The following is a 114,069-nucleotide window of genomic DNA, read 5'->3' on the forward strand; positions in this document are numbered from 1 at the left end:
GGGTCGGGGGGAGAGGCAGATGTGTAGAATGGAAAGGTGCCGTCGCGGCCTTTGAGGTGGCTTTTGCCGTAGCGGCGGCGTACGACCTCGGCGAAGATCAGCCGGGTCTCGTCGAGGGCCGCCTGGATGGGATCGGGTCCCTGCAGGTCAGGCGTCCTGGTGCTCGGCGCGGCGGGCGGCGAGTTCGGTGGCGTGGGCGCGGCAGCGGGCGCAGCGGGCGACGAGGCCGGTGGTGAGGGGGAGGCCGTCGCGTTCGTCGCGGGGGCCGGTGCCGGCGACGGTGGTCCAGCCGCGGTCACAGCCGTGGGCGGGGTTGTGGTGACAGCGGCAGCCGGGGACGCGGCAGGTGGGGTCGTCCCACGGGTTCGGGCGGGGCTGGTGTGCTCGCCGGGGCGGGATGCGTAGCTCGATGCCGGTGCGGGGCTGGTCCATGGCTGCTCCGAGGGGTCGCGCGCGCCCGCGTGGGCGCGTAGGTCAGGTCCCGTGTCACCACCACCCCCCTGATCGGGTGGTGGTGACACGGAAGAGAGAAAACCGAGCCGAGCCGCGCCTACGTGACCGGTCACCCGACCCCGCCCGTGACCGGTCACGCGACCGGCCACGGGCGGCGTGCTGGCGGCGGCCTTCGCGGCGAGGCGAGCCCGGTACGCGGCCTGGTTCGCGCGCTTACGGGCGAGGTAGCCCTGGACCTCGGCGTCGGTCGACTGGCCCTTACGGCCGGACCAGTCCACGACCTGGAACCCACCGTCGGCGGTCCGTTCCCAGTGCCCGCGCCCGACGAGCTCGGCGGCGACCTCGTCGGGCACACCGGCCTGGTGCAGCGTCCCCAGGAAGGCGGGCGGGATCCGCCCGTCGGTCCCGTGGTCCGCGCTCCACATCAGCGCGTGGGTGAACACCCGCCACGCATGGTCGGACAGCTCCCAGTACTCCGGCCGGTGCAGCCACGGGCCGGGTAGGCGGGCGTCAACCACGGCCGACCTGCAGCATCGCGGCGACGGCGATGTCCCAGCCGTCGAGGTAGTAGCCGGCGCCATCGCGGCCGGGGCGATGGCGCCACAGGCCCGCGCGGACCAGCGTCGCCTCGGCCGCGACGTCCTCGGGCTCGGCGTCGCGCGGGTGCGGAACGAAACCGGGGGGCAGGTCGCTCCGGCCGAGACGGAAGACGGCGCCAGCGAACGCCAGCACGTGCCGGCCGAGGAGGTCCTGGGTCATCCGATGCGCGCGCAGTGCGTCCGACTGCACGGGTACCAGCAGCAGCATCAGGAGGTCTCCGGGATGTAGGAGCCATCGGGGGAAAGGAGCACCAGGCGCACGCCGTGGATGAGCACCGGGACGCGGGCCGGGGTCGCGGCGCGGCGGACGAGCAGGCCGGCCTCCCGGGCGTCCGTGGGATGGGAGTGCACAGCGCCGTGGCAGCCGTCGCGGTTGTCCCGGCCGCACAGGACCAGCAGGTTCGACGGGCAGTGCAGATCGGCCGCGCGGGATCCCCCCATCCCGACGGGCCGACGGTGATGCAGCGAGTAGCGCGAGATATCCAGGTCGGCGCCGCAGGACTCGCAGCGCCCGCCGGCGCGGGCCAGCAGCAGGCGGCGCGTCGCCGCGGGGACCTCGCTGTCCGAGCGGGCCGGGGCCTTGGCCATGGCGGTGACGGGTAGCCACGGCGGCCGCGGGGACCGGGTCATCGTGTGCCTGCCACCGGGGGTGGCTGGTGCACGGCGAGCGGCTCGGCCGGCGTGACGCTCTCGCCGGCGGCCGCGCCCAAGGCCAGGCGCAGCGCGCGGACCCCGCGCACCGCGGCGTCGCCGGCGAGCACCAGGGCGTACGCCAGCATGAACGCCACGCCGAGGGCCCCGACGAGCGCGGCGAGCAGGGCAAGTCGCTCGGGGATCACAGGTCCGCCTCGTCGCCGAACGGCAGGGTCGCCTTCGGGAGCCGGTGGCGGCGGATCCGTTCCATCAGGTCCTGCAGCTCGTCCGCGTACGCCGGCGTCAGCCCGATCTCGACCGCGCGGATCCGCGCGACAGCGGTCTCGCCCCCCATCTCCACATCGCGCGTGGCGCTCTTGGTGCCGAGCTGCATGACCGCCCACACGTCCGCGGGCTCCTTACCGAGGAACCGCCAGGCATGACCGGCTAGGCCGTTGTACTGGGTGTCAGCGGGCAGACTCGAATAGATCCGTAGCGGGGAACTCACGCCAACCACCGCCCCTCTCCGTGCTATGTGGTGTCACCGACCCCGGGATGGGCCGGAGTCTCAGGTGCGCGGCTGCCGGTACCGGCCCGGGTCCGCGCAGGTGACGAAGTGCGGCTGCCAGCGGCCGCCCGGGAAGTCGCGCGGCGGGTTGACTCGAGCGACGCGGGCGCCGCCGTCGCGGTAGATCCCGACCGAGCCATCAGGGATCGGGGTGGGGTTGATCGGCATCCACACCGCCCGGTGCGGCTCCTCGGTCAGCGCCCACCGCAACTCGGTGCCGTCCGCGTCGCAGACCTTCGGCCGGGCGGATGCGCCGGTGCGCCACCAGTAGGCCCGCCGGTCTTTCAGCTGCCGCCGGGCGCCCTCGTCCATCAGCTCGAGCTCGCGCAGCGGCAGCACGTCGTCAGGTGGCATCGGCAGGGTCCCGGCCCGGCTCGAGCGCCAGTCGCACGCGCATCGCCTGGGCCCGCGCGGACGGCGGTGCCTGGTCGAGAAGTGTTGCGAGTTTCCAGGCCCACACGTCCTCGTCGGAGGCGAATAGGTCGCCCGCGGGCATCTGGAGGAATTCAGCGAGATGGGTACGGAACTGTTCCGTCACGGGTTGCGCGGCGGTCAGCATGTGGGAGATATACGGCTGGGAATAGCCGACGGCCGCAGCTACGGTCCGTTGATCGATCCCGCGGCTCCGGAGCAGGTGGTACGCGGGATGCGGAGAAGGCGAGGCATGGCCGAGATTCTTATCAACGGCGACTGACGGCGCCAAACTCACCGAGGCTCGAGGCGCCCGGTTCTCCTCATCGGGCTCAGCGTTCCTGGAGCTGTTAACAGCGAGTGTTCGCGGGTGATCGACCCCCGCCGACCTGGCCGGATAACCCTGCGTGAAATCCATTATGGTTCCCGTAGTTTTGTGATCGAAATCATCGCGGCGGAAGGTAATCGGACGACCTGCCCCGGGCCCGCGGTCGTGCCCGTCCACGGGCCCGGGGCAGGTCACGCCACGGCCAGACGCGGGTTCGCGATCCGCTCGTAGCACCACAGCGTCAGGTCCAGCCCCGGCACCGGGACCCGCAGGCGGATCTGCTGCGCCCACACGCCGCTGTGCAGCCGGACCGGGCGGCCGATCTCCCACACGGCGGCGTCCCGCGCACCCCACAGCGACCGCAGCCGCACCGGTGGCGGGGGCAGCGTCCCGGCCGGCTCGACATGCACCAGTACCGCCCCGGTCGGCGACACCGACACCGTGCCGACACCGACGATGTAACCCAGGGCCAGCCAGTCCGCGGCCATCCGCAGCGCGTCCGCCTGGACCTCGAGGGACTGCAGCCCGGCCAGCAGCGACGGCCCGCCCGTCCATGACGTCCCGAGGCCGGTCACCGCCGTGGCTCCGTCACCCGGTACCGCGGCGCACCGGCGTACCGGATCTCCTGGACGACGCCGGCCTGGACCAGGCTGCGCAGCCGGAACTCCACACCGTTCACGCCGGCCTGCAGCCGGTCCGCCAGCTGGCGGGCCCGGAACCCGGGCAACCCGCCCCGCTGGGCACGGTCCTGCGCCCACCGGGCCTCGGTCAGGATCTGCCCCACCGACATGTCCAGCGCCGACCTCATCGGGCCCCCCGGCCCAGGTAGAGCGGCATCGTCGCCGGGTCCACCGTGACGGTAAATCCGGGCGCAGCGGGCAGCGGGACGAGCCGGTCCAGGATCGGCCCGGCCGCGACCGCGGCGTCGATGAGCCGCTCCGAGTCCAGCTCCGTGTCGTTGACCAGCAGGCACAGCTCGGACCAGGACGCCAACGCGCCCGGGGCACCGTCCGCGAGGTCGACGACGTGCGCCGTGGTCTGGGACGGCGTCCGGCTCGCGGCGAGCGCCAGGGCGAAGATGGCGCGGCGACGCTCGGCCGGGGACAGGTCGGCCCTCACCGGCGGGCCCCCGTCGTGTTCGCGACCTCGACGTCGAACGCGTCGAGGTCAGGCTTCTCGGCGAGCACACCCCACCCGGCCATCAGGCCCAGCGCCTCGGTGGGGGACTCGCCCAGGAGCGCGGCGATGTGGATCAGGTCGGACGTGCGGACCGACAACACCCGGCCGTTCCAGTCCCCCCGCAGGCTGGAGATCATGTGCACCCACTGGCGCAGCGATGCGGCCTCCGGCGGCGCCACAGCCAGCGCCGACAAGTCGAACCGCAGCCGCGGCCGGGCGGTCCGCGCCGGCCCTGGCGGCAGCAGTTCCGCCATCGGCACGCCCAGGAACGAGGCGAGCGACGCCAACCGCTCAGTAGTGATCATCCGGTCCGCGCGCTCGTACGACCCGACCACCACGGCGGACCAGACACCGCCCGACTTCGTCTCGAGCGCATGGAGGGACAAACCCTGCTGAGCCCGGACCGCGCGGATCCGCCCGCCGAGCTCCCGGGCGTAGTCGCGGTTCCTCGTTGCCATCGGAGATCCCTTCGGGTCAGCCGGCGCGCTCACGCGCACACCAGCTCTGCGGCCTGCGCGGCCACGTCACGGCCGGCAGGAGTGATCAGCCAGGCCGGCCGGTCGTACGCCGTCCCCTGCACCACCAGGCCGTGGGTGGCCTGGATGGTCAGCCAGGCCAGGACCTGGCGGGTGTCGACGGCCAGGGCTCGGGCCAGCGCGGCGGGGGACAGTGCGGCCGGGTGCCCACCGAGCAGCACCCGGTCCGCCAGGTGGACGGCGACTACCGGCCACGCCTCGGCGTCGGTCAGATCCCGGTCGCGCAGCCTCGAGGCGTGCACCGCACCCGCGGACGTGACCCGCCAGCGGGACACCCCGCCACCCATCACCCGGGCCAGCAGCCCGGCCCGGTACAGCTCGGACAGCCGCACCTCGACCGCGGCCAGGTCCACCACGCGGCCGAGGGCCGACAGGCGCCGGGCCGCCGCACGGGTCGTCATCCCCGGCCCGCGGTAGTGCCCCGCCGCCGACACCGCATCGGTGATCGCGGCCCACAGCTCGGCGTCCGGCACCGTGTCCAGCGCCCTGCGCCTACCAGGCCTCTCTTGTACGATCATGATGGTTCCCTTCTGAAGGTCGTCGAGGGTCTTGTTGAGGGGCCAACTCCGGTGATCCCGTTCCGGCCCGGCCTGCTACCGGGCCGGACGGGTGATCACGAACCGGAGGCACGCGACCGCCGGCGCGCCGCCGCGGACGCCTTCCCCAGAGCCGCGAAGTGCGCGCGGCGCAGGTTGTCCGCGACACGCGCGATCACGTCGGGCGACGCGTCCGGATGCAGCTCCCGGGCCCGCTTCACGAACTTGCTTTCGAACCCCTTGCGGGCCGGGGCTGTCATCGCCTCGAGGCTCGGCGCCGTCGCCGCGCGAAGGTTCCCGGCACGGACAGCACGGAGGCGACGTTCCGCCGGCGACTCCCGCATCTGCGGCGGCACCCGATGGGAGGTCACGAGGACTCCGCCGGCGAGGCGGAGACTGCCCTCTCGGCGCCAACCGCAGGTGGATCGAGACGGCCGAGGTGCTCCTCAAGGTCGCGCAGTGTTCCAACAGAGACTCGGCGCTTCCTGCCGATCTCCAGGTTGTAGAGGTAGTTCGGATGGATCTTGACCATGCCTGCGAGCTCGGCGACCTTCAGCCGCTTGGCGATCCGTCGCCGGCGGACCTCAGGTCCGTCGATCTCGATGTAGGCGCTGACCTGTGTCGCGTTCGCCATGGCGCCAACTCTAGGCGGAACTAGGCGTAAGTCTAGAGATTCTGGGCGAAGTGATGCTGAGTTGTGGAAGCATTGCACCCTGATGTGGCTGCGCCAGCTCCGGTGTGCTGTTCTCTGCCTAAAGCCGCCTCTCTTTAGCGAGGATCCGCCCCTTGATCGAGCTCGACGACGCGCAAGCTCAACGACTCGGCGCCGCGGTCAGGCGACGTCGCCGCGAGCTGCGTGATCCCCCTCAGGCGGAGATCGCGCTCCGAGGTGAGATCTCCGTAGCGACCTTCCAGAAGCTCGAGGGAGGCACTCCTGGGCGGTACCAGCCTCGAACCCTCGACAAGCTGGACCGAGGTCTACGCTGGCCAGCTGGCACAGCTGAGCGAGTCATCCTCGGGGGCAGCCCACTGTCGGAGGACCAGCCACAGCCCGTCATACAAGAGTTCGTTGACGATGCTGGGGTGATCCGGCGGCGCGTCATCGTCGAGGACATGCGGGAGCAGGTCGAGCTCCCTGAACCATCTGAGCTCGTGCGGCGCATCACCGACACCTCCGATGCGGACCTCACCCAGTACGTGCTGGGCCGGTTGCTCGCGCTCGAGCCCGCGAGGAGGAAGAACCTGCTGGTCGCCTTCGCTCGGATGCTCGACGCGGTGGAAGGCAGCTGACCTCAGCGAGGCCACAGGCCAGCTTCCCGAAACGCGCGCTCAGCGCGTCACTCTCCGGCTATGGTCTGATGCCCACAGGATGCACCGGAGCGTCCGCCCCGAACGGCCCGCAACCGCACCATTCGCAGCCCTCGACATCGCCCGGAGGTCCCCGGGATGGACGCCCTTTCTCCCCTGGACAGGCTCGGCGCTGAGCTCCTACGTCGGCGCACTGACGCTGGATTAACACAGGACAGGCTGGCAGTGCTCGCCGGGTACCCCAAGGGCCGCACGATCATCAGCAAATGCGAGCGCGGCCGAGAGCTGCCCTCGGAGCGATTCACCGAGCGCATCGACGCCGAACTCGACGCGGACGGCGCGATCATCAGGCTCTATCGCCAGGCCGAGGCAGCACGACTCCGCCGCGCTGCGGACGAGCTGGCGCCTCCCGAGAGCACCGAGGTGCCACAGTCGGACCTGGCGGCCGTCAGCCGATTGGACCGAACCACAGACCTCCAGGCACTCTCGGATGAGCACCACCCTGCGGCCGAGGAGGACACCACGGACCGGAGACAGCTCCTTCAGACCGGCGGCCTCGCAACCGGATTCCTCTTCACCACCGGTGCAGCTGCCTCCGCGCTCTCCGAGCAGCTCGCGCGGGCCGACCCCACCCCTATGACACTCCGCGAGATCGGCGTCGACCTCCGTCGGATAGCCGAGAGCTACAACACGACCCCCAGGCTGGCGCTGGTCCCACATCTCGAGGCCGGGTGGATCCGGGTACAGAAGCTGCTCGATTCCCGGGTCTCCCCACAGGTGCGCCGGAAACTGACTGGGCAGGCTGGCTGGTACTCGTACTACATCGCCACGCTGGCCTTCGACTTGGGCCAGGACGCGGTCGCCGAAGCACATCTCCCCATCGCCACGCATCACGCCGAGGAAGCAGGAGACCGACTCCTGGCCGGGTCGGTCGCCGCCATGGAGTGGGCCTTGGCCCACTTCGGCGGCGACTACATCGGAGCGATGAACATCGCCGCCACAGCCCAGGTCGATACGGACCCCTATATTCTCCCCACCCTCGCTGCCAACGAAGCAGAATCCGCCGCAAGAGCAAAGCGCCAAACGCAGGCTCGCGCCGCACTCGACAACATGTGGAACCACTTCCTCCAAGATGTCGCAGTGCCGGGCCCCTTGACACTCGACGAACAGAACGCCCATGCAACCAGCGCCCACGTCTATGCAGCGCTTGGCGATGGAGTAGCAGCAGAGTCCCACGCGCGCCATTCACTGCGCCTACTCACAGGAACCGGCCAGTTCGGGGAGGTGGGAGGCACCTACAACGCGCTAGCCTGGTCGTTCCTGCGACGAAAGAACCCTGACCCAGAGCAAGCAGCAGACGCGGCACGAAGCGCCCTCAGATCAATCGAGCAAAGACCTGTTCGATGGGTCATACGCCCCACGGCATCGGTGTGGCAAAGCATGAACGCCGAGTGGGGAAGGTTGCCAGCAGTAGCCGATCTCGGGATTGAGCTTGGTCAGCACCGAGCGCTGCTGGCTGGCGCGGGGACACGGTAGGGGCACCAGATCACCGTGTGCCCCGCCGCAACGTTGCGGCGGGGCACACGGGTTACGGGCGGGCCGGGGGTTGGCCTCACGCCCTGGCGGTGGTCGTTCTCAGGCGGCGCACGGCGCGGGGGAAGATTCAGGCGGACGCAGACCGGGGGATCGAGGAGGCCTCCGACTGCAATGCCCATGCGGCCACGCGCCGAGCTGCCCCGGCGCGCGATGCCCATCCGGCACCCCCGACCGTCACCGCCCGGTAGCCCCAAAGGCCCGCCACGTACAGCGCGAACGCCGTCAGCATGTCCCGATCGAGCGTCCAGCAGGACAAGCCGCGGGCCCATGCCTCCGCGCTGTCCGGGTCGTGTCCGACCTCGACGAGCCGCAGCAGCAGGAAGGCCGTGTCCACCCACCCGGCGCCCGCCGCTGGCCAGCCCCAGTCCACGACTCGTGTCCCGGCCGGGCCGATCAGGAACTGGTCGCCATGCAGGTCGGCGTGGATCAGTCGGTCGCCGTCGATGAGCGCCGGGACGCGCGCCGACCATCGCGCGGCATCGGGCACGTCCCAACCCTCGACAGCCGCCGGGTTGATGTCAGCGAGCTGCTCCCACCAGGTGCAGCCCTCCCACCGAGCGCGCATGCTCCGCAGGCCCGGCGCAGCCAGCCCGCCGAGCTGGTCAACGGTCGCCGCGACCACAGGCAAGTCCACCGAGCCCGGCGCGAGGCTCGCCGGCCGGCCGGCAGCGTACTCGAACCCGACGATCAGCCAGTCATCGACATCAGCAGCGAACAGCGCCGCCGGTGCGATACCAGCCGCCAACTGCCCGGCGGTGATCTCGTTCCGGAGCCAGCGCATCCGTATGCCGACTCCGTTCACCGCCTTCACGAACACCGGCCCGGCCGTGCCCTGCACCACGGCGGCGAGGTCGTTGTTCTCGCCTCCCTGCACATCGTGCGCGGCGGTGACGTGCCCGATGTGCCCCTCCACGGTCTGACGTACCAGGTCGGGAACCGTCGTCCACGTCACCGCCATCACGCCCTTTCTAGATCGCTGCTAATCGCTGCCTCCGCCGCCGTTCTCGTTGCCATCCTTGCCGGAAGCGGAGCAACCCTGGTCGGTGCACGGGTGGCATTTCACGGCCGTGGGCACGACCTGTCCGGTCACCTTGCACACGCCCTCGTCCGCGCACTCCGCGGGCAACGTCCACAGGTCGACGTCGAGGGCGTACCCGGCGGCGGCGATCGCGTCGGTGGTGCGGGTGCGGACCGTCGCCACCTGCTCGAGCGACGGCCGAGTGCTCTCGGGGATGTGGTGGATGAATCGGCCCGCGACCTGATTGCAGAAGTCGGCGTACTCCCGAGTGTGGAGCACAAAGGCGTGCCAGCCGATGTCCACGCGCCGGCTCGGGGCCAACGTGTGCGGGCTGGTCGCGCTGGTCGCCAGGAACGCCAGCGCCTGGTCGACGATCCGGGCTGCGAGGTCTCGATCCCCCGCCACCTCCACATCCGCGGCCACCCGGTCGACCAGCCAGTCGAACAGGGCCGGCCGGACCAAGAACCGACCCGCCTTCTCCACTTCTAACGCCACAGCAGTCATCGCCGGTACTCCTCACAAGAGATGGGATTGGTGAGCGCCAGACAGGCACCCGCCGGACAGACCCGGACTACCGGTCGAGCAGGTTGTCGTACAAGCCCTGCCTGACCTCGGCGAGGAACCGCTCCCAGGCCTGCGGCGCGACGATGAGGTCGGGACCCCGGCCGAAACGCAGGATCACGGCGCGGTCGAGGGCACCGACGGCTAGGACCTGGTTGTCTCCGGCGGGCCGCAGCCAGGTGGCGTCAGCGGCCTGGCCGGTGCCGGAGCCGCTGTCAACCCAAGCCTCGGCGGTGTCGCCCGGGTTTTCCTCCTGCTCGGGGTCCTGTCTGTCCATGCCGTCTCCTCGTGGTTGGTTGGTCCGCGCCGAACCCATGGCGTGTGGTGGCGCCGCAGGCCCGGCGCGCGTCATGGCGCCAGGAAGGGGACGACGTACCAGGTGTGCGGCAGTGCCTGCCTGTCGACCCAGGTGGATGCCGCCGCCTGTGTGCTGAACCAGTGGTTGGCGCTGCGCGGACGCCCTTCACGGTCGGTACGGATAACCGTGAAGAGCGCGGGAACGGGCGGGCAGGACGCGCCACCGTTGCAGGCCCCGACTGCCCGTCGCCGGGCCTGCAGGCTGCGTCGCGGTGGTCGTCGGCTGGCCACGTGGTGTTCCCCCGTCCGTCTCTTCCTGACGGGACGATCGTCACTCTGCGGGAGCAATCCGGGCTAGGACGTGACTCCTTCTCACCTGCAAGGGAGTAACTCGACTCACATGTGAGCACCGGTACGCACGGTTTGACACATGCAGGACGCATGTGCAACCGATTCGTCACGATTTAGACAACGCGCTAACAGGAGATACGACGGTGCGTTTTCGACGTCCAGACGGAGCGTTACCGTTTCGACCTAGTTGATCGTTTGTGTCCGCAACGGGGTGGGAGACGGCATGCAGGTTGAGGAGCGCTTTGATCAGGGGCAGATGGGCGTCGAGGAGCGGGAGGGCGACATCGTCCTGCTCGTCCGCCGTGCCGCCATGGCGCCGGCGGACCTGCGCGCGCTACGCGCCGTCCTCGCGCCGGTCGCCGGTCGCGTGGTCGCCCCGCCGCGGGCCCGCCGGCGGTTGTGACCCTTTCGCTCACCAGCGAGGAACCGCCGAGCAGGCCGAGGCCCCCGCAGTGGGGGCCTCGGCCTGCTCGGCGGTTAGGTGGGTCAGACGGGTCGGTTCAGGGTGGCGAAGCTATCGCAGCGCACCACGCGTTCGCCTTCGTCGATCCAGTAGGAACAGCAGACGATGCCCCACTCGCCGTGCTCGGAGCGTGGGATCGGCCCAAACCACAGGTTCGGGAATCCGGGCTCCCTGCGAACGGCCTGGTATGGATCATCCATCCGAGAGAACACCCAGGACAGGATCAGGCGCCGAAGCTCATCGCTCGGCTTCTCCAGAGCGGCCCACTGGTCAAGCCGGGGCAGGAAGTCGACCAGCTTCCAAGGCTGACTATCAGCCACCCTGCTCCGCCCACGCTCGCAGTTCGTCGAGGTCGTCGGGCCGGCTCGGGCCTCGGCGCTCCCCCGCGCCAGCAAGCCAGTTGGCTACCGCGGCCGAGTCCAGGACGGGTTCGTCTTCCGCGACCGCTGGCGCACCGGCGGTCGCGAAGTACTCGCGCATCACGTCCACGGTGATCGTCACGGACTCGCCCTGCCGTCGCCCCTGGTTCGCCGTGTACCAGGGCAGTTCGCCGTGGCTGAGGATCTCGAGGTCACGACCCGTCAGGGCACCGTACCGGCTGAGGACGTATCCGATGGTGTTCAGTTCGGCCTCGCCGGCGGGAAGGCCGGACGGCTCGGCAGGGGCGTACCCGTACTTCTCGGCCCGCCACAGGTCTTCCACCACCGGTCCCATGTCCCACGCGGAGATCCGTTCGTTGAACAGCGGTGTGCCGAAGGCCGCGAGATGGTGACCTTGGCAGTAGTAGAGCATTTTGTGCAGCTTCTTCGTCCCCAGCCCTGGTATCCGGCTGCGGAGGATGGCTGCCACGTCGCTGGCCGCAACCGGCATGGCGTCCCTTTCGTAGTCGTCGAGGATTGCCCAGGCTATAGGCGGCCACCGTCAAAATCTGTCGGCCAGCCCAAGCCTTGCATGGGCGTTACGAGCGCGGCGCCGCTTCCCTGCGGCGCCGTACCGCTCGACCATCTCGTGACTGGTCCAGCCGGCGTGCACCATCAGTGCGCCGCGGTCTCCCCCGTTGTCGAGCCAGTCGTCGGCGAGCTTGCGGCGGAACTCGTGCCAGTGGGTGCCGGGCCGGCCGATGGCGAGGCCGCGGCGTTCGATGAGCTGGCCGAGGCCGGAGTGCGTGAGGGGCGCCGTGCCGAACTCGTTGAGCCACCAGGCGTCGGTCTCGTTTCCGTACTTCGTGCCGGCGCGCAGGCGCTGATAGCGGCCGAGGGCCAGCGCGGTGGTCCGCCCGATCCCGGGGATCCGGTCGCGGCCACCCTTCCCGGTGACCTTGATCGTCCTCAGGTGCAGGTCGACATCGGCCAGGGTCATACCGGCGACCTCGGCGCGCCGGGCGCCGGTGTCCAGAAAGGTGCGGATCAGCGCCTCGTCCCGCAGGGCCACGAACCGGCGCCGGGAGTCCTCCTTCGGGTTCCCGGTCTTGATCGCCTTACAGGACGCGAGCAGAGCCTTGACGTGGTCGTCGGTGAGCTCCGGTTTGATCGTCTCGTCGATGGCGGGTGCCTTGATGCGCTCCATCGGGCTGCGGTCGATGTCCTCGGAGTCGATCAGGTAGCCCATCCACTGCTGCAGCGCGCGGTAGATCTGGTTCACGTAGGCCTGCCCCGGCCCGTCCGGGCACCGCGGTGTCGGCGTGCGCCGGAAGTCGACGAGGAAGGCCTCGACGTGCTGGCGGGTGATGTCCTCCGGGCCGGCGGGCCGGGGCAGGGCCGGGCGGCCGTGCGCGTCGAGGGCGCCCGGGGTCGGGTCGGCGGCGAGGGCCAGGAGCCAGGCGACGAACAGCCGGCCGGCGTGCAGATAGATCCGGCGGGTGTTCGGCTTGCGGTCGGCGGATTCGAGGGCCAGGTCCCAGTTGATGAGGAGCAGGTTCCACATCGGGTCGCTGACCGTCGGTCCGTGGTTCAGGGGGCCGCCGGGCGGGCGGGGTGTCCTGGGTGTGATCGTCGAGGTTGGCACGGGGTGGGAGCGTAGGCAGCGGATCGCATCCCGGCAACTGTGGATCTTGCCGAATTAATCGCTGTCTGAGCGGTGAGCCCGGAGCCCCTTGACGGGGCATGATCGGAGTTATTAGGCTCCGCCCCTGTTCAGCCGCCATGTGGAGAGAGGTGGGTGGGCGCGGCAGGGATCGAACCTGCGACCACTCGCTTGTAAGGCGAGCGCTCTCCCGCTGAGCTACGCGCCCGGGAGGGTGCCAGCCTACGCAACACAGGGCCAGCACCAGTGACATCTTGCAGCTCGCGCGGCTCCCCTCCGCATCAGGAGGTTCACCGTGCCAGGAGGCAACGTTAGCGGATGATCGCGAGCTGTGGGTCAGGAGACGGAGCGGGGCCTGCCGAACATACGGGTGAGGGCAGCATCGACATCGGCTGCCAGATCGCTGGAGTGCGTCGCCGGCTCGGCGGAACGATCTGCGGGCGGCGGCGCATCCGCCCGAGGTTCTCCGGTGGCCTCGTTGTCCTTCTTGGCGCCTGCCGCGCTCGCGTCCACCCCTCGCGAGTCCGCTGGGTTGGCATCGGACGGGTGGGCAGCGGCGGGCTGCGGCGGATTGGCCGCAGGTAGCGCGGTCGGTCCCAGACGATGGAGTTCGGCGGTTGCCAGCGCCGGATGTCGGGACGTCCGCAGCTGCGGTGATCGCGGCGACGGTGGGCCCTGGTGCAGCGGGAGGTGGCCGGCCCCATCGGGCGGCCCGGACGTCTCCGGAGCGGGCGAAGGGGATGCAGGGGTCGGCTCCTTGCGCGCCCCGCAGTCGCGGCAGAGGACCGTTCCGAGGGCCTTGGCGAGACGGGTGGAGGCACACCGGTCGCACCGGTCAAGGATCATGTCCCATTCCGGGGCGGGGCGGCAGGTCGGGCAGACCAGGACCTGCTCGCCGTTGACGACCACACGGTGCCAGGGGCTCACTCCCCGGACCGGGTCGGTCTGACGTGAGCTGCAGCGGAAACACGGCATGAGGTTCACCGTCCTCGGAGTGCGGCGGAGCGCGTGGCCGCACCCGACCTCGCGGGGCTCCCGCACGGGCCCCGCACGGGGCCCGCGGGCCCACGTGAGGTTTCCGTGCGGGAGCCCGACGGAGCAGGGTGACCCGCCCGCCGGCTCGTCGGAGCTACAGCGAGGCGAGTGCCTTGAGGTACTCGGCCTGGTCACGTGCGTCCGGAATGTTGTTGACGACCTTCCAGCGCACCTTGCCCTCCTTGTCGATGATGAAGGTCCCGCGCAGGGAGATGCCCTTCTCCTCGTTGAAGACTCCGTAGGCCTTGGCCACCTCGCCGTGCGGCCAGAAGTCGGCGAGCAGGGGGAACTCGTAGCCCTGCTGGTCGGCCCACACCTTGTGGGCGAAGGCGGAGTCGACGGAGATGGCCAGCACCTGCACGTCGTCGTTCTGGAAGGAGCCCAGGTCGTCCCGGACGGAGCACAGCTCGCCCTGGCAGACGCCGGTGAAGGTCAGCGGGTAGAAAAGGAGCACGACGTTACGGCGGCCCCGGAAGTCGGACAGGGTGACAACCTCGTTGTTCTGGTCCTTCAACGAGAAGTCAGGGGCGACGGCTCCGACGTCGACGGTCACGAGCTCTTCCTCTCGATTGCGGTTAGGTTGCGCGTCCTGGGGTGCTGCTCGACCTCACAGTCTTCGCGACCTGTCGGGTCTCTCCGCCAGCATGCCACCGTGGGAGGCCGCCTTGGCGCCCGCCCGCTGCCGGTGTGCCGGATCCGGGACGTCCGCGGTGCCCTGCCGGCAGCGCCCACCGGTGCGCGGGTCTGGCCGGCCAACGCGGCAGCTACAGGTCGGCGGGGTGGCCCGCCGAGACGGGGCCCCGTGGGCCTCCGGGCACTCGGGCTTCCCAGAGGCCACATCGACGCACACAACGGCCGATCTGCAGGTTGCCGCCAACCTGGTCCGGGGGCTCCGATGCGGCCGGGTGACGTCCCATCGCTGAGGACGTCCAACCGGTCAGGGGCAGAGATGCCACCCACAGGGCTCGAATCCGAAGGGTATCGGGACGGATACGGAACGCACATTTCCGGTCAAGGATCCGACAGAAAGGCGCGGGAGCGGGTTTCTGCCACTCCGGTGCCCTAGTCTGACCGGGCAACGGCCACGGTGAACAATCGGGCCGGCCAACACGGAAGACAACTGGCGCGGAATGCACGTCCGGCCGGTGATCTGGCCTGTGGCCTTGGCCATGGGCGAGTCCGCGCGGTGGCTGTCGGTCGCCCACGGATGCCGACAGCAGGGAGGTCGTGACCACCTTGACCAATCAGATGCCACCCCCCAGCCCGCCCGGCTGGGGACCCGGCGGCCAGGGAGGCCCCAGTGGGCCACCGACCGGGCAGGGCGGCGCCTTCGGTTCGTTCCCCGGCGGCCAGCCTGGGCCCGGCCCCGGCGGCCCGAGTGGCCCTGGCGGGTACTACGGGGCGGGCGCGCCCGGGCCGGGCGGTCACCCTCATCCCCCGTATCCGTCGGGCGGAGAGGGTCCGTACCCCCCGCAGCCGTACCCCGGCAACCAGACCTATCCGGTACCCCCGGGATACGGGCCGCCGCCGGTCGGCGCCTCCCCGGTCGGCGCGGGAGTTCTCGGCAAGCGGCGCAACCCGTTCGCGGTCTGGCTCGGTCTCCCAATCATCACGCTGGGCATCTACAGCTTGGTGTGGGTCTACAAGACCAACAAGGAGCTCGCGGCCTACAACCCGCGCATCAAGGTCAATCCGACGCTGTCTCTTCTGGCATTTCTTATTGGTTGGGTTCTGATTGTGCCGCCGTTTGTGGCGACCTGGCGGCTCGGCACGCGGACCCGCGACGCGCAGCGCGCGGCCGGGGTGCCGGAGATCAGCCCGGGGCTGGCCATGGCGTTGTGGTTCGTCGGCGGTGGCGCTCTCTACCTCCAGTTCGAGATCAACCGGATCTGGAGCCGCTACCCCGGTGCGGTGGAAGGCCAGCAGGTACCGCTGAGCTTCTGAGCCTGTCACGGCAGAGTCATCGATCTGTCCGGTGTGACTTCAGCGCTTCGGGAGGCTCCAGGAGCGATCCCCGGAGTGCTGAAGACCGCGGCGGCCGGCCGTGGCGCAGAGGCCGTGCGCGGAGGGAGCTCCGCGCGCGGAACGCGCCGTGCCCGCGCCGTCGCGCCGCCGGCCGAGCCCGGGCCACGGCGGACATCCATGAGGTCCGCGGGTTCATGGACTCCTGATCTCACCCGGGCGGGTGAGAGACAACTCGGCCGGACGGCCGATCATCCAGTCTGGCTGGCCCGCGCAGGACGCGTCGCTGCTCCGACCCCGGCCCGCTCTGCCCCCCGGCTGGTGGCCCGACGGGTCGCCAGGGCTCGGAGTGAGCGCAGGGGCGCCCCCCGCAGCCGCCCGCCGGCACCGGTCGCCGACGGAGGGCCTGAGCCCTCGCACGCCCCTGGACGGGCAGCCGGCGCCACCGCCCCTCCTCGACACCAGACCGCGCGCTGCCGGCGCCGCGCCACCGAGACCCGGGGCACGCCGGAGCGGATGGCGACGCCGCCGTCGCCATCCCCGGCTGGGTGTCAGCCGCTCTCAGCGGTGACGGACCCGCTGCGACTTGGGCGCGGCCAGTCGCATTCCGGCCCATTCGGCCGCGACGCTGACCGTGCTGGTCTGGACCAGGCCCGCCGTGGGCACGGCGTCGAGGACGTCGCTGGGTTCGACGTGGCCCTCGCGACCCGCCTTGGGGGTGAGCAGCCAGATCACGCCTTCCTCGGACAACTGTCTGCGCGCGTCGATGAGGGCGTTGGCAAGATCGCCGTCGTCCTCGCGCCACCAGAGGAGGACGACGTCGATCACGTCATCGGAGTCCTCCGGAACGAGCTCGGTGCCACTCGCCGTGGTGACCGCGTCAAGCAGGTCCTGGGCGATGTCGTCGTCCTCGTTGAGCGACTGGACCAATGTGCCGGCCGCGACTCCCAGACGTTCCGCACGGCGCTGACCCTCGGCGTTCGCCGCGGTCGGACTCACCCTCCGATACCTCCTGCTCGTCTACACGACACCTCGCGGTGGCGAGGCGCCCCGGTCGTGGGCGGACCGGTCGACGACGATCCGCTCTCGCGCCCCGCCGTGGGCCTAGTCCACCGGACCATCCGGTGGGTGCGCAAGTGCCACGCCGGGGGTTGTGGACAAGCAGGGGGATGCCGGCCGTTCCACAACGATCTCCGCTGACACAATCTCGCTACCGTCAGGCCGTTCCGTCAACCCGTGCCGTCAAACCCACCGACATGATGTCACCATCGACCCAACCTGCGGGTATGTGATGTCCGACCTCTCGGAACCCGTCCGTCCGGCCAGAGGGCTGCCACCAGGCCCGACCGGGGCCGCAGCTGCAGCGGCCCGCCGCCGGCGGCCGCAGACGGCGGGCCGTCAGCCAGGGAGGAAGGACAACCGGACAGTTCGTTCGGGGTTATCCACATTCAGGTCGACCAGGGCCACTGACTGCCAGGTGCCGAGGGCGAGCTGGCCGTCCAGGACGGGCACCGTCAGCGAAGGTGGCACGATGGCCGGCATCACGTGTGATCTGCCGTGTCCTCGTGAGCCGTGTGCGTGTCGCCAGCGGTCGTCGGCGGGCAGCAGGGTGGCCAGTGCGGCGAGGAGGTCCTCGTCGCTGCCGGCGCCGAGCTCGAGGATCGCCACCCCGGCGGTCGCGTGCGGGACGAAGACGGACAGCAGCCCGTCTCCGCGCCCGGCGGCGAACTCCGCCGCCGCGGCCATGAGGTCGACGATCCGGTCCTGGCGTCCGGTGTGCACCGTCATCGTGGTCGTCTCCACGGCGATGTCCTCTCCTTCGCTGGGCGCGTTCGCAGTGCGCGTCCGCTGTTCGACCTCCCACGCGATCCCCCTAATCCAAGGGTGTTTCTTTCGCGTGGTCCGACCGGTCGGATATGTCACACCGGTTGCGCGATAGGCGCACGACGGCATGTCCTCGGCCGGCTCCCCGGCCCGGCTCGACGCACACGGTCCGGAGTCGGGCGCCGGTCCGAAGCATCCACGACCAGCGACCCCGGACCGGCCCACTCCCATCGGATACGACGCAACGTCGCCACCTCTCGACAGATGGTCATATCGCGGATGTCGATCAGGTGATATGAGGTCACGACGATGCAGTTTTGCTACCGCTCGGTAGGCAGGGCGTGCGTGACGGCCGTGTCGAGACGGAGCACGATAGTGAGAGGGCATCGGCACAGGAGCTACGGAGAGCAGGAGTTTGGCGTGGCGCAGGACACAACGCGGAAGTTCTCGGTGATCACCGACGGGCTCCCGAGCCAGTTGCCGGACATCGATCCGTCCGAAACCAGCGAATGGCTCGAGTCCCTCGACGCCGTCATCGAGGAGTCCGGGCGGGGCCGGGCACGGTTCCTCATGCTCAAACTCCTCGAGCGCGCACGTGAGAAGGCCGTCGGTGTACCCGGCCTGACCAGTACGGACTTCCTCAACACGATCCCGCCCGAGCGGGAGCCCTGGTTCCCGGGCGACGAACACGTGGAGCGGCGCATCCGCGCCTACATCCGGTGGAACGCCGCCATCATGGTGAGCCGCGCAAACCGGCCCGAATACAACGTCGGCGGCCACATAGCGACATATGCGTCGAGCGCCAGCCTGTACGAGGTCGGCTTCAACCACTTCTTCCGCGGCAAGGATCACCTGACCTCCTCCCCCGGCAGCGACTCCGGCGACCAGATCTTCATCCAGGGCCACGCCTCGCCCGGCATCTACGCGCGGGCGTTCCTCGAGGGCCGCCTCACCGAGGCGCAGCTGGACGCGTTCCGCCGCGAGGGCGAGCCGGGCGGGCTGTCGTCCTACCCGCACCCGCGCCTGATGCCGGAGTTCTGGGAGTTCCCGACCGTGTCGATGGGGCTCGGCCCGATCGACGCGATCTACCAGGCACGCTTCAACCGCTACCTGCTCAACCGCCAGATCAAGGACACGTCGCGCAGCAAGGTGTGGGCGTTCCTGGGCGACGGCGAGATGGACGAGCCCGAGTCGATCGGTGCACTCGGCGTCGCCGCCCGCGAGGAGCTGGACAACCTCATCTTCGTGGTCAACTGCAACCTGCAGCGGCTGGACGGCCCGGTCCGCGGCAACGGCAAGATCATGCAGGAGCTGGAGTCGCTGTTCCGAGGCGCCGGCTGGAACGTGATCAAGGTCGTCTGGGGTCGCGACTGGGACCCCCTGCTCGCCAAGGACACCGACGGCGTCCTCGTCCACCGGATGAACACGACCCCGGACGGCCAGTTCCAGACCTACTCGACGTCGTCGGGCGACTACATCCGGGAGCACTTCTTCGGCTCGGACGCCCGCCTGCGCCGGATGGTCGCCGACCTCGGCGACGACGACCTGCGCAAGCTCTCCCGCGGCGGCCACGACTACCGCAAGCTCTACGCGGCCTACAAGGCGGCGACCGAGCACACCGGGCAGCCCACCGTCATCCTCGCCCACACGATCAAGGGCTGGACCCTGGGCAAGGACTTCGAGGGCCGCAACGCCACGCACCAGATGAAGAAGCTCTCGAAGTCGGAGCTGAAGGAGCTGCGCGACCGGCTCTACCTCGAGATCCCGGACTCCGCCCTCGACGGGAACCTGCCCCCGTACTACCGCCCGAGCGCGGACTCCGAGGAGATCCAGTACATGCGGGAGCGCCGGGCCACGCTCGGCGGGTCGATTCCCCGCCGGGTGGTGCGCGCCCGCCCGCTCGCCCAGCCGCCGAAGTCCATCTTCGACGAGCTGCGGCGCGGATCGGGCAAGCAGCCGGTGGCGACCACGATGGCCTTCGTCCGGCTGCTCAAGGACCTGATGAAGACCAAGGAGATGGGTAGCCGTTTCGTGCCCGTCATCCCGGACGAGGCACGCACGTTCGGCATGGACGCGATGTTCCCCACGGCGAAGATCTACTCGCCGCACGGGCAGCGCTACGAGGCCGTCGACCGGGAGCTGCTGCTGTCCTACCGGGAGTCCGAGACCGGGCAGATGCTGCACGAGGGCATCAGTGAGGCCGGGTCGATGGGTTCGGTGATCGCCGCCGCCTCCGCGTACGCCACGCACGGCCAGCACATGATCCCGGTCTACGTCTTCTACTCGATGTTCGGCTTCCAGCGGACCGGCGACCAGATGTGGGCCCTGGGCGACCAGCTCGGCCGGGGGTTCCTCCTCGGTGCCACCGCGGGGCGCACCACGCTCAACGGTGAGGGCCTGCAGCACCAGGACGGGCACTCCCTCCTGCTCGCCTCCACGAACCCCGCCTGTGTCTCCTACGACCCGGCGTTCGCCTTCGAGATCTCGCACATCGTCCGGGACGCGCTCGACCGGATGTACGGCGAGCGGGACGAGAACGTCTTCTACTACCTGACCGTCTACAACGAGCCGGTCCCCCAGCCGGCCGAGCCGGCGGGGCTCGACCCGGCACAGATCCTGGCCGGCATGTACCGCTTCCGCACCGCGGACGCCCTCACCGGCGGCGACGAGGGGTCGGCCGGCGCGCCGGCCGACACGTCCACGCCGCGGGCACAGCTGCTCGCCAGCGGCACGGGGATGCGGTGGGCGTTGTCCGCCCAGGAGATGCTGGCCGCCGACTACGGGGTCGCCGCCGACGTGTGGTCGGTGACGTCCTGGAACGAGCTGCGCCGGGAGGCGCTCGGCTGCGAGCGACACAACCTGCTCCGCCCCGAGGAGCCCGCCGCGGTGCCGTATGTCAGCCAGATCCTCGCCGGGGCGCCAGGCCCGGTCGTCGCGGTCTCCGACTGGATGCGGGCCGTGCCGGACCAGATCTCCCGCTGGGTGCCGCAGGCCTACACCTCCCTGGGCACGGACGGTTTCGGCCGGTCCGACACCCGGGCCGCGCTGCGGCGTCACTTCAACGTCGACGCCGAGTCGGTCGTCGTCGCGACCCTGGAGGCGCTGGCCCGTTCGGGTGAGGTCGAGCAGGCCGTGGTGGACGACGCGATCCGCCGCTACGGGCTGCGCAAGGACGGCGCGGGCGAGGTCACGGTCGACGCCACCGTGGAGGAGGACGAGCCGGCCGTCGCCGGCTGACGACACACTCTCCGGCCGTCATCCACTCGGAACACGCCTGTCATTCGCCCGCCGCGGGAACGCGGCGGGCGCGTGGCGGGCACGCCCGTGGGGGTGACAGCACGCCCTTCCGGTACCGGGCCGCTTCCTCACCGCAACCGCCCCCGGCCCGGTCACCCCCGCGCGGGGGACCACCTCGACCCCGGGTGGCGGCCCCGGCCTGCTACGGCACGGGGCGACGACCCACTCGGCATCTTCCGGCACGCAGCGTAACCAAACACGTTCACTACGCTCCGCATTCACCGTGCTCCCGCCGTACACCGGCTAGCATCTGTACACCAACGATGCCACCAGCCCAGCGCTCCCTGTGACAAGCTGTCACCGACAATCGGTTCCGGATCGTCACCGGCGACACTATTGTCTCGGGAGTGACATCTACGGCCAACGGCCACGCGACGCAGTCACGCGTGAGCCGGCGGTCCGCGAGAAGCCGCGGGGCCTGCCCCGCGGTGCAGTGCCCGCCGTGCCACGGCACCGCCCTCTCCGAGGGCAGGTGACCGGCCTGCGCGTGGTGCCCCCTGTGTCCGGTGCACCCGCACGGTTCAACGCCGGCTCAGGCACATCGCGGCCCGGTCGCCACGAGATCAAGGAGGAGCACGTGTCGCGTGTCCCGAGGAGCACCGGTCCGGTCGCCTTTCCGGCGGCCACCCGCCAGCCGGGCCGGCAGGCATGATCCTCCGGGCTCGCCGCATCGATCGGCTCGAGGAGCACCCGAACCTCCGCGGGATCCTCGGCATCCTCGCGCAGCTGGTGCACACCACGGACAGCGAGTTGGTGTCGCTCGCCGCCATGTGGCGTAACTCCGGCCAGCTCGCCTCGGCCCGGGACAAGGCCCTCGCGCCGGACTCTCCGCTCATCGTGGAGGTCCTCGCCGCCTTCGACGCGCTCTCCGCGATCTACGCCGACGACCTGGCCGGCGCGGAGTTCGTCACCCTCGATCCCGCGATCACCTCCACCGCGCTGCGGGCGATGCGCGACGCACTCGCGGGTGCCTACGCCAAGCCGATCCTCAACCGCTCGGAGTACACCGCCCTTCTGCGGCCCTGGCGGACGGTCTACCCGCGGGTCCGTTCGCACGAACCTGATCTGGGGCCGGCGGCCGCCGATGTGAAGCGGGTCCTGGCGACCCTGCCGCGGCTGGCCCGCCGCTGCCACGACCCGGCCAGCCTCGAGGTGTTCGACGGCCTGCTGACGACCGTCCTCACCCGGGACGACGACGCCCACCAGGTGGCGATGGAGCGGGCCTTCGACAGCGCCGTCCTGACCGGCCGGCGGCGGGTGTGGACCCTGGTCCGCCGCAGTGCCGCCGAGGGCTTCTGGCGGCTGTGCCCGGCGTGCCGCCGACTGGCGACCGCGCCCGACTCACTGTCGGACGAGCGGGTGATGGAGCTCTGCGCCGACCTGGCCTGCGCGCTGCTCGTCGAGGACCTGCTCGACCCGCAGGTCTTCGCCCAGCTCACCACACCGCTGCGGGCGCTGATACCGCTTCAGAGCGCCTCAGGAGGCTGACGCCAGACACCAGGAGGCGGACCTCAGGGGGGCCCTGCAGGGACCCAGGGACGCGCGCCCTGCGCGGGGTCCGGGCTGGAGACCGGTCCGGCCGCGCAGCCTGCGGCTCGGGCCGGCGGCCGTCTGGTCTGGCCCCGGCGACGGCGGGACATCGCCCGGCATGCCCCGGGCGTCGACGCCAGGGCACGCCCCCGCCCGGGCGTCAGACCGGCCGGTAGACCACCAGGCGGGCCGCGCTGGTGGTGACCGCGATCCGGCGGATGCCCTCCGAGACCTCGCCGTCGCTCGCGAACGGCAGCGGCGCGGCCTGACTGGACGAGATCCGCACCCGCTCCACCGTGCGCTGCTCGTAGACACGCGACCGGCCGAGCCGCCCCGTCAGGACGGCGCCGACGAGCCGCAGCCGGGCCAGCGGCGCGTCCGCGTCGACCACCCGCAGGTCGAGCAGGCTCTCGTCGAGACGGGTCCGGTAGGTCGGAGCGAAGCCGTCGGGCAGGTAGCGGCCGTTACCGACGAAGATCAGCCATACTCGCCGAGCCTCCCCGTCGATCTCCGCCTCGAAGGGCGAGTCGTTCCAGAGGACCCAGCTCAGCGCGAGCAACATCGCCGGCCACTTGCCGATGCGGCGCTCGAACCGTTCCCGGACCCGCACCATGTCCGGGTAGCCGCCGAGGCTCGCCGTGTTCACGAAGACCCGGCCGAAACGGGTCCCGCCGGCCCCGAGCCCGTCCACCTGGCCCAGGTCCATCGCGACGGCGGTGCCTTCCCGCACCGCCTTGACGGTGTCCCCCGGCCCGGCCAGGCCGATGTCGGCGGCGAAGTGGTTCAGAGTGCCGGCGGGGAACACCGCGAGCGGCAGGCCCCGGGCCAGCGCCACCGAGGCGGCGGCGCTGATCGTGCCGTCACCGCCGGCGACGCCGAGCACCCGGCTGTGCCCGGCGACGCGCTCGAGGGCAGCGCCGACGTCCTCGCCGGGGCCGACCTCGACGACCTGGGCGCCCGGCAGGTCAGCCCGCAGGACGGCGACGAGGTCGTCGTGGTGGCCTGCCCCGGAGCGGGAGTTGACGACCACACCGAGACCCGTCCCGTCCGGCAGCTCGGGAGCCCAGGCCGACGCCGGCCTGGCCCGGGCCGGGGTCCAGGGCCGCCGCGGCATGATCTTCGTGGTGAGCAGGCCGGCGCTGACCCCCAGCGCGATGCCGGCCATCACGTCACCCGGGTAGTGGACACCCACGTAGACCCGTGAGAACGCGACGGCCGACGCCAGCGCGGCGACGGGCAGCGCGGCACCGGGCGAGTCCAGCGCGACGCCGGTGGCGAAGGCCGCGGCGGACGCCGCATGCCCCGACGGGAACGAGAAGGTCGTCAGGTCACGGCCGAGCCGGCGCAGCGGCGGGATCCCGTGGGTGGGCGGCCGGTCCCGGCGGAACAGCAGCTTGGCGGGACCGTTGGCGGCGGCGCTGGCGATTCCCAGTGCCATGAGGCCGCGCATCGCAGCCGGGCGCCGGCGGCCCTTCGACGCGCCCAGCGCACCCGCCACACCCCACCAGAGCAGCCCGTGGTCGGCGGCGTGGGAGAGCCGGGGCAGCAGCGGGTCGACCAGGGGCCGGGCACCCGCGATCGAGGAGAACATCGCGCGGTCGACGGCGGTGCAGGCCCGCACGAAACGCCGGGCGAGCTCGACGTCGTGCCGCACCAGGAACCGTGCGATGCCGGCCGTCGCGGACGTGTCACGCGGCGAAACGGGGACACGGTCAAGCAGAAGCGGGAGGTCCTCGCGAAGACGCGGGACGCGGTCGCGAAGGGAGGGTCGCGGAATCCGTCGCGGGGACGTCACGCCGGAACCGTACCCGTTTGCCCGGTACAAACCGACCTTCCGCGCTGCCGCGGACCCACCAGCGGTCCGGCGAGGCCGCTGGACCTGCCCGCGCCGGTCTGACCTGCGCCGGACCAGCCTGGTCCGGCGCAGGTCAGACCGGCGTCGGTGTGGCCGTGGTCGAACGCCGCGGCGCGGGGGGCCGCGGGACGCATCCCGGTCGCGGCAGGGGCCGCCGGGGCTCCACCGTGCGGCCGGTGGGCAGGATCTCCCCGGTGTCCTCAAAAAGGATCACACCGTTGCAGAGGAGGCTCCAGCCCTGGTCGCAGTGCCGATTGGTGACCACTGCCGCATCGTGATCGGCGCTGTCCGCAGCCGGGCACGGCGGGTCGTGAGGGCACCGCCGACGTCCGGCGGAAGGAGCGGAGGAGGGGGCGCCGGACGGCTCTCCGCCCGGCGCTGGCTCCGGCGTGACCGGGGCCTGGTCGAAAACACTTCCTTGGTGCACGAGCACCAGAGGTTACGCCTCTCCGTTAGGCGCGTCACACGGGGGCGCCTGTGGGCCCACCGGCGTGTCACAGCCCAGGAGCCCGCCCGAGGCTCCGGGGTGGCCGCCCGTTGCGCCGGGGTGTATCTCGGCGTGGCCACCGCCGACGGCGATCGCTCGGTGCTGCGGCACATCGGTAGATTGCAGCCCGACGCCGAGCGTTCGGCCTGCCTGGACCGCAGGATTGGTCCGGACGAGGACTGCACGCCACGCCGGGTGAAAGCCACAACGGACGAAGGTCGCTCAGTTCCCCACGTGCCCACCTCGACCAGCCGGGGCAACCAGGCCGGCGCGGGGCCGGGTCACGGGTCCGGCCGCCGTCCTGTCTGCTCCAGGCCTGTGGGGGGTCACGCATGGTGAACGACGGGCGTACCGCCGGCGCCGCCGGTACGAGCACTGGCGACGCGGACTCCGGCAGCACGGGCTCCGCTGGTACGGACTCCGCCGGTGCACGCTCCGCCGGCACGGGCTCCGACAGCACGCTCCGGCAGGCCGTCGGCTGGCCGGAGGTCTCCGTCGTCATGCCGTGTCTCAACGAGGCCGGGTCCGTCGGCATCTGCGTCAGCAAGGCGCTGGCGGGTCTGTCCGCGGCCGGGGTCGCCGGTGAGGTCCTCGTCGTGGACAACGGGTCGACGGACGGGTCCGCCGCCGTCGCGACGGCGGCGGGCGCGCGGGTCGTGGCCGAGTCGAGGCGCGGCTACGGCAACGCCTACCTGGCCGGTTTCGCGGCCGCCCGGGGCCGTTTCCTGGTCATGGGTGACTCGGACGACACCTACGACTTCGCCGACCTCGGCGCCCTGCTCGCGCCGCTGCGCGCCGGCCAGGCCGACTACGTGCTGGGCTCCCGGTTCGCCGGGGAGATTCTTCCCGGCGCGATGCCGTGGCTGCACCGGTACGTGGGCAACCCGGTCCTGACCGGCATCCTCAACCGGCTGTTCGACGTCCGCTCGTCCGACGCCCATTCGGGTATGCGCGCCTTCACGACGGACGCCTACCGGCGGATGCGGCTGCGCTGCGAGGGCATGGAACTGGCCTCCGAGCTCGTCATCGCCGCCGGGCGCGCCGATCTGCGGATCGAGGAGGTGCCGATCACCTACCATCCGCGGGTCGGCGCCTCCAAGCTCCACTCGCTGCGCGACGGCTGGCGCCACCTGCGGTTCATGCTGCTGCTGGCGCCGCGTCACCTCTTCGTGCTGCCCGGCCTCGTCCTGCTGGGGTTGGGCGCCGCCGGCCAGCTGGCACTCCTTCCCGGTTCGCTGGACCTCGGGTTTCACCGCCTTGACCTGCATTTTTCGGTGTTGTTCGCCCTGTTCACCGTCCTCGGCTGGCAGCTGGTGCTGCTCGGTGTGTTCGCGGACGTCCACAACCACGCGGCGGGGTGGCAGGAACGCCGCCGCTGGCCGCTGACGTCCGTTCACCGGCACTTCACCCTGGAACGCGGACTCGCGCTCGGCGCCGTCCTGTTCACCGCCGGCCTGGCGATCGACGGCTTCGTGCTGGCGCGGTGGCTCGCGAACGCGATGGGGCCGCTCAACGAGCTGCGACCGGCCCTGTTGGCGATGTCGCTGATGGTGCTCGGGGCGCAGACGGCCTTCGGCTCGTTCTTCCTGCGGCTGGTGACCGCGGGACCGAGTGGCGGGCACGGCCGCTCCGGCTGGGCGCCAGCGGCCGCGGCAGGGGCAGGGGCAGCCACGGGCGCGGCACCCACTGGTGGGTCCCCCTGGCCTGTCGGCGGCAGTGCCACCCCTGGCACCGATCAGGCCACGGAAGGCGACGCCGCGGCGCCCGGCCTGCCCCGGTCAGGGGCGGCGGCGGTGCCAGACGAGACCGCGGCTCCGACCGGCAAGGCGGCCATCCGGGGCCTGAGCGGCGACCGGAGCAGCGCGGATGCTCCGGCCCCTGCGGGCCCTCCGGGCACCCCGCTCGGAATTCCCGCGCACCAGCACTGACGACGCGGATCGGTGAACAACGTGATCCACACACACAATCGGGGGCCCGAAGGGGACCATTCGGACAATTTCCGGGATGGATCGTGGACCATGGTTCCTGTGAAGGCACCAGGACAGGCCGGCGCCTCCGGCTCACTCGCCGCTCCCGAGGCTCCCGGCGGCATCGGGCGGCCCGACGACCATGCGCACCAGGCAGCCGGGAGACCCGTGAGCCTCGCCGGGACGCACCGTGCCCGGCTGGATCAGGTACCCGGAAGGGCGGGGCGCGCCGAGCCCTCCGATGTGCCGGCGTCGGGCCCCGCCGCGACTCCGCCGGGATCCGGGCGTGCGGCCCGTTCCCGGGGGCCGGGGGACGCGGTGGAGGCCCCCCGGGCGCGTTCCGCCGGCGGACGGTCCTCCTTCCTCGTCCGGCATGCCGTGTTCGGAGTCCTGCTGGTGGTCGGCGTGGCGCTGCGCCTCGCCGCCGTGGTCGGCTTCCGGCCGGCATTCGAGTTCAGCGGCGACTCGTACGCGTACATCCGGTTGTCCGAGCTGTCAGAACCCGACTCGATGCGCCCGGCGGGCTATCCGGCGTTCCTGCGGGTGCTGGTCGAGGCCGGTGCGGACCTCTGGGTCGTGCCCGTCGTGCAGCACCTGCTGGGACTCCTGCTGGCGACCGCCCTCTACGCGCTGCTCGTCCACCGCCGGGTCGCGGCCCCGATCGCCGCGATCGCCGCCGCTCCGCTCCTGCTCGACGCCTACCAGGTGGTCATCGAGCACTTCGTGATGGCCGAGACGGTCTTCGCGGCCCTCCTCGTCGCCGCCATCGTTGCTCTGATGTGGTCCAGGCGCCCGTCGGTCTGGGCACTCGCCCTCGCCGGGCTGCTCCTCGGCGCCTCCGGCCTGGTGCGCACGATCGGCGTGGCGCTCGGCCTGCTCGCCTTCGGCTATGTCGTCGCGCGGCGGCTCGGCTGGCTGCGGGTCTCGGTGTTCGGCGTCTTCCTCGCGGCCCCGCTGATCGCCTACGCCTCCTGGTTCAGCACCGCGCACGGCAGCTTCGGGCTGACCGGCGGCGACGCCGCCTGGCTGTACGGGCGGGTCGCCCCCATCGCCGACTGCGCGGAACTCGACCTGCGGCCCGAGCAGCTCGCCCTGTGCTCTCCGCATCCGGCCGGCGAACGGCCCGACCCGAGCTACTACGTCTGGGATCGCAACAGCCCCGCCAACCGGCTCGGCGTCTCCGCCGCCGAACGGGAGGAACTGCTCAGGGACTTCGCCCGGCAGGTCATCACCGCACAGCCGACCGACTACCTGAACGCGGTCGGCACGGACATCGCGCACTTCTTCCGGCCCGGGCGTCCCATCGGGCCCCAGGACTGGCCCGACGCCACCTGGCGGTTCCCCACCGACGACGAACCCCGCTACCTGCACAACAGCGAGCCGTTGCTGGGCCTGCAGGGCGAGGCAGACCGGCCTGTGCGCACCTTCGAGGAGCCGTGGGCCGGCGTCCTGCGTTCGTACCAGACCCGCGGCTACACCCCGGGCCCCGCGCTGGCCGCCGCCGCCGGGCTGGGGCTGCTGGCCTGTCTGGCGGCACTGCCGCGCATCGTCCCCGCCGGCCTGCGCGGCGGGGACGGGCGCGCACGGTGGCACGACCTGACCTCCGAGCGCCGCCGGACCGGCCTGGACTGCCTGTTCCTGGTCGCGGCGGGCGCGGCGGTGGTCGTGGTCCCCGCCGCGACCGTCTGCTTCGACTACCGGTACATGCTGCCGCTGCTGTTCCTGCTGCCCCCGGCAGCAGCTCTCGCGACGCGCCAGGGCCAGCTGCTGGTCCTGGCCTGGCGCGAACGCCGCGCAGCCGCGGAGACGCCGTGGCGCCTGTCGCCGGGCACCGCACCCGACGACCGCGCGACCCCCGATGCCCCGTTCCGCCTTGATGATCCGTTCCTGCCCGCGGGAACGTCGCCGGCAACCGGCTCCGCCGGCTGGCCCGGTGCAGTCCGCCCACCCGGCCCACCCGTCGCCAGCCCGGGCGGCTCCTTCGACGCCGACCCGCCGACGATTCCCGGGGAGCCGGTCGACGACCACCCCACCGAGCCACCGGTCGAGACCGGGCCGCCGTCTCCCCCGCCGGTCTCCGGTACCCGTCCTGGCCCGGGGACACGTTCTGGGCCCGGGCCGCGGCAGCCGGAGGTACGTCCGCGGGCACGCCAGACCCCGGCCGGCGCGGGCGGCCCCGCGGCGGGGGTGGGGCCGCCCGGGCTGCCGAAGCGGCCTCCCGGCGTCACCTACGAGGCCAGGGAACGCCAGCGCCGGCCGTCCGGCGACGGCACCGCCTCCGACCAGGGTCCGACGGCTCCCATGCCCGCCCGGCCGAAACGGCCCCCGGTGAGTCGCGGCCCGGATGCCCGGATGCCGACGCCGGCCACCCGGACATCCACGCCCGAGGCCCGTTCCGGCGGGAGTGTCGAGCGGGCGAGGCCCCGCCGAACCCCCGGGGCAGCCGCGAGCCAGGCGCCCGCCCGGCAGGACGACTGGGACCAGCCCACCACACCCCCGGACGACAGCGGAGGCGGAGAACAGCCGTCAGCGGGCGGCCCGCCGACATCCGGCTGACGCCCCGCTCAGTACCAGGCGAGGAGGCGTGGGCCCTCGATCCGCGGACACGCGTCGACGACCACGTCCAGGCCGGCCTCACGGGCCCTGGCCTGGGCGGCCTCGTCACGGACGCCGAGCTGCGTCCACACCGCGCCCGCGCCGATCTGCACCGCCTCGTCGATCACCGGGCCCACCAGGTCGGACCGGACGAACAGGTCCACCACGTCGACCGGGAAGGGAATGTCGCGCAGTGTCGGATAGCCCTGTTCACCGTCGATGACCGGTGCCGACGGATGGACCGGGATCGTCCGCCTGCCGTGCCGGCGCAGGTAGGCCGCGACGCCGTGGGCCGCACGCGCGGTGTTCTCCGACAGCCCGACCACCGCCCAGACCCTGGTGCCGGCGAGGACCCTGCGGACGACCTCGTCCGTGTTCTCCGTCATGGACGGTGTCAACCCGCCGCCGTGTGCCGGCAATCCCGGCGGGGCGGCCGGAACGGCCGGCGTCGCATCGTCAGGCCTGCTGCGGCGAGGCGGATCGGCGTCCGGCAGCGGCCAGCACGATCTCGGGAGTGAGATCGGCGATCCGGTCGACCTGCGCGGATGCCAGGGCGAGCGCCTCGGGGCCGGGCGGGAAGTGCTCGTTCGGGACGGCGACGACCACGATGCCGGCCGCGGCGGCGGCGCGCAGCCCGTTGGCCGAGTCCTCCACCGCGACCGCCGCTGCCGCGGGCACGCCGAGCCGCCGGACGGCTTCCAGGTACACGTCCGGGGCTGGCTTGCCCCGGGGCACCTCCTCGGAGGAGATGGTGTGCCGGAACTCGCGGCGCAGGCCGGACCGGTCCAGAACCAGGTCGATGAGCACCCGTGGCGACGAGCTCGCCAGGCCGAGCGGCCAGTGCGCGGCCATGGCCCGCACCGCCGCGACGGCGCCGGGCAGCAGCGGCGGATCGTCACCGTAGCGAACGGCGACGCGGCCGCGGACCTCGGCCGCGATCTCCTCGGCGCTGTCGCCGGCGCCCAGCTCAACCAGGTAGGCAGACCACTCCGCGGTCGACATCCCCATCATCCGGGCGGTGCTGTCGTCGGCCCAACGCCCGCCGCGCTCGGCGACGAAGGCCTGGCGCACCTCGTCCCAGACCTGCTCCGAATCGAGCAGCACCCCGTCGAGATCGAAGATGACGGCGGCGACCTGCCCGGCCCCGGATGCGGGTGTGGGAGCGGGAGAAGCGGCTGGTGGTGCGGGAGGGGTCACCGGCCCATCCTTCCCGCTCCGGTTCCGGGCGGCGGCCCCGGCTGCCGGAAAGCTCACCGGCCGGCCGGCCGTCCCGGCGCAAAGCGATATGATCAAGGGATGCACAACGCGCGTCGCGGTCCATGGCCGACCCCCGGCCGGCCGGCCGGCCTGTCCGTCTCCCGTCACCGCCCGGCGGGCGGTCCCCGCCGGTGAGCGACAAGCACGAGGTGACGCTCTCCGCCTCGGCCGAGCGAGATCTGGCGAAGCTTCCCGAGCTCCTCGGCGCCGAGGTGCGCCGGTTCCTCGACGGCCCGCTGCGCAACGATCCCCGCAAGGCCGGCGCACCGCTTGTGGGTGAGCAGCAGGTCGGAATGTTCGAAGCCGCGGCACGCGGCTGGCGGATGCTCTACCGGGTGGACGCGAACACCCGCACGGTCCGGGTGATGCTCGTCGGCCGGCGGCAGAACGCTCCCCGCCTGCCCTTCGGCGGTGGCGGCCCCCCGCGGCGGTGACGCGCCGGCCGAACGAGCCGGCGGCTGCCCGGCCGGCACATCCCGTCAGGCGTCCAGGCGTCAGGCGACGTTCACACCGAAGTCGAGGGCGATGCCTCGCAGGCCCGACGCATACCCCTGGCCCACAGCCCGGAACTTCCACTCGTTGCCATAGCGGTACAGCTCACCGAAGATCATGGCCGTCTCGGTGGACGCATCCTCGGTGAGGTCGTAGCGGGCGACCTCGGCACCGGTGGTCGCGTCGGAGACCCGGATGAAGGCGTTACGCACCTGCCCGAAGGTCTGCCGCCGCGCGTCCGCGTCGTAGATGGACACGGCGAAGACGACCTTGGTCGCCTGCGGCGCCAGGAGGCGCAGGTCCACGGTGATCTGCTCGTCGTCTCCGCCGCCGCCACCGACGAGGTTGTCGCCGAGATGGGTGACGGCGCCGTCCGGGCTGACCAGGTTGTTGAAGAAGACGAAGTGGCTGTCCGACAGCACGCGCCCCGTGTCACCCACCACGATGGCGGAGGCATCGAGGTCATACGGCGCTCCCGTGGTCTGCCGGACCTGCCAGCCGAGACCGACGGTCACGGCGGTGAGGTTCGGCGCGACCTTGGTGAGCGACACGTTGGCGCCTTTGGACAGCGACACCGAATTCATGCCGGAAGCCTAGCCCGCGCCACGCCGGTCACGCAGCCCCGCCCGCCCGATTTCGATTGTCGACCGGGCCCGGCCACGCCAGATGTCGGTGTGGCCCACCGTGGCGGACCACACCGGCCCGCGAGGAGCGGGAACGACCCCGGCTAGGGTCCTCGAAGTGGAGATCCGCCAGCCGCCAGTCCCGGCGCCTGCCGACTCGGGGATGATCCGGCGGCGCAAGGCCCTGGCGCTCACCCAGCCGCTGCACGACCTGGACACCCGCAAGTCCTATCTGGACGGCGGCGACTTCGAGGTCTACGCGATGGCCGAGCTCGCCCTGCATGCCATCGACCTGGTCACGGTCGCGATGGACTTCGACCGCGGGGCGGACCACGAGCAGGTGCTGCGCAGGCTCGTGCCGCTGACCGCCGCCCAGGCGCCCGAACGGTCACGCGCCGAGCACGAGCGGGTCGCACGCTGGGTGCTGAGCAATCTGATCAACGTGGGCAGCGTGGACCGCGGCTTCGACGTGATCTACGGCACCTACCGGCCGGACGGGCGGTACGTGCGGCGGCGGTTCGACTTCAAGCTTCTCGTCGAGCTGACGGACGCGGGCGGAGAGCTGTACCTGCGCGCCACCGACGAAGCGGTGACCGTGCTGATCGGTGCTCTGGACACGGATGTGACCTCGGCGCAGATCGCCGCGGAGGTGACGCTCGACAACCTCATCCGCCGAGGCAGGCTGGCGGATGCCAGATCGGCGGCGGAGGCGGCGCGGTACCGCACGGTCCAGTACGCGGAGCAGCTACGCCGGCAGCTCGACGCGACCCGGCGCAACATTCTCGCCGTCGACTGGCTGCGCACCGTTCCGGCTCTGCTCGACGAGGCGCTTGGCCACGTGGAGCAGCGCTACCGTCACGAGAACGCGATCCTGACCCACATCCGCCGCTACCGCGACGCCGCGGACGACGCCGACCACAAACGACAGGCCGCCGAGCTCGTCGCCATCGTGACGGACTGCATCCGCCGCCACACCCAGCTGCAGGCCCGCCTCCTGGAGGCCGGCGCGGTCTTCCGGGCCGAGCAGGACCGCCAGCAGTTCGCGGACGCCCCCTCCCGCGACGGAGTGGACCTCTACACGCAGGTCCTCATGCCCGTCCTCACGCTGCCCGGCGTGACGGCCCTGCGCCCGGCGATGGCCTTCTTCCCCGGCGCGGTGGGCGCCCGCACACCACGCGCGATGCGCCTGGTCGACCTGGTCGGCGGGCTCCTGGCTCCGCCCGTGGAGCAGGAGCCGCTCGGACCACCGGTCACCGAGACGGACCTCGTCCCGCTGCGGGAGCCGGAGAGGTACGACGACGAGACGTGGGCGCTGGCGACGGCGATCATGGACATTCCGCCGGAGTCGCCACGGCGGCTCTCGGAACTGCTGGAACAGGCGAGGATCTCCGGCGGGCCGGATGTCGCGGAGCTGGTGGTGCTGCTCTCCGTACACGCGCTGAGCCCGCAGATCTCCACCGCCGCCCGCCAGGGAGACACCGTCGTGACCGTCGCCTGCGCCGACGGGACCGACCTTGACGATCCCTGGTTCGGCGGGGCGGACCTCCTCGTCGGCCGGGTCGGTGTCACCGCCCCCACCGGGGCTGCCCCCGCCGACGTGACCGACGTGGCTGACAACCCGGCATCAGCGCATGATCTCAACCGGACCGTCGCATGATCTCTTTCGACCAGGAATCCGCGCCGTCCGATCCCGGCTCTGATCCCGGCTTTGGATCTGGCCCAGACCTCCACCCGAACCCGGGCGAGGGTGGCGAGAGCCGACCTGAGCGCGGCGTGCGCCAGCGGCATGACGACGCCTACGACGCGGGGCGGCTCATCGCCTGCGGCCTGCGGCCGAAGCTGGTGCCGGCGCGGGACACGCGGTACGCCGAACTTGTCCGGCGCTATCTGCGGGACGAGGAGTTCGCCGCGCTCACCCGGGCCACGGCCGCCGGGCTCGGGCTGGTCGTGCTGGACGTGGCCGAGCGCGCCGGGCTGGTTGCGGGCGGCGCCGAGGAGTCGGTGTTCACCGTCCGCATGAGCGACTACGCCCGGCGGGCGGGCGGCGAGCACCGGTCGGCCGAGCGGCTGCTGCACGGGATCGGTCAGCTCGCCGTCGCCGCCCTCGCCTTCCCCCGGCCGGCCGACCTTCTCGACGACACCTACGTCGGACGGGTCAGCGTCGAGGGGGTGGACGCGTTCGTCCGCGAGGCCTGCCGGCTGCTCGACGAACGGGTCTGTGCCGACCCCGGCGCCGAGCTCGACCCACGCGGGACCGGCGACGACCGGGCGCTGGAGGCGGCATGGCGGTTGTACGCACGCCGCCCGGCGGCCGGAACGACCAGGGACACCCGCCGCCTGGCCGGTTCGACCACCGGGATCGTCGCCCGGGCGATGGGGTTCCTCGCCGAATCCGGCTGCCTGGTGCCCGTCAGTGACCAGGCCGGCGGCACCTTCCGCACCACGGCGCGGTACCAGATCCAGGTGCGCGAGCTCGCCGCCGACGCCGCCATGGAGGAGCTCCTCGGCCTCGGCGTGGTGACGGTGAGCGACGGTTCCGGAGGAGTTCGGGTTCTCGCCGGCGCACCCGTCCTGCCCGGCACCGACGCGGCGGGAGCCGGACCGGCCGGTTCCGGCCAGCAGGCGGAAACGCAGGCGGGCGCCGAGGCGACCGCACCGGACCACGCGGCGGGCCACGCGGCGGGCCAACCACAGGGTCCGGAGGTGGGCGATGTTTGAGCTGTCCAAGGTTCGGCTCCATGCGATCGGGCCGCCCGGCGCGCGGTTCGGCGACGTCCTGCTCGATTTCTCCGGGGTCGGTGCTCCGGTGACCGGCCATCGCCAGCATGGGCTCTTCGCCGCGGATATCGGCCGTCCCGCCGACGACAGCGACGTTCAGGACACAGCCGCATCCCGGAACGGCAGCCCGCCCGCCAGCCGCAAAGCCCCAGCCACCGGCAACCGCCCAGCCAACCCCGACACCGACCCGGATCCCGGGCCCGGGCCCGGCCTCGCACCCAGTCCCAGCCCTGGCACCAGCCCCGGTACCAGCTCCGACCGCGGCAGCCCGGACGGGCGCGGCGCCGTCCGGCCGTCGCCGGCCTCGGTGCTGTTCCTGGAGAACGGCGGCGGCAAGAGCGTCCTGATGAAGCTGATCTTCTCGGTCGTGCTGCCCGGGCGCCGCCAGGTGGTGGGTACGTCGAACGGCCGCGTCCTCGACAACTTCGTGTTGTCCCGGGACTGCGGGCATGTGATCTGCGAGTGGCAGCATGCCGTCACCGGCGAGCGGGTCGTCACTGGCAAGGCGAGCGAGTGGCGCGGCAGGCCCGGCGGGGACTCGTCCCGTCTCGCGGAGGCCTGGTACGCGTTCCGGCCCGGCCCGCGCATGGACATCACGACCCTTCCGCTGGTCCAGGACGGCCGGTTGGTCACGTTCACCGGCTTCCGGTCCCGGCTGGCGGACGCCGGGGCGGCCGACCCCGCGCTGGCGCTTGTCTGGGAGACGAGTCAGAGCGCCTGGAGCGAGCATCTCGACGCGCTGGGGCTGGATCCGGAGCTGTTCCGCTACCAGCGGGCGATGAACGCGGGCGAGGGCGAGGCGGCCGAGGCGTTCGCCTTCAGCAGCGACGAGCAGTTCGTCGACTTCCTGCTCCGCGCGGTGACGCCGCCGGAGGACCCGGCAGGTGTCGCCGACGTCGTCGACGGCTACGCGGCCAAACTTGCCGCGCGGGCGGCGCTGGACGCCGAGCGCGAGTTCGTCGCCGGCGCGCTGGAGCGGCTCGCCCCGCTGGTGGAGACCGTCCGCGCGCGCGGGGCGTCGGACGCCCGGCTGCGGGCGCTGCGCGAGGCAGTCCGCCTTGCCGCGGCCGGCGTCGACGCGACGATCGCCCTGGCGGATGCCGGGGCGCTGACGCTGGGCACCCGCGGTGAGCGGGCCCGGGCAGCCGTCGACGCGGCCGAGCAGGCCCGGTCGCGGGCGGCTGACGACGAGTCGGCCGCGCGGCTGCGGGTGGCCGAGCTGCGCCTGGCCGAGGCCGAGGCGACCCGCGACGCGCTGGTCGGACGGCACGCCGAGCTCACCGAGGAACTGGACGCCTGGCGGGCGGCCGAGGACGTCCTGCGGCTGGCGGCGGCGTCCGGTGAGGCCGTGCGGCTCACCCGGCTGGTGGCGGACGCCGAGTCGCGGTCCGCCCCGGCTCTGGCCGAGCGGGACGCCGCCGCGCGGGAGCTGGTGGCCGGGCTGGCCCGGCTCACCGCCGCGGCCCGGGCGGAGGAGTTCCGCGCCCGGGCGGGTGCGGCGGCGCACGACCTTGCCGCCGAGTCGGCGGCGGCCGCTGACCGGGTCGCCGCGGACGCGGCGGCGACCGCCCGGGCGAGCGCCGCCGCCCTGCGCGACCGGCGGGAGCACACCGCGCGGGAGGTGGCCGACGCGGTGCGGGCCGGACTGCTCGCCGAGGCCGGCGACCCGGGCCAGGTGGCGGCCGAGGCCGCCGCGGCCGCCCGCCGCGCGGACGACGCCCGGGCCGCCGTCCAGCAGGCGCTCGCCGCCGCCACCCGCTCCACCGACCGTGAACAGGCGCAGGACGACGCCCGAGCCGCCGAGCGCGGCCTGGATGCCGCGCGCGGCGAGCTGACCAGGCTGACCGCCGAACTGGACGCGGCGCTGGCAGCCGCCGGCGCGCTCACCGCGGACGGCCGGGTCGCGGCCCTGCTCGGACTGACCACGGATGACGGCGACCGGGCGGCCGACCTGGATCGGGCAGCCGACCTGGATGTCGACGCCGAAGCGGCGATGGATGCCCTGGCCGCCGCGGTCCGGGCGGCCGAGGAGCGCCAGCTAACGCTGTCCGTCGACACCGAGGCGGATCTGCGCGTCCTCAACGCGCTCGGCGACGGTGACCTGCGTCCCGCGCGGGCCGCGGTCTGCGCGGTGCTGGACGTGCTCGCGCGGGCCGGGATCCCGGCGGTCTCCGGCTGGCACCATCTCGCCCACCATGTCGACGAGAACGCGCGGGACCAGGTGCTGCGGGCCCGCCCCGACCTGGTCGACGGGGTTGTCCTGCCCCCCGGCTGGGACGTCGGCACCGCCCGCGAGGTGGTGACGCGGGCGCGGCTGCTGCCCGACTGCACGGTGGTCGTCGGCGCCGCGGAGCTGCTGGCACCCCCGCCACCGCGCTCGCCCGAGGCCTCCGGCACGTCCGGCGAGGGTGGCGAGGGTGGCGAAGGTGCGGAGCAGGCCTTTCTCATCCCGCCGAATCCCGCGCTGTACGACGTCGCCGCGGCCGCCGCCGAGCGGGCGGCGATCCGGCGCCGGCACGACGAACGCAGTACACAGGCCGCCGAGCTGAGCGCCCGGGCCCGCAGCGACCGCGAACTCGCCGCGGGAATCGCCGGCTGGCGACGGGCCCACCCGCCCGGGTCGGTGCCGGCACTGCGTGACGCAGTGCGCGCGGCCCGCGGCGCGGCGGACGTCGCCGCGGATGCCCTGGCCGACGCCCGGGCGCGGGTTGCCGAGGCCACACGCGCGGCGGAGCTCGCCGTGGCCGAGGTCGACCGGCTACGCGCCGCCGAGCAGGAGCGCTCCGCACGGGCCGCCGCTCTGGACCGCCTCGTGCGGGTCGTGGGCGAGTCCGCGGGGCTGGACGACGAGATCGCCCGGCTGGAGGCGGTTGCGGCCGAGCAGTCCGCCGAGGCCGAGCGTCAGCGGGCCCGCGCCGCGGCCTCCCGCCAGGCGGCGCAGGAGGCGCTGCGCCGTGCCGATGACGCCGCCCGCAACGCCCAGGCGGCGCTGGCCGAGTCCGCGCTGGTGATGGGTGCCGGTGATCTGCCGGTGGAGGAACCCGCCGGCCCGCCGGGTCGGGATGCTGGCCCGCCGGTGCAGGTGCCGGTGCTGCGGGCCGCCTACGAGGCGGCCGAGCGGGTCTACGCCCAGGTGGAGGTCGGCGCGGACCTGCGCGGTGAGCTCGACCGGGCACGGCGGGCGGAGGCTGCGGCGCGCGGCGGTGTCGACGGGCTGCCGGTGGTCGTCCGCGACCGGTGCGCTGCCCTGCTCGCCGGGCCGAGCGGCGGTGACACCGCGTCGCGGGCGGCTGCCCAGGCCGCCGCCCGGCGCGTCGCGGCCGATCTCGGGCGCGAGCTGGACGCGGCGCGCGAGCGGCTCGGCGGGCTGCGCCAGGAGATGCACCACACGGCGGGCCGGGTGCGCACCTCCGGCGCGCGTCCGCTCGCGCCGGGTGAGGGCCCGCTGACTCTCGACGAGGCACTGGACTGGCAGGGGACCCGGCGCGAGGCCCGCCACCGTGCCGAGGAGGGTGTCCGGGCCGCCCAGGCCGCGTTCGAGGACCTTCAGCGGGACACCGCGGACCACGAGCGGGAGCGGGAGGCGTTCCGGACGGCCGCCGGCTCGCTGGCGGACCTCCTCGCCGACGCGGAGACGGAAGGCACGGCTGGCAGCGGCGAAGCCACGGCTGGCAGCGGCGAAGCCACGGCTGGCAGCGGCCAGGGCGCCTCGCGGGACGGCGGCCCGGTCGCCGAGCCGTTCTCCGGTGACGCTGCCGCGGCCGCCGCGATGGCCCGTGAGCTGCGGTCCACCTGGCGGCAGGCGGTGGCCGCGCATGGGGAGGCGTCCAGCCGGGTCCGGGCGGCGGCGGACGCCGTCGCGTCCTGGGCGGCGAGCGGCCGGTTCGAGTCGGTGCGCTCACCGGCCCGCAGGCAGATGGTGCGGGCCGGCCGGGACGCCGTCGCCGCGCACGCCGAGGACTGGGCCGCCGCCCTGGCACCGCGGCTGCGCAGCCTGGACGACGACCTGGCCCACATCGGCCGTAACCGGGCCGCCATCGTCGCCCGGCTGGAGGGGATGGTGCGTGCCGCGCTCGGCACCCTGCGCTCGGCGCAGCGGCTGTCGCGCCTGCCTGACGAGCTCGGCGACTGGTCGGGGCAGGAGTTCCTGCGGATCAGCTTCGCCGAGCCCGACCCGGTCGCGTTGACGGAGGCCCTCGGCGATGTCGTCGACGCCGCCGCGCAGGGCTCGACGTCCTCGATGTCCTCGACGTCCTCGCCACGGCGGGACGGGATGACCCTGCTCCTGCGCGGCGTGCGCGCGGCACTGCCCGGCGGCGTCCGGGTGGAGATCCTCAAGCCGGACGCGGTGCTGCGTACCGAGCGGGTCCGCGTCTCGCAGCTCGGCGACGTCTTCTCCGGCGGCCAGCAGCTGACAGCGGCGATCATCCTGTACTGCACGATGGCCGCACTGCGCGCGAACGACCGCGGCCGGCTGCGTGCCCGGCACGCCGGAGTGCTGTTCCTCGACAACCCGATCGGCCGGGCGAGCGCCAGCTACCTGCTGGACCTGCAGCTCGCCGTGGCGGAGCGCCTCGGCGTCCAGCTGATCTATACCACCGGGCTGTTCGACACCACCGCGCTGAGTGCGTTCCGGCTGGTCATCCGGCTGCGCAACGACGCCGACCTACGCGCCGGCATGAAGTACCTGCGGGTGCAGGAACTGCTGCGCCCGGGGCTCACGCCGGCCCGGACCCCGGACGGGCCGGGGGTCGCCGGCATGGTCACCGCGTCCCGCGTGTTCCGACGGACGCACCCCGCGCCGGTCGGCTAGTGCCCACCGTCGGGGCGCGGCTCCAGCCGGCCAGCCGGCCCAGCCTGCGAGGCACGAGCGCACCGCTGGTGCCGTGACCGGCGCTCACGGGGCTGCACCGGCTGCACCGGCTCCGTCTAGCCCGTGGGGCAGGGGCGCACCTCGACGGAGCCGCCCGCCTCGGACTTCCGGCCGTCGAGGTCGGTGGCCACCACGGTGTAGGCCAGGGCCCCCGGCGCCGGGGCGGGCCCGATCGGGCCGGACCAGGTCGACCGGTCCTCGATGGCGGTCGCCAGGGCGAGCGGGGCGGTGGTCTCCGTGCCGTCCGGCGCGCGGGTGCGCACCTCGACGCCGAGGACACCGGTCGGGTCGACGACGGTCGCGGTCACGGTCGCCTGGTTCGGCCCCTGGCCGGCCGCACAGGTGGCGACGAGGATCTCCGCCGGGGCCGCGGCGACGCTCAGCGACGGCGCGCCGGACACGGTCGCGGTGATCCGCAGGCTGCCACCGCCGGACCCGTCGACCGCGCGGACCGGCACCGACAGGTCGACCGTGCCAGGCGGGGCGGTCTCCCTGTCCAGGGTGACCACGAGCGGCACCCTGGCACCGGGATCGACCACGTCCTGGCGCGGCACGACGCGCACCCAGGCGGGGGTGCCACCGACCCGCACATGCGCCGGTGCGGTCCCGACACCCAGCAGGTCGACGCTGACCGTCGACTCGGCCGCGCCGAACGCGACGCTGGTGCTGCTCAGGTCGATCGCCGGCCCGACCTGCTCGGTCTCGGGCCGGGCACTTCCGCCGGCGCCGGGTGCCAGGCTCGGCGGGCCGGGCGCCGGTGCGTCACCGGGAGCGGGTGCGCCCGCGTCGGGCGGGACGACCGCCTCCCCGGCGGGGCCGGCGAGGGCGCCGGTTCCGGCAGTCGGTGCCGCCGCGGGGGCATCGGCGGGGTCCGGTCCGGGCTCGGTGGGGGTCGGCCCCGCCGGCTGCGAGGTGACCATCGACGTGGCCGCGACGGCCGGTTCGGACGCCGACGGTGACTGCCTCGGACCGATGCTGTGGACGAGGGCGAGGCCGAGCGCCAGGGCCGCGGCGGCGGCGACCGCGGCCACGATCCGACCCCACCGGATCGGCAGGATCCGCCGGGAACGACCCCAGGGCAGGCGGTGACGACCCGCCGCCTCGGCCTTGTCCTCCGTCCGTTGCCTCATTGCCCCCGAGCGTAGGCTCAGAAGTGGAAATGGGCGCCCGATTCACTCGTTTCCGTGACGAACCCCCCACCAGATCCACCACACCAGGGTCTGGGTCACCACCGCGAACCCGAACAGCAGGTCCTCGACCGGCGCGTGGACGAGGCGCAGGCCGGTGATGGTGTCCGGGTCGTACCGGACGATGTCGAAGCCGGTCAGGATGCCGTTCGTGACCAGCTGGAAGAACACGATGATCGCGTAGGACGTCCAGAAGAGCCGGCGGGTGACCAGCCGTGTGCGCAGGATCCACAGGTCGAGGACGAGGGTGACCCCGACGCCGGCGACCGCCAGCACGGTGTAGCTCACGGGTCGAGGCGGCCGGGGCGGCCAGGGCGGTTGGGGCGGTTGGGGCGGCCGGGGCGGCCGGGTTCGTCACCGGCCTGCCAGCCGGTCACCGCCCGCACCGCCTCCAGGGCGAGGATGGCGCACACCGGCACGACCAGGAAGAAGAGGACCTCGTCCAGGGGAAGGCCACCGGGCAGGATGATCCCCGTGGTCCGCCGCGGGTCGAAGGTCCAGTGGCCCTGGGCGATCGCGTAGAGGTCCCAGCCGACGAAGACGGCCAGCACCGGCGCGACGGCCAGGGCCAGCCGGCGGGGCCGGGCGTAGACCCTGGTCCGCAGCAGGATCTCCAGCGGTGCGGTCGCGAGCAGACAGCCCAGCAGCACCGCGAGGTAGCTGAGGTGTTCCCACCGGCTCACGACGGGCACTCCGCCACTGGTCAGGCGGAACGAAGGCGCCTGGCGAGGGCGGCCGCGGCGGCTCCGGGGTCGGGCGCGTCGGTGATGCCGCGCACCACCACGACCCGCCGCGCACCGGTCTCCAGGATGGCGTCGAGGGTCCCCAGGTCCATGCCGCCGGTGACGAACCAGGGCTTCGCGCCGGGCGCGAAGGGCGGTGCGTGCTGGGCCGCGAGCCGGGGCAGCTCCAGCCCGACCGGAGCGCGGCCCTCCTTCGTCGGTGTGGCGTGCACCGGGCCCACGCAGACGTAGTCCACCTCCGGGTCGGCCAGCGCCGCCAGGAACTGCTCGGGGTCGTGCGTGGACCGGCCGATGAGCACGTCCGGCCCCACCAGCTCCCGGGCCAGCCGCGGCGGGATGTCGTCCTGGCCGACGTGCAGGATGTCGACACCGGCGAAGACGGCGACGTCGGCCCGGTCGTTCGCGCTGACGAGCGCCCCGGCGGCGGTCGCCGCGTCGGTCATCCGGGCCAGGCCGGCGAGCTCGTCACGCCACTCCAGCCCCTTCTCCCGCAGCTGGATGAGGTCGACACCGGGCGCGCCCGGTGTGCCGAGGACGTCGGTGTAGAAGTCGCTGCCGTCGCCGCGGCGCGCGGTGCACAGGTACAGGCGGGCGTCGAGCAGGCGGGCGATCCGGTGGGCGCGGGTACCGGGCGCGGCCATCGGCTCAGCCTCCCGCGACGGCACGGACGATCTCCAGCGTGTCACCGTCGGCGAGCCGGACGGAGCCCGCCTCCGACGGGGTGAGCGCGGCCCCGCGCAGCTCCACGACCACCGACCCGGGCCGCAGGCCGAGCTGGGTCAGCAGGTCCGGCAGCGCCAGCCCGGCCGGGATGTCACGGGCCTCCCCGTTGACGACGATCCGCGCCCGCGGCGGGCCGGCGGACGCCGCGGAACCGGCACTGGGTGCGGCGGGTTCCGGGGCCGGGCCGGAGCCCACCCCGGTCGGACGATCGACCATGTACCCGACCCTACGGGAGCCGGCGCCGGCGCTCCCGCTCCTTCGGCTGAGCGGCCCCGCCCGCGCCGCCACTCCCCGGGGCGGCACGGCGGCGGTCGGGCAGCGCGGGTCAGAATCCCAGCGCCTGGGCGCGGCGCCGAACCTCCTTGCCACGGTTCGCGGCCATGGCGGCAGCGGGGGTGCCGGGCAGGCTCGGGTCCTCGCGGAACATCCAGTCGAGCGCCTCGTCATCGCTGAACCCGGCGTCGGCCAGCAGGGTGAGCAGGCCCGGCAGGCCCTTGACCACCGTGTTGCCGTCGATGAACAACGCGGGAATCTTCAGAACGCCGTCGATCCGCCTCGCCAGGAGCGTGCGGTCGCGGATCATCTGGCGCACCCGGGTGACGGGCACTCCGAGTGCGTCAGCCACGTCGGGAACGTTGAGCCAATCCATGGTCAAGAGTAAACACCCTGGCCAGCGGAAGTCAGGCGGGCGTGGTCAGCGCGCCTCCGGCTGCCGCGGACCGGCGGGTCGCCTCCAGGACGGAGACCAGCGTGCGGTCCCGCTCCAGCGGGTCCCGGGCCAGCGGCCAGCCGGCAAGCAGGGCGTCCGCGAGATCGCGGTGGAACCGCGCCGGATCGGCCGGCGGGGTGGGCAGCGTGGTGCGCCGCCCGTCGTGCGTGACCAGCCGCGGCGAGCGCCGCCCACCAGGCCCACCAGGCCCGCCAGGCCCGCCAGGCCCACCGAGCCCACCGCGGGCATCCGCGCCGGGCCGGGTGTCCGGTCCGGCGGCGACCATCGTCCCGGCCGTGCCCAGCACCCGCATCCCCGGCCGCACACCGGCGGCGACGTCCGAGATCGTCACCTGGGCCTCACAGCCGCCCGCGAAGCGGATCAGGACCCGGGCGTGGTCGGCGTTCGTCACGTGGTGCCACACCCGCTTGTGCCCGGTCGCGCTGACCCACTCGACCTGGTCGTCGACGAGGTCGAGGATGCGCGCCAGCGGCGCGGCGCCGCGGTCGAAGATCAGGCCGCCGCTGATCCGCTCGTCGTCGTGCCAGGTCCCGGCGGGACGCCGCAGGCCGCCGGAGAAGACCTCGATCCACATCGGCTCGCCGATCTCCCCTCGCCGCATCGCCTCCCGGACGGCCAGGTGGTCGGGGTCGTCGCGGCCCGCCGGGTAGACGGCGAGCAGGCGCGAGCGGCCCGTGGCCAGCTCGGTCAGCTCGTCCACCTCGTGGGTGGTGAGGCACAGCGGCGCGTGCACGACGACCTGCTTGCCGGCCTCCAGCGCGCGGCGGGCCCACTCCGCGTGGGTGTGGGTGGGCGTCGCGACGATGACCAGCCCGAGCTCCGGGTCGTTGACCAGGTCGTCCGGGTCGTCAACGAGCCGCGCGCGCCGCTCGGCGTCCTGCCCGGGAGTGCGGGCCATACCGCCGTCGCAGAGCGCGGCGAGCTCCAGGCCCTCGACGTCGGCCAGGGCCGTGAGGTGCACACCGAACACGTCCGGGGCGCCGACCAGCCCGACCTTCACCGGCCCGTCGTCGGCCGCGCCGAGCGCATGCCGCAGCCACCGCCCGACAAGTCGGTGGTAGCGGGGGTCGGCCAGGACGTCCCCGCTGGTCCCGAGCGTGAACACGCCGAGGCCGGTGGACGGCCGCCAGGTGCAGATCGGGTGCTCGCCCATCTCGTGGCGGACCATCAGTAGCCGTTCGACGTCCTCGGCCACCTTGTCGGGGATGATCCACGAGTCGCGGGGGGCGAAGGAGCCGAGGCGGGCCCCGAGGGCGGCGCCGTCCGGGCCCGGCACCAGCGCCAGCTCGTAGGCGGGCGGGACCCGGCCCGGAGTGAGCCCGGACGCCTCGACGAGCGGGCTGTCCGCGGGCAGTGACCGGACGGTGGGGCCCGCCAGCAGCACCGGGACGGACTGGCGGGCGCGATCGAGCAGTTCCTGCTCGACGTGGTCGAGCGGGCGGTCGATCAACACCAGCAGGGCGTCGGCCGAGCGCTGCGAGGTGGGCCCCAGCCCGGCGGCGCGCAGATGGTCACCGAGCGCATTCACGCCGGGAAGGTTCGATACCAGGTGAATGCTTGGCACGCAGGCACTTTAGTGCAAACGTCCCGGACAGGAGCGAAGTCCGCACGTTCCGTGCGTCCTGCGCCTCCTGAGCCCGGTTTTCTCCCAGGCGCGCGGCTAGGTGTGCAGTTCCTTGAGGGCGATGTCCGGGTCGGCGAACTTCGCCGCGTCGGGAGCGGCGTCGGCGAGCAGCATCCGCCGGCCGGCGACCATGTCCAGCGGCCGGGCGACGGTGACCAGGGCGACCATCCTGCCGTCCGGCGCGAACCAGCCCGCTGACCAGCCCGGCGCCCGCTTGGCGCCGGCCGGGGCGACGGCGGTGGGATCGCCGCGCAGCACCAGGGTGCTGTCCGGGCCGGGCAGCCCGGCGAACTGGATCATCCGCCCGAACTGCTGCGACCAGAAGTAGGGCACCGGGTTGTACACGCTGTCGGAGTCAGCGCCGGCCTCCCCCGGGGCCGGCTCGCCGCCGGCGAGGGACCGCAGCAGGGTGGCGACCGCGACCCGGGGGGACTCCTGGGCGCACTCCCAGTGCTCGACGCGCATGCGCCGCTTGTAGCGCCGCGACCACCAGGCCGCGCAGTCCCCGGTCGCGACGACCGTCCCGGGCCGGTAGCCGCTCGCCGCGCCACCGCCGGCGGCGTCACCCGCGCCGGGGACGGCCGAGAGCCACTCGTCCACGACGACGCCGCGGTCGAGCAGCAGCCCGGACGACTCCAGCCAGCGGACGTCGGGACGCACCCCGACCCCGACGACGACGATGTCGGCAGGCAGGAACTCGCCGCCCGCGAGCTCCAGACCGTCCGCCCGGATCTCGGCGACGGCGGTACCGACCCGCAGATCGATACCGGCCTGCTCGTACCAGGGCATCGTGTGCCCGCCGATCTCGGGACCGAGCGCCGCCAGCAGCGGGGTCGCTCCGGCCTCGACGACGGTGACGGCCACGCCGTGCGCCGCCGCGTGCGTGGCCACCTCGGCGCCGATCCAGCCGGCACCGACGATGGCCAGCCGCGCCCCCGGACGCAGCTGGGCACGCAGCGCGCGGGCGTCGTCGATGGTGCGCAGGACGCGCTGCTCGGGGGCTCCGGGCAGCCGCACCGGCGCCGCGCCGGTCGCGAGCACCAGCCCGTCGAACTCCACCGGGCCGCCGTCCGTCTCCAGCACACCGGGGCGCAGGGCGGTCGCCTGCCGGCCGAGGAGAAGTTCGGCGCTGTCCAGGTCGAGCGGCAGCGTCGTGTCGTCCGTCCGGCCCGAGAGCACCGCCTTGGACAGCGGCGGCCGGTCGTACGGCCGGTGCTCCTCGGCACCGACGAGCGTGATCGTGCCGGAGAAACCCTGCTCCCGCAGCTCCACGACTGCTCGCCCACCGGCGAGCCCGCCACCGACGACAACGATGCGGTCCATCAGCCCACCCGATCCATGCGGCCAGAGGCTACTTGGGTTGGATGTCCACCGTCGCGCGCGAGTAGCCCCGGCCACACTCGCGCGCCGTCGGCCGGCCGCGCGGCGCACCATCGATGGCCGGCGCGGCGGTCAGCCGGCCGCGTCGACCAGCGGGAAGGCGTCCTTCCAGACCGGCTCGTAGCCGGCGGCCACCAGCATCGCGGCGATGTCCGCCGGGGAGCGCTCGTCGGAGATGGAGAACTGTTCCTGCGCGGTGCCGGGCCGGCCGTAGCCGCCGGGTTCGGTGGACGAGCCGGCGCTCATGGTCGTCACCGCGATGCGGACCAGCCCGTCCCGCAGGGCGGCCGGTTCCCGGGTGGACAGCGAGATCACGGCGTCCGGTTCGAACAGCCGCAGCGCGGCGTGCGCCTGGACGAACTCGGCGTCGCCCACCACCACGGTCGGCGGAAAGCCGCTGGCGCTCGGCTTGATCCTCGGCAGCGCCACCGAGACCTCCGTCCGCCAGAAGCGGCGGGCGAGGAAGGCGGCGTGCGCGGCCATCGCGAGCACGTCGGCCCGCCAGTCCGGCGCCAGCCCGAGCAGCACGCCGAGGCCGAGGCGGCGCACCCCGGCGCCGGCCGCCCTCTCGAAGGACGCCAGCCGGCGGTCGTAGTCGCGCTTCCAGCCGGCGACGTGGACCTGTGCGTAGCGCTCCCGGTCGTAGGTCTCCTGGTAGTGGATGGCGCCTTCCAGGCCGGCGGCGACCAGCCGGGCGTAGGTGTCGTCCGACCAGGTCTGGGTCTCGATGGAGAGCGAGGACACGAACGGGCGGAGCCGCTCGACGATCTCGACCAGGTAGTCGGCGGAGACCTCGACGCGATGCTCCCCGGAGACCAGCAGGAGATGCCGGAAACCGCGGTCGACGAGCAGCTGTGCCTCGGCGGCGGCCTCCTCCGCCGTCAGCGTGCGGCGGGCGACCGTCAGCCCCTTGGCGAACCCGCAGTAGGTGCAGGACGACAGGCAGGCGTTCGAGACGTAGAGCGGGGCGAACAGCCGCACCGCCCGCCCGAAGCGCCGCAGCGTCGTGGCCTGCGCGAGCTGGGCGAGCTCCTCGAGCCGGCCGGTGGCGGCCGGCGAGAGCAGCACCGCGAGGTCCTCGAGGCCCAGCCGGCCGCCGGTGTCACCCCGCGCCGTGGCCCCCCGCCCGGCGGCGGCCGCGCGGCGCAGGACGGCGTCCACCTGCTCGGGGCCCGCCTGCGCCGAGGCCAGGGCCAGCGCGGGAATGTCCAGGCCGGCCAGCTCCTGTGCGAACAGCCCCGGCGGGCTCGCCATCAGACGGCTCCGCCGGACGGAGCCCCACTGGCAGCCGGAGCCCCACTGGCAGCCGGAGCCCCGCTGCCAGCCGGAGCCCCGCTGCTGGCCGTGGATCCGAGGAAGCCGGTGAGCGGTGAGGACGCCGAGGCCTCCGTGGCGCCGCCGGCCCGCGCGCGGCCGGCCAGCCGGGCGAGCCGGCCGGCGAGGGTCGCCAGGGCGAAGGCCCGGGCCATCGCGACCGGGTCGGCACTGATCGCGATCGCGGTGTTGACCAGGACGGCGTCCGCCCCGATCTCCATCGCCTCGGCCGCGTCCGACGGCGCCCCGAGGCCGGCGTCGACCACCACCGGGACGCCGGCGGTCTCCACGATCGCCTCGATCGCGTCACGGGTGCGCAGGCCGCGGTTCGAGCCGATCCAGCTGCCCAGCGGCATCACGGTGGCGCAGCCGGCCTCCTCCAGCCGGCGGGCCAGCACCGGGTCGGCCGAGCAGTAGGGCAGCACCGTGAACCCGTCGGCGACCATCAGCTCGGCGGCCCGCAACGTCTCGATCGGGTCCGGGGCGAGGGTGCGGGGGTCGGGCGTGACCTCCAGCTTCACCAGCCCGGTGCCGGTCGCCGCGCGGCCCAGCCGGGCCAGCCGCAGTGCCTCGGCCGCGTCCAGCGCACCGGACGTGTTCGGCAGCAGTGTCATCCCGGCCGGCACGAAGTCGAGGACGTCGCCCTCACCGGCCCGGGACAGGTCCACCCGGCGCAGCGCGACGGTGACGATGTCGGCCCCCGAGGCGATCAGCGCGTCCCGCATGACCTGGTGGCTGGCGAACTTGCCGGTGCCGACCAGGAGCCGGCTCGCGTACGTCGTCCCGGCGACGCGGAACGGGTCCTCCCCCACCAGCGCCGCCGCCGCGGCGAGCGCGGAGCCGGTGGCGCCGACGCCACCGGCGGGGCGGCCCGAGGTCGCGGGATCCTCCCCGGTGGCCTCCTGTGGCCGGGCCGGCGTGACCTGCTGTGTCATCAGACGGTTCCTCCCCACGCGCGCATGACCGCGATCGGGTCTGCGGGTCGCCGACGGCGTCGTGGCCGGCCTCTCAGCCCGCGTCCGCGGGCTCCCCGGTACACGCAACAGTCTAGGCGCCCGACACGCCGGGACCAGCGGCTTCGGTACGTCCGAACCTGATCTCGGACGTACCGCCGACCCGCGTCTCCCGGTTCTGTGACGAAGATCCCGCGCCTTCTGGCCGAATGTGAGGGAATCTGCGCAGTAAGACCACTGTCCGACAGCTCGAACGGCCGATCGTAAACTGTCCCCGTGGATGCCACGGTGGCCGACCCTGTGATAGGCCGTCTTCTCGACGGTCGGTACACGGCCCAGGAAAGGCTCGCGGTCGGCGGGATGGCGACCGTGTACGTCGCGCACGACAACCGGCTCGACCGGTACGTCGCTCTCAAGATCATGCATCCGAACCTCAGCCACGACCCGGAGTTCGTCGCCCGGTTCCACCGGGAGGCCAACGCGGTCGCCCGGCTGAGCACGCCGCGCGCCGTCTCCATCCTCGACCAGGGCTCCGACCAGACGCCGACCGGCATCCTCCACTACCTCGTCATGGAGCTGGTCCGCGGCCGGTCGCTGCGCGAGTACCTCGGCAGCCGCGGGCGGCTGTCGGTGCCCGAGGTCGTCGAGATCTTCGAGCCCGTCGCCGAGGCGCTCGCCGCGGCACACGCCGCCGGCATCATCCACCGCGACATCAAGCCGGAGAACATCCTGCTCGGCGACGACGGGCAGGTGAAGGTCGCCGACTTCGGGCTCGCCCGCCCGGTCAGCCAGGCCACCCAGGCCATGACCGGCGGGGTCGTCATGGGCACCGTCGGCTATCTGGCCCCCGAGCAGGTCACCCACGGCACCGCCGGGATGCGCAGCGACGTCTACGCCGCCGGCGTCATGCTCTTCGAAATGATCACCGGCTATCTGCCGCACACCGGCGAGACGCCGATGTCGGTGGCCTACCAGTCGGTCCACGGTGACGTGCCCGCGCCGTCCACGGTCGTCGCCGGCGTCCCCGCCGAGCTTGACGCGCTGACGCTGCGGGCGACGGCCCGCGACCCCGACCACCGGCCGGCCGACGGCGCGGTGCTGCTCGCCGAGCTGCGCGCGATCCTGCCCTATCTGCCGGCGCCGGACGCCGACGAGGAGTACCACTCCGGCTTCACCGGGCCGATGGAGGCGCCGAGGCCGCCGGCACCGAAGCCGGCCCCGCGGACCGGGCCGCCGGTCGCACCCACCAGCATGATCAACACTGGCGGCGGCCAGGGGCGCCGTCGTCGCCCTCCGGCGGGGGCGCGCTCGGGCCGGCTGCCCGCCGGGCCGGCGGTCGTCGCCGGGGTGGTGGTGCTCTGCCTCATCCTCGCCGGCCTCGCGCTGAAGGCGGTCGTGGGCAGCGGCGATCCACAGGTGCCGCTCCTCACCGGGCTGAGCCAGGAAGATGCCGAGAAGGAACTGGAGGAGGCCGGGTTGGTTCCTCGCTACGGCGAGGAGATGGCGAGCACGCTCCCCGTGGGCCGCGTCGCCGCCCAGGACCCGAAGGACGGCGCCGCCATCAAGGACGGCGCCGTCGTGACGCTGCGGCTGAGCTCCGGGCCACCGAGGACCCACGTCCCCAACCTCGACGGGAGGCCCGCGGACCAGGCCGAGACCGAGCTGGCGGCGGCGCAGCTGACCGTGGGCGGGCGGATATCCGAGGCCAGCGACACGGTGCCCGCGAACTCGATCATCAGGACCGACCCGGCGGCGGGCACGGAGGTCGACCCGGACACGCGGGTCTCCCTCGTCGTGAGCTCGGGGCCGTCGTCGGTCGAGGTCCCCCGTGACCTCGTCGGGCTGACCTTCGACGAGGCCAAGGCCCGCCTGGACGCCCTCAACTTCAACCTCATCGTCCAGCAGCAGGCGTTGAGCAGTGACGAGCAGGACCCGGGCCGCGTCGTCCGCACCGCACCGGACCCGGGCCAGCGCGTCGGCTCGGGCAGCACGGTGACCCTGTATGTGGCCAGGGAGGAAGAGGACGACAGCGGCGGTGGCGGCGACGGCAGCGGGGTCAGGGTCACGGTGCCCGACGTCGTCGGGAAGTCCTGGCCGGAGGCCGAGCGGATTCTGAACCGCGCCGGGCTGCGGGCCGACGGCTGGTCGCTCTTCGGCGGCACCGTCAGATCGCAGTCTCCCAGGGCCAACAGCAAGGTCGAGCGGGGCAGCACCGTCCGCGTGCAGCTGAGATCCGGGCTGGGCGACTGAGCGTCCCGCCGGCCCGCCGGCGGGACACGGTCCGCATCACGGGCGAGGCCGGCACTGTCAGGTAGAGTCGATCTTCGCCGGGCCGGCGAAGGCGGCCCGGCGACGGACGAGCCAGAGCCCGGGGGGGACGGCGTGGCGGCGAGAGGTGAACCGCGTCGGCGCGGCGCGCGGGCTGACCGGGCGGCCGAACTGCTCGACGGATTGCGCCCGCCACGGAACGAGGCCGAGGAGCAGCTGGCCCGCACCGTCGCCGCGCTGCGGGCGATGCCGGCGCCGGCGATGTCCCCCGCTGCCCGCGCGCAGACCCGCGCCCTGCTGCTCGGCCCGCAGGCCGCTGCGCCGCCCGGCCTGGGGCTGGGCGTGCCGCCCGCTCGCACCGGCGCCGCGCCGGCGCCGCGGCGGGTGGCCCGCCCGGGCGGGCCGGGCGCCCGGCGGGCGTTGCGCTCCGCCCGACCGGCGCTGATCGGTGCGCTGGCGGCGTCCGTCACCGCTGTCGGCGTCGCGGTGAGCGCCACGCACGCTCTTCCCGGCGAGCTTCTCTACGGCGTCAAGCGGCAGGTCGAGCAGATCCAGGTCAGCCTCGCGGCCAACCGGGTCGACCGCGCCAAGGTCCAGCTCGCCGTCGCCCGCACGCGGATGGACGAGCTCGCCGCGGTGGTGGGCCCGACCGCGACCGCCTCCCGCACCCGATCCGAGCGCGGTGATGCCGCTGGTGCCGGTGACGCCGACGGCCGGCCGGCCGTGACGGGCTCCGCGGACGGCACCGGTGAGGCTGACGGCCACGTCGGCGGCGGCACTGCCGAGCCGTCCCTGGGCGGGCTCGAGTCCCGCGGTGTCCCGCCGGACGGTTCGCCGCCAGAACCGTCGGCGGCCAGCGGCCAGCCCGCTCCGGAGGCCGAGGAGCAGGCCGGCGCGCCGAGTGCGGCGGGCGGGTCGAGTGCGGCGGGCGGGTCGACTCCCCCGGGCTCGTCAGGCACGTCAGACAGGTCGCCCACGGCGAGCGCGCGGCCGGACACCGACAGCCGGCCGCAGGAGATCGGTGGCCGGGAGATCAGCACCGCCACCACGCTGCTGCGCGACTGGTGCGAGGACGCCGCCGCTGGCAGCGAGGTGCTGATCGACGAGGTCCGATCGGGCAACGCCGACGCGTGGCGCACCCTGAACGACTTCGCGGCAGACCAGTCGACCCGCCTGGACGCGCTGCTCGGCGCGTTCCCGGACAGCTCCGCGCCCGAGGTCACCGAGGCGCGCCGCATCATCCGCGAGGTCGCCTCGGTCCTGACCTACACGACCCCGGGCGACGGCAGCGCGGCCCCGCCTGATGACGAGGCCCCGCGCAGCGGCGACCGGGCGCCGGGCTCCTCGAGCGATCCGGAACGACCACAGCCCAGCCCGTCCACGGGTGCGGGTGCGGGTGCGGAAGGCACGGGCGGACAGCCCGGTCCCGGCCGCCCCGCCACCGCGCGCGGCCAGGAACCGGGCGGTGCCCTGCCGATGCCGCCGCGGGCCAGTCCCACGCCGCCCGGCCCGGCCGGCACCCCGCCGGGGGCCCTCGATGTGGCCCGGGACCTCGACCTCGGTCAGGCCCCGGGCGAGGAGCGGCGCGCGGGCGGGGAGCAGGCATCGGCCAGCAGCCCGGCGGCACCCTCGCGGGGGCCGGGGGTCCCCGCCTCCCCGACCGCCACCAGTGACGACCTTCCGGTGATGCCGGACGTGCTCGACTCGCTGCGGATCTTCGAGGCGCCGGCGGAACCCGACCCGTCCGCCGCGGCCGCGCCGCCAGGCCACGACGGCGGTGCGGCCGGCGGGGAGCCGTCCGACGGCGCCACTCTCGCACCGCCGACATCCCCGACGCCGGCGACACCGCCAACGCCGTCAGCCACGGCAGCGGCAGCGGCAACGGCAACAGCAGCGACCACGGGTACACCGCGGTCGACGGAACCCGCGGGCGTTGTCGCCGGGCCCATCACGCCGCCGCCCCCCGGCGCCCCGACACCGGGTGCCGCCGCCACGGCGCCGGCACCCGACGTGCCTCCGGTCAGCTCCGCCGGAGCGGCGCCGGAGGCTTCCGCCCAGGTTCCCTGACGCCACCGGCACGTCGCAGGTGCCGGTGGCCGCTGGTTTCCGTCAGCGGTGGTGGCTGTTCCGGTCGGCGCGGGTCTGCTGCAGCATCTCGGCGACGAGGAAGGCCAGCTCGAGCGCCTGCCCGGTGTTCAGCCGCGGATCGCAGGCGGTCTCGTAACGGCCACCGAGATCCGCCTCGCCGATCTGCTCGGCGCCGCCGAGGCACTCGGTGACGTTCTCGCCGGTCAGCTCGATGTGCAGGCCACCGGGATGCGTTCCGAGCCCCTGGTGCACCTGGAAGAACCCGAACACCTCGTCCAGGACGTCGTCGAAGTGGCGTGTCTTGATCCCGCCGACATCCCGGGTGTTGCCGTGCATGGGGTCGCAGGACCAGACCACGGGATGACCCGCGGCGTTCACCTTGTCGATGATCGCCGGCAGGACGTCCTGGATGCGCTTGGCACCCATCCGCGCGATCAGCGTGAGCCGGCCGGGGATGTGGTCGGGGTTGAGGCGCTCGGTGAGCTCCACGACCTCGTCCGGTGTCGCCGTCGGGCCGATCTTGCAGCCGATCGGGTTGCCGACCCGGGAGAGGAACTCGACGTGCGCACCGCCGAGGTCGCGGGTGCGCTCGCCGATCCAGATCATGTGCGCGGACAGGTCGTAGACCTCGCCGGTCGACTCCTCGGTGCGCGTCAGCGCCCGCTCGTACTCCATGAGCAGGCCCTCGTGGCTGGTGAACATCTCCACGCCGGTCAGCGCCGCCGTGCGGTCGAGGTCGATGCCGCAGGCGGCCATGAACGCCAGTGCGCGCTCGATGTCGACGGCCATCAGCTCGTAGCGGCGGCCGGCGGCCGAGTCGCGCACGAACGCCTTGTTCCACTCGTGGACCTTCGACAGGTCCGCGAAACCACCGGTGGCGAAGGCGCGCACCAGGTTCAGCGCGGCCGCGCTCTGGTGGTAGGCCGCCACCATCCGCTTCGGGTCGGGGCGGCGGGCCTGCGGCGTCGCCGCGATGTCGTTGACGGCGTCACCGCGGTACGACGGCAGGCCCGTGGACGCCTCGATGTCGGCCGACCGGGGCTTGGCGTACTGGCCCGCGATCCGCGCGACCTTCACCACCGGGGTGCTCGCGCCGTACGTCAGCGCGACCGCCATCTGCAGGAGGGTCTTGACCTTGTCACGGATCTTGTCGGCCGTGTTGGCCGCGAAGGTCTCCGCGCAGTCTCCGCCCTGGAGCAGGAAGGCCTCCCCGCGGGCGACCATCGCCAGCCGGTCGGTCAGCGACCGAACCTCGGGCGCGGTCACCAGCGGAGGCAGGCCCGACAGCTCGGCGAACGCCGCCGCCAGTTCCTCCGGGTCGGGCCAGGAGGGCTGCTGCCTGGCCGGCAGGGTCCGCCAGATGTCCAGCTCGTTGCTCACGAGTCACCAGGGTACGACCCCGGCGCCGACATCTCCCGTGGTTTCGTCAGCCGAAGAAGACTTCGGCCTCCGCGTACAGGTGCTCGGGTACCAGCTTGAGCTCGCCGGTGGCCTCGGCGAGCGGCACCCGTTCGACCCTTGTCCCGTGCAGCGCGACCATCGTGCCGAAGTCGCCGTCGTGCACGGCGTCGACGGCGTGCAGGCCGAACCTGGTCGCCAGCCAGCGATCGAAGGCCGTCGGCGTGCCGCCCCGCTGGACGTGCCCGAGGACCGTCGCCCGGGTCTCCCGCCCGGTACGGCCCCGGATCTCGGTCTCGAGCAGCGCGCCGATCCCCTGCAGCCGCTGGTGACCGAAGGCGTCCAGCTCGCCCTCCTTGACCACCGTCGTCCCGGCGATCGGCGTGGCGCCCTCGGCGACGACGATGATCGGCGCGTACCGGGTGGCGAAGCGCTGCTCGACGAAGGCACAGACCTTGTCGATGTCGAACGGCTTCTCCGGGATCAGAATGACGTTGGCGCCGGCCGCCATACCGCTGTGCAGCGCGATCCAGCCGGCGTGGCGGCCCATCACCTCCACCACGAGCACGCGGTGATGGCTCTCCGCCGTCGTGTGCAGCCGGTCGATCGCCTCGGTGGCGATGTTCACCGCGGTGTCGAAGCCGAACGTGTAGTCGGTGGCGGACAGGTCGTTGTCGATCGTCTTCGGCACCCCGACGACCGGAATGCCCTCGGCGTGCAGGCGGGATGCCGCGCCGAGGGTGTCCTCGCCACCGACGGCGATCAGCGCGTCCACGCCCGTGCGTTCCAGGGTCTCGCGCACCCTGGCCGGCCCGTCCGCCGAGGCGTACGGGTTCGTCCGGCTGGAACCGAGGATGGTGCCGCCGCGCGGCAGGATGCCGCGCACCGCGGCGACGTCCAGTGGGACGGTGTCGTTCTCCAGCGGGCCGCGCCAGCCGTCCCGGAATCCGACGAAACTGTGGCCGTAGACGCCCACCCCCTTGCGGACAACGCCGCGGATCACCGCGTTCAGGCCGGGACAGTCACCACCGCCGGTCAGCACACCGATCTTCACGCCCAGGGCCCTCTCTTCCCGAGTCGCCCCCGATCTCTCGCGTTTCCGGCGGAAGCCTAGCCCGCGGACAGCTCCGCTCCGCAACCATTCGCACACTCGGCGTGGTCGATCGGTCGACGGACCGACCAGGCAGCCGGATCGACGGCCAGGCGGGCTGGTCAGGCAGGCAGGCGGGCAGGCAGGCGGGCAGGCAGCCAGGTCAGGCAGGCTGCGTCCCGGCCATGACCCGTGCCCGCAGCGGGACGAGGATCTCCCAGCGGGCCAGGTTGTGCCGGGCGTCGGCGAGGGCGTCGTGCGCGTCGGGCGGGGGCGGCGGCAGCGCCGGGCTGCCGACGTCCTCCCAGAGCTGGCGCAGGTCGTGCGTGAAGCGCGGCATCCGCCGCGGCAGCGCCGGCATCTTCCCGAACAGCTGGCAGAGAGCAACATGGTCGTAGGCGGCGTACCAGGCCCACAGCTCCGGCGCGCCGTCCGTGATCAGGAAGCGGGCCACCTCGTCACGGATCCGCTCCCGCGACATCCAGGCCGGGCTTGACGGTGAGGGCAGCCGGTCCAGAACGTTGCGGCGCACCCAGGGCACCGCGTAGGACGGATCGAACTCCGTGGAGACCGCGTAGAACTCGCGGGCGCCGTCCTCACTGACGATGCCGATGCTCACCAGGTCCAGCCAGTGATGGCCGGCCTCGTCGCGCTCGATGAACTCGGTGTCGTAGAAGAAGCGGGCGCCCACGGGGTCCAGTGTGCTCCGCCGCTCCGGCAGCCCGGCCGGGGCCACCCTCTTCCGGGCCGACCTGCGGGCTTCCCGGCCGACCAGCGGCCTTCCGGAGCGCCGCTGACAGCCGACGGATGTCCGCGGCGGTGGTCAGCGACGGCGCAGGCGCACGAAGACGGGGCCGAGCACCGCCGCCGTCAGCGCGGCGCCCAGCAGTGGAAGGACCAGCAGCAGCAACGGCGGGTCGGCGTCCGCTCCCGCCGCCCCCGGCGCCGCGGCCGGGGTGCCGGCACCGGGAGAACCCGGTCCACCTGTCCCGCCCGCAGCGTCCACCGCGCCAGCCCCACCGGTCGAACCGGTCGAACCGGTCGCACAGTTGACGGCACCGGCCCTCGGCGGGGCCACCGGGGCAGTGCCCTCCGCCGGCACGATCTCGACCCGCACCTCCGCCGCGCCCGCCGCGGCGACCACACAGAGCACACCCGCGCCGGGCGCCGAGGTGACCTGGCCACCGGTCACCCGAGCCTGGTAGCCCGCCGAGTAGTTCCAGCCCGGCACGATGACCGCGGTCGGGGTGCCGGCCGGCAGAGTGCCGCCGCCAGCCCGCACCGGCCGGTAGACCAGCCGGAACACCCCGGCCTCGTCGCTGCCGTACGACGTGGGGACTCCGGCCACCGCGGCCGGGTAGGGCCGGACGATCTCCGCCGGCGGCGTCGCCGCGTCCCGGACCTCGCCGGGCCCGATGCCGGTCGCCGGGCGACCGTCGGCATCCGGGGCGTCATAGAACCAGCCGAGGCTGAACGCGTCGCCGGCGGCGGCCAGCTGCGCGGCCCGCGCCGAGGTGCCGTCCGCCCAGGCGGTGATGTATCCGGCGCCGCCGTTCGCGGCGACCTGCGCGGCCGGGTCGAACGGCGCCTGCTGCCCGACCCACAGGGTGCGGTGCGGGTCGGCGGCCCGCAGGGCGGCGGCGAGATCGCCGGCGGCGGGTGTCGGCGGCACCTCGAAACCGATCAGGCCACCGGTGCTCCGGAACCGTTCCGCCACGCGCCGCAGCCCGGCGGCCAGGTCGGACGTCGACGGCTGGTAGCCCCGGGCGCCGGGCACGATGCTCAGCACGACCGTGAGGCCGTGGTCGGTCAGGCCGGCCACCAGCGCGCCCGCCTGTTCGAGCCCGCCCTGCTCGCGGTCGCCCGCCGGCGGCTGCGCACCGGTGGGCGGGAAGCCGCCGCCGGCGGTCATCGGCAGCTCCAGCCGGGCGGCGGTGAAACCGTAGTCAAGCCAGCGCCGCAGCTCCTCGGCGGTGGGCACGGCCCCGGCCGGCACCGTGACACCCCGGGGCAGCACGACCCGCCCGGCGGCGTCTGTCAGGAAGTTCGCTGTTCTCGACACCGTTCCCGGCGGGACCTCGGCGGCCGTCGTGGACGCCGCGCCGACACGCCCGGCCAGCCCGACGCCCTCTCCGGAAGCGACCAGAAGACCCGCCAGCAGGCCCACCAGCAGCATCGCCGGCCACCTCTTCGGGCGCTCGGCCCAGCGGCCGAACCCGATTCGCGAACCACCAGTCAAGCCGCGCACCGTGCAATAGTGCCGTGCTTCCCCCGAACGGTTCAGACCGCCCTGGGCCCAGCGATCGGGCCTGGCTCCGTCAGCTCCGACCCGGCCCCCCGCGCGGGACCAACCGTGCTGGTCACGGCCTCACGGCCGGGTGACGGGCGCCGGCTCCGGGTCGGTCGGATCCGCGGGGAACGGCTGCTCCGCCCCCGGCCGGGACTCGGCGGCGCCCGGCGGGGACTCCGCTCGGGAGGGCGCTTCGGCGCGGCTCGGCGCATCCGGACGCGCCGGTGAGCCCGGCCGGGCCGGCGGCTCGGCCCGGCCAGGGGACTCCGCCGCGGCCTGCGCCTCGCGGACGGCGGCAAGATCCTCCTTGCGCCGCTGCGCGTACATGTCGACGTACTCCTGGCCGGACAGCGACATCAGCTCGTACATGATCTCGTCCGTCATCGACCGCAGCACGAAGCGGTCGTCGGCCATCCCGGCGTAGCGGCTGAAGTCGAGTGGGCGCCCGATCCGGATCCCGACCCGACGAATGCGCGGGACGTGCCGGCCAAGCGGCTGCACCTCGAACGTACCGATCATGGCAACGGGGATGACAGGCACTCCGGCCTCCAGCGCCATCCGGGCAACGCCGATCTTGCCGCGGTAGAGACGCCCGTCCGGCGAGCGGGTGCCCTCCGGGTAGATACCCAGAAGCTCACCGGAGTCGAGAACCCGGACACCGGTGCGCAGCGCCCCCTCGCTGGCGCGGCCGCCACTGCGGTCGATCGGGACCTGGCCGACCCCCTTGAAGAACTTGCGCTTGCTCCAGCCCTTCAGCCCGACCCCGGTGAAGTAGTCACTCTTCGCGAGGAAGGTGATGCGCCGCGGCACGACCAGCGGCAGGAAGAACGAGTCCAGAAAACTCAGGTGGTTGCTCGCCAGGATCGCCGGCCCGCGGGTGGGCACGTGGTCGAGACCCTCGACCCACGGCCGCCAGAACACCCGTAGCACCGGTGTCAGGATGGCCTTGACGACCCAGTACAACACGCAAGCTCCCAGCTTCGTCGCACCGCCGCACCAGGGACGGCATTCCCGAACGCCCGCGCCCGAACCCACCCGTGCCCACACATCGAGGAACGGGCGCGGCCGGGATGCCCGCGGTGACCATATGGACCCCTCACGACATCGTCCACCACGCGGCACCGACGTCGGAGTGTCATTGTCCGTGGCCGGCACGGCCGGGTGAGCCCGGGTCCGCCCGGCGCCGCCCGAACGTCGCACGACTGCCGCACGAACGCCGCACGACTCCCGCACCGGACGGACACATGAGGAACACACCGGAGGATCGGCTGGTTCGTCCGGGATGATGGAAAAGCGCATGACCATGGCCAGTCGGCCCCCGGCGTGCGAGCATGCGAAGGTCGGTGTCGGTTCCCTCACGACGAGGGGCGCACCGGGCCACCCCTGACGAACCCCGCGGGAGCCGGCCGGCAACCGCCTCGGCAGCACCGAGGGCGCGCGAACCGGCCGGCCGGTCGGCTCACGGGCGATCGGTGGCACGGCGCCCGCCGTCCACCGGAGCACCCGATCGGTGGCCGCGGCGGGTGCGTTGCGGGCGCTCGAGGCGAAGGGAGCGGATGACCATGGCGGGAGTCCCGGCGGCGGCTGTCCTGCCCGGCGCCGAGCCCTTCGACCTGCTCGGCGGGGGTGACGGCAGCACCGGCGTCCTGCTCGTGCACGGTTTCACCGGCTCCCCGCAGAGCATGCGGCTCTGGGGTGATCACCTCGCCGCCGCGGGCCTGCGGGTCCGTTGCCCGCTGCTGCCCGGCCACGGCACCCGCTGGCAGGACATGGCCCGCACCACCTGGCACGACTGGTACGGCGCCGCCGACGCGGCCTTCGGTGAGCTGAGCCGCTCGTGCGAGCGGGTCTTCGTGATGGGCCTGTCGATGGGCGGCACACTGACGCTGCGCCTCGCCGAGGTGCACGGGTCGCGGGTCGCCGGGGTTGTGACCGTCAACGCGAGTCTCGGGACGGACCGGCGGGTGGCTGTCCTGGCCCCGCTGTTGTCCCGGGTGCTGCCGACGGTCCCCGGAGTGACGAACGACATCCGCGCCCCCGGCGTGCGCGAGGTGGGCTATTCCCGGGTCCCGACCCGGGCCTTCGCCTCGCTGCGAGAGCTGTGGGCGGTCACCCGTGCGGATCTCGGGCGGGTCGTCTGCCCCGTCGTGGCCTATCGCAGCACCACCGACCACGTGGTGGAGCCGACCTCCGGGCGCCTGCTGCTGGCGGGGCTGACCGCCGCGCCCGTCGAGGAGCGGCTGCTTCACGACAGCTACCACGTCGCGACACTGGACAACGACAAGGAATCGATCTTCAAGGGCAGCGTGGATTTCGTCACGGCCCGGTCCCGGCCGGACGAGTCCCGTCCCCACGTGCCGGAGTCAGGTGACCATGACTGAGAGCTCCGCTGGATTCGGGTCCCCCGGCGCGGACCCTGACCGGATTCCCGACGAGCCCGCACCGCCCACCGGCGTCCCCACGTCGCCGGCCACCGGCCCGAGCCAGGGCCAGGCCGGCCGGGACGCGCTCACTGCGGGCACCGCCGGCCACTCCGTCGGCGACAGCGGCGACAGCGGCACGGCGGCCGAGACCGACCCGGGTACCGGGGGTACCAGCAGCGCCGGTGGGGCTGCCGGTACCGGTAGCAGCGCCGACCGCGCCGGTGGCGAGGCCGGCGAGGAGTTCGCGCCGGCCCCGGCCGAGCAGTCCCCGGAGTCCGGGCCTGCCGGCGGGGCCGATCACGGGGGTGGCCGGGGCACCGCCCAGGACCCCTCCCCCGCCAGCATGCGCAAACCCCGGTCACCGGCCGCGGACGAGGCCGCCTTCCTGGACCTCGTCGCCCGCTTCGACCAGGATCCGGTGCCCGGCGAGCGGCGCTGGCCGGCGGCCGAGGACATCGACGGGCCGCGGCGCCCGTCGGTCATCATCATCCGGCCGGGCGGGCGACAGCCTGACGGGATGCCTCCCGACGGCAGGCACCTCGTCGACGACGATCCTGCCGAGCGCACCATGCCGCCCGCATCCGCCGGTGGCGCCGGGCCGAACGGCCTGGCCCCGGCCGGTGGGGCCGGCGCTGTCGCTGCGGGCAGCGACAGCGCCGGCGGCCACCCTGCCGACGGATCCGACGGCGACGAGTCCGCCCGCGACCGGGCTGACCGGGCCGGTCGCGGCAGTGGCCAGAGCGAGATCGACCGGCTCGACGACGCCGTGCGGGCCGCGTTCTGGTCGGGAGCGGGCAGCGGCGCCTCGTCACCCACGGCAGATGCGTCCGAAGACGACGAGGACGACCACTACGTCCCACCGCCGGCACCACCGGTCCCGAGGATGCGGCCGGTCACCCGCTGGGCCCTCGGTTCCATCGCGCTGGGGGTGGCCATCCTGGTCGTCCCGTCGCTGATCGGGCTGAGCCAGGCGCGTTCCCGCGACGTCGCGGGTGTGCTGCTCCTCCTCGGCGGCGTGGGAACACTGGTCGTGCGGATGGGTGACCGGCTTCCGACCGACTTCGACGGACCGGACGACGGCGCGGTCGTCTGACCACAACCGGAGGACCGGGCGGGCCGCGGGCTCCGCCCGGGCCGTCGGCATTGCCGAACCAGCGCGGGCTGCCGCGGTGGCGCGGGCACGACGACTGGTGAGATGGCAGGCAGGAAGAAGGGCGGCTCCGTGCATTTCCACGAGCAGGTCGAGGTGCACGGGCACCTCATGGACACCGGCGTGCTGGCGCGGGTGCTGGACGACGTCCTGGCCTACGGCGGCGACTACAAGGTCGACAAGATCGACCTCGGGCGTACCCACGACGACGAGTCCCACGCCGTCATCACCGTCGGCGCGGACACCGTGTCGACGCTGGCGCGGATCCTCATGCGCATCCAGGTCCACGGGGTCAACAAGCTGGTGACCGGCACGGCCGTGACGCGGCCCGCCGACGCGGACGGCGTGTTTCCCGAGGACTTCTACTCGACCACGAACCTGGAGACCGTCGTCCACCTCGACGGCCAGTGGGTGCCCGTCGAGCACCCGGAGATGGACTGCGGGCTCGTCGTCTCCGACGGCCGGGTACGCACCGTCCCGGTGGCCGACGTCCGCGCCGGCGACATGATCGTCTGCGGTGCTGACGGCGTCAAGGTCGTGCTGCCCGTCTCGGACCACTCGTCCCGGCTGCACGGCGAGTTCGCCTCGATGTCGTTCAGCTCCAGCGCAGCCCGGCCGCAGGCGGTGCTCGTCCGCACGGTCGCCCGCCAGATCCGGGAGGTCAAGGCCGAGGGCGCCCAGGTCCTGTGGGTCGCCGGGCGCGCCGTGGTCAGCACCGGCGCCTCCCGGGCACTGACCGCGCTGGTCGAGGCCGGCTACGTGGACGTCCTGTTCGCCGGGAACGCCCTTGCCACCCTCGACCTCGAACGCGCCCTGTTCGGGAGCTCGTTCGGCCTGGGCAGCCCGCACAGCAGGCGGGTGCAGCGCGGCAACGAACAGCACATCCGCACCGTCAACACGATCCGGCGCGCCGGGTCGATCCGGGCCGCGGTCGAGTCCGGGCTGGTGTCCCAGGGCATCATGCACGCGATGGTGAAGGCCGGGAAGTCGTACGTGCTCGTCGGCTCGGTCCGTGACGACGGGCCGCTGCCCGACGTCCACACCGACGTCGTGGCCGGCCAGCGGGCGATGCGGGCGGCGCTGCGCGGCATCGGCTTCACCGTCATGGTGGCCACCACCCTGCACTCGGTCGCGACCGGCAACATCCTGCCCGCGTCGGTGCCGGTGGCCTGCGTCGACATGAACCCGTCCACGGTGGCCGGGCTGACCGACCGCACCTCGGCGCAGGCGCTTGGCGTGGTGGCCGACGCGGGCCTGTTCCTCGAACAGCTCGCCGCCGAGCTGGTCCCCGACTACCACGCCTGACACCCCTGACCGGGCCCGCCCGCCTGACCGGGCCGGGCCGGGCCGCACCCGCTCAGGCCTGCGTGGACGTCCCGCGGGCGAGGTCGGCGGCGCCGACGATGCCGGCGGCCGAGCCCAGGGTGGCCACGACCACGTCGGCCTCCGGGCGGTGGCCGCGGCCCGACAGCGAGGAACGGAACGCGTCGCGGGCCGGGCCCAGCAGCAGCTCCCCCGCGTCCGAGACCCCGCCGCCGATGACGAAGCGGCTGGGGTCGAGGATCGCGGCGAGGCTCGCGAGCCCCTGGCCGAGCCAGCAGCCGACCTGCTGCAGGCAGCCCACCGCAGCCGGGTCGCCGGCCTGCGCGGCGGCCGTGACGTCGGGCCCGCTCAGCTCGTCGACAGTGCGCCCGGCCAGCATCCGCAACGCCGCCTCCGGTGAGGCCGCGGCCACCTCACGGGCGCCCCGGACCAGCGCCCGGCCGCTCGCGTACTGCTCCCAGCAGCCGTCGTTCCCACAGCCGCACCGGTAGCCGCCGGGCATGAACTGCATGTGGCCCATCTCGGCGCCGATCCCGAAGGCGCCGCGGCGTAGCTGCCCGTCCAGGACGATGCCGCCGCCGATACCCGTGCCGACCGTGACACAGATCAGGTCGCTGTGGCCCTGCCCCGCGCCGAACCGGTACTCGGCCCAGGCCATGGCGTTGCCGTCGTTCTCCACCACCACCGGCAGGCCGACACGGCCCGCCAACACGTCCCGCAGCGGCTCGTCCCGCCAGGCGAGGTTGGGGGCGAAGAGAACCGTCGAACGGTCGGCGTCGATCCAGCCGGCGGCACCCACCCCCACCGCCCGAACCTCGTAGGTCTGGCGGAGCTCGGCCACCAGTTCGGCGATGGCGTCGGCGACCTCGGCCGGATCATGGCTCGGGGTGGGTCGCCGCGCGGAGGCCAGCACTTTTCCCTGGTCGTCGACGACACCGGCGGCCACCTTGGTCCCGCCGACGTCCACTCCGATCGCCAGGTCTCCGTCCCCCGCGGGGGCGGTCGCTGACCTGGTGGTCACTGGACTCTCACCTCACATCTATCTTCTGGACGCGGGGCCGGGGCGACCCCGCGGACGTGGCGGGCCGCTCGCCCGACTTTCCTTGTTTTCCCTGTTTTCGTGGTTCTACCGGGATCTGCTCCGGGCCGGCGGAGGTTTCGCCGTCGGACGCCCCCGATCCGGACGCCCCCGATCCGGGCGCGGGCGCCGGGGTGGCGGCCCCCGCCACGTCGGGGGCCGGGGCTCCCGAGCCTGGCTCGTCACTGGCTGCCGGTGCGGCGGCGGCTCGGCGGCGGGCGTCGGCAGCCCAGACCCCCCAGGCAGCGCGGGCGGCAGCCCCCAGCGACACAGCGGCGTCGATCAGATGGCTGGTGACCTCGGCGTGCTCGCCGCGCAGACCCGCGAGCACCCGGCACACCGGGCACGCGCAGCAGGGCCCCTCGTGACCGCTGCCGGCGGGCGTTGCCGTGCCACCGCCGCCCACGCCCTCGTCCGGGTCCGTAGCCGCATCCGCAGCCGCATCCGCAGCGGCGTCGGCGTCGGCGTCGGCGTCGGCGGTCGGCGTGCCCTTCGCGGCGGCCATCCACTCCTGCACCGCGGCTGCCAGAAGCGCGGCCTCCTGGGCGAGCGAGCCGACGACCTCCCGCGCCGGGCCGGGCTCTGCGGGGCCGTTCACGCCCGGACCCAGCGGGCGGGGTCGGGCACGAACGACACCGTGAGCCGGTCCTCGGCGAGGCGCGCGTCGAACACGTCGCACCGGCGCAGTGCCGCGGGAAGCGGGACATGGCGCCGGTCCGCACCGACACTCACGACGAGATCGTCTCCGACACGGGCGAGATCCACCTCGGACCGGTCGACGAACGGCAGCTCGAACGACATCACGTAACCGTCCCCGGCGCGTTCCACCAGGGGGGCCGGGCCCGCCCCGGCGCGGTGGTGGCTGAGCACCGCGGCGGGGTCGCGCCCGCCGTAGGCCGCGGCGCCGAACGCCGCGAGCTCCTCCAGACCGAGCGGCTCACCCGCCCGGTAGGCCGCCACGAGGACTGGCAGCGGGGCGACCACCGTGGCGATCTCGGCCAGCTGTTCGCGGTGCGCCGCGGCCCAACCGGCCCGCCAGGCGTCGCCGCCGTCATGGCCGATGACCCGGTTGACGACCACCGCGTCCACCCCGATGCCGTGCAGCGACAGGCCGCGCAGCGTGCGGCGGGCCTGCGCGAGCGCGGACGTCTCCGGCGTCAGCACCAGCCGCACGCTGGTGACCACGGGATCAGCCAGCAGGGCCCGCATCTCCTGGGCCAGCGCAGCCAGCCCGGACACCGCCTCGTAGGCGGGCCCGGCCATGGCAGCCAGGCGGCCGGCGAACCGGCCGGCCAGCGGTAGCGGCAGCACCGGCCGCATCCACCGGGCGAGCGCGCCGTCGGGAGGACCGAGCCGGCGACAGCCCCAGGCGAGCGTCTCCGGGCTTGCCAGCAGGCGCAGGGCCGCGCTGGCCGGGCCGGCGTCCACGACGACCACGTCGTAGCGGTCGGCTCTGATCAGGTCACGCAGCTCCAGCAGGGTGAGCGCCTCCAGCGCGCCGGGCAGCCGCAGCAGCTCCTCGACCTCCAGGATGTCGATCCCGGGCCCGGGCGCCCCGGTGGTGATCAGCGCGCGGACCTGCGGCCAGCGCTCGGCGAACGCGTGCCGCAGGTCGGTCTGGAGCGCGAAGAGGCCGGGCTCCAGCTCGACCTCCGCCGGGCCGAGCGGATGGTCGAGGACGCCGGTGAGGCCGGCGGCGGGGTCCACCGAGACCACCAGGGTCCGATGGCCACGCTGGGCTGCGAGGGTGGCGGTCGCCGCGGCGACTGTCGTGGTCCCGCCCCCACCCTTGCCCGTCAGGAGCACACACCGCACTGAACAGTCAGCTCTCGACGAGCTTCTCGACGTGCTTCTTGAGGTCCTTCAGCGCCGCGTCCACGATGCCGCCCTGGACCTTGCGGCGGAGCAGGGCCGGAATCTTGACCTTCAGCTCCACCGTGAGCTCGTAGGTGACCTCGGTACGGCCGTCGCCGAGGTCACGCAGCAGGTAGCTGCCGTCCTGGGCGGACATCGCCTGGCCGGAGACGAGGCTCCAGCTGACCTGCTCGTCGCCCTTCCAGGTGTACTCGTTGACGAACTCGTCCTTCATGACGACCGCGTTGATCCGGAACCGGGCCTGGCGCGGGCGCCCGTCCGGCCCGACCTCCAGGATCTCCGCCTCCTCGATCTGCCCGACCCAGGTCGGGTAGGCGGCAAGGTCGGCGATCGTTCCCATGACGACGGCCGGCCGGGCATCGATGACGATCGACGACTGCGCGTGGTCCACCATGAACCGTCCGCACCTCCACATCTCATCGCCCCGGCGGGACCGGCGGATCCGGTCATGGGGCCACTGGCGCCGGCGCAGGGCGCCGGCCGACCTGTGCGGCCGACCCGCGCCCTGGGGCGCAGGACGAATGCCCGATCGATCGTTGAGGCTACCGGAACGGAAGTGCCACGCCGGGTGTCTTACCACTCGAGGACGTACGGCGTGCCCCGCGCGTTGAAATGCCCGACGTTGACACAGCGCGTGGTGCCGATCTCCAGCTCGGCGACCAGGGGCTGGTGCACGTGGCCGAACAGCACGTACTGTGGCCGCGTGGCGTGGATGGCCTCCAGTACCGCCTCGCTGCCACGTTCGAACCGCTGGGCGACGGTGTCGTACACCAGCTCCGGCACGTGCGGCGGAATGTGGCAGCACAGGACGTCCACCGCGCCGACGGCCGCCACCTTGGCCGCGTAGGCGTCGTCGTCGATCTCGAACGGGGTGTTCATCGGCGTCCGCAGGCCGCCGCCGACGAACCCGAAGGTCCGGCCGCCGATCTCGACGGTCTGGCCGTCCAGCAGGCGCAGTCCCTCGCGCAGGAAGTCGGGGTAGAGGTCCGGCCGGTCCACGTTGCCGTACGTCAGATAGGTCGGCGTCGGGAACGCCGCGAACATGGCGGCGTACTGGCGCCGCACGGCAGCCTCCACGATGTCGGCACGATCGCCGTCGAGGCTGCCCCAGAGCTTGCGGGACCATTCCCGCGCCTCGTCGAAACGCTGCTCCGTCCGCAGGCTGATCATGCGGCCCACGGCCTCGGCCCCGAACAGGTCGCCCATGATCCCGCGGCCGTGGTCACGGTAGTCGATGAACAAAATAAGATCACCGAGGCATATGAAAGCATCGGCTCCTGCCGCTGCGCCGGGAAGCGCGTCCGACCTCCCGTGGACGTCGCTCACCACATGCACCCGCACTCCAGAGAGCTTAGGCGAGCGGCCTTCACCGGGAGCATCCGCGCCTGCCGGGCGAACACGGCACCCGGTCTGCTTCGCCGGGAACTGCCCGAAATCCGGAACGACCAATGACTCGCCGTGGCGGCGCTCACAGGCTAACGTCACGGGACCCACTGTCGTCACATGACAGAAAACCGGGCCCTCGATCCTCACCCCGACCGGCAACCGCAGGCGGAGTCCCCGGCCAGACGGCCCTGCCATCGAAGGAGTTCCCGTGCGCGAGTACACCTCTCCCGCCCTGGTCACGGTGGCGGATGACAGGACGCTCAGCGATGACGTCTTCGCCAACGCGGACCGCGTCCCGGACAAGGTCATCGTCCGTTACAAGTCCGGCGACGGGTACGCCGACCTGACGGCGCGCGAGTTCCGCGACCTCGTCGTCCGGACCGCCGCCGGGCTGGTGGCCCTGGGCGTGGGCCCCGGCGACCGCTTCGCGATCATGAGCCGCACCCGGTACGAGTGGACGGTGCTCGACTACGCGGGCTGGGTCGCGGGCGCGGTCAGCGTTCCGATCTACGAGACGTCGAGTCCCGACCAGATCGAGTGGATCATCTCCGACTCGGAGTCCGTCCTCGTCATCTGCGAGTCGGAGGAGCACGCCGCGCGGATCGCCCAGGTGCGCGACCGCGTGCCCTCGCTGCGCGAGGTTCTCGTCATCGACGGCGGCGCGCTGGAGACCCTCGCCGAGGCCGGGGGGCAGGCGGGCATCGGGGTGGACGAGCTCGCGGCCGCCCGGGCCGACGTCACCGCGGCGAGCATCGCCACGATCATCTACACCTCGGGAACGACCGGGCGCCCCAAGGGCTGCGAGCTGTCCCACCGCGCGCTGCTGTTCAACGCGCTGGCCGGCGCGGCGACAACGCCGGAGCACTTCACCGAGGACGCCTCGACCCTGATGTTCCTGCCACTGGCCCACGTGCTCGCGCGGACCATGCAGTGCATGATCATCAACAACGCGCGGTGCATCGCCTACACGCCGGACACCAACACGCTGCTGGCCGACCTCGCGCTGGTCCAGCCGACCTTCATCCTGGCGGTGCCCCGGGTGTTCGAGAAGGTGTACGCCGGCGCACGGGCCAAGGCCCACGCCGACGGCAAGGGCCGGATCTTCGACGCCGCCGAGGCCACCGCGGTCGCCTACAGCCAGGCCCTCGACCAGGGCGGCCCCGGCCTCGCCCTCCGGCTGCGGCACGCGCTGTTCAGCCGGCTCGTCTACACGAAGCTGCGGTCCGCCCTGGGCGGCAACATCACCCACGGCATCAGCGGCGGCGCCCCGCTGAGCGTCCACCTGGGCCATTTCTTCCGGGGCATCGGCTTCTTCATCCTGGAGGGCTACGGGCTGACCGAGTCCACCGCGGGGGCGACGGTGAACCGGCCGGACTCGATGAAGATCGGAACGGTCGGCCAGCCGCTGCCCGGGGTCACCGTGCGCATCGCCGACGACGGCGAGGTGCTGATCCGGGGCGATCTGGTCCTCAGCGGCTACCGCAACAACGAGACCGCCGCCAAGGAGGCGATCGACTCCGACGGCTTCCTGCGCACCGGAGACCTCGGCTCCCTCGACGAGACCGGGCACCTGCGCATCACCGGGCGCAAGAAGGAGATCCTGGTGACCGCGGGCGGCAAGAACGTCGCACCCGCCCCGCTGGAGCAGCGGATCGGGCAGCACCCGCTGGTCGGGCAGGCGATGCTCGTCGGTGACCGGCGGCCCTTCATCGCCGCGCTGATCACCCTCGACCCGGATGCGCTCGCCGCCTGGCTGAAGGAGAAGGGCCGCCCCGCCGGGACCACCGCGGCCAGCCTGGCGGACGACCCCGAGCTGCGGGCCGCGATCCAGCGGGCCGTCGACGCCGCGAACGCCATGGTCTCCCACGCCGAGGCGGTCAAGAAGTTCGAGATCCTGCCGCACGACTTCACCATCGAAGGCGGCGAGCTGACCCCGAGCCTGAAGGTCCGGCGCAACGTGGTCCTCGAGCGCTACGCGGAGACGGTGGAGAGCCTCTACGCCGCGCCCCGCGTGACCGCGTGACCGCCTGACCTCTCGTCGCCGGGGCGCCGCCCCGGACGGAGCAGCGCCGCGGGCGCCGGCGCGCTCAGCCCCGCAGGATGTCGCGCAGTTCTCCGGCCAGGACGTCCCAGCGCCAGCGCAGCTCCACCCAGGCCCGGCCGGCCGTGCCCATCGAGCGGGCACGATCCGGGTCGGCGAGCAGGTCGCCGACCGCGCGGACGAGCGCGTGCAGGTCCCGCCCGTCGACCACCACACCGGTCCGCTGGTCGAGGACCGCGTCCGGCGCGCCGCCGCTGCGGCCGGCAACGACCGGCAGGCCTGTCGCCGACGCCTCCAGGAACACGATTCCCAGGCCCTCCACCTCCAGCCCCGCCCGGCGGTTGCGGCACGGCATGGCGAACACGTCACCGGCCGCGTAGTGGGCCGGCAGTTCCTCCCAGGGCACCGAACCGGTCAGCACCACGTGGTCGGCGACGTCGTTCTCCCGGACGAGCCTGGTGAGCTCCTGCCGGTACGGGCCACCGCCCACCAGGAGCAGCGCGGTCTCCGGGACCCGGCGGCGCAGTGCCGGCAGCGCCCGGATCAGCATGTCCTGCCCCTTGCGGGGAACCAGCCGGCTCACGCAGACGACCACCGGACGGCCATCGAGCCCGTAGCGCTTCCGGATCTCGTCGCGACCGTCACCGGGACGGAACAACGACGGGTCGACGCCGCTGGGCAGCCGGGCCAGGTCGGGCCGAGGCCCGAGGGCCGGCGCGAGACGGATCCGGGTGTAGTCCGTCAGATAGGTGACAGCGTCCGTCGTGGCCCCGATACGGCGCAGCACCTGCCGAGCCCCGGGCAGTGCGGCCCACCCCACCTCGTGGCCGTGCGTGCTGGCCACCACCCGACGGGCCGGCATCTCCCGGCGCAGCCGCGCTCCCAACAGGCCGAGCGGCGCCGCCGCACCGAACCACAGGGTGTCGCACCGTTCCGCCCGGGCGATCTCGCGGGCCCGGCGGAACACGTCCCGCGTGGGCAGCATGAGCGACGTCGGATGCCGCACCACCGGGAAGGGCGCTGCGGCATCGAACTCGGCGGCGCCGCGCCAGGCGGGCGCGTACACGACGATCTCGTCGGACGGCAGTCGCGAGGCGAAGTTGTGCACATACGCCTGGATCCCACCCGGACGGGGCGGAAAATCGTTGGTCACAGCGAGCACACGCACGCAGCCATGCTCCCGCATGGCCCGGACGAGGCCACGGCTGGGACGCGCACCACCTCCCATCGGCACCGGCGGGGTATGCCTGGCGACGCCTCGCCGTACCCGGCTGCGCACACAGCGCGCTCCCCGCCGCGCCCGCAACACCCAGCGGACTGTCAGCGACCCACCCCTGGAGCCGCGTGTGTGCGGACCGGCACGACTCAGGCGGCTCGGAAACGGCGCGGCATGCGAATCAGCCCGGCGGCGGCGAGGACCTCGAGCGCCCGGCGCTCGTCGTCATCCCAGTCCGCCGTGGTGTGCGGCGCCGCCAACAGGAAACTCACCACGCAGTCCTCGCAGGCGGCGCTGCTCCGGGCCTCACACGTCTCACAGTCGATCAGCATCGTGCTCACCTCTCGTCCTTCACCCACCCGAGGCCACCGGTGCCCACAGGGGCCCGCCGGTCGCGGTGGAACCGGACACCAGTTCGACACCGGTCACGCTAGGAGAGGGGTACGACAGTTTCTGGCCCACCGGAACCGGAATCACCGGGACCGGCCGCGCCCGGACCGCCGAGGCCGCAGCCGCGGGCCTGCGGTCTACCTGTCCAGCCTGGACAGCATGGCGTCCGAGGAGACCGTGCGGGCGCCCAGCGAGGCGCAGTTCTCGGCCACCTCGCGGTCGGAGGTCACGACGGCCACCGGCCGCCCTGGCGGCTCGGCGCGGACGAGACGTCTGATCTCGTCGTCGGCCAGCTCGCCGGCCTGGCTGAAGACGACCCGCACCCCGCGCGGCATCGCGACTCCGACCGGCCGGGCGACGACCGCCGTCGCGTCGAAGACGACCGTGACCTCGGTGTCGAGGGCTCGGCCCGCCAGCGCGCCGAGCCCGGCGAGCAGTCGCGCCCGCTGTGCCTGCAGCGTCAGGGCGCCGTAGCCACGCTTGGTCACGTTGTAGCCGTCGATGATCAGGTGCAGGCCCGGGACAGCCAGGACGTCGTCGATGATCGCCGGATCATCGTCGGCGCGCCCTCTCCCGCCGACCCCGGAGAACGGGTCGAAGCCGCGGTCGTTCTCCGGCCTGCTGATCAGATCGGCGGGCCGTGCGACCGTCGTCGGCAGGGAGAGCTCGCGGCGGACACCGTTCGCCGCCGCCATCAACGTGTCGAGCAGCACCCGCAGTCGCGCCTCGTCCATGCTGCGGGAGTCCCGGTTGTCCCGGCGGGTCGCGGACGCCGCGGCCTCCAGCTCGTGCACCCGCGCGCGCAGCCGCTTGGCTTCGGCCCCGCTGTCCCGCGCGGCCTGCGCGGCGATGTCCCGCGCGGTCTCCGCGGCGACGCTGATCTCGCGGGCGGCGATCTCGGCCCGCCGCACGCGGTCCCCCGAGGCCCGCAGTCGGCGGCGGGCCTCCTCCGCCTCGGTGCGGGCCTCGTCGAGCTGGGCGCGCAGCTGCTCCTGCTCGGTGCGGGCGAGCCGCCGGACGGCCTCGATCTGCTCCTGCAGCCGGCTGATCTCCCGGGTGGCCTCGTCCATCCGCGCCGAGGACACCTCCTGCGCGGACGAGCGCGCGGCCTCCTCCACGAGCGCGGCCCAGTCGGGCAGACGAAGGATGTAGGCGATCGCGGCCATCTGGGCCGGGGGGGCGGCCGGGGGCGGGCCGTCCGGCGCGGTGATGGCGGCGACAAGGTCCGGGTTCGTCCGGCGGACCCACTCGGCGACCCGACCGCGGAAGTGCGCGTCCTGCTCGATGGCGGCAGCGAGCGGCACGGCACCCAGCCGGGCGCGGCGCGATGCCTTGAAACGACGGACAGCGACCAGACTGGCCGGCACCACAGCGTCAGCGAGCTCGGCCAGTGCCTCCGCTGCGTACACGACGACCTGGGACCGCACGTCGGCAGGAAGCGTCTCGGTCATCGGGGCGACCCGGCCAGCCGCGCGCCGCGGATCGCCCTGGGCCGACGCGGGCGTCGGGGCGGGACCACAGGCACGGGAAACTCCGGAACGAGCGACGACAGCGACGGTCCAGAGTATCGGTCGACCCGTCCGGGCCACTCAGACGCCTTCCCCGCAGCCCACTCCGGCCAGCCGGACGGCAGGCCGGACGGCAGCAGGAACGCCGTGGGGCACGGCCGGGAACACGGCCGGGAACCAGGCGGTGACCAGGACGGTCCGCCGCTCACCGAACGCCTCGGGAGAACGACGGGCGGCACCGGGTGGAATGTCATTCGGACCGACCTCGGCACGATCCTCGGCAATCGGAACCAGGCCATCGGGCTGGATGCATGCACCTGGCATCACCGTCAACGCTGTCATCGCCCGCCGCGCCCGACATCTGCGCGAGCCCGGAATCCTCAACGGAAAGACACCCATTGTGGCCGGCGATATCCGACTTATGTAACCTCGCCGTGTTTATCGTGTGCTCCGCCCGTAGGAAGCGCGGCGGGGGCTGTCGAGAGGACCTCCGTGACCGACCAGACCCCCCCTGGCCACCCCCCGCCCGGTCAGGACAACCAGGAGACCTGGCGAGCGCCCAACAGTTCGTGGCAACAGCCGCCGGCCTCGGAGAGCCCGGCAGGCGGCGGATCAGCCACGCCGCCGCCCGCGCCGACTCCGCAGTGGCCCACCCCGGGCGGGACGCCGGCCCCGGGGCAGCAGGGGGACGGCGGCGGGTGGCCTTCCACCACCCCCGCGGCTTCCTGGGGTACTCCGCCCGCCGCCGGAACGTCGCCGGAGAGCTCATGGCCGGGCGCCGGGCAGCAGCCCCAGCAGCAGTGGCCCCAGCAGGGCGCCGACACGCCGTGGGGCCAGCAGGGCACCGGGTGGCAGCAGCCCGCCGGCCAGCAGGGCCAGGCCGGCAGCGGCTGGCCGACCCCCGCGGCGCCGGGACAGCAGGGCACCGGCTGGCAGCAGGCCCAGGGCGGCTACTCGGGCCAGTACCCGCCCCAGGGCTACCCTCAGGCAGCGCAGCCGGGCTACCAGCAGCCCGGCTACCAGCAGGGGTTCCCCGAGCAGCAGCCCGGAGGCTGGCCGCAGCCGGGCGGTACGCCGCCGGGCAACCGGCGCAACCCAGCCATGATCATCGTTCCGCTGGCGGTGGTCGCCGCCATCGTCCTCGGCGTCATCATCGCGCTCTCCGTGGGCGGCGGTGACGATCCGGAGTCGACCGCCGCCGGCTCCACCCTCGATCCGCGGGCCGCCCCGACCGGCCCCGCCCTCCCCGGCGTGACGACGCTTCCGGGCGGCTCGGCCCCGACGCAGCCCGCGGCCGGGGCCCAGCAGCCCGGGGCGCCCGAGGGCTGTGTGCCGGTCACCCCGGCGGGCCCGCCGCCCGCGGGAGTGGCGGGCATCGGCGGAGCCGGGACCGTCACGGGCAACGCGCGGTCGTCGGTGAGCGACTTCGAGGCCAAGGTCACCCTGAACTCGATCTGCAGCTCGACCGGCCGCGTCGAGGAGTACGGCGAGCCGCCGAGCCGCGGCGCCTTCTACGTCGTGAACGTCACCGTCGAGGTGTCCCGGGGCGAGACGTCGGCGGCGCCGTCGGACTTCTACGTCCAGACGGAGGACGGCAGCCGCTACGACGGCGAGTTCACCTCGGTGGAGCCCGATCTGTACACCAGCGATGTCAAGGCGGGGCAGAAGGTGACCGGCAACGTGGTCATCGACGCGCCGGCCGGCCATCACAAGCTGAACTGGGAGCCGCTGTTCGCAGTGGCACCCGCGACGTTCCAGTTCTGACAGCGGGATCCGCCCGGCCGGCGGCCCGGGCACGGTCGTTCTGACCGCGGCCGGGCCGCCGGCGGCCCGCCCCACACGGCCCGCCCGCCCCACCCCGCGCCAACCGGTCTGCCCCGCTCCACGGCGGGCAGTGGCCGCTCAGGTCACGTGCCCGCCGGCGCGGACAGCGCCGCGCGCAGGCGCTCGGCGACGTCGTCCATCATGGCCGGGTCCGGACTGCTGTCGGCCAGCGCGAAGCTCAGCTGCGACTCCGCCTCGATCGGCACGAGATGAATGTGGGTGTGCGGCACCTCCAGGCCCGCGAGCATCGCCGCCACCCGGCGGGGCCGGAAGACCGCGTCGATGGCCCGCCCCACGGTCGCGGCTGCGCTCCACACCGCGCTGAGCACCTCGTCGGGCAGGTCGATCCAGTGGTCGACCTCCAGGCGCGGGACCACGAGGGTGTGACCGGGCCGGATGGGCGCGACGGTCAGGAAGGCGACACTGGTCTCGTCCTCGTACACGATGCGACCGGGCAGCTCGCCATTGATGATCCGGGTGAAGACACTGGCCATAACGGGACCCTACCGAGATCGCCACGGGCGCACGCGGAGGTCGTCAGGCCGGGAGGCCACCCAACAGTCCAGGAACAAATCGGCGGAATCATGACCAATTCTTGACAAACAGGCACGACAGGTCGCGATCCTCTGCCGTAGGACACGCCGGAGACACACCGATGCGCCAACGAACCCGGCGATACGGAATGATGCTTCAGGTGGCCAGGTTTGAGACGAACGGCATCAGGGTCGCTCGAATCAGTGTTGACTGCACCGACGTGGGAGTCATGGTCCGTTTCTGGGCCGCCGCGCTGGGTTACGAGATCTCCGAGCAGGCCGGCGATGCCGCATTGCTCCGCCACCCCGCCGGCGCCGGGCCGAAGCTGCTGCTGCGCCGACGGGCCCGGCCGCGGCCGGCGCGATGGGCGGGCCGCCGGGGCAGCCGCCGGGAGGAGCGGGCGGAGGAGGACGAGGAGAGCCCCAACCGCCTGCACCTGGAGCTGTACGCCGTCGACGCCGAGCGGGTCATCGGCTGGCTCGCCTCACTGGGCGCCCAGCAGCTGGCCCGCTACGAGGCACACGGGGAGACCGGCTACGTTCTGCGCGACCCGGAGGGCAACGAGTTCCGGGTGATGAACGCGGGGCCCACCGCCTTCGCCCGCCCCTTCTCCTGAGCTGCGCGTATCGGCGTATCGGCGAGCAGACCTGTCGTACCCGCCCCCTAGGGTGTGGCCGGTGCGTCCCGTCCCCTCCAGTACCACCTCGGCCGGCACCACCGTCGCCGGCACCAGTCCCGCTCGTGCCGGTGGCCCGCCGCGCCAGGCGAGCCTGGCGGAGCTCGGTCGCCCGCTGTCCGACCTGACCTTCGTCGTCGTCGACCTGGAGACCACCGGCGGTTCGCCGGCGACGGCGGAGATCACCGAGATCGGCGCCGTGAAGGTGCGGGGCGGCCAGGTCCTGGGCGAGATGTCGACCCTGGTCCGGGCGTCCGGCCCCGTGCCGGCGGTGGTCTCGGTGCTCACCGGCATCACCGACGTCATGCTGGCCACCGCGCCCGCGCTGGACGAGGTCATGCCCACCTTCCTGGAGTTCTCCCGGGGCGCGGTGCTCGTCGCCCACAACGCGCCGTTCGATCTCGGCTTCCTGCGCGCGGCGGCGACGGCGTGCGGCTACCCCGTCCCCGCCTGGGAGCACCTCGACACGGTGCGGATCGCCCGCCGGGTGGTGACCCGCGACGAGGCTCCGGACAACCGGCTGGAGTCGCTGGCGATGCTGTTCGGGAGCGCCACCCGGCCGACGCACCGGGCGCTCGCCGACGCCAGGGCGACGGTCGACGTCCTGCACGGGCTGTTCGAGCGGCTCGGCAACCTGGGCGTCACCACGATCGAGGATCTGCGGGAGTACAGCGCGCGGGTCTCCCCCGCCCAGCGGCGCAAGCGGCACCTCGCCGACGGGCTGCCCACCGGGCCCGGCGTCTACGTGTTCCGGGACGGAACGGGCCGGGCACTCTACGTCGGAACGTCGCGGTCGGTGCGGTCCCGGGTGCGGACCTACTTCACCGCAAGCGAGCCCCGCACCCGGATGGCGGAGATGGTCGCGGCCGCGGAGCGGGTCGACGCGATCGGCTGCGCACACCCGCTGGAGGCGGAGGTCCGCGAGCTCCGGCTGATCGCCGAGTACAAGCCGCCCTACAACCGGCGTTCCCGCCACCCCGAGCGAGCCGTCTACCTGCGGCTCACCGACGAGCCGTACCCGCGGCTGTCCCGCGTGCGGTCCGTCGGCGACGGCGTGGCGTTCCTGGGCCCCTTCGGCAGTACCCGGGCGGCGCAGGAGGCGGAGACCGCGCTGTTGGAGGCCGTCCCGCTGCGCCAGTGCAGTACCCGGATCTCGCCCCGCCGGCCGACGGCCGCCTGCGTGCTGGCCGACCTCGGCCGCTGCGGCGCGCCCTGCGACGGGCGGCAGAGCGGGCCGGAGTACGCCGAGGTCGCCGAGCTGGCCCGCCAGGCGATGACAGGTGACCCGCGGCCGGTCCAGGAGGCGCTGGAGGGGCGCATCGCGCACCTGGCGGCCGACCAGCGGTACGAGGAGGCCGCCGAGGTGCGCGACCGGCTGGCCGCCTACCTGCGTGCCGCGGCGCGGCGGCAGCGCCTCGTCGCGCTCACCACCGTTCCGGAGATGGTGGCCGCGGCGCCGACCACCGACGCCGGGTGGGACCTGTCGGTGATCCGCCGCGGGCGGCTCGTCTCCGCGGCCTCGGTGCCGCGCGGCATCGACCCCCGGCCCTGGGTCGACGCGGTGGTGGCGAGCGCGGAGACGGTACGGCCCGTGCCGGGGCCGACTCCCTGCGCCTCGGTGGAGGAGACCGAGCGGATCGGCCGGTGGCTCACCGGGCCCGGGGTCCGGCTGGTCCGGTTGGAGGGTGAGTGGAGCTGGCCGGCACATGGGGCGATCCGCGCGGCGAAGCGCTTCGGAGCCTCACCCGCCTGAAGGCCGCGGACATGACGAAGGGCCGCTCCCGACGGTCGTCGGGAGCGGCCCTTCGGAGGCCTCGTGCGCGTTCCGGCTCCTCCGAGCTCCGGAGCCGCCCGCGGCAGGCGGAACAGCTCCGGGTGACCCGGCGGTCAGTGCCCAGCGACCAGCTGGTGCACGGCGGTCAGTGCTTGGAACCACCGCCCACCGGAGCGTCGCCTGCCGGCTTCTCGGTCTCCTCGGTGAAGAAACCGCCGACGGCCTTGCCGGCACGATGCGCCAGGCCCTTGCCGTGGCCTCCGTCCGCAGCGCCGGCCGGCAACGGGATCCGGTCGGTCGGGACCTGCGGGTAGTCGGAGACCGGCGGCGGCTTCGGCCGGTGGTCCTCCACGAACTCGCCGTTGGCGAGCTGGCGGATGATGCCGGTCTCGATGCCGTGATGCGCGATCTCGGCGTCCCGCTCGTTGAGCGAGATGCACAGCCGCTTGGTGACGACGTAGGCGATCGGCGGGACGACGATGAGCCCGATCCGGCCCGCCCAGGTCATCGCGTTCAGCGAGATGCTGAACGTGTGGGCGATGATGTCGTTACCACCCGATATGAACAGCACCAGGTAGAAGCTGAGGCTCATCGCGCCGATCGCGGTGCGGGTCGGGGCCTCCCGCGGGCGCTGGAGCAGGTTGTGCGAGGCCCTGTCCCCGGTGAACTTCGCCTCCAGGAACGGGTAGAGCGCCGCCAGTGTGAACAGCACGCCGGGCAGCACCGCCGTCGGCCAGAGCACCGCCGGGATGGTGTGCCCGAGGCCCCTGAACTCCCACGGCGGCATGAGCCGGGTGGACCCGTCCAGGAAGCCGATGTACCAGTCGGGCTGGGACGCCGAGCTGACCTTGGCCGGGTCGTACGGGCCGAACGTCCAGATCGGGTTGATCTGGGCGAGACCGCCGAGCAGGGCCAGCACCGCGAAGGTCAGCATGAAGAAGCCGCCGGACTTCACGGCGAACACCGGGAAGACGCGGTGACCGACCACGTTGTGCTCGGTCTTGCCCGGGCCGGGGAAGTCGGTGTGCTTCTGGTGCCACAGGATGCCCAGGTGCGCCCCGATCAGCGCCAGCAGGATGCCCGGCACGAGCAGGATGTGCACCACGTACAGCCGTGGGATGAAGTTCTCCCCGGGGAACTCCCCGTTGAACACCAGGAACGACGTCCAGGTGCCGATCACCGGGATCGACTGGGCGATGGAGGCGGCGATCCGCAGGCCGGTGCCGGAGAGCAGGTCGTCCGGCAGAGAGTAGCCGGCGAAACCCTCGACCAGCGCGAGCATCAGCAGGACGATGCCGATCAGCCAGTTGACCTCACGCGGCTTGCGGAAGGCACCGGTGAAGAACACCCGCATCATGTGGGCGATGATCGACGCGACGAAGACCAGCGCGGCCCAGTGGTGGATCTGGCGGAAGACCAGTCCGGCCCGGGTGTCGAAGCTGATGTCCAGCGTCGACGCGTACGCACGGCTCATCTCCACGCCCTTGAGCGGGACGTAGGAGCCGTTGTAGATGATCTCGACGTTCGACGGGTCGAAGAAGAGCGTCAGGTAGATCCCGGTGAGCAGCAGGATCATGAAGCTGTAGAGCGCGATCTCACCGATCAGGAAGGACCAGTGGTCCGGGAACACCTTGTTGAAGTTCCGGCGGATCGCGCCCTGCGTCCCGAACCGGTCGTCGATGGCCCGGTTGACCTTGCGGGCCGGAGTCGGCCGCTTCTGGAACTTCGGTACGGGTGCCGATGCGGTGGTCATGAGCGCTCCCAGAACGCGGCGCCGACGGGCTCGGTGTAGTCCCCGTCACGGGCGATGAAGTAGCCCTCGTCATCCACCGCGATGGCGAGCTGCGGCAGCGACCGGCTCGCCGGCCCGAAGATCGCCCGACACCCGTCAGGCACGTCGAACACCGACTGGTGGCAGGGGCAGAGCAGGTGGTGCGTCTGCTGCTCGTAGAGGCTGACGGGGCAACCCGCGTGCGTGCAGATCTTCGAGTAGGCGACGTGCCCGTCGACAGCCCAGTTCTCGCGGCCCTGGCGCGGCTTGTTCACGCCGGGCTCCAGGCGGATGAGGATCGTGGTGCTGTCCGCCTTGCTGTGCAGGTCCAGCTTCGGCTCGTAGGAGAGGCTGCCGTCCGCCTCCTTCACCGGGATGGCCGGGAGCACGGTCTCGATCCCGCCGATCGCGATGTCGCCGAGCTTGACATAGCGGCCCTGCAGGTTGACGAGGCGAGCGCCCTTGACCCAGTGCGTGTGGTCGAGCTTCTTGCCGGGCTTGCTGTTGGTGAGGTTGAGCAGCGGCACCACCACCAGTCCGCCGAGGATCGTGCCGGCGGCGAGCAGGCTGCGCCGCAGCAACGGGTACCTGGCGAGGCCGGTGTCGGCGAAGCCGAGCGCGACCTCCTCCTCGGTGACCGCGATCTCCTCCTGCGGGGAGGTGAACTCGTGCCGCTCCTGCACCGCCTGCTCGTGCGGCATCAGGCGCTTCGCCCAGAGGATCATGCCGACCCCGAGGCCACCGACCGCCAGCCCGAGCGCGCTGCCCATGGCGGGCGTGTAGTACTGCGCGTGCTTGTCGCCGACGAAGTTGGTGATGATGAAGCCCACCGTGCCGACGATCGAGATGGTGAACCAGAAGGCGATGAGCCGCTCGGCGCGCCGGGCGGCCCGCCGGTCGTACTCGGCGGTGTGCGGCGCGCGGGGGGTGACTCCCCCGCCGCCGCCAGCACCCTGCGCCGTGGCGGTGGCGGACCGCATGACCGACGTCTCCGGGGTCTGGGAGGAGTCGGTCGGGTTCGGTGGGGTTCCGAGCACCTCGGAGCCGCCGTGGCCCGCGGTGACATCCGGACCACCGGCACGGGGGTCGGAGTCGTCCTTCGGGCGCCCCGAGGTGTCGACGGGGTGCTTCGTCCTCTTGAAAATGCTGCTCATCGAATCCTGGTCTGCCTTGTCGGCCGGTTCTCCCTGGTAGCCGGCGTAATGCATGCGCCGTTGCGGCGAGTCCGGCGTCAGGTCGTCGCCGTCCGCGGCCGCTGGCCCGTTCGGGCCCTTCTCGGCGCTCACAGCTTCTGCCTCGCGCCGATCCAGAGGCAGACGCCGAGCAGCGCGCCGAGACCGATCACGATCGCGACCAGACCCTCGGGAACCGGGCCGTACTTGCCGATCGAGGCGCCACCGGGTGCGGGCGCGTCCTGGAGGTGACGGACGTACGCGGCAACCGCGACGGCCTCCTCCTCGTTGATCTGGCCCGGCCCGAAGACCGGCATCGACTCCGGCCCGGTCCGCATCGCCTCGACGACCTGGTCGGCGGTCGCCTGGCTGAGTGACGGCGCGAACTTGCCGTAGGTCAGCGGCGCACCGGCGCCGGCGGCCTGGTGGCACTGCGCACAGTTCGCCAGGAAGAGCTCACCGCCCTCGGCGAGGTCGGCGTCGTTGAGATCCGCATCCGTCAGGTCGGGGTCCTCAGGACCGCCGCCCAGCGACTGGATGTAGGCCTCCACCTGATCGATCTGTGTTTCCGAGTAGAGCGGATCCTTGCGGTCGGCCTGAGCCGCGGGAGCGGCGAGCGGCATACGACCGGTGGACATCTGGAAGTCCACCGCGGCCGCGCCGACACCGATCAGGCTCGGCCCCTGGGTGGAGCCCTGGGCGTTCAGGCCGTGGCAGGTCGCGCATCCCTGCGCGAACAGGGCGCGGCCCTGGCGCACGGCCTCGTTCGCGTCCGGAGTCTCCGTCGCGTTGCCCCCGGGAGCGAGCACCGTCCACATGAACCCCGTGGCCAGCAGGCCGAGGAGAAGGACGATGGACGACGACCGACGGCGGCGGCGCACGGAGGCCGACCGGGATCGCCGGGCGTTCCTGCGCGAGACGAGCCGGGGTCTGCCGGCCGCGCCCGCGGACGAGGACGCCGCGGATTCGGATGCCTTGGATGTGGTCATGTCGCTCACTGGAGGAGGTAGATGGTGGCGAACAGGGCGATCCAGACGACATCGACGAAGTGCCAGTAGTACGACACCACGATCGCCGACGTCGCCTTCTCGGGCGTGAAGCGCCCGTAGGTCGACCTGGCCAGCACCAGAACGAAGGCGACCAGCCCACCGATCACGTGCATCCCGTGGAACCCGGTGGTCAGGTAGTACACCGACCCGTAGCCGTGCGACGCCAGGGTGAACTCGTTCTCCTTGAAGTACTCCCAGGCCTGACCGCCAACAAAGACGATCCCCATGATCAGCGAGATCAGGTACCAGCGGCGCAGCCCGATGACGTCGCCGCGTTCGGCGGCGAAGACCCCGAGCTGACAGGTCACGCTGGACAGGACCAGGATCACCGTGAAGAAGAGTGCAAACGGGACGTGCAGGTGCACGGGACCGATCTCGGACCCGGCCGGGTCGCCGGTGACCGGCGGCCAGTTGCCGCTGTTGACCGAGCGGATCGTGTAGTACATCGCGAACAGTGCCGCGAAGAACATCAGCTCCGACGACAGCCACACCACTGTGCCGACCGAGACCATCGAGGGACGGTTGGCCGCCGGGTGCGCTGGAGGAGCCTTCTCGAGGACAGGGGCTGAGGCCACGACGGTCATTCTGGCATGTGACGCCGCACGCGCCACCGTAGGTTCGACAATCGGTAGGACTACACGGCGTCGACGACGCGCCGCGAGCGCCCGCCGAGCATCCGAAAATCCGCCGGGTGCTGCCGAAACACCTGCTAACACGCAGGTTCTGGCATGTGATGAGGCGCCGGCCACGCCGCGCGCCGGGCCCGGAACCCATCGGTTGTTGTGTCCCTCACCCAGAGCGGCGCGCCACGCCGGGGGTGGCCCGGACGGCTCAGTCCGCGAGGGCGGCGAGCGCCCGGATGCCCTCCGCGGGGAACGTCAGACCCTCCTCCGTCCCGGGGTCGACGGCGAGCATCAGATCCTCGGAGGGCCACATCCGCAGCAACGCGGCGAGCGCGACCCTGCGGTAGCGGCCGACGCCCGGCAGCGCGTCGGCGAGACGCCGCTCCGAGGTGAAGGTGGGGACGAACTGGCGGCCGTCGGCCTGCTCCGCGACGGGGAGCTTCACCACCCGCGCGTCACCGTTGTCCCGGGACGGATCGCTGAGATCCGGGACGAGGACGTCTGCGACGGCCAGCGCGCCCAGCGCCGCCGAGTCGTCGCGGTCGAGCGCCAGCCGGTGCAGAGCCTCGCTGGCCGGGGTCGCTCCGCCGGGGCCGGACCCGACCGGGCCGTCGTGGTGATCAGTCACAGCGCTGCTCCTGTCGGGCCGGGAATCGAGCCTGTCCTGTGCTCGCATACCCGGAGCCGCCGCAGATGAACGGCCCGCGCCGGCCTGTCAGCCCGGCAGGCGCGCGAAGCCGTCAGCCGGGCAGGGCCGTCAGCCCGGCGGAGCCGTCAGCCCGGCAGGGCGAGGTCGGCGATCAGGCTGCGCCGGGTCGCCCCGGTGACAGGGGTCCCGTCGCTGTAGGCCGGATGGTCGACCACCAGCTCGACGGGGACCTCGGGGTCGCGGAAGGCGTCCCGGGTCTCGTCCGTCAGCGGGAAGCGGAACATGTGCACGGACACGGTCTCGCTCGGGGCGTCGGGGTCCTCATCCACGCCCGGGATCTCGACGGCGGGCACCGTCACCCCGCCGATCTCCAGCGCGATCCGGCTCTGCACCCCGGACAGGCGGACGAGCTCGTCGCGGACGGCGTCCAGCTGGTCGAGCTCAATGAACATCGTGGCGGTGAGGGCGTGGCTGGACGGCAGCAGCCGCGAGTAGGCGTCCACCTCGTGGGCGACCTCGCCGGGAGCGCTGAGCCGCTCGGTGTAGACCATCTCCTGCACCTGGTAGCGCAGTGTCTCGGCGTTCTCGAACTCGAACAGCAGGATGTCGCCGACCCGCACGCGCCGCTCGGCACGGATCGGGATCATCCGCGCGCGGGCCTGGCTGCGCCGGGCCGAGTAGGACTGATGGTCCGTCGTGATGTCGGCGATGGTGAACGTCATCGTGCTACCTCCTACCCGTCGCGCCGCCCGTCCTCGTACCCGCCGGTGTCTCCTGCGGGGCGCGAGGACGCAGAGAGGCCAGGGGCGCACGGACCGCGGCGGACATCCGAAAAGGTACCGGGAGAGCCGGACGTGCCGGGTGCCGAGGCTCCCGGGCCCCGGTGAGTCGATGCGCCGGAGCTCCGGGCCCGGACAGCCCGCCGAGGCGGGCCGCCCAGCCCCGGCTCCCGGTCGGGGGTGGCCCGGGTTCCCCCGTGCCACCCCCGACCGCAGGGCGGTGCGAACCGCCCGGGAACACGGCCGCGATCAGGCGTCCGCGGTCTCCTCGGCGACCACCGCGTCAAGGGCCTTCTTGAAGCGGCCGGCGTGGGTCTTCTCGGCGCGCGCCAGCGTGGCGAACCAGTCGGCGACCTCCTCGAAGCCCTCCTCGCGGGCGGTCTTCGCGAAGCCCGGGTACATCGCGGTGAACTCGTAGGTCTCGCCGGCCACGGCACTCGCCAGGTTCTTGGCCGTCTTGCCGATCGGCTCGCCCGTCGCCGGGTCGCCGACCTCGGCGAGGAAGTCGAGGTGACCGAACGCGTGGCCGGTCTCGCCCTCGGCCGTGTCACGGAAGAGGCCGGCGGCCTCGGTCAGGCCCTCGATGTCCGCCCGGCGGGCGAAGTACAGGTAGCGCCGGTTGGCCTGGCTCTCGCCGGCGAAGGCCTCCTTGAGGTTCTCGTGGGTCTTGGTGCCGTCAAGCTTCGGCATGCGGAGCTCCTCCATCTACATCACTATTGGTTCGATCACTGCCGGCGGCCCGGGCCCTGGCCCGCGCCACCGGACTGACACGCCGGGCACAGACCACGGAACTGCAGGTCGTACCCGGTGATCGTGAAGCCGGACCGCCGTGCGATCTCGGCCACCATCCCGTCAGGGACGGGCTGGTCGATGTCCACCGCCCGGCCACACCGTTCACACACGGCGTGGTCGTGCCGGCTGGTGTTCGCGTCGTACCTGGCCGCCGTGCCGTCCCCGAGGCTCAGTTCGAGGGCGTGCCCGGTCGCCACCAGCAACGCGAGCGCGCGGTACACCGTGGCGCTGCCGATACCAGGGGCAGCGACCCGCACGCGCTCGTAGACCTCGGCCGCCGTGGGATGGTCGTCGGCGGCCTTCAGTACCTCCAGCACGGCTCCGCGCTGGGGTGTGAGGCGTAGTTCGATCCGCTCCGGCATCGGGTTCACGTCCGTCATCGGTCGGTCGGCGCCCGCCCGCGCACAGGTCCCGCGGGAGGCACGGCCGGGACGGGCGCTCGGACAATCGTTGAGAACGAGTATCAGTATCACGCCTGACGACGCCCGATGGCAAACCCCTCCGGACCGGAGGTCCGGCCACCGACCTGCCGCCAGCGCCCTCGCCAGCCCCGGGGCCGGGCCGGCACGGCTGCCCCCGCGGCGATGTCCCCGTCTGCGACGGCCCTGACCGTACCGGCCGCCACGCGGCGCCGGTGACCCGGATGGGCACGCGACCGGCACGCCGCGAACAGATAGCCTTCGGAGCGGATACCGGGCCGGTGGGACGTCCGACACCGCGGCCGGCGCCCTGTGCGGCGGCCACCCTGTGCGCCGACGCCCGGGGCCGCCGCCGGAGACCGGTGCCCACGCAGTGCCCGTACCGGCAGTCGTTCCCGATCGCCGCCCACGGCGGTCGCCCATCCGAGAGGCCCGTGGACGCCATGAGCACCGTCCTCGTCTACGCGAGCAAGCCCGACGTCCGAGCGCGTGTCCTGGCGGCCGTCGGGCGCCGGCCCGCGGCCGACCTCGACGAGATCGAGTTCGTCGAGGTGTCCGACGCGGCGACCCTCATCGACGCCGTCGACCACGGCGAGGCCGACCTGTGCATCCTGGACGCCGAGGCCACGCCGTCCGGCGGGATGGGGCTGTGCCGCCAGCTCAAGAACGAGGTGGCGGACTGCCCACCCACGCTGCTGCTGGTCGCCCGGCGCGACGACCGCTGGCTGGCGACCTGGTCGCAGGCCGACGCGGTGGTCAGCCACCCCGTCGACCCGGGCGCGCTCACCGACGCGGTCGTCGGCCTGCTCCGGGAACGCGCGAGCGGCTCAGCGGTCCGCCGGCCGGTGGTCAACACCCGCGCCTACTAGGCCCGGCGGATCCCCTCATGACGAGCACCTCGGCACCGCGTCAGGCCGCCGCCGGCAGCGGGGCGACCGGCAGCGGCCGGCGAGCCGCGCAGAGCTGGCCCGGCCTGATCAGCCTGCTGATCTCCGGCGAGCCCCTGACCACCGACCAGACCGCCTGGGCGATGGAACAGATCATGGGCGGGCTGGCCACGCCCGCCCAGATCGCCGGCTTCATCATCGCGCTGCGAGCCAAGGGCGAGACCGCGCAGGAGATCGGCGGGCTGGTCCGCGCGATGCTCGGCGTCGGCGAGGAACTCGCCCTCCCCGACGAGCTGCGGGCCGGCGCCGTCGACACCTGCGGCACCGGCGGCGACCGCTCCAACACGGTGAACCTCTCGACGATGGCGGCGATCGTCGCCGCCGGCGCCGGGGTCACGGTCGTCAAGCACGGCAACCGCGCCGCGTCGTCGGCAAGCGGGTCGGCGGACGTCCTGTCCGAGCTCGGGGTGGTGATCGACCTGCCGCCGGCCGGGGTCGAGGCCTGCCTGTCCAGTGCCGGAATAGCCTTCTGCTTCGCGCAGGTCTTCCACCCGGCCATGCGCCATGTCGGGGCGACCCGCAAGGAGCTGGGTGTCCAGACCGCGTTCAACATCCTCGGCCCGCTGGCGAACCCGGCTCGGCCGGGGGCCCAGACGATCGGCGTCGCCGACGCCCGGCTCGCCCCGATCGTCGCGGACGTCCTGGCCGACCGGGGCACCCGGGGCCTGGTCTTCCGCGGCGACGACGGTCTGGACGAGCTCACCACGGCGATGCCGTCCACCGTCTGGGTCGTGACCGCACCGCCCGGCGGGCAGGAGCGGGCGCAGGTACGCCGGGACCGTTTCGACCCGCGCGACCTCGGCATCGCCGCACCCGACGCGACAGCCCTGCGCGGCGCCGACGCCGCCTACAACGCCCAGGTGGTCCGGACCATCCTCGCCGGGGAGACCGGGCCGGTACGCGACGCCGTCCTGCTCGCCACGGCGGCGGCCCTGGTTGCCGCCGCCGGGCCGACCGAGGCCCCGGTCACGGAGCAGATCGGGGCGCAGCTCGGCCGCGCCGCGGCGGCGATCGACTCGGGTGCCGCGGCGGAGGCGCTGCGCCGCTGGGCGGAGGCCAGCCAGACCGCGGCGAAGGCCCGCGGCTGACCGCACCGCCAGACCAGCCGAGGCCGGACAGGGCACGACAGATCACGAGGATCCGCGAGGATCAACGAGGATCCACGACAAAGGGCCGCTGTCCCAGGTGACGGACCTGGGGCAGCGGCCCTTGTGCACGGCCGACGGCTCGGAACCTCGCGCGTGGCGCCGTACAGGTGCTCGGCGCCTCGCGCTCGGTGCCCGGCGCGCGCGTCAGTGCGTCGGCACCTCGTCCTCAGGCAGCGCCGGGTGCCAGAAGTTCTCCATGACCAGGCAGACAGCGAAGCCGAACGTCAGAACAGCGCCCAGGATGCTCAGCCAGATTCCGAAGGCGAGACCCATGGCGGTGACCGACGCGCTCGCGCCGAGGAAGAACGGGTAGTAGCTGCCCGGGGTGAAGTGCCCGAGCTCCCCGGCACCGTCGACGACCTCCGCGTCCGGCAGGTCCTGCGGGCGCATGCCGATCCGGCGGCCGGTGAAGACCAGGTAGCCGCCGACGAGGAAGCCGAGGCCCGCGCACAGCGTGAGTGCGGCGGTACCGGTCGGGTCCTTCGCCCAGAACCAGTAGACCAGGGCAGCCGCCCCGGCGAAGATGCCGAAGAAGTTGAAGATGAAGCCTTCGATCTTCATCGCGCTGCTCCCTGACCCAGTTCCGGTGTGGCGTGGTAATCCGCCTTGCCCGCGGCCCCCGGGAAGTGCAGGTCGAACGCCGGGCGCTCGGAGCGGATGCGCGGCAGGGACCGGAAGTTGTGCCGAGGCGGCGGGCAGGACGTCGCCCACTCCAGCGAGTTGGAGAAGCCCCACGGGTCGTCGACCGCCGCGACCGGACCCTTGCGGTAGGAGTACCACAGGTTGTAGAGCAGCGGCAACGTCGAGAGGCCCATCAGGAACGAACCGGCCGTCGCGACGGTGTTGAGGGTGGTGAAACCGTCGTTCGGGCCATAGTCCGCGAACCGCCGCGGCATGCCCTGGGTGCCCAGCCAGTGGAACACCAGGAAGGTCGCGTTGAAACCGAGGAACAGCGACCAGAAGTGCAGCTTCGCGAGCTTCTCGTTCAGCATCCGCCCGGTGACCTTCGGGAACCAGAAGTAGACCCCGGCGAAGGCGGCGAACATGAGACCGGCCACGACGTAGTGGAAGTGCCCGACCACGAAGTAGCTGTCACTCACGTGGAAGTCGATCGGCGGGCTGGCGAGCAGCACACCGGTCAGACCACCGAACAGGAAGGTCACGAGGAAGCCGACGGCAAAGAGCATCGGGGCCTCGAAGCTGAGCTGCCCGCGCCACATCGTGCCGATCCAGTTGAAGAACTTGATCCCGGTGGGTACCGCGATCAGGAACGACAGGAAGGCGAAGAACGGCAGCAGCACGGCACCGGTGACGAACATGTGGTGCGCCCACACCGCGACGGACAGGGCACCGATGCCGACGGTGGCGAACACCAGGCCCTTGTAACCGAACAGCGGCTTGCGGGAGAACACCGGGATGATCTCGCTGATGATGCCGAAGAACGGCAGCGCGATGATGTACACCTCGGGGTGCCCGAAGAACCAGAACAGGTGCTGCCACAGCATCGCGCCGCCGTTCTCGGCGGCGAAGATATGTGACCCGAACCTTCGGTCAGCGGCCAGTGCCAGCAGCGCGGCGGCCAGCACCGGGAACGCCACCAGCACCAGGATCGAGGTGACCAGCAGGTTCCAGCAGAAGATCGGCATCCGGAACATCGTCATGCCGGGGGCACGCATGCACAGGATCGTGGTGATGAAGTTGACGGCACCGAGAATGGTGCCGAGACCCTGCACCGTGAGGCCCAGCACCCACAGGTCGGAGCCGACGCCCGGCGAGTACACCTGGCTGCTCAGCGGCGCGTAGGCGAACCAGCCGAAGGAAGCCGCCCCGCCCGGGGTCACGAACCCGGTGAAGACGGTGAGGCTGCCGAACAGGAACAGCCAGTACGACAGCGCGTTCAGCCGCGGGAAGGCGACGTCGGGCGCGCCGATCTGCAGCGGCACCAGGTAGTTGGCGAACGCGAACGCCAGCGGCGTCGCGAACATCAGCAACATGAGCGTTCCGTGCATGGTGAAGAACTGGTTGTACTGCTCGTTGGAGAAGTACTGCAGGCCCGGGCGGGCCAGCTCGCCACGGATGAAGACCGCGAGGATGCCTGCGATGACGAAGAACGCGAACGACGTCAGGAAGTACATGATCGCGATGTCTTTGTGGGACGTCGTCCGCAGGTAGCCGAGCAGGCTCGTGATCGGCGGCTTGTAGTGCGTGTCCGCCGAGTCGTGTGCGTGCCCGGCCGGCCCGGCGGGCGACTCGTGCAGAAGGGTCACTGGACACTCCCGGTGGTGGCGCCGGAGGACGGCGACGCGCTGATCGCGGCGCTCTCCCGTTCCTCGATGAAGCGGTCGTACTCGGCACCGGGCACGACCTTGACGTAGAAGGTCATCCGGTCGTGGTCGGTACCGCACAGCTCGGCACATCGACCGACAAAGGTCCCGGTCTTCGTCGCGGTGAGCTCGAACTCGTTGATACGCCCGGGGACGACGTCCCGCTTGAAGAGGAACTCGGGCACCCAGAACGAGTGGATCACGTCCGGCGAGGTGAGCACGAACCGGATCGACCGGCCCTCGGGCAGCACCAGCACCGGCGCCTCACCGGGGCGGCCGGTGACCTCGACCTGGTTGGTACCCGGCGTCTCGCCGGTGTCGAGGTACTGGAACTGCCAGTTCCACCGGAAACCGATGACGTTCACCGTGACGTCGGGATTGTCCGAGAGCTTGGTGATCTCGGTCTCGTCACGGGCGGTGTAGTAGAAGAGGCCGGCCACGATCACAACCGGCACGACGGTGTAAAGGATCTCGACGGGAAGGTTGTACCGGACCTGGCGCGGCAGAACATCACTGCGCTTCCGGAACACGACGACCGCGTAGAAGATGAGAGCCCACACGAACACACCGACGGCCAGGGCGGCGATCACCGAGCCCTGCCACATGTTCAGGATCCGCGGGGTGTGGTTGGTCACACCGTCCGGGAATCCAAAGTTGGGGACGTCGCAGGCGGTAGCCAGCAGCCCTACGGCCGCCAGCATGGCGCCCATGCGCGCGCCCACGCGGCGCCGGGCCGGCCGTCGGTGTCCAACCCGACGGCTCGCCAGCTCGTCCGCGTCAGCGGTGTCAGCCGGGGCCATCGGCGTGTCCTCGACATCCGCGAGCGACGGCCGGGTCCGACCGAAGGATCTCCTCACCAGGTCCTGCCTCCCACGACTAGCGGGCGCGCGGCTGTAGGCGGATTCAGGTTCCGCCAACGCCTCGCGACCGCGTAAACGCTTCGCGGGCCGGCCGGTCCAACCGGCCTCGCTGCTTCGTCTTCCGACTGTCTTCGACACGCTGTAGATGGTGCGGCAGCAGCGTATCCCAGCAGCGGACGAGCTTCTCGCCGCAGGCCCCGTCCGGAGCTGTGAGACACGACCCGCGGGGCGTCGTGGACAGGCCCCAGGGCCCTTGATCCGGGCCAACCACCCGCCCCGCCCGGCCCCCGGCAGGTGTGTGGGCCTCCCGCTTTCCGGTCGGCGCCCCGCAAGGCCTTTCCGTTCCGGGCCCCTCCGCTGCGCGAATGCCCCGGCCGCGCTCCGGCGGGTGAGCCCGGTTACTCCGCAACGGGCGTAGCGTCACTCTCGTGCCGGCCTATCTCGACCACGCGTCGACCACGCCGCTGCATCCGGTCGCCCGCGAGGCGCTTCTCGCGGCGATCGACGACGGCTGGGCCGACCCCGCCCGGCTCTACCGCGAGGGGCGCCGGGCGCGGATGCTGCTGGACGCCGCGCGGGAGACCGTCGCCGGGGTGCTGGGTGCCCGCGCCCCGGAGATCAGCTTCACCGCCAGCGGCACCGCGGCGGCGCACCTGGCCCTTCTCGGCACCGCGGCGGCCCGCCGCCGGTCCGGTGGCGTGGTCATGGTCAGTGCCGTGGAACACTCCAGCGTCCTGCATGCCGCGCAGCGCCACGAAGGTGACGGCGGAGAAGTGGTGACGATCGGGGTCGACGGCCTCGGACGTGTCGACCCGGCTGCCTTCGCCGCCGCGCTCGACGACCGGCCGGACACGGCGGTCGCCGCCCTGCAGCACGCCAACCACGAGGTGGGCACCGTCCAGCCGGTCGCCGAGGTGGCGCGGCTGCTGCACGAGCGCGGAGTGCCCCTGGTCACCGACGCGGCGATGACCGTCGGTCGGGTGCCCGTCAGCCTGGCGGAGCTGGGCGCGGACGTCCTGACCGCGAGCGCGCACAAGTTCGGCGGGCCGCCCGGTGTCGGCTTCCTCGTGGTCCGCACCGGCACCCGGTGGGCCGGGCCGCAGCCGGCCGACGAACGCGAGTTCGGGCGCGTCCCGGGTTTCCCGAACGTGCCGGCCGTTGTCGCGGCCGCCGCCGCCCTGGCCGTGCGGGCCACGGAGATCGAGGCCGAGACACGGCGGCTGGCGGCCTGGTCGAGGCGGCTGCGCGAGCGTCTGCCGGCGCTGGTCGAGGACGTCGAGCTGCTCGGGCCGGACAGCACCGACCTCGCCGTGACACTCCCGCACGTGGTGGCCTTCTCGTGTCTGTACGTGGCCGGCGAGGCGCTGCTCGGGGAGCTCGACCGGGCCGGCATCGCGGTCAGCTCCGGGTCGAGCTGCACCTCGGACACACTGACGCCCAGCCACGTGCTCGTCGCGATGGGCGCGCTCACCCACGGGAACCTGCGGGTCTCGTTCGGGCGGGACTCCACCGAGGCCGATGTCGACGCCCTGCTGGCCGCGCTGCCGCCCGCCGTGCGCGCCGTGCGCGAGCGGGCCGGAGCGGCCGGACTGTGACCAGCGACAGCACTCCCCCGCGGGACCAGACCCTGCCGGGCCAGTCCCCGCCCGACCGGCCGCAGGCTGTCCTGGACGCGCGCGGCCGCCGCTGCCCGATCCCGATCATCGAGCTCGCCCGGCACATCAACGACGTCGATGTCGGTCAGCTCATCGAGCTGTGGGCGGACGACCCTGCCGCCGCGGCCGACGTGGCGGCCTGGTGCCGGATGCGCGGTCACACCCTGGTCGGCCAGCGGACCCGGGCCGCGGCCACCGGATCAGCGGCTACCGGATCAGCACCCCCGGGCGAAACACCCGACGGAGCGGAGCCGCCCCCCGCCGCGGCGGCGCCGCCTCCGGGCGGAGGTGACGCCTACCTCGTCCGCCGGGTCCACTGAGCGACGATCAGGCGGAGCGCAGGTGCCCGGCCACCTCGACCGCGGCCTCGGCGCCGTAGGCCTCGGAGAGCCGCGCCACGACCTCGGTCTGCTCCAGGCTGTACTCCTGGGTGCCGACAGTCTCCAGTGCCATGGTCGCCAGCAGCGCCCCGACCTGGGCGGACCGCTCCAGCGACAGCTTCCAGGAGATGCCGGCGAGGAACCCGGCGCGGAAGGCGTCGCCGACGCCGGTCGGGTCCGGCGTGCTGCGCGCGGGGACGACCGGCACCTTCACGGCCTCGCCGTCGGCGGACTCGATGACGACACCGTCCTTGCCCAGCGTCGTGACCCGGACCCCGACCGTGGCGAGGATCTCCTCGTCGGTCAGGCCGGTCTTGGACGCCAGCAGCGCCTTCTCGTACTCGTTGCAGAACAGGTAGGCGGCGCCGTCGACGAGCGAACGGATGCTGTCGCCGTCCATCGTCGCGAGCTGCTGGGACGGATCGGCGGCGAACGGGTAGCCGCGCTCCCGGCACTCCGCCGTGTGGCGGAGCATCGCCTGCGGGTCGTTGGGGCTGACGACGACGAGGTCGAGGCCGCCGAAGCGTTCCGCCACCGGGCGGAGCTCGATGCTGGCCGCCTCGCTCATCGCGCCGGGGTAGAACGACGCGATCTGGCAGAGGTCGTTGTCCGTGGTGCACACGAAGCGCGCGGTGTGGGCGATCTCGCTCACCCAGACCGAGGCGGTGTCCACGCCGTGCCGGTCGAGCCAGGAACGGTAGTCGGCGAAGTCCTCGCCGACGGCTCCGACCAGGATCGGGTTGAGGCCGAGGCGCCCCAGGCCGAAGCTGATGTTCGCGGCGACCCCCCCGCGGCGGATGCTGAGCTCGTCCACGAGGAACGACAACGAGACCCGCTCAAGCTGATCCGCGAGCAGCTGCTCGGCGAAGCGCCCAGGAAAGCGCATGAGGTGGTCGGTGGCAATGGAACCAGTCACGGCGATACGCACGAACACGCAGCCTACCGCCCACCCCTGCGCCGCCTGGCGGCTGGGCACGGGCAGGACGATCCCGGTACGGCCCTGGCACGACAGGAAAGGTAAAGCCCGGCATGACCGCTATGTCATGCCGGGCTCGCTCCACGCGAGACGGCATACGCCGCTTCGTGCGGGATCGATCTGTGCGATGCGGACTCCGCCGCAGGTCGGAGTGGGGGCGGCTGCCGCCGGGACGACGCCGCCCCACCCCGGACCGATCAGTGGAAGGAGTCTCCACACGCGCAGGAACCCTGCGCGTTCGGGTTGTCGATCGTGAAGCCCTGCTTCTCGATGGTGTCGACGAAGTCGATCGTCGCGCCGCCGAGGTACGGGAAGCTCATCCGGTCCACGGCGACCTTGACGCCGGAGAAGTCGAGGACGGTGTCCCCGTCGAGCTTGCGCTCGTCGAAGAACAGCTGGTAGCGCATGCCAGAGCATCCGCCGGGCTGCACGGCGATACGGAGCTGGAGGTCGTCCCTCCCCTCCTGCTCGAGCAGGGTCTTCACCTTGCCGGCGGCCGTGTCGGTGAGAACGACGCTGCTCGGCCTGGTCTCGGTCTCGGTTGTGTCCTGCACGGTCATAGGGGCTGCTCCCTGCCCTGTGGACGTGCCAGGTTCACCAGATTTGCTGGTACCCATGGCGGCCGTACGCGAGGGGGCGCCCGGGCGGCGACCCCTCACGGGCGACACACATGCCGTGTCGCCGTTCCTGCTCAACACCGCGAGCAAGGATCCGCTTCCCATCGTAGCCAGCGATGAGGAGGTCGGCCACGACGCGCAAGTGACATCCGTCCCCGCTTCACAGGTCCGACCGGTCCAACTTTGCGCGGACCAGGCGATCCGGAGTTAGAGTCTGAACGACCATTAGTGCACGGGACCCATGGGGACACTGTCGTGAAGGGCACACTTTCGCGGGGGTGGCTCCACCGCGGCCGGCGGAGGCCCGCCGCGGCGGCGCCGGGCCCGCGACGGCCCGGCCGACCCCACGAGCAGCGAGCGCGGCGGCCCACCCGGGCCAGCCCGAAGGAGCGGACATGACCACCAACCCGGCCCTGGAACGCCTGGGCGTCACCGCGTCGCCGCTCGCCCTGCTCCTGCTCGGGCGCGAGTCCGATCCCGGCAGCGAGCGGGGAGTCGACTGCCCCGGTGACCTGCCGCCGGCCGCCGACCCCCAGCTGGCCGAGCGGGCGGCGGCCGCCAAGGCCGCGCTCGGCGACGACGTGTTCGTCCTGGGGCACCACTACCAGCGCGACGACGTGATCGCCTTCGCCGATGTGACCGGTGACTCGTTCAAGCTCGCCCAGCAGGCGGCGGCCCGGCCCGATGCCAGCTCGATCGTGTTCTGCGGTGTGCACTTCATGGCCGAGAGCGCGGACATCCTGACCGCCGACCACCAGCAGGTGATCCTGCCGGACCTGGCCGCCGGCTGCTCGATGGCCGACATGGCCACCGCCGAGCAGGTCGCGCAGGCCTGGGACGACCTGCTCGACGCCGGCGTGGCCGCCGACACCGTCCCGGTCAGCTACATGAACTCCTCCGCGGCGATCAAGGCCTTCACCGGGCGCCACGGCGGGACGATCTGCACCTCCTCGAACGCCGAGCGGGCCCTGGGGTGGGCGTTCGGCGAGCGGCGCGGGAAGCGGGTCGTGTTCCTGCCGGACCAGCACCTGGGCCGCAACACCGCCATCGACAGGATGGGCATGTCCGAGGCCGACTGCGTGGTCTACGACCCGCGCCGCCCGGGCGGCGGGCTGACCCGCGCCCAGCTCCGCGACGCACGCATGATCCTGTGGCGCGGGCACTGCTCGGTCCACGGCCGGTTCACCCGCCAGTGCGTGGACGAGGTGCGCGCCCGCGTCCCGCAGGTACAGGTGCTGGTGCACCCCGAGTGCCAGCGTGAGGTGGTGGCCGCCGCCGACCTGGTCGGATCCACCGAATACATCATCAAGGTGGTGGATGAGGCCCCGTCCGGGTCGGTGTTCGCCGTGGGAACCGAGCTGAACCTGGTACAACGGCTGGCGAACCGCCATCCCGACAAGAAGATCGTCTTCCTCGACCGTACGGTGTGCTTCTGCTCCACGATGAACCGCATCGACATGCCGCACCTGGTGTGGACGCTCGAAGCGCTCGCCCGTGGGGAGACCGTGAACCGGATCACCGTCGACCCCGAGGTCGCGACCTACGCCCGGAAGGCCCTCGACCAGATGTTGGCACTGCCCTGATGGCCCTGTTGAAGAAGCGCAAGACCGATCCGGCGGCGGACCCGGCGAGCGGCGGGTCCGCCGACCTCGTCGAGGTCGGCCCCGCGGACACCACCGCTGGCAACGCCCGGGTCACGGCGGGCAAGGGCCGCCCGACTCCGACCCGCGCCCAGGCCCGGGCAGCCCGGCCGCGCGGCGCCACCGGTGCCGGGCGCACGACGGCGACCGGCAAGGAAGGCCGCCGGCAGCAGCGCTCCGAGCGGCGTGAGCAGAGCCAGCAGTACCGGGCCGCCATGCTGTCCGGCGACATCAGCGGGCTCCCGCCCCGCGAGCGGGCCCCGGAGCGGGTGATCGCCCGCGACTTCGTGGACACCCGGCTGAACGTCGGCCCGGTCTTCCTGCTCGTCGCCGCCCTCTACTTCGTCGGCGGCCTGGTGCCGAACAGCTACGTCCGGCTCTCGGCCACCTACCTGATGCTGGTCGGCATCGTCGCGGTCGTCGTCGACTCGTTCGTGCTCAGCCGGCAGGTGACCCGGCTCGTGGCCGAGAAGTACCCGGATTCGGGCGTCCGCGTGCGGGCCTACTCCGCCCAGCGTGCGCTGCTGCCACGCCGCTGGCGGATGCCCCGGCCCCGGGTCTCCCGCTCCGGCCGCTGAGGCCCTGGCCACCGAGGCCCGGCTGTTGTCCCTGTCGCCACCGCGATGCCGCCACCGCCCTGTCACCGCCCGGTCGCGGTCGGCGGCGGGTCGGCAGCCGTCGCGGGCCCGGGTGCAGGGACCATGTGCAGGGCCTGTGTGCAGGCGGTTCGGCGCCGACGGGTGGCCGGTGCGCCGGGCCGAGTCGCCATCGAGGGTGTGAAAAGGTTCGGATGTGAAGCATCGACGCCTCGGACGCAGCGGACTGTCGGTCAGCGAGATCTCCTACGGCAACTGGATCACCCATGGTGACCAGATCGAGGCCGACGCCGCGACCGCCTGCGTGCACGCCGCCCTCGACGAGGGCATCACCACCTTCGACACCGCGGACGTCTACGCCCAGACCCGGGCGGAGTCCGTGCTCGGCAAGGCGCTCGACGGCGTGCGCCGCGAATCCTACGAGCTGTTCACCAAGGTCTTCTGGCCGACCGGCCCGGGCGAGAACGACAAGGGGCTGGGCCGCAAGCACATCATCGAGTCGGCGCACAACTCCCTGCGCCGCCTGAACACCGACCACATCGACCTCTACCAGGCACACCGCTACGACCCGACGGTGCCGCTCGAGGAGACGCTGCGCGCCTTCGACGACCTGGTGCGGGCCGGCAAGGTCCTCTACGTCGGCGTCTCGGAGTGGACGGCGCAGCAGATCGCCGACGCCGTGCGCATCGCGGGCGAGCTCGGCCTCGACCGGATCATCTCCAACCAGCCGCAGTACTCGATGCTGTGGCGGCCGATCGAGACCGACGTCGTCCCGACCTCCCGGGACCTCGGCATCTCGCAGATCGTCTGGTCGCCGATCGCCCAGGGCGTCCTGACCGGCAAGTACCTGCCCGGCCAGCCGCCGCCGTCGGGCAGCCGCGCGACGGCGGGCAGCGGGGCCGGCTTCATCGCCCGGTTCCTGACCGACGAGGTGCTCGGCGCCGTCCAGAACCTGCGCCCGATCGCCGCCGACGCGGGGCTGACGATGGCGCAGCTGGCGGTCGCGTGGGTGCTGCAGAACACCAACGTGGCCTCGGCCATCGTCGGGGCGTCCCGGCCGGAGCAGGTGAAGGACAACGTCGGCGCCTCCGGCGTGGTCCTCGAACCGGCGTTGCTGGCCCGCATCGACGAGGTCCTCGCCCACGTCGCCGTCCTCGAGCCGGAAGGAGACTGACGGGTCCGGGCCATCGGTCTCCGGCGGTCCGTCAGTCTCCTGCGTGGGCGGTGAAGGCCCTGGCCAGCGCCGCCCACGTCCGGTCCAGATCGGAGCCGGGCAGGAACCGGTCGGACAGCTCCAGCAGCACGGTGCCGTGCGCCGCCGCCCACAGGGCCTGGGCGACGTAGGGCTCCGCGGTGGCGCGGTAGAAGGGCTCGCCCGACCAGCCCTCCAGGCCTGGCGTGAGGTCGGCCCGCCCGATCGGGTCGGCAGCGGCCAGCCGGTAGAGGTTCGGCCGCGCCAGGGCGAACCGCCGGTACTCGGCCAGCAGCCGGCCCACGACGTCGTCGGGGCCGGCCGCGTCCACCACCCGGTGCAGCGCGTCACCGATCCCCCAGAGCGCGGTCTCGATCAACGCCGTCTCCACCGCGGGCTTGCCGGGCAGGTGCTTGTACAGCGACGGCGCGCGGATGCCGAGCACCTCACCGAGCCGGCGCATGGTCAGCGACTCCGCGCCCTCGGTCTCCAACAGCCGCTGCGCCGCCTCGACGATCTCGGTCGCCCGCGAGGAGCGGACCGGCGGCTCCGGGCGCGGCGCGGTCCGCGGGAGCGGGAGCGCCGGCGCCGGCGCCGAGACGGGCGTGGGCGCACCGCCTGCCGCACTCACCGCCGGGTGAGGACGAAGGCCGGGTGCCTCGGCGCGATCCGCGCCAGCTCCTCGTCCGTCGAATCCGGGCCCACCCCGTCGAAGAACACGCCCACCTCCGCCCTCCACTTCGCCAGATACGCCCGGAGCACCGGGACCTTCTCCGCGTCGGTCAGCTCGACCGCCTGGTAACCCGTCCGCCGGCGCCCCAGGACGAGCGACAGCTCCCCGCCGGCCGCACGGACGTTGCGGACCCACTGGCCGTGCCCGCGGGCCGAGACGAGGTACTGCTGCCCGTCCAGGTCGAGCAGGTTGACCGGGACCCGGCGGATCTCTCCCGAGGTCCGGCCGCGCACCTCGAGCACCCGGCTCCCCCACAGGCTCAGCCCGATTCCGGTGGACAGCATCACCGACCTGTTGAACAGGTTCCTGGTGAACCAGCCGGGCCTGCGGTAGTGCCTGGCCGTGCTCTGGCGGGCGGTGTGCTCGCGGGCGGTGTCCTGGCGGGCCGTGCCGACATCCTGCACTGTCATGATCTTCGCCTCGCTCGGGTCGTCGACGCCACCCCACGGCGGCTAACAGCGTTAGCTGATGTCCGTAGCTAACACTGTTAGCCCACGGGGCGTCAACCCCTTCGGGCCCGATCGATGTGACCTCGCCCGGCGGGCTCTGCGGCCCCCGGCGCCGGGCCCGCAGGCCCGGCGCGGCAGGTGTACCGGCCGCTCAGGTCACCGGACGCAGACTCATCGGCCCGTACACGCGGGTGCCTGCATCGAGCAGGCTCACCTGCGTCACACCCAGGTCCAGCAGCTCCCGCCAGGTCTCACCGATCCACGTCTCGGCGTCGCCCTGACTGGTGAACGACTCCGACCCGTTCGCGCCGCCCACCGCCACGACCGAGCCGTCCTCTCCCTCGTAACGCCAGGTCCAGCTCACGGTCCACGTCCTTCCCGACGTCCGGCGGCGCGGGCCGCCCGGCCGGGGCCACCGACGACCCCGGGAGATGCCCATCCCCCCATCCAAGCGTGTACACCCCGCGGATGACGGCCACACGCGACCGGAGACCACCGGGACCCTCGGCCCGGCGTCCCCGCGCGCGGTGGCCCGGAGATCCGGGCACAGCCCCGCAGATCCTGGCCCAGGCACGGCATCAGCCACCCGCGGGTCGGTAACGTCAGTTCCGGCCGCGGCCCGCGCGCCGCCCGGCACGCTCGACCGACGCACCTCGACCCGGCCCGGGCCAGTTCTGCAGAGAGGAAGGCAGCAGTGACTCCCGCCTACACCGCCGCGGCGGTACTCGCCGAGACAGCCGAGCACCACGAGGAGGGCGGCATGGTCTGGTGGGCCGCCACCCTGGCCACCTTCGGGGCGATCGCCGCACTCGCCGTGATCCTCACGCTGATGACGCTCTGGGAGCGCAAGCGCCACCCGCACAGCCACCACTGACCGCCGGGTCTCGACAGGCATGCGGCTCACCCTGCTGGGCACGGGTTCGGCCGACGGCTGGCCGAACCCGTGGTGCGAGTGCGCGTCCTGCGGGTGGGCCCGCGCGCACGGGCCCCGCGGTCAGACCGCCGTCCTCGTCGACGGACGGCTGCTACTCGACTTCGGTCCGGACGTTCCGCGTGCCGCAGCCCGGTTCGGGGTGAGCCTGGCCGGGCTGCGTCACGTCCTGATCGGGCACGCGCACCCCGACCATCTCGGCCCCGACGCCCTGATGTGGCGATCGTGGTCCAGCGTCGCGCAGGAGCCGCTGGACGTCGTCGCGCCGCCCGCCGCGCTGGATGTCTGCCGGGCCTTCCTCCGCCGCTGGGAGGGCAGGGAGCCAGGCGCCGACGGCTCGCCGCTGCGGCTGCTGCCCGCCGTCGCGGGCGGCCCGCTCGAGCTCGGCGGGCCCGGCAGGCCCGGTTCGGACGGCGAGCCCGGTTCGGACGGTGGTTCGCGCTACCTGGTGCGTCCGGTCGCGGCCCGGCACGGCGGCGCCGACATCGGGCCGGCCGTGCTCTACGACGTGACGGCGCCCGACGGGGCGCGCCTGCTGTACGGCTGTGACACGGCAGCGCCGCTGCCGCCCGAGACGCTGGCCGCGCTGACCGGCCGGGCGTTCGACGTCGTGCTGCTCGAGGAGAACAACGGCGACCGCCCCGGCTTCGGCGAGCACCTGGACCTGCCGTCGTTCGCCGGGCTCGTCGCCCAGCTGCGCGGCCTCGGCGCCGTCGGGCCCGGTACCCGGGTGCTCGCGGTCCACCTGAGCCACCGCAACCCGCCCGGGGACGAACTGGCCCGGCGGCTGGCCGAGATGGGCGCGCAGGCCCCACCGGACGGCACGATCCTCGACGTCCCGGCCGGCAGCGCTTCGGCCCCGGTGCCAGCCCCGGTGCCGGCGGCAGCGCCGGCGGCAGCGCCGGCGGCAGCGCCACTTTCGGTGTCCGCGGCGGCGGTGTCGCCGTCCCCGGAGGCGGCGCGCCGCATCCTGGTCACCGGCGGCACCCGGTCCGGAAAGTCGGCCCACGCCGAGCACCAGCTGCTCGCCGAGCCGGACGTCGTCTACGTGGCCACCGGCCACCCCGCGGACGGCTCCGACGCCGACTGGGCCGCGCGGATCCAGACGCACCGGGACCGCCGCCCCGGGCGGTGGACCACCGTCGAGACCCTCGACCTCGAGCCGCTGCTGCGCTCCCCCGGGCCGCCGCTGCTCATCGACAGCATCTCGCTGTGGGTCGCGGCGCGCCTGGAGGAGCCCGGCTTCGCGCAGTCCGTGGCCGGCCTGGTCGACGCCTGGCGCGACACCCGCCGGCGGGTGGTCGCGGTGACCGACGAGGCCGGCTCTGGTCCCGTCGCGCCGACCCCGCTGGGACGCCGGTTCGTCGACCACCTCGGCGAGGTCAACGCGCGGCTCGCGGCCGAGTCCGACGAGGTGTGGCTGGCCGTGGCGGGCGTCCCCGTCCGACTGCGCCCGCGCTGACCCGCGGCCCGGCCGCGGCAGGCCGGCTCTCAGCCGGGCAGGAGCGAGTACAGGTACAGCCCGGACGAGCCGGCGACCGCGAGACTGGTCCCGTCCGGTGACCAGGCACAGCCGCGCGCGGCACCCTCGAAGCGGATCATGGTGCGGCAGGCCCAGGTCCGCGGGTCCCAGATGCGCACCGACCCGTCGCCGCCCGCGGTGGCGAGCCAGGCGCCGTCCGGGGAGAAGGCCACCTCCCGCACCGTGTGCACGTGCCCCGCCAGGACGGCCAGCGGCTCGCCGGTCGGGACGTCCCAGATCCGCACGGTGTGGTCCAGCCCGGCGGAGGCCAGCACCCTCCCGGCCGGGTCGGTCGCGAGGCCGAGCACCGGCCCGCGGTGCCCACCCAGCAGCCTGCGTTGCTCCAGCGTCACGACGTCCCAGATCCGCACGGTCGCGTCGTCGCCGGCGGAGGCGAGCCAGCTGCCGTCCGGCCCGGCCACGGCGGCGAGGACCCGCGCGGTGTGACCGGTGAAGGTGGCCATCCACTCGCCGGACTCGGTGTCCCAGAGCCGCACCGAACCGTCCTCGCAGCCACCGGCGACCCAGGTGCCGTCCGCGGCCACGGTGAAGCCGAGCACGGCGACGTCCGCGGTGAGCACCGCCCGCACGTTGCCGGTGGCCGGATCCCACAGCCGCAGTGCGTCCGGCTGGGCCGGCACGACGACCCAGCTGCCGTCGGGGGCCGCCCGGCAGCCGCGGGCCGGGCCGGGCAGCCCCACCATCGCCGCGCCGGGCTCGCCCGTCCTCAGGTCCCACGCGGTGACCGTTCCGTCGTCGCTCGACGACACGACGTACCCGGCCGGCCCGGCCGGCCCGGCCGGGTTGGCGGCGACGGCGACGGCGACGGCGCAGCCACGGGAGCCCTCGTTGCGCCCCCCGCTCGACGGGCGGGGCAGGTCGCTGCCGGTGCTCCAGACCCGGATCGTGCCGTAGCGGCCGCCGGAGGCGATCCAGGAGCCGTCGGGAGCGACCACACAGGCCCGGGTACCGATCGCCCCGGTCAGCTCGGCCCGCTGGGCGCCGCCGAGCGGGTCCCGCACGGCGATCACGCCCCCGTCCGGCGCGACGAGGAACGCACCGTCCGGAGCCAGCGCGCAGGAGCGGACCGGGCGGCCGCCGTCGCTGATCACCCCGATCTGCCGGCCGGTGCGGACGTCCCAGCGCCGCACCGTGCCGTCCTCGCCGGCCGAGACCAGCCAGCTGCCCTCCGGGCCGAGGGCCAGCGCGAGTACCGGGCCGGCGTGGCCGGCCAGCGGGCCACGCCGCGCACCGCCGCCCGCCGGACCGTCCCACCCACCGGGGCGTCCCGCCATGGCTCCGGCCGCGCCACCCCGCACCGCCGTCCGCCGCTCATCGGTGGCCGGCCGGTCCGGGCTCCGCTCGAGCATGCGCCGCTCACCGGTCGGCGGACCGTCGGTACGCGGGTCGAGCAGCCAGATGAACCCGTCGTCCCCGGCAACGGCGAGGGTCGGGCCGTCAGGACCGTCGGGCCCGGCCACGCAGCAGCGCAGGGCGCCGCCCGCCACCGGCATGACCAGGCGGGCCCGGCCGGTGACGGCGTCCCAGACCCGCAGGGTGCCGTCGGCACCGACCGAGTACACCGACGCGCCGTCGGCGCTCACCGCGCACCCGTGCACCGGGCCGCGGTGCCCGCGCAGCACGAGACGCGCCGCCGGCTCGGCACCTCCGATCCCCCCGGCCGCGCCCGTGCCGCCCGTGCCGCCCGTGCCAGCACCGCCAGCGCCGCTGGCACCGACGCCGGTACCGCCGGCACCGAGGAACTCTCCGGCGTCCTTCTCGTCGGGCACATCCCAGACCCGCAGGGTGCCGTCAGCACCCGCCGAGACGAGCCAGCTGCTGTCCGGCGCCACGGCACAGCCCAGCACACTGCCGACGTGCCCGGTGAACACCGACCGCGCCGCCCCCGCGCCGACGGTCCAGGTGCGGACCGTCCCGTCCATCCCGGCGGAGGCGAGCCACCTCCCGTCGGGTGCCACCGCCAGCGCGTGCACCTGCTGGCTGTGCCCGGCCAGGACCCGCCGCAGCGCGGGGTGCGGCTGGTCGGGCAGCGCCCACCGGTTGACCAGGTGCGGGCCCTGCAGCCGGGCGGCGAGCGCGGCCCGGGCCGGTTCGAGCGTGCGAATGCCGTCCAGCCTGCTGAGCAGGACCGTGCCAAGGGCCTCCGGCGGCTCGGTCGGCCCGAGCAGGTGCGCGTTCTGGCCGAGCGCGCGGCTCAGCGCCGCCAGCACCGGGTCGTCCGGCCGCAGCGCGGCGGCGACGTCGAGGTCCGCCTCGACGGCGACCGGCCCCAGCCGGCCCACGGCGAGCTTGCCGACCGTCCAGCGCAGGTCGCCGAGCAGGGCGACCAGCTCGTCGACGCGGCCGGCCCCGGCCAGGTGGCCCGCGAGGTGCCCCCACAGGTAGCCGGACTGCTCCGGCGCCGTCCACCACGGCACGGGACGCCGCCCGGCGCCACCACCACCTCCGCCACCGCCAGCTCCGGTCGCACGGTCGATCATGCGTGCGAGCGCGTCGCACAGGACGCCGTCGAGGTCGCGCAGTCGGGCCGGGCCGACCCGGGAGCGCAGGTAGGTCCGCAGCACGTCCTGCAGCACCAGGGAGGGCGGGTCGCGCCGGTAGGCCACCACGAGCGACAGGTCGGAGAGCTCCTGACAGAGGTCGTCGACCTCGTCGCGGTCGAGGTCACCGGTGGCCGCCCAGTAGGTCTCCAGGACGTCCCGCGGGATCTCGACGTCCTCGCCGAACACCGCGAGCTCCAGGTAGCGCTCCAGGTCGTCGCCGGTAAGCAGGCCCAGGCTCGCGGACAGCGTGGCCTCGACGGCGAGGGTGCGCTCCTCGACCCGGCTGACGTCCAGCGCCGTGGGGCCGCGCCGCTCGAGCCTGCGCAGCACCCGCTCGGCCGCCCGGCGCACCGGCATGCCGTCCCGGGCCTGTCGTGCCACCGCCCGGTTGACCAGGGAGAGCAGCACCGGCCAGCGACCGGTGACCACCAGCAGCCGCCGCAGCAGCGGCTCGGGCAGCCGGGCCGGCAGGTCGCGGGAGAGCAGGCTGGCGGCCTCGCTGTCGGCCATCGCCGGCACCTGCAGGATGTCGCCGTCGGGGACCAGCCCGCGCATCCGGGTGGTGATCAGCCGGACGCACCCGGGGCCGCCGGCGAGGAACGGGCGGAGCTGGGCCCGCCGCCACACGTCGTCGAGGACCAGCAGGCGACGCTCCCGGCCGAGCAGCTCGCCGAGCCGGAAGCCGGCCTGCTCGGGGTCGGACAGGGTCGGCCTGACCCCGGACAGTGCCTCGCTCAGGTCGTTGATCCGGTCCGCCAGGTGCGGGCCGGCGAGTGACTCCCCGAGGGTCACCCACAGCACGCCGCCGTCGAACCGGGACGCGATGCGCGGACTGCCGCACACGGCGACCGCCAGCGTCGTCTTCCCGAACCCGCCGGCACCGGCGAGCACGACCGGGCGGGGGATCTCGCCGCCACCCGCCACGCCCGCGGCCGGCGGGACGGCGGCCAGCAGCCTGCCCAGCACCTCCTCGGCGAGCTCGGGCCGCTCGACGAGCCCCCGGACGGCGGGCACCATCGACGGCGGCCGCACCGGTGCCGCCAGCGCCGGCCGGGCGGCCGGCGGGGCGGGCCGGTCACTCTGCTCGCGCAGCTTGACCAGGGCGTCCAGCACCGCCGTCTCCAGCAGCCCGTCGCGGAAGTCGGCGACGATGACGCCGGCGTCGCGCAGCCGCCGGCGGAACGCCTCCTGACGGTCCCCGTACTCGCGGTCCAGGAACTCGCGGAACGGCACCTCGGCGTCGTCGTCCAACAGGAACACCAGCCGCGGCAGACCCGCCTCGGTCGCCGCCTGGAACTCCAGCTCGGTGTAGGAAAGGTGCGGCAGCTCCCGGACGGGTGACCCGTAGCGGAACCCGATGAGGCCGATGTAGACGTCGCATTCCTTGACCTGGCGCACGCAGAAGTCGGCGGGGCTCTGCGCCCGGGCACCGAAGTACTCCATGTCGACGGCCCGGTCACCGGCGAGCGCGATCGCGCGCTCGGCGGCCGCGACGAACGAGCGGTCCCGCGGGAAGCGCCGCAGTTCGCCGGTGTGGCTCAGGAAGACGGATCGGCCACGAACAGGGTCCAACGGGTCCCCCCTCCCCCAGCGCGCAGCGCCCGGTCACGTGTCCGCCACCGTCCGGCGAGCCTGAAGGATGTCGGCCGCTCCGGTACGGACACTCCGGCAAATTACCGGATCACCCTCCACCCGGCTCGCCCGGCGATCGGCCACCAGGGGACGATCAGGTAATAAGGACCTGTGGACACCACCTCGCCCGAGCCGCCCGCGGCATCCACGGCGCCCCTCGCACCCGCCGCGCCCGCCGCACCCGCTCCGGCGTCGGCCCCTGCGCCGGCACCCGGGTCAGCGCCTGGGTCAGTGCCAGCGCCGGGTGCCGTTCCCGCCGTGCCGGACCTCGACCGGGCGGCGATGGACGCCGCGCGCCGGCGCCAGGGCATCCTCACCAAGCCGCCGGGCGCCCTCGGCCGGCTGGAGGAGCTGTCGGTCTGGATCGCCGGCGCCCAGGGCCTGTGCCCGCCGCGGCCGCCGGCCCGCATCCGGGTCGTCGTCATCGCCGGTGACCACGGCATCGCCAGTGCCGGCGTGTCTGCCTTCCCGGCCGAGGTCACCGCGCAGATGGTGGCGAACTTCGCCGCCGGCGGCGCGGCCGTCAACGTCCTCGCCCGCGGGGTCGGGGCGTCGGTGCGGGTGGTGGACGTCGCCGTCGACACCCCGCTGCCGACCTCCCCGGGCGGGGTGGACGGCACGGCCCCGCCCGAGCGGTACCGGGTCCGGCGCGCGAGCGGCCGGATCGACCAGGGGGACGCGCTGACCCCGGCCGAGGTCGACGCCGCGTTCGCCATCGGCCGCCTGATCGCGGACGAGGAGATCGACGCCGGAGCGGACCTGCTCGTCCCCGGCGAGATGGGCATCGGGAACACCACGCCCGCGGCGGCGGTCGTCGGCACCCTGCTGGACCGGGAGCCGGTGGACGTCGTCGGGCGCGGCACCGGCATCGACGACCAGCGCTGGATGGTCAAGGTGGCGGCGATCCGCGACGCGATGCGCCGCTCCCGGCCCTACTCCGGCAACGCGCTCTCCGTCCTGCGGGTCGCCGGCGGGGCGGATCTCGCCGCGCTCGCCGGGCTGCTCGTGCAGGCCAGTGTCCGGCGCACCCCGGTGGTACTGGACGGGGTCATCGTCTGCGCGGCGGCGCTCGCCGCCGAACGGATCGCGCCCGGGGCGAAGGAGTGGTGGGTCGCGGGCACCCGCTCCCCGGAGCCGTCGCAGCGCTTCGTGCTCGACCACCTCGGGCTGGAGCCGCTCGTCGACGCCGGCCTGCGCCTCGGGGAGGGCACCGGCGCGCTGCTCGCCGTGCCGCTGCTGCTGGCGGCGCAGCGCACCCTCGCCGAGATGGCCACCTTCGACCAGGCCGGCGTCAGCAGCAAGGACGCCCTCCCCGCCGAGGCGGACCCCGACGGCGCGGGCGGTGACGGCGCAGGCACCGGCCAGACCGGTCCGGACGACCCTGCCCACGACGACTCCGTCTACGACGGCAGGGACTTCGACGGGACCGCCCTCGACGGCAGGGGCTTCGACGGCTCACGCACCGTCGGTGGGGGCTTCGGCGCCACGAGCGTCGACGGCGCCGGCCCGGGTACCGCATGACGGCCGCGTGATCGGGGCACGCGCAGCCGTCACCCTGCTCACGGTTGTGCCGATCCGCGGCCCCGAGCGCCTGGACCGCACCGTGGCCGGCCGGGCCATGGTCGCCGCCCCCGCGGTGGGCTTCGCTCTCGGGTTCGTCTGCGCCCTGGCAGTGGTGGCGATGCGGATCATGACCAAACCGCCGACCGGCAGCCCGCAGACGCTGCTGCCGGCCGTCGTCGGTGTGGCGTTGCTCGCCGGGCTCACCCGCGGCCTGCACCTGGACGGCCTGGCTGACGTCGCGGACGCGGTCGGCGTCCGCGGCGGGCGCGAGCGGGTGCTGGCCGTCATGCGCGAGTCGACCATCGGTGCCTTCGGCGCGGTCACGGTGCTGTTCGTGGTGCTCGTCCAGGTCTCGGCGCTGAGCACCGCCATCGCCGCCCACCGCGGCACGGTCTCCATCCTGGTCGCGGCGATGGCGAGCCGGCTCGCGGCGACCTGGTCGTGCGTCGAGGGAGTGCCCGCGGCCCGGCCGGACGGCCTTGGGGCGCTGGTCGCCGGCACCGTGCGGCGCCGGGACGCGGTCCTGGCCACCGCCGGGGTGTTCGCCGTCGCGGCGCTGGCCGGGCGGTTCGACTTCCACGGCGGAGACAACGGCCGGGCGGTCCGCGCCGTGGTCGCCGTGGCCGTCGCGCTGGGCGCCGCCTTCCTGCTCCGCCGCCGGCTGGTCCGCCGGTTCGGCGGCGTCACCGGCGACACGCTCGGCGCGACCGTGGAGATCACCGCCCTGGTCAGTCTGGTCACGATGGCGATGACCATTCCGACCCCGGCCCTGCGGCTCGTCGGCCTCGCCTAGCTCCAGCGCCTCAGCGCGGGGAGGCGGAGACGAACGGCGGGCGGACGACCGTCATCGTCGAGCTGCGGCCGCGGACGTCCACCGTGACGGTGTCGCCGGCGGTGACCGACCGGTCGAGCAGGGCGAGCCCGATGCCCTGGCGCAGGGTCGGCGAGAAGGTGCCGCTGGTGACCTCGCCGAGTTCGGCACCGTCCGCACCGTTCACCCGCATGTGCGGGCGAGGGATGCCGCGGTCGTTCGACCGCAGGCCCCACAACGACCGTGCCGGCCCGGCGGCCCGCTCCGCGAGCAGCGCGTCGCGGCCCCAGAAGGCCGGCTTGTCCCAACCGACAGCCCAGCCGGAGCGGGCCTGCACCGGGGTGCTGGTGGACGAGAGGTCCTGGCCGTGCAGCGGGTAGCCCATCTCGGTCCGCAGGGTGTCGCGGGCACCGAGACCACAGGGAAGGCCACCGAGCCGGGCCGCGACCGCCAGCACCTCGTCCCAGAGCGGGACCGCGTCCTCCCAGCGGGGCAGCAGCTCGAACCCGGTCTCGCCGGTGTAGCCCGACCGGCAGACCACGACCGGCCGCCCCTTCCACTCCGCGTCGGCGAAGGTCATGTAGGCCCCGTCGGCGGGCAGGCCGAGCGCACCCAGCACCTCGACCGAGGCGGGCCCCTGCACGGCCAGGACGGCGAACCCGGTGTGCAGGTCCGTCACCGCCACATCCGCCGGCGCGGCGGCGGCCAGCCGCCCGACGACCGCGCCCGAGTTCGCCGCGTTCGGGACCAGGAACACGTCGTCGTCGGCGTAGTAGTACGCGATCAGGTCGTCGACGACGCCGCCGGTCTCGTCGCAGCACAGCGTGTACTGCGCCTGGCCGGGACCGATCCGGCGCAGGTCGTTGGTCAGGCAGGCGTTGACGAAGTCGACGGCACCGGGCCCGGCGACCCGGGCCTTGCCCAGGTGGCTCACGTCGAAGACACCGACGGCGGAACGCACGGCCGCGTGCTCGGCCAGGACCCCGCGCCCGGCGTACTCGATCGGCATCTGCCACCCGCCGAAGGCGGCCAGCTTGGCACCCAGCTCGACATGCCGCTCGTGCAGCGGGGACCGGCGCAGCTCTGTCATGCCGGCAGCGTAACCGCCCGCAGAGCGCTCCGGCGGGTCAGCCGGGTATCGCCCGGATGGTCGAGCGGTGCCGCCGGGAGCGCTGCCCAGCTGGTCATCGGCCCGCCCGCGGCGCCGCCGGGCCGGCCCGGCGATGCCACACCGAGGCACACGCGCGGGGGGCCAATACGCTGAGGCCATGACCGTCACCGCTGCCTCCGCCACCATCCTCACCGATCTTGACGTCGACACGATCGTGATCGGCATGGCCAGCGGCGACGACGGCCCGGTCCCCCTCGGCGGGGCCGGCGCGATCGACGCCGCGCTCGGCGGCCGGCTGGCCCGGATCCTCGCCGACCTCGGGGCGACCGGCGCGATCGGGAACACCGTGCGCTTCGCGACGCTCGGCGCCACGAAGGCACCCACCGTGCTCGCGGTCGGTGTCGGGGACCACAGCCCGTTCACAGCGGGCTGGGCCGCCGGCGGCAGCGAGGCCCCCCAGGGCAGCCAGGTCAGCCCCGCGCACGAGACGTTGCGGCGGGCCGCCGGCGCGGCGGTGCGCGCACTGGCCGGCACCGGCCGGGTCGCCACCACACTGGCGCTCGCCCCCGGCGGGCTGACGCCTGCGTCACTGCGGGCCGCGGCCGAGGGCTCGCTGCTCGGGGCCTACGCCTTCGACAGCCTGCGGTCCGCCGCGAACGGGCCGGCGCCGGTCCGCGAGATCGTCCTGGTGGTCGACGATCCGGCCGGCGTGGCGCCGGCGGAGGCCGCGCTGGAGCGGGCGGGCATCGTGGCCGAGGCCGTCACCCTCGTCCGGGACCTGGTGAACACCCCGCCGAGCCACCTCTCCCCGGCACGGCTCGCCGAGATCGCGACGGAGCGGGCCGCCGCCGCCGGCGTCGAGGTGACGGTGCTGGACGAGACCGCCCTCGCCGAGGGCGGCTACGGCGGCCTGCTCGGCGTCGGCCAGGGGTCGGCCAACCCGCCGCGGCTCATCCGCCTGCGGTACGCGGGCGCCGAGGCGGCGGGTAGCGCCGGGGCGGCCTCGGAGGGCGGCGGTCCCGACACCGATCTGGCGCTGGTGGGCAAGGGCATCACCTTCGACTCCGGCGGTCTGTCGCTCAAGCCGCCGGTGTCCATGGAGTGGATGAAGAGCGACATGGCCGGCGCCGCCTCGGTGCTCGCCACGGTCGTGGCCGTGGCCCGACTGGGCCTCCCGCTGAACCTGACCGGCTGGATGCCGTGCGCGGAGAACATGCCCTCCGGCGACGCCATCCGCCCGTCCGATGTGATCACTCTGCGCGGCGGCAAGCGGGTCGAGGTGCTCAACACCGACGCCGAGGGCCGGCTGGTGCTCGGGGACGCGCTGGCCAGCGCTGCCGAGGAGGAGCCGGCACTGATCGTCGACGTCGCCACCCTCACCGGCGCACAGATCGTGGCGCTGGGCACCCGCACCGCCGGGGTGATGGGCCGCGGCGACGCGCCGGACACCGTCGTCGCCGCCGCCGGCCGGGCCGGGGAGACCGTCTGGCCGATGCCGATGCCCCAGGAGCTGCGCAAGAGCCTGGACTCGGCCGTGGCCGACCTGGCGAACGTCGCCCCCGGCGGCAACCGGGACGCCGGCATGCTGCTGGCCGCCCACTTCCTCGCCGCCTTCGTGCCCGAGGAGATCCCGTGGGCGCACGTCGACATCGCCGGCCCGTCCTGGAACGGCGGTGAGCCCTACGGTTACACCCCCAAGGGCGGAACCGGCGCCATCGTGCGCACGCTCGTGCAGCTCGCCGAGGATCGCGCGGGCGCCGGCGAGCCAGGCCACCACGACGTCGCGTGATGCGGCACAGTCGGCGCCGTCTGTCCAGACAGCGTGCCTCCGCGTGAAAGACTGGTCCCAGCCGGAGCGGTGCGGGTGGGGGACATCCGTCCCCGTTTCGCACAGTCGTTCCGGCCAGGCTCACCGGTCCTGACGACGGCCGCGCTCCCGCCGCCGCCGGGCCGTGACCCGCAGTCCGCAAGCTGACGACGAAGGGACCCTCGCGTGGCGGGCACAGCGGACGGTCCTGTCGACCTCGTCGTCCTCGGCGGCGGCAGCGGCGGGTACGCCGCCGCGCTGCGTGCTGCCGAGCTCGGCCTGCGGACCGTCGTGGTCGAGAAGGACAAGCTCGGTGGCACCTGCCTGCACCGCGGCTGCATTCCGACCAAGGCCCTGCTGCACGCGGCGGAGGTCGTCGACACCGTCACCGGCAGTGCCGCCGTCGGCGTGCACGCCACGCTGGACGGGATCGACATGGCCGGCGTGGCCGGCTACCGCGACTCGGTCGTGGACGGCCTCTACAAGGGCCTGACCGGCCTGGTGCGCTCCCGCGGCATCGAGGTGGTCGAGGGAACCGGCCAGGTCGTCTCCCCGACCTCCGTGGCCGTCGGGGACCGTCTCGTCGAGGGCCGGCACCTGCTGCTCGCCACCGGCTCCGCCCCGCGCGCCCTCCCCGGCCTGGACGTCGACCACCACACGGTGATCGACAGCAACGACGCGCTCGCGCTGACGCGGGTACCCGCCTCGGTGGTGGTCCTCGGTGGTGGCGCGATCGGGTGTGAGTTCGCCTCGCTGTGGCGCTCCTTCGGCGCCGAGGTGACGCTCGTCGAGGCCCTCCCCCACCTGGTGCCCGCCGAGGACGAGGCCAGCTCGAAGCTGCTGGAACGCGCCTTCCGCGGGCGCGGCATCACGCTGCGCCTGGGGACGGCGCTCAGCGACGCCAAGGCCACCGACCAGGGCGTGACAGTCACCCTGGCGGATGGCTCGACGCTCGACGCCGAGCTGCTCCTGGTCGCAGTGGGACGCGGCCCGGTGTCCGCCGGGCTCGGCCTCGCCGGCATCGGGATCGCCACGGACCGCGGGCATGTCGTCGTCGACCGGCACCTGCGCACGAACGTCCCCACCGTCTCCGCGCTCGGGGACCTCCGGCCGGGGCTCCAGCTGGCCCATGTGGCGTTCGCCGAGGGCATCCTGGTTGCGGAGCGTCTTGCCGGGCTCGAGCCGGTTCCGGTCGATCACGACAACGTCCCGAAGGTCACCTACTCTCATCCCGAGGTGGCGTCCGTCGGCCTGACCGCGGCCGCCGCCCGGGAACGTCACGGGGAGATCAGCACCGCCACGTACCACCTGGCCGGCAACGGCAAGGCCCGCATCCTGCGCTCGACCGGAGCGGTGACCGTCGTCGCCGCGAAGGACGGCCCCGTCCTGGGCGTCCACATGGTGGGCGACCGGGTCGGCGAGCTGATCGCCGAGGCCCAGCTCATCACCAACTGGGAGGCCTACCCCTCCGACGTCGCCCAGCTGATCCACCCGCACCCGACCCTCTCCGAGGCGCTCGGCGAGGCGCACCTCGCTCTCGCCGGCAAGCCACTGCACGTCCACAGTTAGCCTGCGGTGCCCGCCGTCCGCGCCGGCCGCCCGACCGGGCACCGGGACGGACGTCGGGCGCGACGAAGGAGTCGTTGTCAGCATGTCAGTATCCGTCACAATGCCCCGCCTCGGGGAGAGCGTCTCCGAGGGGACGGTCACCCGCTGGCTGAAGAAGGAAGGCGAGCGCGTCGAGGCCGACGAGCCGCTGCTCGAGGTCAGCACCGACAAGGTCGACACCGAGATCCCCGCGCCCGCCTCCGGCGTCCTGAGCTCGATCAAGGTCGCCGAGGACGAGACCGTCGAGGTCGGCGTCGAACTGGCTGTCATCGAGGACGGGGCCGCAGGCTCCGGTGACGGCGCGGCCCCGGCCGCGCAGCCCGAGCCGGCCCCGGCACAGGCCGCCGCGCCCGCACCGCCCGCACCGCCCGCACCTGCGCCGACCCCGCCGCCCGCACCGACTCCCGCTCCCGCTCCGACACCGCCGCCAGCACCGGCCCCGACTCCGGCTCCGCCGCCCGCACCGGCCCCCGCGCCCGTCCCGGCGCAGGCCCCGGCCGCCGCGTCCGCTCCGGACGCCGGAGCGGACGGCCTGGGCCGGTACGTGACGCCGCTGGTCCGCAAGATGGCGGCCGAGCTCGGCGTCGAGCTCGGCTCGGTCACCGGCAGCGGCCCGGGCGGACGCATCACCAAGCAGGACATCCAGGACGCGGCGCGGTCGCTGTCGGCCCCGGCCCCCGCGCAGGCAGCACCGCCCGCTCCCGCCGCACCGGTGGCCGCGGCCGCACCGGCGGCGCGGCCGGCCAGCGCACCGGCGGCTCCCGCCGCGGCCGCAGCCCGCGGTCGCACCGAGAAGCTCACCCGGCTGCGTTCCCTCGTCGCCCGCCGGATGGTCGAGTCGCTGCAGATCAGCGCGCAGCTCACGACCGTCGTGGAGGCGGACGTCACCCGGATCGCGAAGCTGCGCGACCGGGCCAAGGGTGCCTTCGCCGCCCGCGAGGGCGTGAAGCTGTCGTTCCTGCCCTTCTTCGCGGTCGCCGCCTGCGAGGCGCTGCGTGAGCACCCGGTGATCAACTCCAGCATCGACCTGGAGGCGGGCACCGTCACTTACCACGACTCGGAGAACCTCGGCATCGCGGTCGACACCGACCGCGGCCTGGTCGTCCCGGTCATCCACAGCGCGAGTGACCTGAACCTGAGCGGCATGGCGCGCAAGATCGACGAGCTTGCCGCCCGCACCCGCGCCAACCAGGTCTCTCCGGACGACCTGGGCGGGGGCACCTTCACCCTCACCAACACCGGCAGCCGGGGTGCGCTGTTCGACACCCCGATCATCAACCAGCCGCAGGTGGCGATCCTGGGCACCGGGACGGTCGTGAAGCGGCCGGCAGTGGTCACGGACCCCGAGCTCGGCGAGGTCGTCGCGGTCCGGTCGAAGGTCTACCTGGCGCTGACCTACGACCACCGGATCGTCGACGGCGCCGACGCGGCCCGTTTCCTCACCGCGGTGGCCAGCCGGCTCGAGGAAGGCGCCTTCGAGGCCGAGCTGGGGCTGTAGGCAGGCACGACACAGCGGTGGCGGTCAGCCGCGGGCCACGGGCCGCGGGTCGGGTCACACCGGCCTCGGCCCCAGCCCTCCTGGCCGCCACCGTCACCACCGCCGCTGGCCGACGGCGGCCGGTCGGCCACCGTCGGCGACGGCGCTGAACGCGCCGGGCACGGCAGTCGAGGTGGTTGAGCGAGCAGACGAGGAGCCCGGCGCATGAAGGTGGCCGTCACCGGATCATCAGGGCTGATCGGCTCCGCGTTGCTCCCCGCACTGCAGGCGGACGGCCATGAGGTCGTGCGGATCGTCCGCCGCCCCCCGGGCGACGCGTCGGAGATCCGGTGGGATCCGGCCGCCGGCATGCTGGATCCCACCGCGCTGCGGGGCGTCGACGCGGTGGTGAACCTGGCCGGCGCGGGCATCGGTGACCACCGATGGACCTCCGGCTACAGACAGCGGCTGCGGTCGAGCCGGATCGACGGCACCCGGCTGCTCGCCGAGACCCTGGCGGGTCTCTCCCCGGCCCCCCGGGTCCTGCTCTCGGGCAGCGCCATCGGCTGGTACGGCACCGCGGCAGGGTCGGCGGCGGCCGCCCTGGACGAGTCCGCCGCCCCCGGCGACGGGTTCCTCGCCGGCCTCGCCCGCGACTGGGAGGCCGCCACCACGGCAGCCGACCAGGCCGGCCTCCGGGTCGTGCACCTGCGCACCGGCATCGTGCTGTCCGCCCGCGGCGGCATGCTCCCCCGGCTGCTCCCGATCTTCCGCCTCGGTGCGGGCGGGCGGCTCGGTTCCGGTCGGCAGTGGCTGAGCTGGATCAGCCTGATCGACACCGTCGGAGCGCTGTGCTTCCTGCTGGGCGCGGAGGAGGTGCGGGGGCCGGTGAACCTGGTCGCCCCCCACCCGGTGACCAACGCCGAGTTCACCACCGCCCTCGCCCAAGCCCTGCGCCGCCCCGCCGTGGCACGGGTGCCGCGGGCGGCGCTACGCCTGGCCCTCGGCGCGTTCGCGGACGAAGGGGTGTTCGCCTCCCAGCGCCTCACCCCGGCCGCCCTGCTCGGAGCCGGTTTCGCTTTCACCCACCCGGATCTGGCTTCCGCGCTCTCGGAGGCGCTCCGCTCCGGCACCTGACCGGCTCAGCCGGGCGCGACCGACGCGCTGCTGGCCAGCCGCCACCCACCCTCTGTCCGCCGCAGGGTCAGGTCCCTGGTGCTCGGCGGCACCCGGGGCTCGCTCGCCTGCACAGCACCCGAGGCGTCGACGAAGTCGTAGGGCTCGATGCTCTCGGTGACCCGCAGGACCACCTCGTCCGCACTCTCCGACCGGATCACCAGGTCGACGATCTGGACGCGGACCGGGGTGGCGTGCACACCGCGCTCCCGCATCTGGCCGATCAGCCCCTCGTCGTGGCCCAGCGCCGGGCTGCCCGGCGCGTCGGCACCGGCAAGGGTGGCCGGGTCAGCCCGCTCGAAGGCGGCGCTGCGCGCACCGTTGAGCTCGTCCAGGACCGCACGCCAGGCCTGTTCCGGGGAGCGGCCGTTCACCGGGGTGGCGCTCGAGTCCGCCTGGCTGCCACCGGCGGCCGTCGTGGCCGCCGGTCCCCCCACGGGACCCTCGGAACCACCACCGCTCATCAGCACGGCGGCGATGACGACCGCCACGAGCCCGACGCAGCCGACCACCGGAAGCAGCAGCCGGCTCCGCGCGGTTCCGCCAGCCCGCCGCCCCGCCGTGGCACGGGTGCCGCGGGCGGCGCTACGCCTGGCCCTCGCCGCGTTCGCGGACGAACGGGTGTTCGCCTCCCAGCGCCTCACCCCGGCCGCCCTGCTCGGCGCCGGTTTCGCTT

General features: G+C 73.4%; 107 protein-coding genes, 1 tRNA gene, 1 pseudogene and 1 riboswitch. Of the genes and pseudogenes, 37 read left to right on the plus strand and 72 right to left on the minus strand.

Annotation, left to right across the window (positions count from 1 at the left end):
- From AB1460_RS04800 to AB1460_RS04865, 14 genes and pseudogenes are all read right to left on the minus strand, one after another.
- A pseudogene (locus AB1460_RS04800) lies at nucleotides 1-971 on the minus strand (hypothetical protein); the annotation flags it as partial.
- The gene (locus tag AB1460_RS04805) at nucleotides 964-1,260 is read right to left on the minus strand and encodes a hypothetical protein (RefSeq protein ID WP_368959367.1); all 297 of its coding nucleotides are present in this window, start codon (nucleotides 1,258-1,260) and stop codon (nucleotides 964-966) included. The pseudogene AB1460_RS04800 and the gene AB1460_RS04805, both read right to left, overlap by 8 nt.
- Nucleotides 1,260-1,682 carry an HNH endonuclease gene (locus AB1460_RS04810; protein WP_368959369.1) on the minus strand — a complete coding sequence of 141 codons (423 nt, stop codon included), beginning with the start codon at nucleotides 1,680-1,682 and terminating at the stop codon, nucleotides 1,260-1,262. Before AB1460_RS04810 ends, AB1460_RS04805 begins: the two co-directional genes overlap by 1 nt.
- A complete protein-coding gene (locus AB1460_RS04815; RefSeq protein ID WP_368959370.1) occupies nucleotides 1,679-1,891 on the minus strand; it encodes a hypothetical protein in 213 nt (70 codons plus the stop codon). The genes AB1460_RS04810 and AB1460_RS04815 overlap by 4 nt, the downstream gene beginning before the upstream one ends.
- Entirely contained in the window at nucleotides 1,888-2,193 is a 306-nt protein-coding gene (locus AB1460_RS04820; RefSeq protein ID WP_368959371.1) for a hypothetical protein, read from the minus strand. The genes AB1460_RS04815 and AB1460_RS04820 overlap by 4 nt, the downstream gene beginning before the upstream one ends.
- A gap of 60 nt (nucleotides 2,194-2,253) precedes the next feature.
- Complete coding sequence (locus AB1460_RS04825) at nucleotides 2,254-2,607, minus strand: hypothetical protein (RefSeq protein WP_368959372.1); 354 nt, start codon at nucleotides 2,605-2,607, stop codon at nucleotides 2,254-2,256.
- A complete protein-coding gene (locus tag AB1460_RS04830; protein ID WP_368959373.1) occupies nucleotides 2,597-2,962 on the minus strand; it encodes a helix-turn-helix domain-containing protein in 366 nt (121 codons plus the stop codon). Before AB1460_RS04830 ends, AB1460_RS04825 begins: the two co-directional genes overlap by 11 nt.
- 221 nt (nucleotides 2,963-3,183) lie before the next feature.
- The gene (locus tag AB1460_RS04835) at nucleotides 3,184-3,567 is read right to left on the minus strand and encodes a hypothetical protein (protein WP_368959374.1); all 384 of its coding nucleotides are present in this window, start codon (nucleotides 3,565-3,567) and stop codon (nucleotides 3,184-3,186) included.
- The gene (locus tag AB1460_RS04840) at nucleotides 3,564-3,800 is read right to left on the minus strand and encodes a hypothetical protein (RefSeq protein ID WP_368959375.1); all 237 of its coding nucleotides are present in this window, start codon (nucleotides 3,798-3,800) and stop codon (nucleotides 3,564-3,566) included. Before AB1460_RS04840 ends, AB1460_RS04835 begins: the two co-directional genes overlap by 4 nt.
- Nucleotides 3,797-4,111 carry a hypothetical protein gene (locus AB1460_RS04845; RefSeq protein ID WP_368959376.1) on the minus strand — a complete coding sequence of 105 codons (315 nt, stop codon included), beginning with the start codon at nucleotides 4,109-4,111 and terminating at the stop codon, nucleotides 3,797-3,799. The genes AB1460_RS04840 and AB1460_RS04845 overlap by 4 nt, the downstream gene beginning before the upstream one ends.
- Complete coding sequence (locus AB1460_RS04850; RefSeq protein WP_368959377.1) at nucleotides 4,108-4,629, minus strand: transcriptional regulator; 522 nt, start codon at nucleotides 4,627-4,629, stop codon at nucleotides 4,108-4,110. The genes AB1460_RS04845 and AB1460_RS04850 overlap by 4 nt, the downstream gene beginning before the upstream one ends.
- Before the next feature lie 29 nt (nucleotides 4,630-4,658).
- Entirely contained in the window at nucleotides 4,659-5,225 is a 567-nt protein-coding gene (locus tag AB1460_RS04855) for a hypothetical protein (protein ID WP_368959378.1), read from the minus strand.
- Nucleotides 5,226-5,320: 95 nt separating this feature from the next.
- Nucleotides 5,321-5,614, minus strand: a complete 294-nt coding sequence (locus AB1460_RS04860; protein WP_368959379.1) for a hypothetical protein — start codon at nucleotides 5,612-5,614, stop codon at nucleotides 5,321-5,323.
- Nucleotides 5,611-5,877 (minus strand): helix-turn-helix domain-containing protein, encoded by a 267-nt coding sequence (locus AB1460_RS04865; protein WP_368959380.1) that lies wholly within the window; start codon nucleotides 5,875-5,877, stop codon nucleotides 5,611-5,613. The genes AB1460_RS04860 and AB1460_RS04865 overlap by 4 nt, the downstream gene beginning before the upstream one ends.
- A 152-nt stretch (nucleotides 5,878-6,029) precedes the next feature.
- Here AB1460_RS04865 and AB1460_RS04870 point away from each other — a divergent pair, with 152 nt between their 5' ends.
- Nucleotides 6,030-6,533 carry a hypothetical protein gene (locus tag AB1460_RS04870; RefSeq protein ID WP_368959381.1) on the plus strand — a complete coding sequence of 168 codons (504 nt, stop codon included), beginning with the start codon at nucleotides 6,030-6,032 and terminating at the stop codon, nucleotides 6,531-6,533.
- A gap of 156 nt (nucleotides 6,534-6,689) precedes the next feature.
- Nucleotides 6,690-8,087 carry a helix-turn-helix domain-containing protein gene (locus AB1460_RS04875; protein WP_368959382.1) on the plus strand — a complete coding sequence of 466 codons (1,398 nt, stop codon included), beginning with the start codon at nucleotides 6,690-6,692 and terminating at the stop codon, nucleotides 8,085-8,087.
- Between the two features lie 127 nt (nucleotides 8,088-8,214).
- On the opposite strand, the gene AB1460_RS04880 is transcribed toward AB1460_RS04875, so the two are convergent.
- From AB1460_RS04880 to AB1460_RS04890, 3 genes are all read right to left on the minus strand, one after another.
- On the minus strand, nucleotides 8,215-9,105 hold the full coding sequence (locus AB1460_RS04880) for a hypothetical protein (protein ID WP_368959383.1): 891 nt from the start codon (nucleotides 9,103-9,105) through the stop codon (nucleotides 8,215-8,217).
- Between the two features lie 21 nt (nucleotides 9,106-9,126).
- A complete protein-coding gene (locus AB1460_RS04885; protein ID WP_368959384.1) occupies nucleotides 9,127-9,669 on the minus strand; it encodes a glycine-rich domain-containing protein in 543 nt (180 codons plus the stop codon).
- A gap of 67 nt (nucleotides 9,670-9,736) precedes the next feature.
- Nucleotides 9,737-10,003, minus strand: a complete 267-nt coding sequence (locus AB1460_RS04890; RefSeq protein WP_368959385.1) for a hypothetical protein — start codon at nucleotides 10,001-10,003, stop codon at nucleotides 9,737-9,739.
- 594 nt (nucleotides 10,004-10,597) lie between these two features.
- Here AB1460_RS04890 and AB1460_RS04895 point away from each other — a divergent pair.
- Nucleotides 10,598-10,777, plus strand: a complete 180-nt coding sequence (locus AB1460_RS04895; RefSeq protein ID WP_368959386.1) for a hypothetical protein — start codon at nucleotides 10,598-10,600, stop codon at nucleotides 10,775-10,777.
- 83 nt (nucleotides 10,778-10,860) lie between these two features.
- On the opposite strand, the gene AB1460_RS04900 is transcribed toward AB1460_RS04895, so the two are convergent.
- The 5 genes from AB1460_RS04900 to AB1460_RS04920 all read right to left on the minus strand — a co-directional run bounded on the left by AB1460_RS04900 (nucleotide 10,861) and on the right by AB1460_RS04920 (nucleotide 14,447).
- Entirely contained in the window at nucleotides 10,861-11,157 is a 297-nt protein-coding gene (locus AB1460_RS04900) for a hypothetical protein (protein ID WP_368959387.1), read from the minus strand.
- Nucleotides 11,150-11,707, minus strand: a complete 558-nt coding sequence (locus AB1460_RS04905; RefSeq protein ID WP_368959388.1) for a Panacea domain-containing protein — start codon at nucleotides 11,705-11,707, stop codon at nucleotides 11,150-11,152. The genes AB1460_RS04900 and AB1460_RS04905 overlap by 8 nt, the downstream gene beginning before the upstream one ends.
- A gap of 51 nt (nucleotides 11,708-11,758) precedes the next feature.
- Nucleotides 11,759-12,760, minus strand: a complete 1,002-nt coding sequence (locus tag AB1460_RS04910) for a tyrosine-type recombinase/integrase (protein ID WP_368959389.1) — start codon at nucleotides 12,758-12,760, stop codon at nucleotides 11,759-11,761.
- Between the two features lie 235 nt (nucleotides 12,761-12,995).
- Nucleotides 12,996-13,067: transfer RNA gene (locus AB1460_RS04915), tRNA-Val, on the minus strand.
- A 921-nt stretch (nucleotides 13,068-13,988) separates the two neighbouring features.
- A complete protein-coding gene (locus AB1460_RS04920) occupies nucleotides 13,989-14,447 on the minus strand; it encodes a peroxiredoxin (protein ID WP_018635884.1) in 459 nt (152 codons plus the stop codon).
- A gap of 674 nt (nucleotides 14,448-15,121) precedes the next feature.
- Between AB1460_RS04920 and AB1460_RS04925 the strand changes: the two genes are divergently transcribed.
- The gene (locus tag AB1460_RS04925; RefSeq protein WP_368959390.1) at nucleotides 15,122-15,838 is read left to right on the plus strand and encodes a DUF4234 domain-containing protein; all 717 of its coding nucleotides are present in this window, start codon (nucleotides 15,122-15,124) and stop codon (nucleotides 15,836-15,838) included.
- A gap of 579 nt (nucleotides 15,839-16,417) precedes the next feature.
- Here the strand turns inward: AB1460_RS04925 and AB1460_RS04930 are convergent.
- Together AB1460_RS04930 and AB1460_RS04935 are read right to left on the minus strand one after the other, a co-directional pair.
- Nucleotides 16,418-16,855, minus strand: a complete 438-nt coding sequence (locus tag AB1460_RS04930; protein ID WP_071081996.1) for a DUF3052 domain-containing protein — start codon at nucleotides 16,853-16,855, stop codon at nucleotides 16,418-16,420.
- A gap of 399 nt (nucleotides 16,856-17,254) precedes the next feature.
- Nucleotides 17,255-17,644, minus strand: coding sequence for a YjbQ family protein (locus AB1460_RS04935; protein ID WP_420497195.1), 390 nt, complete (start codon nucleotides 17,642-17,644; stop codon nucleotides 17,255-17,257).
- 456 nt (nucleotides 17,645-18,100) lie between these two features.
- Between AB1460_RS04935 and aceE the strand changes: the two genes are divergently transcribed.
- A complete protein-coding gene (gene aceE / locus AB1460_RS04940; RefSeq protein WP_368959393.1) occupies nucleotides 18,101-20,917 on the plus strand; it encodes a pyruvate dehydrogenase (acetyl-transferring), homodimeric type in 2,817 nt (938 codons plus the stop codon).
- Nucleotides 20,918-21,625: 708 nt separating this feature from the next.
- A complete protein-coding gene (locus tag AB1460_RS04945; RefSeq protein WP_368959394.1) occupies nucleotides 21,626-22,465 on the plus strand; it encodes a hypothetical protein in 840 nt (279 codons plus the stop codon).
- A gap of 202 nt (nucleotides 22,466-22,667) precedes the next feature.
- On the opposite strand, the gene AB1460_RS04950 is transcribed toward AB1460_RS04945, so the two are convergent.
- Nucleotides 22,668-24,098 carry a bifunctional phosphatase PAP2/diacylglycerol kinase family protein gene (locus AB1460_RS04950; protein ID WP_420497196.1) on the minus strand — a complete coding sequence of 477 codons (1,431 nt, stop codon included), beginning with the start codon at nucleotides 24,096-24,098 and terminating at the stop codon, nucleotides 22,668-22,670.
- A gap of 337 nt (nucleotides 24,099-24,435) precedes the next feature.
- Nucleotides 24,436-24,795 (minus strand): DUF5999 family protein, encoded by a 360-nt coding sequence (locus AB1460_RS04955; protein ID WP_368959396.1) that lies wholly within the window; start codon nucleotides 24,793-24,795, stop codon nucleotides 24,436-24,438.
- 386 nt (nucleotides 24,796-25,181) lie between these two features.
- On the opposite strand from AB1460_RS04955, the gene AB1460_RS04960 reads away from it, so the two are divergent.
- Entirely contained in the window at nucleotides 25,182-26,777 is a 1,596-nt protein-coding gene (locus AB1460_RS04960; RefSeq protein WP_368959397.1) for a glycosyltransferase family 2 protein, read from the plus strand.
- A 90-nt stretch (nucleotides 26,778-26,867) separates the two neighbouring features.
- Nucleotides 26,868-29,372 carry a hypothetical protein gene (locus AB1460_RS04965; RefSeq protein WP_368959398.1) on the plus strand — a complete coding sequence of 835 codons (2,505 nt, stop codon included), beginning with the start codon at nucleotides 26,868-26,870 and terminating at the stop codon, nucleotides 29,370-29,372.
- Nucleotides 29,373-29,380: 8 nt separating this feature from the next.
- Here AB1460_RS04965 and AB1460_RS04970 read toward each other — a convergent pair whose 3' ends face one another.
- Both AB1460_RS04970 and AB1460_RS04975 read right to left on the minus strand, forming a co-directional pair.
- A complete protein-coding gene (locus AB1460_RS04970; protein WP_368959399.1) occupies nucleotides 29,381-29,797 on the minus strand; it encodes a CoA-binding protein in 417 nt (138 codons plus the stop codon).
- A gap of 70 nt (nucleotides 29,798-29,867) precedes the next feature.
- Nucleotides 29,868-30,608: an HAD family hydrolase gene (locus tag AB1460_RS04975; RefSeq protein WP_368959400.1), complete on the minus strand. Its 741-nt coding sequence runs from the start codon at nucleotides 30,606-30,608 to the stop codon at nucleotides 29,868-29,870.
- 191 nt (nucleotides 30,609-30,799) lie between these two features.
- On the opposite strand from AB1460_RS04975, the gene AB1460_RS04980 reads away from it, so the two are divergent.
- Complete coding sequence (locus AB1460_RS04980; RefSeq protein ID WP_018635872.1) at nucleotides 30,800-31,102, plus strand: type II toxin-antitoxin system RelE family toxin; 303 nt, start codon at nucleotides 30,800-30,802, stop codon at nucleotides 31,100-31,102.
- A 60-nt stretch (nucleotides 31,103-31,162) separates the two neighbouring features.
- Here AB1460_RS04980 and AB1460_RS04985 read toward each other — a convergent pair whose 3' ends face one another.
- The gene (locus AB1460_RS04985) at nucleotides 31,163-31,744 is read right to left on the minus strand and encodes a TerD family protein (RefSeq protein WP_368959401.1); all 582 of its coding nucleotides are present in this window, start codon (nucleotides 31,742-31,744) and stop codon (nucleotides 31,163-31,165) included.
- Between the two features lie 202 nt (nucleotides 31,745-31,946).
- On the opposite strand from AB1460_RS04985, the gene AB1460_RS04990 reads away from it, so the two are divergent.
- From AB1460_RS04990 to AB1460_RS05000, 3 genes are all read left to right on the plus strand, one after another.
- A complete protein-coding gene (locus AB1460_RS04990; protein ID WP_368959467.1) occupies nucleotides 31,947-33,440 on the plus strand; it encodes a hypothetical protein in 1,494 nt (497 codons plus the stop codon).
- Between the two features lie 116 nt (nucleotides 33,441-33,556).
- Entirely contained in the window at nucleotides 33,557-34,501 is a 945-nt protein-coding gene (locus AB1460_RS04995; RefSeq protein WP_368959402.1) for a hypothetical protein, read from the plus strand.
- Nucleotides 34,494-39,374, plus strand: coding sequence for a hypothetical protein (locus AB1460_RS05000; RefSeq protein WP_368959403.1), 4,881 nt, complete (start codon nucleotides 34,494-34,496; stop codon nucleotides 39,372-39,374). Before AB1460_RS04995 ends, AB1460_RS05000 begins: the two co-directional genes overlap by 8 nt.
- A gap of 116 nt (nucleotides 39,375-39,490) precedes the next feature.
- Here the strand turns inward: AB1460_RS05000 and AB1460_RS05005 are convergent, their stop codons facing one another.
- From AB1460_RS05005 to AB1460_RS05050, 10 genes are all read right to left on the minus strand, one after another.
- A complete protein-coding gene (locus AB1460_RS05005; RefSeq protein ID WP_368959404.1) occupies nucleotides 39,491-40,564 on the minus strand; it encodes a hypothetical protein in 1,074 nt (357 codons plus the stop codon).
- 42 nt (nucleotides 40,565-40,606) lie between these two features.
- Nucleotides 40,607-40,909 (minus strand): lycopene cyclase domain-containing protein, encoded by a 303-nt coding sequence (locus AB1460_RS05010; protein WP_368959406.1) that lies wholly within the window; start codon nucleotides 40,907-40,909, stop codon nucleotides 40,607-40,609.
- Nucleotides 40,906-41,304 carry a lycopene cyclase domain-containing protein gene (locus AB1460_RS05015; RefSeq protein WP_368959407.1) on the minus strand — a complete coding sequence of 133 codons (399 nt, stop codon included), beginning with the start codon at nucleotides 41,302-41,304 and terminating at the stop codon, nucleotides 40,906-40,908. The genes AB1460_RS05010 and AB1460_RS05015 overlap by 4 nt, the downstream gene beginning before the upstream one ends.
- Nucleotides 41,305-41,324: 20 nt before the next feature.
- Nucleotides 41,325-42,005, minus strand: a complete 681-nt coding sequence (locus AB1460_RS05020; protein WP_368959408.1) for a thiamine phosphate synthase — start codon at nucleotides 42,003-42,005, stop codon at nucleotides 41,325-41,327.
- Between the two features lie 4 nt (nucleotides 42,006-42,009).
- Nucleotides 42,010-42,303: a sulfur carrier protein ThiS gene (thiS, locus tag AB1460_RS05025; RefSeq protein WP_368959409.1), complete on the minus strand. Its 294-nt coding sequence runs from the start codon at nucleotides 42,301-42,303 to the stop codon at nucleotides 42,010-42,012.
- Between the two features lie 109 nt (nucleotides 42,304-42,412).
- Nucleotides 42,413-42,736, minus strand: coding sequence for an Rv2175c family DNA-binding protein (locus AB1460_RS05030; protein WP_026310784.1), 324 nt, complete (start codon nucleotides 42,734-42,736; stop codon nucleotides 42,413-42,415).
- A gap of 31 nt (nucleotides 42,737-42,767) precedes the next feature.
- Nucleotides 42,768-44,381 carry a Gfo/Idh/MocA family protein gene (locus tag AB1460_RS05035; protein WP_368959411.1) on the minus strand — a complete coding sequence of 538 codons (1,614 nt, stop codon included), beginning with the start codon at nucleotides 44,379-44,381 and terminating at the stop codon, nucleotides 42,768-42,770.
- Nucleotides 44,382-44,477: 96 nt separating this feature from the next.
- Complete coding sequence (locus AB1460_RS05040; protein WP_368959412.1) at nucleotides 44,478-45,764, minus strand: NAD(P)/FAD-dependent oxidoreductase; 1,287 nt, start codon at nucleotides 45,762-45,764, stop codon at nucleotides 44,478-44,480.
- Between the two features lie 129 nt (nucleotides 45,765-45,893).
- Entirely contained in the window at nucleotides 45,894-47,075 is a 1,182-nt protein-coding gene (gene thiH / locus AB1460_RS05045; protein ID WP_368959413.1) for a 2-iminoacetate synthase ThiH, read from the minus strand.
- Nucleotides 47,075-48,070: a thiazole synthase gene (locus AB1460_RS05050; protein WP_368959414.1), complete on the minus strand. Its 996-nt coding sequence runs from the start codon at nucleotides 48,068-48,070 to the stop codon at nucleotides 47,075-47,077. Before AB1460_RS05050 ends, thiH begins: the two co-directional genes overlap by 1 nt.
- A riboswitch (TPP riboswitch) is annotated at nucleotides 48,064-48,178 on the minus strand. It overlaps the preceding gene by 7 nt.
- Before the next feature lie 198 nt (nucleotides 48,179-48,376).
- On the opposite strand from AB1460_RS05050, the gene pknB reads away from it, so the two are divergent.
- Both pknB and AB1460_RS05060 read left to right on the plus strand, forming a co-directional pair.
- Complete coding sequence (gene pknB, locus AB1460_RS05055) at nucleotides 48,377-50,338, plus strand: Stk1 family PASTA domain-containing Ser/Thr kinase (protein ID WP_368959415.1); 1,962 nt, start codon at nucleotides 48,377-48,379, stop codon at nucleotides 50,336-50,338.
- Nucleotides 50,339-50,470: 132 nt separating this feature from the next.
- Complete coding sequence (locus tag AB1460_RS05060; protein ID WP_368959416.1) at nucleotides 50,471-52,423, plus strand: DUF5667 domain-containing protein; 1,953 nt, start codon at nucleotides 50,471-50,473, stop codon at nucleotides 52,421-52,423.
- Nucleotides 52,424-52,465: 42 nt separating this feature from the next.
- Here the strand turns inward: AB1460_RS05060 and AB1460_RS05065 are convergent, their stop codons facing one another.
- The 5 genes from AB1460_RS05065 to AB1460_RS05085 form a co-directional block, all read right to left on the minus strand.
- Nucleotides 52,466-53,824 (minus strand): class II 3-deoxy-7-phosphoheptulonate synthase, encoded by a 1,359-nt coding sequence (locus AB1460_RS05065; protein WP_368959417.1) that lies wholly within the window; start codon nucleotides 53,822-53,824, stop codon nucleotides 52,466-52,468.
- A gap of 46 nt (nucleotides 53,825-53,870) precedes the next feature.
- On the minus strand, nucleotides 53,871-54,896 hold the full coding sequence (locus tag AB1460_RS05070; RefSeq protein ID WP_368959419.1) for a 6-phosphofructokinase: 1,026 nt from the start codon (nucleotides 54,894-54,896) through the stop codon (nucleotides 53,871-53,873).
- A 199-nt stretch (nucleotides 54,897-55,095) separates the two neighbouring features.
- Entirely contained in the window at nucleotides 55,096-55,623 is a 528-nt protein-coding gene (locus AB1460_RS05075) for a polyadenylate-specific 3'-exoribonuclease AS (RefSeq protein WP_368959468.1), read from the minus strand.
- Between the two features lie 132 nt (nucleotides 55,624-55,755).
- A complete protein-coding gene (locus AB1460_RS05080) occupies nucleotides 55,756-57,108 on the minus strand; it encodes a hypothetical protein (RefSeq protein ID WP_368959420.1) in 1,353 nt (450 codons plus the stop codon).
- A 192-nt stretch (nucleotides 57,109-57,300) separates the two neighbouring features.
- Nucleotides 57,301-58,188 (minus strand): lysophospholipid acyltransferase family protein, encoded by an 888-nt coding sequence (locus AB1460_RS05085; RefSeq protein ID WP_368959421.1) that lies wholly within the window; start codon nucleotides 58,186-58,188, stop codon nucleotides 57,301-57,303.
- 596 nt (nucleotides 58,189-58,784) lie between these two features.
- Here AB1460_RS05085 and AB1460_RS05090 point away from each other — a divergent pair.
- From AB1460_RS05090 to AB1460_RS05100, 3 genes are all read left to right on the plus strand, one after another.
- Nucleotides 58,785-59,603 (plus strand): alpha/beta hydrolase, encoded by an 819-nt coding sequence (locus AB1460_RS05090; protein ID WP_368959470.1) that lies wholly within the window; start codon nucleotides 58,785-58,787, stop codon nucleotides 59,601-59,603.
- Nucleotides 59,596-60,738, plus strand: coding sequence for a hypothetical protein (locus AB1460_RS05095; RefSeq protein ID WP_368959422.1), 1,143 nt, complete (start codon nucleotides 59,596-59,598; stop codon nucleotides 60,736-60,738). The genes AB1460_RS05090 and AB1460_RS05095 overlap by 8 nt, the downstream gene beginning before the upstream one ends.
- Nucleotides 60,739-60,867: 129 nt before the next feature.
- Nucleotides 60,868-62,100 (plus strand): TIGR00300 family protein, encoded by a 1,233-nt coding sequence (locus tag AB1460_RS05100; protein ID WP_368959472.1) that lies wholly within the window; start codon nucleotides 60,868-60,870, stop codon nucleotides 62,098-62,100.
- Between the two features lie 52 nt (nucleotides 62,101-62,152).
- Here AB1460_RS05100 and AB1460_RS05105 read toward each other — a convergent pair whose 3' ends face one another.
- The 5 genes from AB1460_RS05105 to AB1460_RS05125 all read right to left on the minus strand — a co-directional run bounded on the left by AB1460_RS05105 (nucleotide 62,153) and on the right by AB1460_RS05125 (nucleotide 66,412).
- Entirely contained in the window at nucleotides 62,153-63,139 is a 987-nt protein-coding gene (locus tag AB1460_RS05105; protein ID WP_368959423.1) for an ROK family glucokinase, read from the minus strand.
- Between the two features lie 7 nt (nucleotides 63,140-63,146).
- Entirely contained in the window at nucleotides 63,147-63,794 is a 648-nt protein-coding gene (locus tag AB1460_RS05110) for a hypothetical protein (protein ID WP_368959424.1), read from the minus strand.
- Complete coding sequence (locus AB1460_RS05115) at nucleotides 63,791-65,011, minus strand: ArsA family ATPase (RefSeq protein ID WP_368959425.1); 1,221 nt, start codon at nucleotides 65,009-65,011, stop codon at nucleotides 63,791-63,793. The genes AB1460_RS05110 and AB1460_RS05115 overlap by 4 nt, the downstream gene beginning before the upstream one ends.
- A 7-nt stretch (nucleotides 65,012-65,018) precedes the next feature.
- Entirely contained in the window at nucleotides 65,019-65,465 is a 447-nt protein-coding gene (locus tag AB1460_RS05120) for an SRPBCC family protein (RefSeq protein ID WP_368959426.1), read from the minus strand.
- Nucleotides 65,466-65,644: 179 nt separating this feature from the next.
- The gene (locus AB1460_RS05125; RefSeq protein WP_368959427.1) at nucleotides 65,645-66,412 is read right to left on the minus strand and encodes a metallophosphoesterase family protein; all 768 of its coding nucleotides are present in this window, start codon (nucleotides 66,410-66,412) and stop codon (nucleotides 65,645-65,647) included.
- Between the two features lie 253 nt (nucleotides 66,413-66,665).
- Here AB1460_RS05125 and AB1460_RS05130 point away from each other — a divergent pair, with 253 nt between their 5' ends.
- A complete protein-coding gene (locus AB1460_RS05130) occupies nucleotides 66,666-68,480 on the plus strand; it encodes an AMP-dependent synthetase/ligase (RefSeq protein ID WP_368959428.1) in 1,815 nt (604 codons plus the stop codon).
- Nucleotides 68,481-68,544: 64 nt separating this feature from the next.
- On the opposite strand, the gene AB1460_RS05135 is transcribed toward AB1460_RS05130, so the two are convergent.
- From AB1460_RS05135 to AB1460_RS05145, 3 genes are all read right to left on the minus strand, one after another.
- A complete protein-coding gene (locus AB1460_RS05135; protein WP_368959429.1) occupies nucleotides 68,545-69,666 on the minus strand; it encodes a glycosyltransferase family 4 protein in 1,122 nt (373 codons plus the stop codon).
- 197 nt (nucleotides 69,667-69,863) lie between these two features.
- Entirely contained in the window at nucleotides 69,864-70,046 is a 183-nt protein-coding gene (locus AB1460_RS05140) for a hypothetical protein (protein WP_368959473.1), read from the minus strand.
- 195 nt (nucleotides 70,047-70,241) lie between these two features.
- Nucleotides 70,242-71,555 (minus strand): NYN domain-containing protein, encoded by a 1,314-nt coding sequence (locus AB1460_RS05145; RefSeq protein WP_368959430.1) that lies wholly within the window; start codon nucleotides 71,553-71,555, stop codon nucleotides 70,242-70,244.
- A 549-nt stretch (nucleotides 71,556-72,104) separates the two neighbouring features.
- On the opposite strand from AB1460_RS05145, the gene AB1460_RS05150 reads away from it, so the two are divergent.
- Nucleotides 72,105-73,376 carry a DUF4352 domain-containing protein gene (locus AB1460_RS05150; RefSeq protein WP_368959431.1) on the plus strand — a complete coding sequence of 424 codons (1,272 nt, stop codon included), beginning with the start codon at nucleotides 72,105-72,107 and terminating at the stop codon, nucleotides 73,374-73,376.
- Between the two features lie 143 nt (nucleotides 73,377-73,519).
- On the opposite strand, the gene AB1460_RS05155 is transcribed toward AB1460_RS05150, so the two are convergent.
- Complete coding sequence (locus AB1460_RS05155; RefSeq protein WP_368959432.1) at nucleotides 73,520-73,930, minus strand: HIT family protein; 411 nt, start codon at nucleotides 73,928-73,930, stop codon at nucleotides 73,520-73,522.
- A 188-nt stretch (nucleotides 73,931-74,118) separates the two neighbouring features.
- Between AB1460_RS05155 and AB1460_RS05160 the strand changes: the two genes are divergently transcribed.
- On the plus strand, nucleotides 74,119-74,586 hold the full coding sequence (locus AB1460_RS05160; RefSeq protein WP_368959433.1) for a VOC family protein: 468 nt from the start codon (nucleotides 74,119-74,121) through the stop codon (nucleotides 74,584-74,586).
- Between the two features lie 61 nt (nucleotides 74,587-74,647).
- Nucleotides 74,648-76,399, plus strand: coding sequence for a DEDD exonuclease domain-containing protein (locus tag AB1460_RS05165; RefSeq protein ID WP_368959434.1), 1,752 nt, complete (start codon nucleotides 74,648-74,650; stop codon nucleotides 76,397-76,399).
- 166 nt (nucleotides 76,400-76,565) lie between these two features.
- Here AB1460_RS05165 and AB1460_RS05170 read toward each other — a convergent pair whose 3' ends face one another.
- From AB1460_RS05170 to AB1460_RS05205, 8 genes are all read right to left on the minus strand, one after another.
- Entirely contained in the window at nucleotides 76,566-78,173 is a 1,608-nt protein-coding gene (locus AB1460_RS05170) for a cytochrome b (protein ID WP_368959435.1), read from the minus strand.
- On the minus strand, nucleotides 78,170-79,477 hold the full coding sequence (locus AB1460_RS05175) for a ubiquinol-cytochrome c reductase iron-sulfur subunit (protein WP_368959436.1): 1,308 nt from the start codon (nucleotides 79,475-79,477) through the stop codon (nucleotides 78,170-78,172). Before AB1460_RS05175 ends, AB1460_RS05170 begins: the two co-directional genes overlap by 4 nt.
- Nucleotides 79,474-80,352: a c-type cytochrome gene (locus AB1460_RS05180; RefSeq protein ID WP_368959437.1), complete on the minus strand. Its 879-nt coding sequence runs from the start codon at nucleotides 80,350-80,352 to the stop codon at nucleotides 79,474-79,476. Before AB1460_RS05180 ends, AB1460_RS05175 begins: the two co-directional genes overlap by 4 nt.
- Nucleotides 80,353-80,357: 5 nt before the next feature.
- Entirely contained in the window at nucleotides 80,358-80,996 is a 639-nt protein-coding gene (locus AB1460_RS05185) for a cytochrome c oxidase subunit 3 (RefSeq protein WP_071085778.1), read from the minus strand.
- Between the two features lie 247 nt (nucleotides 80,997-81,243).
- The gene (locus AB1460_RS05190; RefSeq protein WP_368959438.1) at nucleotides 81,244-81,663 is read right to left on the minus strand and encodes an SseB family protein; all 420 of its coding nucleotides are present in this window, start codon (nucleotides 81,661-81,663) and stop codon (nucleotides 81,244-81,246) included.
- 146 nt (nucleotides 81,664-81,809) lie between these two features.
- The gene (locus tag AB1460_RS05195) at nucleotides 81,810-82,406 is read right to left on the minus strand and encodes a DUF3501 family protein (protein WP_368959439.1); all 597 of its coding nucleotides are present in this window, start codon (nucleotides 82,404-82,406) and stop codon (nucleotides 81,810-81,812) included.
- A 306-nt stretch (nucleotides 82,407-82,712) separates the two neighbouring features.
- A complete protein-coding gene (locus AB1460_RS05200) occupies nucleotides 82,713-83,153 on the minus strand; it encodes a rubrerythrin family protein (protein ID WP_026310774.1) in 441 nt (146 codons plus the stop codon).
- Nucleotides 83,154-83,188: 35 nt separating this feature from the next.
- Nucleotides 83,189-83,617, minus strand: coding sequence for a Fur family transcriptional regulator (locus AB1460_RS05205; protein ID WP_368959474.1), 429 nt, complete (start codon nucleotides 83,615-83,617; stop codon nucleotides 83,189-83,191).
- 500 nt (nucleotides 83,618-84,117) lie between these two features.
- On the opposite strand from AB1460_RS05205, the gene AB1460_RS05210 reads away from it, so the two are divergent.
- Both AB1460_RS05210 and trpD read left to right on the plus strand, forming a co-directional pair.
- Nucleotides 84,118-84,543 carry a hypothetical protein gene (locus AB1460_RS05210; RefSeq protein ID WP_368959475.1) on the plus strand — a complete coding sequence of 142 codons (426 nt, stop codon included), beginning with the start codon at nucleotides 84,118-84,120 and terminating at the stop codon, nucleotides 84,541-84,543.
- A gap of 17 nt (nucleotides 84,544-84,560) precedes the next feature.
- Nucleotides 84,561-85,709 (plus strand): anthranilate phosphoribosyltransferase, encoded by a 1,149-nt coding sequence (trpD, locus tag AB1460_RS05215; RefSeq protein ID WP_368959440.1) that lies wholly within the window; start codon nucleotides 84,561-84,563, stop codon nucleotides 85,707-85,709.
- 204 nt (nucleotides 85,710-85,913) lie between these two features.
- Here trpD and AB1460_RS05220 read toward each other — a convergent pair whose 3' ends face one another.
- From AB1460_RS05220 to coxB, 3 genes are read right to left on the minus strand one after another with little or no spacing between them, the layout of a single operon-like run.
- Nucleotides 85,914-86,330: a cytochrome c oxidase subunit 4 gene (locus AB1460_RS05220; protein WP_368959442.1), complete on the minus strand. Its 417-nt coding sequence runs from the start codon at nucleotides 86,328-86,330 to the stop codon at nucleotides 85,914-85,916.
- On the minus strand, nucleotides 86,327-88,036 hold the full coding sequence (gene ctaD, locus AB1460_RS05225) for a cytochrome c oxidase subunit I (protein WP_018635825.1): 1,710 nt from the start codon (nucleotides 88,034-88,036) through the stop codon (nucleotides 86,327-86,329). The genes AB1460_RS05220 and ctaD overlap by 4 nt, the downstream gene beginning before the upstream one ends.
- Nucleotides 88,033-88,893 (minus strand): cytochrome c oxidase subunit II, encoded by an 861-nt coding sequence (gene coxB, locus AB1460_RS05230; RefSeq protein WP_071085847.1) that lies wholly within the window; start codon nucleotides 88,891-88,893, stop codon nucleotides 88,033-88,035. Before coxB ends, ctaD begins: the two co-directional genes overlap by 4 nt.
- 488 nt (nucleotides 88,894-89,381) lie before the next feature.
- On the opposite strand from coxB, the gene AB1460_RS05235 reads away from it, so the two are divergent.
- Both AB1460_RS05235 and AB1460_RS05240 read left to right on the plus strand, forming a co-directional pair.
- The gene (locus AB1460_RS05235; RefSeq protein WP_368959443.1) at nucleotides 89,382-90,548 is read left to right on the plus strand and encodes a cysteine desulfurase family protein; all 1,167 of its coding nucleotides are present in this window, start codon (nucleotides 89,382-89,384) and stop codon (nucleotides 90,546-90,548) included.
- A complete protein-coding gene (locus tag AB1460_RS05240; protein WP_368959444.1) occupies nucleotides 90,545-90,928 on the plus strand; it encodes a sulfurtransferase TusA family protein in 384 nt (127 codons plus the stop codon). Before AB1460_RS05235 ends, AB1460_RS05240 begins: the two co-directional genes overlap by 4 nt.
- A gap of 7 nt (nucleotides 90,929-90,935) precedes the next feature.
- Here the strand turns inward: AB1460_RS05240 and AB1460_RS05245 are convergent, their stop codons facing one another.
- Nucleotides 90,936-91,916, minus strand: a complete 981-nt coding sequence (locus tag AB1460_RS05245) for a carbohydrate kinase family protein (protein WP_368959445.1) — start codon at nucleotides 91,914-91,916, stop codon at nucleotides 90,936-90,938.
- Nucleotides 91,917-92,161: 245 nt separating this feature from the next.
- A complete protein-coding gene (erpA, locus tag AB1460_RS05250; RefSeq protein ID WP_066063380.1) occupies nucleotides 92,162-92,524 on the minus strand; it encodes an iron-sulfur cluster insertion protein ErpA in 363 nt (120 codons plus the stop codon).
- 452 nt (nucleotides 92,525-92,976) lie between these two features.
- Between erpA and nadA the strand changes: the two genes are divergently transcribed.
- The 3 genes from nadA to AB1460_RS05265 all read left to right on the plus strand — a co-directional run bounded on the left by nadA (nucleotide 92,977) and on the right by AB1460_RS05265 (nucleotide 95,991).
- Nucleotides 92,977-94,164, plus strand: a complete 1,188-nt coding sequence (gene nadA / locus AB1460_RS05255; RefSeq protein WP_368959446.1) for a quinolinate synthase NadA — start codon at nucleotides 92,977-92,979, stop codon at nucleotides 94,162-94,164.
- Entirely contained in the window at nucleotides 94,164-94,799 is a 636-nt protein-coding gene (locus AB1460_RS05260; protein ID WP_368959448.1) for a DUF3043 domain-containing protein, read from the plus strand. The genes nadA and AB1460_RS05260 overlap by 1 nt, the downstream gene beginning before the upstream one ends.
- 214 nt (nucleotides 94,800-95,013) lie before the next feature.
- Nucleotides 95,014-95,991 (plus strand): aldo/keto reductase family protein, encoded by a 978-nt coding sequence (locus AB1460_RS05265; protein ID WP_368959449.1) that lies wholly within the window; start codon nucleotides 95,014-95,016, stop codon nucleotides 95,989-95,991.
- A 31-nt stretch (nucleotides 95,992-96,022) separates the two neighbouring features.
- Here the strand turns inward: AB1460_RS05265 and AB1460_RS05270 are convergent, their stop codons facing one another.
- The 3 genes from AB1460_RS05270 to AB1460_RS05280 all read right to left on the minus strand — a co-directional run bounded on the left by AB1460_RS05270 (nucleotide 96,023) and on the right by AB1460_RS05280 (nucleotide 97,555).
- Nucleotides 96,023-96,640, minus strand: a complete 618-nt coding sequence (locus AB1460_RS05270) for a TetR/AcrR family transcriptional regulator (RefSeq protein ID WP_368959450.1) — start codon at nucleotides 96,638-96,640, stop codon at nucleotides 96,023-96,025.
- Nucleotides 96,637-97,152 carry a nitroreductase/quinone reductase family protein gene (locus AB1460_RS05275; RefSeq protein ID WP_368959451.1) on the minus strand — a complete coding sequence of 172 codons (516 nt, stop codon included), beginning with the start codon at nucleotides 97,150-97,152 and terminating at the stop codon, nucleotides 96,637-96,639. Before AB1460_RS05275 ends, AB1460_RS05270 begins: the two co-directional genes overlap by 4 nt.
- Nucleotides 97,153-97,342: 190 nt before the next feature.
- A complete protein-coding gene (locus tag AB1460_RS05280; protein WP_368959452.1) occupies nucleotides 97,343-97,555 on the minus strand; it encodes a hypothetical protein in 213 nt (70 codons plus the stop codon).
- Nucleotides 97,556-97,885: 330 nt separating this feature from the next.
- On the opposite strand from AB1460_RS05280, the gene AB1460_RS05285 reads away from it, so the two are divergent.
- The gene (locus AB1460_RS05285) at nucleotides 97,886-98,065 is read left to right on the plus strand and encodes a hypothetical protein (protein WP_368959453.1); all 180 of its coding nucleotides are present in this window, start codon (nucleotides 97,886-97,888) and stop codon (nucleotides 98,063-98,065) included.
- A gap of 19 nt (nucleotides 98,066-98,084) precedes the next feature.
- The gene (locus AB1460_RS05290; protein ID WP_368959455.1) at nucleotides 98,085-99,584 is read left to right on the plus strand and encodes a bifunctional adenosylcobinamide kinase/adenosylcobinamide-phosphate guanylyltransferase; all 1,500 of its coding nucleotides are present in this window, start codon (nucleotides 98,085-98,087) and stop codon (nucleotides 99,582-99,584) included.
- Nucleotides 99,585-99,613: 29 nt separating this feature from the next.
- On the opposite strand, the gene AB1460_RS05295 is transcribed toward AB1460_RS05290, so the two are convergent.
- Nucleotides 99,614-103,780, minus strand: coding sequence for a DUF4062 domain-containing protein (locus AB1460_RS05295; protein ID WP_368959457.1), 4,167 nt, complete (start codon nucleotides 103,778-103,780; stop codon nucleotides 99,614-99,616).
- 171 nt (nucleotides 103,781-103,951) lie between these two features.
- Here AB1460_RS05295 and cobT point away from each other — a divergent pair, with 171 nt between their 5' ends.
- Nucleotides 103,952-105,361: a nicotinate-nucleotide--dimethylbenzimidazole phosphoribosyltransferase gene (gene cobT, locus AB1460_RS05300; RefSeq protein ID WP_420497194.1), complete on the plus strand. Its 1,410-nt coding sequence runs from the start codon at nucleotides 103,952-103,954 to the stop codon at nucleotides 105,359-105,361.
- 7 nt (nucleotides 105,362-105,368) lie between these two features.
- Entirely contained in the window at nucleotides 105,369-106,196 is an 828-nt protein-coding gene (cobS, locus tag AB1460_RS05305) for an adenosylcobinamide-GDP ribazoletransferase (protein ID WP_368959458.1), read from the plus strand.
- Nucleotides 106,197-106,206: 10 nt separating this feature from the next.
- On the opposite strand, the gene gcvT is transcribed toward cobS, so the two are convergent.
- On the minus strand, nucleotides 106,207-107,304 hold the full coding sequence (gcvT, locus tag AB1460_RS05310) for a glycine cleavage system aminomethyltransferase GcvT (RefSeq protein WP_368959459.1): 1,098 nt from the start codon (nucleotides 107,302-107,304) through the stop codon (nucleotides 106,207-106,209).
- A 178-nt stretch (nucleotides 107,305-107,482) separates the two neighbouring features.
- On the opposite strand from gcvT, the gene AB1460_RS05315 reads away from it, so the two are divergent.
- From AB1460_RS05315 to AB1460_RS05330, 4 genes are all read left to right on the plus strand, one after another.
- Nucleotides 107,483-109,114 carry a leucyl aminopeptidase gene (locus AB1460_RS05315; protein ID WP_368959460.1) on the plus strand — a complete coding sequence of 544 codons (1,632 nt, stop codon included), beginning with the start codon at nucleotides 107,483-107,485 and terminating at the stop codon, nucleotides 109,112-109,114.
- Nucleotides 109,115-109,318: 204 nt separating this feature from the next.
- A complete protein-coding gene (lpdA, locus tag AB1460_RS05320) occupies nucleotides 109,319-110,701 on the plus strand; it encodes a dihydrolipoyl dehydrogenase (RefSeq protein WP_368959461.1) in 1,383 nt (460 codons plus the stop codon).
- Between the two features lie 82 nt (nucleotides 110,702-110,783).
- The gene (gene sucB, locus AB1460_RS05325) at nucleotides 110,784-112,238 is read left to right on the plus strand and encodes a 2-oxoglutarate dehydrogenase, E2 component, dihydrolipoamide succinyltransferase (protein WP_368959462.1); all 1,455 of its coding nucleotides are present in this window, start codon (nucleotides 110,784-110,786) and stop codon (nucleotides 112,236-112,238) included.
- Nucleotides 112,239-112,442: 204 nt separating this feature from the next.
- Complete coding sequence (locus AB1460_RS05330) at nucleotides 112,443-113,354, plus strand: TIGR01777 family oxidoreductase (protein WP_368959463.1); 912 nt, start codon at nucleotides 112,443-112,445, stop codon at nucleotides 113,352-113,354.
- Nucleotides 113,355-113,359: 5 nt separating this feature from the next.
- Here AB1460_RS05330 and AB1460_RS05335 read toward each other — a convergent pair whose 3' ends face one another.
- Nucleotides 113,360-113,884 carry a hypothetical protein gene (locus AB1460_RS05335; protein WP_368959464.1) on the minus strand — a complete coding sequence of 175 codons (525 nt, stop codon included), beginning with the start codon at nucleotides 113,882-113,884 and terminating at the stop codon, nucleotides 113,360-113,362.
- On the opposite strand from AB1460_RS05335, the gene AB1460_RS05340 reads away from it, so the two are divergent.
- The coding region (locus AB1460_RS05340; protein WP_368959465.1) for a DUF1731 domain-containing protein at nucleotides 113,871-114,069 on the plus strand (199 nt) is incomplete at its 3' end. The genes AB1460_RS05335 and AB1460_RS05340 overlap by 14 nt on opposite strands.

This window comes from Parafrankia sp. FMc2, assembly GCF_041008525.1.
In the GTDB taxonomy this organism is placed as follows: domain Bacteria; phylum Actinomycetota; class Actinomycetes; order Frankiales; family Frankiaceae; genus Parafrankia.

Coding starts and splice junctions, on each gene's coding strand:
- AB1460_RS05090 (WP_368959470.1), top strand. CDS start 58,785: ATGGCGGGAGTCCCGGCGGCGGCTGTCCTGCCCGGCGCCGAGCCCTTC.
- AB1460_RS04855 (WP_368959378.1), bottom strand. CDS start 5,225: ATGATCGTACAAGAGAGGCCTGGTAGGCGCAGGGCGCTGGACACGGTG.
- AB1460_RS05030 (WP_026310784.1), bottom strand. CDS start 42,736: ATGGATTGGCTCAACGTTCCCGACGTGGCTGACGCACTCGGAGTGCCC.
- AB1460_RS05210 (WP_368959475.1), top strand. CDS start 84,118: ATGAGCACCGTCCTCGTCTACGCGAGCAAGCCCGACGTCCGAGCGCGT.
- AB1460_RS05185 (WP_071085778.1), bottom strand. CDS start 80,996: ATGACCGTCGTGGCCTCAGCCCCTGTCCTCGAGAAGGCTCCTCCAGCG.
- AB1460_RS04905 (WP_368959388.1), bottom strand. CDS start 11,707: ATGCCGGTTGCGGCCAGCGACGTGGCAGCCATCCTCCGCAGCCGGATA.
- AB1460_RS05195 (WP_368959439.1), bottom strand. CDS start 82,406: ATGACGTTCACCATCGCCGACATCACGACGGACCATCAGTCCTACTCG.
- AB1460_RS04895 (WP_368959386.1), top strand. CDS start 10,598: ATGCAGGTTGAGGAGCGCTTTGATCAGGGGCAGATGGGCGTCGAGGAG.
- AB1460_RS04960 (WP_368959397.1), top strand. CDS start 25,182: ATGGTGAACGACGGGCGTACCGCCGGCGCCGCCGGTACGAGCACTGGC.
- thiH (WP_368959413.1), bottom strand. CDS start 47,075: ATGGCGAGCCCGCCGGGGCTGTTCGCACAGGAGCTGGCCGGCCTGGAC.
- AB1460_RS04890 (WP_368959385.1), bottom strand. CDS start 10,003: ATGGACAGACAGGACCCCGAGCAGGAGGAAAACCCGGGCGACACCGCC.
- coxB (WP_071085847.1), bottom strand. CDS start 88,893: ATGGCCCCGGCTGACACCGCTGACGCGGACGAGCTGGCGAGCCGTCGG.
- AB1460_RS05140 (WP_368959473.1), bottom strand. CDS start 70,046: ATGCTGATCGACTGTGAGACGTGTGAGGCCCGGAGCAGCGCCGCCTGC.
- erpA (WP_066063380.1), bottom strand. CDS start 92,524: ATGACCGTGCAGGACACAACCGAGACCGAGACCAGGCCGAGCAGCGTC.
- AB1460_RS04880 (WP_368959383.1), bottom strand. CDS start 9,105: ATGGCGGTGACGTGGACGACGGTTCCCGACCTGGTACGTCAGACCGTG.
- AB1460_RS04840 (WP_368959375.1), bottom strand. CDS start 3,800: ATGAGGTCGGCGCTGGACATGTCGGTGGGGCAGATCCTGACCGAGGCC.
- AB1460_RS05170 (WP_368959435.1), bottom strand. CDS start 78,173: ATGACCACCGCATCGGCACCCGTACCGAAGTTCCAGAAGCGGCCGACT.
- AB1460_RS05220 (WP_368959442.1), bottom strand. CDS start 86,330: ATGAAGATCGAAGGCTTCATCTTCAACTTCTTCGGCATCTTCGCCGGG.
- AB1460_RS04950 (WP_420497196.1), bottom strand. CDS start 24,098: ATGTTCTCCTCGATCGCGGGTGCCCGGCCCCTGGTCGACCCGCTGCTG.
- AB1460_RS04970 (WP_368959399.1), bottom strand. CDS start 29,797: ATGACGGAGAACACGGACGAGGTCGTCCGCAGGGTCCTCGCCGGCACC.
- AB1460_RS05080 (WP_368959420.1), bottom strand. CDS start 57,108: ATGCTGCTGGTGGGCCTGCTGGCGGGTCTTCTGGTCGCTTCCGGAGAG.
- AB1460_RS05290 (WP_368959455.1), top strand. CDS start 98,085: ATGCGGCTCACCCTGCTGGGCACGGGTTCGGCCGACGGCTGGCCGAAC.
- AB1460_RS05260 (WP_368959448.1), top strand. CDS start 94,164: ATGGCCCTGTTGAAGAAGCGCAAGACCGATCCGGCGGCGGACCCGGCG.
- AB1460_RS05005 (WP_368959404.1), bottom strand. CDS start 40,564: ATGAGGCAACGGACGGAGGACAAGGCCGAGGCGGCGGGTCGTCACCGC.
- AB1460_RS05000 (WP_368959403.1), top strand. CDS start 34,494: ATGTTTGAGCTGTCCAAGGTTCGGCTCCATGCGATCGGGCCGCCCGGC.
- AB1460_RS04810 (WP_368959369.1), bottom strand. CDS start 1,682: ATGACCCGGTCCCCGCGGCCGCCGTGGCTACCCGTCACCGCCATGGCC.
- AB1460_RS04985 (WP_368959401.1), bottom strand. CDS start 31,744: ATGAATTCGGTGTCGCTGTCCAAAGGCGCCAACGTGTCGCTCACCAAG.
- AB1460_RS05200 (WP_026310774.1), bottom strand. CDS start 83,153: ATGCCGAAGCTTGACGGCACCAAGACCCACGAGAACCTCAAGGAGGCC.
- AB1460_RS05205 (WP_368959474.1), bottom strand. CDS start 83,617: ATGCCGGAGCGGATCGAACTACGCCTCACACCCCAGCGCGGAGCCGTG.
- AB1460_RS05145 (WP_368959430.1), bottom strand. CDS start 71,555: ATGACCGAGACGCTTCCTGCCGACGTGCGGTCCCAGGTCGTCGTGTAC.
- AB1460_RS05050 (WP_368959414.1), bottom strand. CDS start 48,070: ATGACACAGCAGGTCACGCCGGCCCGGCCACAGGAGGCCACCGGGGAG.
- thiS (WP_368959409.1), bottom strand. CDS start 42,303: ATGGTCGATCGTCCGACCGGGGTGGGCTCCGGCCCGGCCCCGGAACCC.
- trpD (WP_368959440.1), top strand. CDS start 84,561: ATGACGAGCACCTCGGCACCGCGTCAGGCCGCCGCCGGCAGCGGGGCG.
- AB1460_RS05330 (WP_368959463.1), top strand. CDS start 112,443: ATGAAGGTGGCCGTCACCGGATCATCAGGGCTGATCGGCTCCGCGTTG.
- AB1460_RS04945 (WP_368959394.1), top strand. CDS start 21,626: ATGATCCTCCGGGCTCGCCGCATCGATCGGCTCGAGGAGCACCCGAAC.
- AB1460_RS04850 (WP_368959377.1), bottom strand. CDS start 4,629: ATGGCAACGAGGAACCGCGACTACGCCCGGGAGCTCGGCGGGCGGATC.
- AB1460_RS04865 (WP_368959380.1), bottom strand. CDS start 5,877: ATGGCGAACGCGACACAGGTCAGCGCCTACATCGAGATCGACGGACCT.
- AB1460_RS05315 (WP_368959460.1), top strand. CDS start 107,483: ATGACCGTCACCGCTGCCTCCGCCACCATCCTCACCGATCTTGACGTC.
- AB1460_RS04965 (WP_368959398.1), top strand. CDS start 26,868: ATGGTTCCTGTGAAGGCACCAGGACAGGCCGGCGCCTCCGGCTCACTC.
- AB1460_RS04805 (WP_368959367.1), bottom strand. CDS start 1,260: ATGCTGCTGCTGGTACCCGTGCAGTCGGACGCACTGCGCGCGCATCGG.
- gcvT (WP_368959459.1), bottom strand. CDS start 107,304: ATGACAGAGCTGCGCCGGTCCCCGCTGCACGAGCGGCATGTCGAGCTG.
- sucB (WP_368959462.1), top strand. CDS start 110,784: ATGTCAGTATCCGTCACAATGCCCCGCCTCGGGGAGAGCGTCTCCGAG.
- AB1460_RS04885 (WP_368959384.1), bottom strand. CDS start 9,669: ATGACTGCTGTGGCGTTAGAAGTGGAGAAGGCGGGTCGGTTCTTGGTC.
- AB1460_RS04935 (WP_420497195.1), bottom strand. CDS start 17,644: ATGACGGTGCACACCGGACGCCAGGACCGGATCGTCGACCTCATGGCC.
- nadA (WP_368959446.1), top strand. CDS start 92,977: ATGACCACCAACCCGGCCCTGGAACGCCTGGGCGTCACCGCGTCGCCG.
- AB1460_RS05095 (WP_368959422.1), top strand. CDS start 59,596: ATGACTGAGAGCTCCGCTGGATTCGGGTCCCCCGGCGCGGACCCTGAC.
- AB1460_RS05120 (WP_368959426.1), bottom strand. CDS start 65,465: ATGGTGGACCACGCGCAGTCGTCGATCGTCATCGATGCCCGGCCGGCC.
- AB1460_RS04875 (WP_368959382.1), top strand. CDS start 6,690: ATGGACGCCCTTTCTCCCCTGGACAGGCTCGGCGCTGAGCTCCTACGT.
- AB1460_RS05275 (WP_368959451.1), bottom strand. CDS start 97,152: ATGACAGTGCAGGATGTCGGCACGGCCCGCCAGGACACCGCCCGCGAG.
- AB1460_RS04910 (WP_368959389.1), bottom strand. CDS start 12,760: ATGTGGAACCTGCTCCTCATCAACTGGGACCTGGCCCTCGAATCCGCC.
- AB1460_RS05020 (WP_368959408.1), bottom strand. CDS start 42,005: ATGGCCGCGCCCGGTACCCGCGCCCACCGGATCGCCCGCCTGCTCGAC.
- AB1460_RS05040 (WP_368959412.1), bottom strand. CDS start 45,764: ATGGACCGCATCGTTGTCGTCGGTGGCGGGCTCGCCGGTGGGCGAGCA.
- AB1460_RS05155 (WP_368959432.1), bottom strand. CDS start 73,930: ATGGCCAGTGTCTTCACCCGGATCATCAATGGCGAGCTGCCCGGTCGC.
- AB1460_RS04825 (WP_368959372.1), bottom strand. CDS start 2,607: ATGCCACCTGACGACGTGCTGCCGCTGCGCGAGCTCGAGCTGATGGAC.
- AB1460_RS05160 (WP_368959433.1), top strand. CDS start 74,119: ATGATGCTTCAGGTGGCCAGGTTTGAGACGAACGGCATCAGGGTCGCT.
- AB1460_RS04990 (WP_368959467.1), top strand. CDS start 31,947: ATGATCCGGCGGCGCAAGGCCCTGGCGCTCACCCAGCCGCTGCACGAC.
- AB1460_RS05180 (WP_368959437.1), bottom strand. CDS start 80,352: ATGACCACATCCAAGGCATCCGAATCCGCGGCGTCCTCGTCCGCGGGC.